Source organism: Cellulomonas wangleii (genome assembly GCF_018388445.1).
GTDB lineage: Bacteria > Actinomycetota > Actinomycetes > Actinomycetales > Cellulomonadaceae > Cellulomonas > Cellulomonas wangleii.
In genome coordinates this window covers 3,658,341-3,773,683 of the sequence record NZ_CP074405.1, presented here as the reverse complement: position 1 = coordinate 3,773,683, position 115,343 = coordinate 3,658,341, and the positions used below count along the sequence as shown (strand labels likewise).

General features: G+C 71.8%; 101 protein-coding genes and 1 riboswitch (2 of these 102 cut by a window edge). Of the genes, 56 read left to right on the top strand and 45 right to left on the bottom strand.

Annotated elements, in window-relative coordinates:
* The 3 genes from KG103_RS17240 to KG103_RS17230 form a co-directional block, all read left to right on the top strand.
* Positions 1-631: the end of a hypothetical protein gene (locus KG103_RS17240; RefSeq protein ID WP_207339702.1), read on the top strand. The gene continues 1,514 nt to the left of window position 1, outside the view; 631 of the gene's 2,145 nt are visible here — the last part of the coding sequence; its start codon lies beyond the left edge, outside the window; its stop codon occupies positions 629-631.
* The gene (locus KG103_RS17235) at positions 628-1,083 is read left to right on the top strand and encodes a hypothetical protein (protein WP_213319947.1); all 456 of its coding nucleotides are present in this window, start codon (positions 628-630) and stop codon (positions 1,081-1,083) included. Before KG103_RS17240 ends, KG103_RS17235 begins: the two co-directional genes overlap by 4 nt.
* 64 nt (positions 1,084-1,147) lie before the next feature.
* Entirely contained in the window at positions 1,148-2,041 is an 894-nt protein-coding gene (locus KG103_RS17230) for a hypothetical protein (RefSeq protein WP_207339700.1), read from the top strand.
* 84 nt (positions 2,042-2,125) lie between these two features.
* On the opposite strand, the gene KG103_RS17225 is transcribed toward KG103_RS17230, so the two are convergent.
* The 3 genes from KG103_RS17225 to KG103_RS17215 all read right to left on the bottom strand — a co-directional run bounded on the left by KG103_RS17225 (position 2,126) and on the right by KG103_RS17215 (position 5,750).
* Positions 2,126-3,379: an arginine deiminase gene (locus KG103_RS17225; RefSeq protein ID WP_207339699.1), complete on the bottom strand. Its 1,254-nt coding sequence runs from the start codon at positions 3,377-3,379 to the stop codon at positions 2,126-2,128.
* 524 nt (positions 3,380-3,903) lie between these two features.
* Positions 3,904-5,025, bottom strand: coding sequence for a sensor histidine kinase (locus KG103_RS17220; protein ID WP_207339698.1), 1,122 nt, complete (start codon positions 5,023-5,025; stop codon positions 3,904-3,906).
* Complete coding sequence (locus KG103_RS17215) at positions 5,022-5,750, bottom strand: response regulator transcription factor (RefSeq protein ID WP_207339697.1); 729 nt, start codon at positions 5,748-5,750, stop codon at positions 5,022-5,024. Before KG103_RS17215 ends, KG103_RS17220 begins: the two co-directional genes overlap by 4 nt.
* A gap of 111 nt (positions 5,751-5,861) precedes the next feature.
* Here KG103_RS17215 and KG103_RS17210 point away from each other — a divergent pair, with 111 nt between their 5' ends.
* Positions 5,862-8,063, top strand: a complete 2,202-nt coding sequence (locus KG103_RS17210; protein WP_207339696.1) for an MMPL family transporter — start codon at positions 5,862-5,864, stop codon at positions 8,061-8,063.
* Here KG103_RS17210 and KG103_RS17205 read toward each other — a convergent pair.
* The gene (locus KG103_RS17205) at positions 8,038-8,487 is read right to left on the bottom strand and encodes a hypothetical protein (RefSeq protein WP_207339695.1); all 450 of its coding nucleotides are present in this window, start codon (positions 8,485-8,487) and stop codon (positions 8,038-8,040) included. The two genes, KG103_RS17210 and KG103_RS17205, sit on opposite strands and share 26 nt — an antisense overlap.
* Positions 8,488-8,780: 293 nt before the next feature.
* Between KG103_RS17205 and KG103_RS17200 the strand changes: the two genes are divergently transcribed.
* From KG103_RS17200 to KG103_RS17175, 6 genes are all read left to right on the top strand, one after another.
* Complete coding sequence (locus KG103_RS17200) at positions 8,781-9,401, top strand: hypothetical protein (protein ID WP_207339694.1); 621 nt, start codon at positions 8,781-8,783, stop codon at positions 9,399-9,401.
* 20 nt (positions 9,402-9,421) lie between these two features.
* Entirely contained in the window at positions 9,422-10,450 is a 1,029-nt protein-coding gene (locus tag KG103_RS17195; protein ID WP_207339693.1) for a hypothetical protein, read from the top strand.
* Positions 10,451-10,580: 130 nt separating this feature from the next.
* Complete coding sequence (locus KG103_RS17190; protein ID WP_207339692.1) at positions 10,581-12,050, top strand: amino acid permease; 1,470 nt, start codon at positions 10,581-10,583, stop codon at positions 12,048-12,050.
* Between the two features lie 132 nt (positions 12,051-12,182).
* Positions 12,183-13,508, top strand: coding sequence for an APC family permease (locus KG103_RS17185; protein WP_207339691.1), 1,326 nt, complete (start codon positions 12,183-12,185; stop codon positions 13,506-13,508).
* A gap of 147 nt (positions 13,509-13,655) precedes the next feature.
* Entirely contained in the window at positions 13,656-13,838 is a 183-nt protein-coding gene (locus KG103_RS17180) for an antitoxin (protein WP_207339690.1), read from the top strand.
* A 96-nt stretch (positions 13,839-13,934) separates the two neighbouring features.
* The gene (locus KG103_RS17175) at positions 13,935-14,726 is read left to right on the top strand and encodes an EI24 domain-containing protein (protein ID WP_207339689.1); all 792 of its coding nucleotides are present in this window, start codon (positions 13,935-13,937) and stop codon (positions 14,724-14,726) included.
* Positions 14,727-14,998: 272 nt separating this feature from the next.
* Here KG103_RS17175 and KG103_RS17170 read toward each other — a convergent pair whose 3' ends face one another.
* Positions 14,999-15,604, bottom strand: coding sequence for a hypothetical protein (locus KG103_RS17170; RefSeq protein WP_207339688.1), 606 nt, complete (start codon positions 15,602-15,604; stop codon positions 14,999-15,001).
* 118 nt (positions 15,605-15,722) lie between these two features.
* On the opposite strand from KG103_RS17170, the gene KG103_RS17165 reads away from it, so the two are divergent.
* The 10 genes from KG103_RS17165 to KG103_RS17120 all read left to right on the top strand — a co-directional run bounded on the left by KG103_RS17165 (position 15,723) and on the right by KG103_RS17120 (position 23,602).
* Positions 15,723-15,917 (top strand): hypothetical protein, encoded by a 195-nt coding sequence (locus KG103_RS17165; RefSeq protein WP_207339687.1) that lies wholly within the window; start codon positions 15,723-15,725, stop codon positions 15,915-15,917.
* Positions 15,918-16,062: 145 nt separating this feature from the next.
* On the top strand, positions 16,063-16,314 hold the full coding sequence (locus KG103_RS17160; protein ID WP_207339686.1) for a hypothetical protein: 252 nt from the start codon (positions 16,063-16,065) through the stop codon (positions 16,312-16,314).
* Positions 16,311-17,159, top strand: coding sequence for a hypothetical protein (locus KG103_RS17155; protein ID WP_207339685.1), 849 nt, complete (start codon positions 16,311-16,313; stop codon positions 17,157-17,159). The genes KG103_RS17160 and KG103_RS17155 overlap by 4 nt, the downstream gene beginning before the upstream one ends.
* Before the next feature lies 1 nt (position 17,160).
* A complete protein-coding gene (locus KG103_RS17150) occupies positions 17,161-17,442 on the top strand; it encodes a hypothetical protein (protein WP_207339684.1) in 282 nt (93 codons plus the stop codon).
* Positions 17,442-18,806 carry a hypothetical protein gene (locus KG103_RS17145; protein ID WP_207339683.1) on the top strand — a complete coding sequence of 455 codons (1,365 nt, stop codon included), beginning with the start codon at positions 17,442-17,444 and terminating at the stop codon, positions 18,804-18,806. Before KG103_RS17150 ends, KG103_RS17145 begins: the two co-directional genes overlap by 1 nt.
* 7 nt (positions 18,807-18,813) lie before the next feature.
* A complete protein-coding gene (locus KG103_RS17140) occupies positions 18,814-19,527 on the top strand; it encodes a hypothetical protein (RefSeq protein ID WP_207339682.1) in 714 nt (237 codons plus the stop codon).
* A 136-nt stretch (positions 19,528-19,663) separates the two neighbouring features.
* Positions 19,664-20,263 carry a hypothetical protein gene (locus tag KG103_RS17135; RefSeq protein ID WP_207339681.1) on the top strand — a complete coding sequence of 200 codons (600 nt, stop codon included), beginning with the start codon at positions 19,664-19,666 and terminating at the stop codon, positions 20,261-20,263.
* A gap of 170 nt (positions 20,264-20,433) precedes the next feature.
* Positions 20,434-21,276, top strand: coding sequence for a hypothetical protein (locus KG103_RS17130; RefSeq protein ID WP_207339680.1), 843 nt, complete (start codon positions 20,434-20,436; stop codon positions 21,274-21,276).
* Positions 21,277-21,374: 98 nt separating this feature from the next.
* Entirely contained in the window at positions 21,375-21,668 is a 294-nt protein-coding gene (locus KG103_RS17125; protein ID WP_207339679.1) for a hypothetical protein, read from the top strand.
* Positions 21,669-21,670: 2 nt separating this feature from the next.
* Positions 21,671-23,602 carry a hypothetical protein gene (locus KG103_RS17120; RefSeq protein WP_207339678.1) on the top strand — a complete coding sequence of 644 codons (1,932 nt, stop codon included), beginning with the start codon at positions 21,671-21,673 and terminating at the stop codon, positions 23,600-23,602.
* On the opposite strand, the gene KG103_RS17115 is transcribed toward KG103_RS17120, so the two are convergent.
* Entirely contained in the window at positions 23,599-24,165 is a 567-nt protein-coding gene (locus KG103_RS17115; RefSeq protein WP_207339677.1) for a hypothetical protein, read from the bottom strand. The two genes, KG103_RS17120 and KG103_RS17115, sit on opposite strands and share 4 nt — an antisense overlap.
* A 176-nt stretch (positions 24,166-24,341) precedes the next feature.
* Here KG103_RS17115 and KG103_RS17110 point away from each other — a divergent pair, with 176 nt between their 5' ends.
* Positions 24,342-24,824 (top strand): hypothetical protein, encoded by a 483-nt coding sequence (locus tag KG103_RS17110; protein ID WP_207339676.1) that lies wholly within the window; start codon positions 24,342-24,344, stop codon positions 24,822-24,824.
* Position 24,825: 1 nt separating this feature from the next.
* Here the strand turns inward: KG103_RS17110 and KG103_RS17105 are convergent, their stop codons facing one another.
* The 4 genes from KG103_RS17105 to KG103_RS17090 form a co-directional block, all read right to left on the bottom strand.
* Positions 24,826-25,254 carry a hypothetical protein gene (locus KG103_RS17105; protein WP_207339675.1) on the bottom strand — a complete coding sequence of 143 codons (429 nt, stop codon included), beginning with the start codon at positions 25,252-25,254 and terminating at the stop codon, positions 24,826-24,828.
* A 299-nt stretch (positions 25,255-25,553) separates the two neighbouring features.
* The gene (locus KG103_RS17100) at positions 25,554-25,934 is read right to left on the bottom strand and encodes a hypothetical protein (RefSeq protein WP_207339674.1); all 381 of its coding nucleotides are present in this window, start codon (positions 25,932-25,934) and stop codon (positions 25,554-25,556) included.
* Between the two features lie 99 nt (positions 25,935-26,033).
* Positions 26,034-26,384, bottom strand: coding sequence for a hypothetical protein (locus tag KG103_RS17095; protein WP_207339673.1), 351 nt, complete (start codon positions 26,382-26,384; stop codon positions 26,034-26,036).
* A 313-nt stretch (positions 26,385-26,697) separates the two neighbouring features.
* Positions 26,698-27,204 (bottom strand): hypothetical protein, encoded by a 507-nt coding sequence (locus KG103_RS17090; RefSeq protein ID WP_207339672.1) that lies wholly within the window; start codon positions 27,202-27,204, stop codon positions 26,698-26,700.
* 433 nt (positions 27,205-27,637) lie between these two features.
* Between KG103_RS17090 and KG103_RS17085 the strand changes: the two genes are divergently transcribed.
* From KG103_RS17085 to KG103_RS17075, 3 genes are all read left to right on the top strand, one after another.
* Positions 27,638-28,834, top strand: a complete 1,197-nt coding sequence (locus KG103_RS17085; RefSeq protein WP_207339671.1) for a hypothetical protein — start codon at positions 27,638-27,640, stop codon at positions 28,832-28,834.
* Positions 28,835-29,022: 188 nt separating this feature from the next.
* Positions 29,023-29,295, top strand: a complete 273-nt coding sequence (locus KG103_RS17080) for a type II toxin-antitoxin system Phd/YefM family antitoxin (protein ID WP_207339670.1) — start codon at positions 29,023-29,025, stop codon at positions 29,293-29,295.
* Between the two features lie 2 nt (positions 29,296-29,297).
* Positions 29,298-29,690: a type II toxin-antitoxin system VapC family toxin gene (locus KG103_RS17075; RefSeq protein WP_207339669.1), complete on the top strand. Its 393-nt coding sequence runs from the start codon at positions 29,298-29,300 to the stop codon at positions 29,688-29,690.
* 57 nt (positions 29,691-29,747) lie between these two features.
* Here KG103_RS17075 and KG103_RS17070 read toward each other — a convergent pair whose 3' ends face one another.
* Both KG103_RS17070 and KG103_RS17065 read right to left on the bottom strand, forming a co-directional pair.
* A complete protein-coding gene (locus KG103_RS17070; RefSeq protein ID WP_372434857.1) occupies positions 29,748-30,611 on the bottom strand; it encodes a hypothetical protein in 864 nt (287 codons plus the stop codon).
* Positions 30,612-30,616: 5 nt separating this feature from the next.
* Positions 30,617-31,159 (bottom strand): DUF6318 family protein, encoded by a 543-nt coding sequence (locus KG103_RS17065; protein ID WP_207339667.1) that lies wholly within the window; start codon positions 31,157-31,159, stop codon positions 30,617-30,619.
* A 293-nt stretch (positions 31,160-31,452) separates the two neighbouring features.
* Between KG103_RS17065 and KG103_RS17060 the strand changes: the two genes are divergently transcribed.
* From KG103_RS17060 to KG103_RS17050, 3 genes are all read left to right on the top strand, one after another.
* Positions 31,453-32,106 (top strand): hypothetical protein, encoded by a 654-nt coding sequence (locus tag KG103_RS17060; RefSeq protein ID WP_207339666.1) that lies wholly within the window; start codon positions 31,453-31,455, stop codon positions 32,104-32,106.
* A gap of 205 nt (positions 32,107-32,311) precedes the next feature.
* Positions 32,312-34,462, top strand: coding sequence for an ADP-ribosylglycohydrolase family protein (locus tag KG103_RS17055; RefSeq protein ID WP_213319944.1), 2,151 nt, complete (start codon positions 32,312-32,314; stop codon positions 34,460-34,462).
* Positions 34,459-35,739, top strand: a complete 1,281-nt coding sequence (locus KG103_RS17050) for a TY-Chap2 family putative peptide chaperone (RefSeq protein ID WP_207339664.1) — start codon at positions 34,459-34,461, stop codon at positions 35,737-35,739. The genes KG103_RS17055 and KG103_RS17050 overlap by 4 nt, the downstream gene beginning before the upstream one ends.
* A 56-nt stretch (positions 35,740-35,795) precedes the next feature.
* On the opposite strand, the gene KG103_RS17045 is transcribed toward KG103_RS17050, so the two are convergent.
* The 3 genes from KG103_RS17045 to KG103_RS17035 form a co-directional block, all read right to left on the bottom strand.
* Positions 35,796-36,824: a hypothetical protein gene (locus KG103_RS17045; RefSeq protein ID WP_207339663.1), complete on the bottom strand. Its 1,029-nt coding sequence runs from the start codon at positions 36,822-36,824 to the stop codon at positions 35,796-35,798.
* Between the two features lie 117 nt (positions 36,825-36,941).
* On the bottom strand, positions 36,942-37,433 hold the full coding sequence (locus KG103_RS17040; protein WP_207339662.1) for a hypothetical protein: 492 nt from the start codon (positions 37,431-37,433) through the stop codon (positions 36,942-36,944).
* Between the two features lie 94 nt (positions 37,434-37,527).
* Positions 37,528-37,740 (bottom strand): hypothetical protein, encoded by a 213-nt coding sequence (locus KG103_RS17035; RefSeq protein WP_207339661.1) that lies wholly within the window; start codon positions 37,738-37,740, stop codon positions 37,528-37,530.
* Between the two features lie 221 nt (positions 37,741-37,961).
* On the opposite strand from KG103_RS17035, the gene pglW reads away from it, so the two are divergent.
* The 7 genes from pglW (at position 37,962) to KG103_RS17000 (ending at position 56,861) form a co-directional block, all read left to right on the top strand.
* Positions 37,962-42,140: a BREX system serine/threonine kinase PglW gene (gene pglW, locus KG103_RS17030; RefSeq protein WP_207339660.1), complete on the top strand. Its 4,179-nt coding sequence runs from the start codon at positions 37,962-37,964 to the stop codon at positions 42,138-42,140.
* Positions 42,137-45,763, top strand: a complete 3,627-nt coding sequence (gene pglX / locus KG103_RS17025; RefSeq protein WP_207339659.1) for a BREX-2 system adenine-specific DNA-methyltransferase PglX — start codon at positions 42,137-42,139, stop codon at positions 45,761-45,763. Before pglW ends, pglX begins: the two co-directional genes overlap by 4 nt.
* A 62-nt stretch (positions 45,764-45,825) precedes the next feature.
* Complete coding sequence (locus KG103_RS17020; protein ID WP_207339658.1) at positions 45,826-49,668, top strand: DUF6079 family protein; 3,843 nt, start codon at positions 45,826-45,828, stop codon at positions 49,666-49,668.
* Positions 49,665-52,355, top strand: coding sequence for a BREX-2 system phosphatase PglZ (gene pglZ, locus KG103_RS17015; protein ID WP_207339657.1), 2,691 nt, complete (start codon positions 49,665-49,667; stop codon positions 52,353-52,355). The genes KG103_RS17020 and pglZ overlap by 4 nt, the downstream gene beginning before the upstream one ends.
* Before the next feature lie 25 nt (positions 52,356-52,380).
* Positions 52,381-53,427: a hypothetical protein gene (locus KG103_RS17010; protein ID WP_207339656.1), complete on the top strand. Its 1,047-nt coding sequence runs from the start codon at positions 52,381-52,383 to the stop codon at positions 53,425-53,427.
* Entirely contained in the window at positions 53,424-54,758 is a 1,335-nt protein-coding gene (gene brxD, locus KG103_RS17005) for a BREX system ATP-binding protein BrxD (protein ID WP_207339655.1), read from the top strand. Before KG103_RS17010 ends, brxD begins: the two co-directional genes overlap by 4 nt.
* 3 nt (positions 54,759-54,761) lie before the next feature.
* Positions 54,762-56,861, top strand: coding sequence for a DEAD/DEAH box helicase (locus KG103_RS17000; RefSeq protein WP_207339654.1), 2,100 nt, complete (start codon positions 54,762-54,764; stop codon positions 56,859-56,861).
* Positions 56,862-56,960: 99 nt separating this feature from the next.
* Here the strand turns inward: KG103_RS17000 and KG103_RS16995 are convergent, their stop codons facing one another.
* From KG103_RS16995 to KG103_RS19035, 3 genes are all read right to left on the bottom strand, one after another.
* Complete coding sequence (locus KG103_RS16995; RefSeq protein WP_207339653.1) at positions 56,961-57,797, bottom strand: hypothetical protein; 837 nt, start codon at positions 57,795-57,797, stop codon at positions 56,961-56,963.
* Positions 57,798-58,024: 227 nt separating this feature from the next.
* The gene (locus tag KG103_RS16990; protein WP_207339652.1) at positions 58,025-60,430 is read right to left on the bottom strand and encodes a HelD family protein; all 2,406 of its coding nucleotides are present in this window, start codon (positions 60,428-60,430) and stop codon (positions 58,025-58,027) included.
* Between the two features lie 268 nt (positions 60,431-60,698).
* Positions 60,699-60,833: a hypothetical protein gene (locus KG103_RS19035; protein WP_256439590.1), complete on the bottom strand. Its 135-nt coding sequence runs from the start codon at positions 60,831-60,833 to the stop codon at positions 60,699-60,701.
* A 322-nt stretch (positions 60,834-61,155) separates the two neighbouring features.
* Here KG103_RS19035 and KG103_RS16985 point away from each other — a divergent pair, with 322 nt between their 5' ends.
* The 7 genes from KG103_RS16985 to KG103_RS16955 all read left to right on the top strand — a co-directional run bounded on the left by KG103_RS16985 (position 61,156) and on the right by KG103_RS16955 (position 75,731).
* On the top strand, positions 61,156-61,911 hold the full coding sequence (locus KG103_RS16985; protein WP_213319940.1) for a helicase-related protein: 756 nt from the start codon (positions 61,156-61,158) through the stop codon (positions 61,909-61,911).
* Between the two features lie 378 nt (positions 61,912-62,289).
* On the top strand, positions 62,290-62,799 hold the full coding sequence (locus KG103_RS16980) for a hypothetical protein (RefSeq protein ID WP_207339649.1): 510 nt from the start codon (positions 62,290-62,292) through the stop codon (positions 62,797-62,799).
* Positions 62,800-62,818: 19 nt separating this feature from the next.
* On the top strand, positions 62,819-63,247 hold the full coding sequence (locus KG103_RS16975; protein WP_249670650.1) for a nuclease-related domain-containing protein: 429 nt from the start codon (positions 62,819-62,821) through the stop codon (positions 63,245-63,247).
* Positions 63,248-63,840: 593 nt separating this feature from the next.
* Positions 63,841-65,496, top strand: coding sequence for a 3'-5' exonuclease (locus KG103_RS16970; RefSeq protein WP_207339648.1), 1,656 nt, complete (start codon positions 63,841-63,843; stop codon positions 65,494-65,496).
* On the top strand, positions 65,489-69,241 hold the full coding sequence (locus KG103_RS16965) for a protein kinase domain-containing protein (protein ID WP_207339647.1): 3,753 nt from the start codon (positions 65,489-65,491) through the stop codon (positions 69,239-69,241). The genes KG103_RS16970 and KG103_RS16965 overlap by 8 nt, the downstream gene beginning before the upstream one ends.
* The gene (mads7, locus tag KG103_RS16960) at positions 69,238-70,902 is read left to right on the top strand and encodes a methylation-associated defense system protein MAD7 (RefSeq protein ID WP_207339646.1); all 1,665 of its coding nucleotides are present in this window, start codon (positions 69,238-69,240) and stop codon (positions 70,900-70,902) included. Before KG103_RS16965 ends, mads7 begins: the two co-directional genes overlap by 4 nt.
* Positions 70,899-75,731: an ATP-binding protein gene (locus KG103_RS16955; RefSeq protein WP_207339645.1), complete on the top strand. Its 4,833-nt coding sequence runs from the start codon at positions 70,899-70,901 to the stop codon at positions 75,729-75,731. The genes mads7 and KG103_RS16955 overlap by 4 nt, the downstream gene beginning before the upstream one ends.
* Positions 75,732-76,204: 473 nt before the next feature.
* Here KG103_RS16955 and KG103_RS16950 read toward each other — a convergent pair whose 3' ends face one another.
* Positions 76,205-77,122: an HNH endonuclease gene (locus tag KG103_RS16950; protein WP_207339644.1), complete on the bottom strand. Its 918-nt coding sequence runs from the start codon at positions 77,120-77,122 to the stop codon at positions 76,205-76,207.
* A 163-nt stretch (positions 77,123-77,285) separates the two neighbouring features.
* Positions 77,286-79,658 (bottom strand): HelD family protein, encoded by a 2,373-nt coding sequence (locus KG103_RS16945; RefSeq protein WP_207339643.1) that lies wholly within the window; start codon positions 79,656-79,658, stop codon positions 77,286-77,288.
* Between the two features lie 219 nt (positions 79,659-79,877).
* On the opposite strand from KG103_RS16945, the gene KG103_RS16940 reads away from it, so the two are divergent.
* Positions 79,878-80,855: an ADP-ribosylglycohydrolase family protein gene (locus KG103_RS16940; RefSeq protein ID WP_207339642.1), complete on the top strand. Its 978-nt coding sequence runs from the start codon at positions 79,878-79,880 to the stop codon at positions 80,853-80,855.
* Between the two features lie 72 nt (positions 80,856-80,927).
* Here KG103_RS16940 and KG103_RS16935 read toward each other — a convergent pair whose 3' ends face one another.
* Positions 80,928-81,608 (bottom strand): DUF4352 domain-containing protein, encoded by a 681-nt coding sequence (locus tag KG103_RS16935; RefSeq protein WP_207339641.1) that lies wholly within the window; start codon positions 81,606-81,608, stop codon positions 80,928-80,930.
* Between the two features lie 170 nt (positions 81,609-81,778).
* On the opposite strand from KG103_RS16935, the gene KG103_RS16930 reads away from it, so the two are divergent.
* Positions 81,779-83,065 (top strand): sensor histidine kinase, encoded by a 1,287-nt coding sequence (locus KG103_RS16930; RefSeq protein WP_207339640.1) that lies wholly within the window; start codon positions 81,779-81,781, stop codon positions 83,063-83,065.
* A 56-nt stretch (positions 83,066-83,121) separates the two neighbouring features.
* A complete protein-coding gene (locus KG103_RS16925; RefSeq protein ID WP_207339639.1) occupies positions 83,122-83,784 on the top strand; it encodes a response regulator transcription factor in 663 nt (220 codons plus the stop codon).
* A gap of 522 nt (positions 83,785-84,306) precedes the next feature.
* Here the strand turns inward: KG103_RS16925 and KG103_RS16920 are convergent.
* Genes KG103_RS16920 through KG103_RS16905 form a run of 5 tightly spaced genes read right to left on the bottom strand, consistent with a single transcriptional unit; the run spans position 84,307 to position 86,469 of the window.
* Positions 84,307-84,687: a hypothetical protein gene (locus KG103_RS16920; protein ID WP_207339638.1), complete on the bottom strand. Its 381-nt coding sequence runs from the start codon at positions 84,685-84,687 to the stop codon at positions 84,307-84,309.
* A 20-nt stretch (positions 84,688-84,707) separates the two neighbouring features.
* Positions 84,708-85,187, bottom strand: a complete 480-nt coding sequence (locus KG103_RS16915; RefSeq protein ID WP_207339637.1) for a hypothetical protein — start codon at positions 85,185-85,187, stop codon at positions 84,708-84,710.
* A complete protein-coding gene (locus KG103_RS19195; RefSeq protein WP_372434866.1) occupies positions 85,184-85,282 on the bottom strand; it encodes a DUF6222 family protein in 99 nt (32 codons plus the stop codon). The genes KG103_RS16915 and KG103_RS19195 overlap by 4 nt, the downstream gene beginning before the upstream one ends.
* A gap of 6 nt (positions 85,283-85,288) precedes the next feature.
* On the bottom strand, positions 85,289-85,555 hold the full coding sequence (locus KG103_RS16910) for a hypothetical protein (RefSeq protein ID WP_089797836.1): 267 nt from the start codon (positions 85,553-85,555) through the stop codon (positions 85,289-85,291).
* Complete coding sequence (locus KG103_RS16905) at positions 85,552-86,469, bottom strand: hypothetical protein (protein ID WP_207339636.1); 918 nt, start codon at positions 86,467-86,469, stop codon at positions 85,552-85,554. Before KG103_RS16905 ends, KG103_RS16910 begins: the two co-directional genes overlap by 4 nt.
* 300 nt (positions 86,470-86,769) lie before the next feature.
* On the opposite strand from KG103_RS16905, the gene KG103_RS16900 reads away from it, so the two are divergent.
* Positions 86,770-87,399, top strand: coding sequence for a hypothetical protein (locus tag KG103_RS16900; RefSeq protein ID WP_207339635.1), 630 nt, complete (start codon positions 86,770-86,772; stop codon positions 87,397-87,399).
* Positions 87,400-87,766: 367 nt separating this feature from the next.
* On the opposite strand, the gene KG103_RS16895 is transcribed toward KG103_RS16900, so the two are convergent.
* From KG103_RS16895 to KG103_RS18955, 5 genes are read right to left on the bottom strand one after another with little or no spacing between them, the layout of a single operon-like run.
* Positions 87,767-88,252, bottom strand: coding sequence for a hypothetical protein (locus KG103_RS16895; protein WP_207339634.1), 486 nt, complete (start codon positions 88,250-88,252; stop codon positions 87,767-87,769).
* Positions 88,249-88,473, bottom strand: coding sequence for a glycohydrolase toxin TNT-related protein (locus KG103_RS19190; protein ID WP_372434865.1), 225 nt, complete (start codon positions 88,471-88,473; stop codon positions 88,249-88,251). The genes KG103_RS16895 and KG103_RS19190 overlap by 4 nt, the downstream gene beginning before the upstream one ends.
* Positions 88,474-88,523: 50 nt before the next feature.
* Complete coding sequence (locus KG103_RS18960; RefSeq protein WP_242635190.1) at positions 88,524-88,781, bottom strand: hypothetical protein; 258 nt, start codon at positions 88,779-88,781, stop codon at positions 88,524-88,526.
* On the bottom strand, positions 88,778-90,481 hold the full coding sequence (locus KG103_RS16885) for a hypothetical protein (protein WP_207339632.1): 1,704 nt from the start codon (positions 90,479-90,481) through the stop codon (positions 88,778-88,780). Before KG103_RS16885 ends, KG103_RS18960 begins: the two co-directional genes overlap by 4 nt.
* On the bottom strand, positions 90,478-90,786 hold the full coding sequence (locus KG103_RS18955) for a hypothetical protein (RefSeq protein WP_207377942.1): 309 nt from the start codon (positions 90,784-90,786) through the stop codon (positions 90,478-90,480). Before KG103_RS18955 ends, KG103_RS16885 begins: the two co-directional genes overlap by 4 nt.
* Before the next feature lie 127 nt (positions 90,787-90,913).
* Here KG103_RS18955 and KG103_RS18950 point away from each other — a divergent pair, with 127 nt between their 5' ends.
* From KG103_RS18950 to KG103_RS16870, 4 genes are all read left to right on the top strand, one after another.
* Positions 90,914-91,588 carry a hypothetical protein gene (locus KG103_RS18950; protein WP_249670649.1) on the top strand — a complete coding sequence of 225 codons (675 nt, stop codon included), beginning with the start codon at positions 90,914-90,916 and terminating at the stop codon, positions 91,586-91,588.
* Positions 91,585-92,049: an HD domain-containing protein gene (locus KG103_RS18945; protein WP_249670648.1), complete on the top strand. Its 465-nt coding sequence runs from the start codon at positions 91,585-91,587 to the stop codon at positions 92,047-92,049. Before KG103_RS18950 ends, KG103_RS18945 begins: the two co-directional genes overlap by 4 nt.
* Positions 92,050-92,127: 78 nt before the next feature.
* The gene (locus tag KG103_RS16875; RefSeq protein ID WP_207339631.1) at positions 92,128-93,081 is read left to right on the top strand and encodes an ADP-ribosylglycohydrolase family protein; all 954 of its coding nucleotides are present in this window, start codon (positions 92,128-92,130) and stop codon (positions 93,079-93,081) included.
* Between the two features lie 85 nt (positions 93,082-93,166).
* Positions 93,167-93,279: riboswitch (SAM riboswitch) on the top strand.
* A 14-nt stretch (positions 93,280-93,293) separates the two neighbouring features.
* A complete protein-coding gene (locus KG103_RS16870) occupies positions 93,294-93,923 on the top strand; it encodes a hypothetical protein (protein WP_207339630.1) in 630 nt (209 codons plus the stop codon).
* A gap of 125 nt (positions 93,924-94,048) precedes the next feature.
* Here the strand turns inward: KG103_RS16870 and KG103_RS16865 are convergent, their stop codons facing one another.
* The 5 genes from KG103_RS16865 to KG103_RS16845 form a co-directional block, all read right to left on the bottom strand.
* Positions 94,049-95,284, bottom strand: a complete 1,236-nt coding sequence (locus KG103_RS16865; RefSeq protein WP_207339629.1) for a hypothetical protein — start codon at positions 95,282-95,284, stop codon at positions 94,049-94,051.
* A 10-nt stretch (positions 95,285-95,294) separates the two neighbouring features.
* The gene (locus KG103_RS16860) at positions 95,295-96,191 is read right to left on the bottom strand and encodes a hypothetical protein (protein WP_207339628.1); all 897 of its coding nucleotides are present in this window, start codon (positions 96,189-96,191) and stop codon (positions 95,295-95,297) included.
* On the bottom strand, positions 96,191-97,153 hold the full coding sequence (locus tag KG103_RS16855; RefSeq protein ID WP_207339627.1) for a type IV toxin-antitoxin system AbiEi family antitoxin: 963 nt from the start codon (positions 97,151-97,153) through the stop codon (positions 96,191-96,193). Before KG103_RS16855 ends, KG103_RS16860 begins: the two co-directional genes overlap by 1 nt.
* Positions 97,154-97,350: 197 nt before the next feature.
* Positions 97,351-98,235: a hypothetical protein gene (locus KG103_RS16850; protein ID WP_243656175.1), complete on the bottom strand. Its 885-nt coding sequence runs from the start codon at positions 98,233-98,235 to the stop codon at positions 97,351-97,353.
* A gap of 2 nt (positions 98,236-98,237) precedes the next feature.
* Complete coding sequence (locus KG103_RS16845; protein WP_207339626.1) at positions 98,238-98,711, bottom strand: DUF6318 family protein; 474 nt, start codon at positions 98,709-98,711, stop codon at positions 98,238-98,240.
* Positions 98,712-98,994: 283 nt separating this feature from the next.
* Here KG103_RS16845 and KG103_RS16840 point away from each other — a divergent pair, with 283 nt between their 5' ends.
* The gene (locus KG103_RS16840; protein ID WP_207339625.1) at positions 98,995-99,198 is read left to right on the top strand and encodes a hypothetical protein; all 204 of its coding nucleotides are present in this window, start codon (positions 98,995-98,997) and stop codon (positions 99,196-99,198) included.
* Between the two features lie 73 nt (positions 99,199-99,271).
* On the opposite strand, the gene KG103_RS16835 is transcribed toward KG103_RS16840, so the two are convergent.
* From KG103_RS16835 to KG103_RS16820, 4 genes are read right to left on the bottom strand one after another with little or no spacing between them, the layout of a single operon-like run.
* Complete coding sequence (locus KG103_RS16835) at positions 99,272-99,946, bottom strand: response regulator (protein WP_207339624.1); 675 nt, start codon at positions 99,944-99,946, stop codon at positions 99,272-99,274.
* Positions 99,943-101,598, bottom strand: a complete 1,656-nt coding sequence (locus KG103_RS16830) for a sensor histidine kinase (RefSeq protein ID WP_207339623.1) — start codon at positions 101,596-101,598, stop codon at positions 99,943-99,945. Before KG103_RS16830 ends, KG103_RS16835 begins: the two co-directional genes overlap by 4 nt.
* 24 nt (positions 101,599-101,622) lie before the next feature.
* The gene (locus KG103_RS16825; protein ID WP_207339622.1) at positions 101,623-102,498 is read right to left on the bottom strand and encodes an ABC transporter permease; all 876 of its coding nucleotides are present in this window, start codon (positions 102,496-102,498) and stop codon (positions 101,623-101,625) included.
* Positions 102,495-103,442, bottom strand: a complete 948-nt coding sequence (locus KG103_RS16820; protein ID WP_207339621.1) for an ABC transporter ATP-binding protein — start codon at positions 103,440-103,442, stop codon at positions 102,495-102,497. The genes KG103_RS16825 and KG103_RS16820 overlap by 4 nt, the downstream gene beginning before the upstream one ends.
* A 303-nt stretch (positions 103,443-103,745) precedes the next feature.
* Here KG103_RS16820 and KG103_RS16815 point away from each other — a divergent pair, with 303 nt between their 5' ends.
* Entirely contained in the window at positions 103,746-103,919 is a 174-nt protein-coding gene (locus tag KG103_RS16815; RefSeq protein WP_207339620.1) for a hypothetical protein, read from the top strand.
* A 102-nt stretch (positions 103,920-104,021) separates the two neighbouring features.
* On the opposite strand, the gene KG103_RS16810 is transcribed toward KG103_RS16815, so the two are convergent.
* A complete protein-coding gene (locus tag KG103_RS16810; protein WP_207339619.1) occupies positions 104,022-104,804 on the bottom strand; it encodes an ABC transporter permease in 783 nt (260 codons plus the stop codon).
* On the bottom strand, positions 104,801-105,757 hold the full coding sequence (locus KG103_RS16805) for an ABC transporter ATP-binding protein (RefSeq protein ID WP_207339618.1): 957 nt from the start codon (positions 105,755-105,757) through the stop codon (positions 104,801-104,803). Before KG103_RS16805 ends, KG103_RS16810 begins: the two co-directional genes overlap by 4 nt.
* Positions 105,758-105,859: 102 nt before the next feature.
* On the opposite strand from KG103_RS16805, the gene KG103_RS16800 reads away from it, so the two are divergent.
* From KG103_RS16800 to KG103_RS16790, 3 genes are all read left to right on the top strand, one after another.
* Entirely contained in the window at positions 105,860-106,663 is an 804-nt protein-coding gene (locus KG103_RS16800; protein WP_207339617.1) for a TetR/AcrR family transcriptional regulator, read from the top strand.
* A gap of 51 nt (positions 106,664-106,714) precedes the next feature.
* The gene (locus KG103_RS16795; RefSeq protein WP_207339616.1) at positions 106,715-107,215 is read left to right on the top strand and encodes a nitroreductase/quinone reductase family protein; all 501 of its coding nucleotides are present in this window, start codon (positions 106,715-106,717) and stop codon (positions 107,213-107,215) included.
* A gap of 290 nt (positions 107,216-107,505) precedes the next feature.
* Positions 107,506-108,972, top strand: a complete 1,467-nt coding sequence (locus KG103_RS16790; RefSeq protein ID WP_249670902.1) for an MFS transporter — start codon at positions 107,506-107,508, stop codon at positions 108,970-108,972.
* 76 nt (positions 108,973-109,048) lie between these two features.
* On the opposite strand, the gene KG103_RS16785 is transcribed toward KG103_RS16790, so the two are convergent.
* From KG103_RS16785 to KG103_RS16775, 3 genes are all read right to left on the bottom strand, one after another.
* Positions 109,049-109,237 (bottom strand): antitoxin, encoded by a 189-nt coding sequence (locus KG103_RS16785; protein WP_207339615.1) that lies wholly within the window; start codon positions 109,235-109,237, stop codon positions 109,049-109,051.
* A gap of 138 nt (positions 109,238-109,375) precedes the next feature.
* Entirely contained in the window at positions 109,376-110,080 is a 705-nt protein-coding gene (locus tag KG103_RS16780; RefSeq protein ID WP_207339614.1) for a hypothetical protein, read from the bottom strand.
* 75 nt (positions 110,081-110,155) lie between these two features.
* On the bottom strand, positions 110,156-113,809 hold the full coding sequence (locus KG103_RS16775) for a TM0106 family RecB-like putative nuclease (RefSeq protein WP_207339613.1): 3,654 nt from the start codon (positions 113,807-113,809) through the stop codon (positions 110,156-110,158).
* A gap of 187 nt (positions 113,810-113,996) precedes the next feature.
* Here KG103_RS16775 and KG103_RS16770 point away from each other — a divergent pair, with 187 nt between their 5' ends.
* Both KG103_RS16770 and KG103_RS16765 read left to right on the top strand, forming a co-directional pair.
* Entirely contained in the window at positions 113,997-114,413 is a 417-nt protein-coding gene (locus KG103_RS16770; RefSeq protein WP_207339612.1) for a CBS domain-containing protein, read from the top strand.
* A gap of 136 nt (positions 114,414-114,549) precedes the next feature.
* Positions 114,550-115,343, top strand: the 5' portion of a protein-coding gene (locus tag KG103_RS16765) for an SDR family oxidoreductase (protein ID WP_207339611.1). It continues 94 nt past the right edge of the window; the window shows 794 of its 888 coding nt (coding positions 1-794); the start codon lies at positions 114,550-114,552; its stop codon lies beyond the right edge, outside the window.

Genomic DNA, 115,343 nt, shown 5'->3' with positions numbered 1-115,343 from the left:
CGACGTCACCGTGCTCCGGGTGGAGCAGAAGGTCGCAGCGGGCAACGCGTCGGAGTACCCGCTCACGAGCGTCGGCGGGTACGTCTCGCGGGCCGCCGATGTCTCGGGCATGGGCACGGCTGCGCTGTACCGCAAGCTCGGGCTCAACTACGAGCAGAGCGACTTCGCGCCCGACGAGTCGATGTTCACCGTCCGGTACCAGGCGGGCGACATCCGGGTCGAGGGCTCCATGGTCGCCCCAGGCATCCCGAACGGGCCGCTCGACCTCGTCGACCAGGCGCAGTACCTGCCGGCCACGGACCGGATCTCGGCATCGCGCTTCGAGCAGATCGCGTCGCTACCGGACGCGGATGCGCGGGCCGCGGCATGGCAGGCCCTGGCGGTCGAGCGAGGGCTCGGGCCGGAGGAGATGAGGGACCTGGAGTGGGCTGTCGGCTGGGACGATCCCTACCGCGGGAACGGGTGGTCGGGGGACGGCCCGGACTACACGCCGGAGTGGGAGTATGCGGACCGTCACGGTCTGCCTGACGGGACGGAGATGTGGGTGACCCGGCCGGATGGAACCGAGGAGCTCGTCGCTCGGTTCGACCGGGAGGCCCGACACTGGGTTCAACTCGAGGAGAGGCCATGAAGGTCGGCCAGTTCGCGGTCTATCGGGGTGTCACCTACCGAGCGAGCATCACGCCGCGTCGAGAGGGTGTGACGGCCGGGCTCTTCGCCCCCGGGTCGGCACCGCGACCGGACGGTTTCGAATGGGATGACCGCGGCATGTGGTTTGCCCGTGTCGCCGGAACGGACCTTGACGAGGCCTACGAGATCGAGGTGTGGGCGCGGGCGCCAGGTGGGTGGGTCGTGCAGGTCGACGACTGGGACGAGGAGACCGGTCGGGCTCTGGTGACGCACATGACGCGGATCCAGGAGCAGTCCCCGTTCGGCAGGTACGAGGAGCCGGCGGGTGAGCCGCCGTACCTCAACTACCGGCGGTACGACCGTATGTCCCAGGGGGCGATCCCTGGCGACCAGCTGACCGACGTGCGCAGCGTGCGCCGGGACGTCGCCCTGCCGGGCAGGCGGGTCTCCTGAGGAACGGTGGTGCGGCGGATCCGCCGTCGCACAGGCATGACGACGACCTGGAGGTGTGCGTCGCGTGACGCTGATGCAGAAGGCGGTGACGCCGCAGCTGAGCGACGTGTACCTCGCCGCGGGGTACGAGCGCACGGGGGGATTCGCGGTCCCCGCGCAGACCGTGACGTGGGCGAGCACCGCCGCCGACCTGGTCCGGGCGCACGGCCTGGCGTACCCGGGATCGCCCTACGGGCCGGACAGCCCGCACGTCGACGTGCTGAGGTTCGACGCCACGGCTCAGCTCCGGTTCGAGGACGCCGTCGGTGGCCCGGACCGTCGCACGCGCGAGCGGACGGGCGGCCCGTTCCTCGACCGCCCGCCGTTCACGGGCACGGGCTTCGTGGGCGTTCCCGACCACGTCGTCCCGCTCTACTGGTTCGTGCACTCGCGGGTACCGGCGGGTGCGCAGCTGGTGCGCGTCGGCGCCGACGGCTCCAGCGTGCTGCTCGCCACGTACGTGGACGTCGCGCACGGGTGGGTGACCGAGGACCGCGCGGTCGCGTTCGGGCTCCTGCCGTTGCACGTCGGCCCCCTGGCCCGGTGGAACGGGAACGTGCATCCCGCCGACGTGCTGGGCGACCGCGTCGTCCTCGCCGCCGCTGAGCCGCTCGACGGCTTCGAGCGCACGGCCGCGGGACGCTTCCGTCGGGACGTCCCGCGCGGCGACGTCGAGGAGCTGTTCGAGCTGTACGTCGAGGCGCGGTGGAACGGGCTGGACGTCCGCGTGGTCGACGAGTTCACGGACCGTGGGCGACCCCTGGTCCGCGTGTGCGCGACCACGCACGACGCCGACCTCGCCGAAGGGCTGCGCATGGACAAGGTCGAGGCCGCGCTGTACGAGGCCACCGTCGCACCCGGGGCCCTCACCGACGTCGTCACCTCCCAGCTCGTCCCGGCGGGCTGGGCCTCACGGTGACGACGACCCCTGGTGATCCAGGAGCGCGACCCGTCTCACGATGAGGTGTCCCGTCGCGCGTCGACGGGCACGGTGGTTCGAGAGTCACCAGGTGACCGGGTCCCGGATGATCGGGCACGTCATGCAGTGCCCGCCGCCGCGGCCGCGGCCCAGCTCGGCGCCGACGATCGTGACGACCTCGATGCCCGCCCGCTCCAGCAGCGTGTTGGTCAGCGTGTTGCGGTCGTAGGTGAACACCACACCCGGCTCGAGCGCGAGGGCGTTGTTGCCGGAGTCCCACTGCTGCCGCTCGGACTCGTACACGTCGCCGCCGGTGTCGATGGTCCGCAGACGGTCCAGACCCATGGCGCGCGCCACGACGTCGGTGAACGCGGCCGAGCCCTCGTCGACGACGTCGAACCCGGGTGCCCGGTCGGACGGCAGCAGCGTGAACGTGTGCACCGCGTCCATGATCGTCGGGTAGAGCGTGACGACGTCCCGGTCGACGAAGGTGAAGACGGTGTCGAGGTGCATGGCCGCGCGCAGCTTCGGCATGCCGGCCACCACCACGCGGGTGGCGGCACCCTGCGCGAACAGCGCGGCCGCGACCTGCGTGATCGCCTGCCGTGACGTCCGCTCGCTCATGCCCATGAGGACGACCCCGTCGCCGACGGGCATGATGTCGCCGCCCTCGAACGTCGCCTGCCCCCAGTCCCTGCCCGGGTCGCCCCACCAGACGGTCGAGCCCACGTAGTGCGGGTGGTGCCGGTAGATCGCCTGGTAGATGAGGGTCTCGTCGCGCCGCGCTGGGAAGTACAGCGGGTTGAGCGTGAGCCCGCCGTACAGCCAGCAGGTGGTGTCGCGGGTGTAGAGGGTGTTGGGCAGCGGCGGCATCAGGTACTCGCGCGCGCCGGTGGACTCGCGGGCCAGGCCGATCGCCGGCGGGCGGTGCTCGGCAGGCAGGTCGATCGTCGCGAGGCCGCCGATCAGCAGCTCCGCGAGCCGCGCGGCCGACAGGGACTCCAGGTAGGCACGCGTGGCGTCGACGAGCCCCAGCCCGACGCGGTCGGGGACGATCTTGCGGTCCAGCAGCCAGTCGCGCGCGCCCGGCACCTGCAGGGTCTGCGCGAGCACGTCGTGCAGCTCGGCCACCTCGACGCCGCGAGTCGTCAGCTTGTCCACGAAGTCGGCGTGGTCCCGCTGCGCGTTCTCCACCCACAGGACGTCGTCGAACAGCAGCTCGTCGCTGTTGGTGGGGGTCAGCCTGCGGTGCGCGAGCCCGGGGCGGCACACCATGACCTTGCGGAGGCGTCCGACCTCCGAGTGGACGCCGTAACCTGCCGAGACGTTCGCGGTCATGCTCGTCCTTCCGTCGGGTGGCGTGGCGCGCGGCACGGTCACAGCTCGATCCGGCCCGTGCCCAGGCCGAGCACCGCGATGACGGCGCCGAGCACGACCACCCCGCACAGCACCGCCTCGGTCAGGGTGGACAGGCGTCGGCCGTGCTCGCTGCGGGCTTCACGGAGAGCAGGGTCAGCGGCGCGAGGACCAGCGTCGACAGCAGCAGGAACTCCGGGCCCGCCGCCACGAACAGGAACAGCGTGTACCCGGTGGCGGCGCCCGCGACGACCGCGTGCCGGCGCTGCGTCCGCGGGTCGACGCCGTGGCGACCCCGAACCGGGCGGCAGCGAGAACACCCCGGCGCCGACCATGCTGCCGACGACCATGGCGGCCAGGGTCGGCACGCTCATCGTCGCCGGGGCGTCGCGGGAGACCTGGGCATCGGTGGGCGTGGGTGCTCGGGCGGGTTCCCCCACCGGTCCGCTCACCGCGCCCCCCAGGCCCGCGCCCCCACGTCGGGACGCAGCTCGACCCTCGTCACACTAGAGGTCGGACGTTCCGGACGGAACAGGTGGTCGGTGCAGGTGAGGGCCGGTCCCCGGTCCGGGCAGCGTCACCGTCATCACGGTCCCGCGCCCACCCCCGCCGGGCGTGTCGGCCGCGACGGCACCGCCGTGCGCGTGCGCGATCGCCGCGACGATCGCCAGACCCAGGCCCGAGCCGCCGTCGGCCCGGGAGCGTCCCGGGTCGGCACGGTAGAAGCGCTCGAACACGAGCGCGCGCTGCTCGGCCGTCAGCCCTGGCCCGTCGTCGGCGACCTCGAGGTGCGCCCACCCGTCGGCAGCGCGCACCCGCACCGACGCGCACGTGCCGGGCGGGGTGTGCGCCGTGACGTTCGTCAGCAGGTTCGCCAGCACCTGGCGCAGGGCCGGCTCGTCGCCGACGACGACCACCGGCCCGGTCTCGTCGACGACGACCTTCCGGTCCGGGTCGGCGGCGCGCGCGTCGAGGACGGCGTCGTGCGCCAGCAGCGTCAGGTCGACGTGGTCGCGCTCGAGCCGGCGGTGCTGGTCGAGCCGCGCGAGCAGCACCATGTCGTCGACGAGGTCGCCCGTGCGGACCGCCTCGGACTCGATGCGCTCCAGGACGCGCGCGAGCTCGGCCGGGTCGTCGCGGGCGCCGCGGCGGAACAGCTCGGCGTACCCGCGGATCGTCGTGACGGGGGTGCGCAGCTCGTGCGCCACGTCGGCGACGAAGTCCCGGACGCGCTGCTCGGAGCGGGCGCGCGCGTCCAGGGCCTGGTCGAGCCGGTCGATCATCGCGTCCAGCGACGCGGCCAACCGCGCGACCTCCGCGGGCTGGTCGGGGACACCGACCCTGCGGTCGGTGCGCTCGTCGCCGATCTCCTCGGCCGTGCGGGCGATGTCGTCCAGGGGCCGCAGCGCGCGCCGCACCCCGTGCCACGAGAGCAGGGCGCCGGCGACCAGGGCCACGCCCGCCGACGTGAACGCCGCCGCCCGGACCCGCTGCTGCATCTGGGGCAGCGACCCGGCGTCGCCGCCCCAGTCGTTCACGGCAGCGAGCGTGCCGCCGAGCGCCGCCAGCAGGCCGACGGCGAGCAGGCTGGTCACCAGCACCGTGAGCCGCGCCCGCAGCGACCTCACCGGGCGCGTTCCCGACGTCGGGGGAACCCCGTCTGCGTGCGCATGACGTAGCCCACGCGCGGGATCGTGTGGATCAGCGCCGGGGAGTACGCGTCCACCTTGCGGCGCAGGTACGACACGTACGTCTGCACGACGCCGTCGTTCCCGTTGAAGTCGTACTCCCACACGTGGTCGAGGATCTGCCGCTTGGACAGCACGCGCCCGGCGTTCGCCGCGAGGTAGCGCAACAGCTTGAACTCCGTCGGCGTCAGGTCGATGAGCTCGCCCTGACGGCGGGCCGCGTGGGCCGCGACGTCGACCTCCAGATCGGCGAACCGCAGCACGTCGCCGTCGTCCTCGGGCGTCTGGACGCCCGTGCGGCGCAGCACCGCCCGCACCCGCAGCACGAGCTCGTCGAGGCTGAACGGCTTGACCACGTAGTCGTCGGCGCCCACCGTGAGCCCGGCGATGCGGTCGTCCTGCGTGTCGCGTGCGGTGAGGAAGACGACGGGCGCGTCGACGCCGAGCCGGCGCAGCTCACGGCACGTCTCGAGGCCCGAGCGGTCGGGCAGCATGACGTCGAGCACGACGAGGTCGGGGTCGAACGTCCGCACGCACCCCACCGCCTGCGCGCTGGTGCCCGCCGTCCGGGTGACGAAGCCCTCGTAACGCAGCGCGGTGGCCACGAAGTCCGCGAGGAACGTCTCGTCGTCGACGACGAGGACACGGGGCGCGACGGTGACCACCTGGGCAGTCTGCCCCGGTCCGTCCCCCGGGCGCGACCGTCGGCCGAGGTTCTCAGACTTTCCCCAGAAGTCCCGCACGGCCACGGAAGACCGCCCTGGTGCCCTGGGGCCATGGAGCGCTTCTCGAGATACGTCCTGGGTCACCGGCGCGCGGTGCGCACGGTCCTCGTGCTGCTGTTCGTGGCCAGCGGGGGTGCCATCGCGCTGCTGATCCCGAACATGACGGAGGCCAACCAGTACCCGGGGCTGCCCGCGTACGAGGCCAACCAGCAGATCGTGGACACCTACGGCACGGGTGGCTACGAGCGTCCCTTCGTCCCGGTCGTCACGCTGGCCGACGGCGCGCAGGTCGACGACCCCGGCGTGCGCGACGCCCTCGGTGACGCGTTCGCCGCCGCCGGTGCCGCCGTCGAGGCCCGCGTCGTCTCCTGGGCCGACACGGGCGACCCCGTGTTCGTCGGCGACGACGGGCGCACGACGTTCGGCCTGGTGCTCGGCGGGCCCGTGGAGCAGGGCGGACTGCCCGGCAGCGCGCTCGGCGAGGGCGGGCAGCTCACGGACCGGATCGTCGACGCCATGACGCCCGCCCTGCCGGCCGGTGCGACGCTGCAGGTCACGGGCCTCGACCCGCTCGCGACGGGTGCCGACGCCGGTGGTCTGAACGTGCCCGTGAAGCTCGCGATCACCGTGCTCGCCGCGCTCGTGGTGCTGGCGTGGGCGTTCCGGTCGCTGCTGGCGCTGGTGCCGTTGCTCACCGCGTTCGTCGCGGTCCCGATCTCGTACATCGGCCTGCTCGCGGTCAGCCCGTTCGTCACCGTCCACGAGACGACCGTCATCATGCTGCCGCTGCTCGGCATCGGGATCGCGATCGACTACGCCCTGCTCGTCGTGGCCCGGTGGCGCGAGGAGCGTGCGCGCGGGACCGTCGGCGACGAGGCCGTGCACGCTGCGATGCGGACCGCCGGCCACGCCGTGGCGTTCTCCTCCGGTGCCGTGGCCATCGGACTGCTCACGATGATCGTGCTGCCCGTGCCGCTCCTGCGCAGCCTGGGCATCGGCGGCACCATCGTGACCGCCACGTCCGCGCTCGTGTCCATCACGATGCTGCCCCTCGTGCTGTCGTGGGTCGGACGTCGCACGCACGGGGCGTCGGTGCGGCCCAGCCGCCTCGACCGTGACGGCAGCCGGCAGTGGACACGCTGGGCCGAAGGCGTCGTCCGGCTGCGCTGGCCCGCGGCCGCCGCCGCGACCGCGGTGATGCTGGCGCTCGGTGCCGTGGCCGTGAACCTCAACCTCGACGTGCCCGCGTCGGACGACCTCGCGGCGTCCGGCCCAGGACGCGACGGCCTGGACACGCTCCGGGACGCCGGCCTGCCGTCGGGGGTCGTCGCGTCGTTCGACGTGTACGTGCCGCCCGGTACCGACCCCGACGCGCTCGCCGACGACGTGCGCGCGCTGCCCGGCGTCCACGGGGTCGCAGCGCCCGACGCCGACGCATGGCGCACCGACGGCTCCGCCGTCCTCACGGTGCTGCCGGTCGAGGAGAGCGCCACCGCGGGCGGGCGGGCCACGATCGACGCCGTCGTCGCGCAGGTGCCCCCAGGTGCCATGGTGGGAGGCAACGCGACCCAGCAGATCGGCTACGTGCAGATCACGTACGGCACGTTCGTGTGGATGCTCGTCCTCGTCGCGCTCGTCAGCTACGTCATGCTGGCGCGGGCGTTCCGGTCGCTGCTGCTGCCGTTGAAGGCGATCGTCATGAACCTCATGTCCTTCGCGGCCGTGCTGGGTGCGATGGTGCTGGTCTGGCAGTGGGGCTGGGGCACGCAGGCAGTGCTCGGCATCCAGCCGGACGGGGCGATCGGCACCTTCGTGCCCGTCACGCTCTTCGCGTTCCTGTTCGGTCTGACGATGGACTACGAGGTGTTCATCCTGTCCCGCGTCCGCGAGGAGTACGACCGCACCGGTGACACCCGCGCGGCCGTCGTCCGCGGCGTCGCCCGCACCGGCAGGCTCGTCACCTACGCGGCTCTCATCCTGTTCTTCTCCTTCGCGTCGATGGCGTCCGGCGGCGAGCTCGACGTCGCGATCTTCGCGTCCGGCATCGCCCTGGGGATCCTGCTCGACGCGACCGTCGTCCGGTCGGTGCTCGTGCCCGCGACCGTCGTGATGATGGGGCGCTGGAACTGGTGGCTGCCGGTGTGGGCGGCACGGGTGCTGCGCGTCGAGCCCTCGCCGCTCGCGCCGCGGGCCACGGCCACCACGTCCGGACCCGTCGCGGAACGCGTCAGCAGCCCACCTCATGCTCGGTGACCTCCACGCGCGCCCGCTCCGGCGGTGCATCGGCGCGCACGTGCAGCAGGAACGTCACGGACCGGACCATCGCCGGGCCGTCGCACCCCGGGGCGAGCCGCTCGCCGGTGACGTCGAGCACCCAGCCGTCAGCCTCCGCCCGCACCGCCGACACCGTCGGGGCCCGCACCGCACCGCCGGGGGAGAGCAGCACCGCGACCTCACCGGGCGGCAGCGGGACGGGCGCACCGCCGGCCTCCGACCAGCCCGCTGTGACCTTCTCCGGGTCGAGGGTCACCGTCGTCTCCCACGGCTCGCTGCCGACGACGGTGCCGACGACGGTGTGCTCGATCCGCTCGCCCGCCGAGCAGGCCGTCACCGGCGCCGCCACGAGCACGAGGCCCGTGACCGCCCTCCACCCCTGGGCGCGGCGCGTGCCGCTCACCAGTTGTCGCGGACGTTCCGACACCGGCCGGAGCCCAGCCCCGACGAGCCCGCCGACCCTCTCCTGCGTCCTGATCGTCATCACGACTCCCTGGACCTCCCCTGCCCCGGGAGACGGCGACGTCCCCGCACCGGTGCCGAGGTTACGCAGGCGGCCGTCGTGTCCTGATCCGCCGTTCGCGGGACCCTGGCGCGCCCACGGGTGAGAAGTCGCTCACCGGCCGCTGCCGGTGTTGTCCGTTTCGGTACGCTTCGCGCGGCCGACTCGCACAGTGCGTGCGGCGAGGGAGGTGCGTGGTGCGGGTTCGCGGGTTGCTGGCCGTCGCGGTGTGCGTCGTGGTCCTGGCGGGCTGCAGCGCGCAGAAGGCGGAGCCGGCGGGGCTGACGGCGTCACCCACCCCGGTCGCCACGGCGTCCCCGACGCCGTCGCCGACGTCCACGGAGGGCACGGCCACCGACCTGTCCGACGCCGAGCTGGGGATCGTGTTCGTCGACACCCCGGACCTGACCGGGCCGGCGGCGTCGGCGCACGACGCGGTCGCGATCTTCGAGGTGGAGTACTGGCGCTCGAAGACGACCGGTGGCACGAGCCCGGCACTGGTGCAGTTCGCCTCTCCTGAGCTCGTGCGGAAGGTCGAGTACGGCGTCCAGCGCAACAGCGAGGACGGGTTCGGGTTCGATGGGACCCTGCACATCACGATCTCCGACGTGACGATCGACGGTGGCAGCGCGACGGCCTCGGTGTGCGCCGACTACTCCGACGTCCTGTTCACGACTGTGGACGGTTCTGCACCCCAGTCCTTCCAGGAGATCGACTTCCCGCAGTACGAGAGGTCGACGACGCGGCTCAGCACGTTCGACGACGGTGCGACATGGCGACCGGAGGACGCCACGTTCGAGGGCAACTCGTGCTGAGGTCAGGTGCGAGGCGGCGGGTGACGGCCGTCCTCGTCACCCTGTCGGCGGCTCTGCTGCTGGCTGCCGTACCGGCGGCAGCCGCCCCCTCCGAGGGTCGCAAGCCGTGCGGCCGCGAGTGTGACTTCGACGCCCCGCCGCCGACGACGGACACCGGTCTGGACGGTGAGGAGATCTGGGCGTCGCTGGACGTGTCCGGCCAGGTCACCGGCGGGGCGCAGTACCGGAGCGCGGGGCGGGTGAAGGTGGTGCCGCGGTGCTGGTACCGGTGGTGGTACACCGGCGCGGAGTACGCGGCGTTCTGGGAGGGCGAGGCGAACCAGAAGGCGATGGCGCAGGTGCCGCACCGGTACCGCGCGCAGGCGCTGCCGGGCTACCAGGAGCACGCGCTCAAGGGCGCGGAGGACGGCGGCTGGTACGGGCCGTGGTGCCGGGAGGGCGTGGACGGGGAGTTCCTGCTGAGCTACCTGGACACCCACCCGCCGCGTTTCTTCGAGGCGAACGAGCCACGGCCCGCTGCGGCTGCGGAGGTCGAGCCGCGGGTGCTGGCCGAGGCGGCGTACGAGGCGATGGAGCTGCCCCGGGGCACGGTGCGGTGGAACCCGTCCGTGGAGGGCTCGGGTGCCACGGTGGTGAACATGGCGACCTGGGTGTGGGTCGAGGGTGCCGCGAGCACGGCCACGGTGCGCGCCACGCTGCCCTCGGGGCCGTGGGTGCAGGTCGAGGCGGTCATCGAGCGGGTCGAGGTCACGGCGCCGGGCATCGTCGGGTCCGACGACACGGTGCGGTGCGACGACCTGGGGGTGCCCTGGACCCCGGACGCCGACGACGCCGGGACCACCTGCGAGGTGGTCTTCGAGCGGTCCAGCGCGAACCAGCCCGTCAAGCACGGGCGGGAGCACCCGACCGCGACCATGGTGGTGACGACGGTGTGGTCGGCGTCGTGGACGTCGTGGCTGGACGCGACGCCGGTGGACCTGGGCGAGCAGACCACGACCGTGCCCGCGGAGGTCCCGGTCGGCGAGATCCAGACCGTCGTCACGCGGTGACCGAGGACCGTCGCGCACCGGTGCGCGAGGGCCCTGCGGGACGAGAGGCCGACGGCCGGCCCTCGGCGCGCGGGTAGCGTGTCGCGGTGGCCGTCCGGCCGCTGCTCGCCCACCGAAGGTCCGCACCCGCATGACGCCGCCACCGCCCCGCACCGACGGGTCCGCCACCGACCTGGGGTCCGTCACCGGCCCCGCCGGGACCGCCGGGCCACCGCCCCTCCTCCCCGTCACCGGGGAGCGCGTGCTGGGCCACGCCCTGCGTCCCCGGCACCTGACGATGATGGGCCTGGGCTCCGCGATCGGTGCCGGGCTGTTCCTCGGCAGCGGCGTCGGGATCGCCGTCGCCGGGCCGGCCGTGCTCGTGTCGTACGCCGTCGCCGGGCTGCTCGTCGTGCTCGTCATGCGGATGCTCGCGGAGATGGCCGCGGCGGTGCCGTCCAGCGGCTCCTTCTCCGTGTACGCCGAGAAGGCGCTGGGACGCTGGGCCGGGTTCACCCTCGGCTGGGTCTACTGGTTCACGCTGATCATGGTGCTCGGCGTCGAGATCACCGGCGTCGCGCGCATCGTCACCGGGTGGCTGCCCGGCGTCCCGCAGTGGGGCGTCGCGCTCGCGGCCGTCGCCGTGTTCGCCGTGGTCAACCTCGTGGGGGTGCGGCAGTTCGGCGAGTTCGAGTTCTGGTTCGCGCTCGTCAAGGTCGTCGCGATCATCGCGTTCCTCGTCGTGGGCGTGCTGCTGGTGCTGGGGCTGCTGCCGGGCACCGAGCCCGTCGGGACGGCGAACCTGCTGGGCAACGGCGGGTTCGCCCCCAACGGTCCCGCGGGGATCGCCGCCGGGCTGCTGGTCGTCGTCTTCGCGTTCGGCGGCATCGAGATCGTCACCATCGCGTCGGCCGAGGCACGCGACCCGCAGCGGGCCGTGGCCCGCGCCACGCGCTCGATCGTGTGGCGGATCATGCTCTTCTACATCGGTGCCGTCGCCGTCATGGTGCTCGTGCTGCCGTGGGACGCCCCGCAGCTGGTCGACGGGCCGTTCGTCGCCGTCCTCGACGTCGCCGGGCTGCCCGGTGCGGCGCGCGTCATGGAGGTCGTCGTCGTCCTCGCGCTGCTGTCGGCGTTCAACGCCAACATCTACGCGACGTCCCGCATGGCGTTCTCCCTGGCCGGGCGCGGCGACGGGCCGGCGGTGCTGCAGCGGGTGTCGCGGCGCGAGGTGCCGTGGGTGGCGGTGCTGGTGTCGGTCGTGCTGGCGCTGGTCGCCGTCGCGCTGAACTGGCTGCTGCCCGACGCGCTGCTCGGCATCCTGCTCAACGCCGCCGGGGCGTCGCTGCTGGTGGTGTGGGTGCTGGTCGCGGTGTCGCAGCTGCGGCTGCGGCCCCGGCTGGAGGCCGCGGCGGGGCCGGACGGGCTGGCGCTGCGCATGTGGGGTTACCCGTGGCTGACGTGGGCGACGCTGGCCGGGCTCGGCGGCGTCGTCGTGCTGATGCTCACCGACGACGCCGCGCGGGCGCAGCTCGCCGCGACCGCAGGGCTGGTCGCGGTGGTCGTCGGGATCTACGTGGTGTCGCAGGGGCTGCGCAGGCGGCGGGACGCACGCGGGTAGCGCGGGTGCGCAGGTGAGCGCGGTCGCAGGGGAGCGCGTCCGCGCGGCGGAGCGCTGTCGCGAGGGCTGCGGCCGGCGTTGCCCGCGCCCGTTCACCGCGCGGACCGGGTGCCGCTGTCACAGAATCGGCGCGTGACGAGCGAGACGGAGAAGGCCGCGGGCGCACCCGGGCTGAAGCGGGCGGTGACCGGCCCGCTGCTGTTCCTGTTCATCCTCGGTGACGTGCTGGGTGCCGGGGTGTACGCGCTGGTCGGTGAGATGGCCGGCCAGGCAGGCGGCCTGGTGTGGCTGGCGTTCACGATCGCGCTGGTGATGGCCCTGCTCACGGCGTTCTCGTACGCCGAGCTGGTCACCAAGTACCCGCACGCCGGTGGGTCCGCGGTCTACGCCGAGAAGGCGTACCGCAGCCCGCTGGTCGCGTTCCTCGTCGGGTTCTGCATGCTCGCGGCCGGGATGGTCAGCGCCGCGGGTCTCTCTCTGGCGTTCACCGGGGAGTACCTCACGGCGTTCCTCGACGTCCCGCAGGTGCCCGCTGCGATCGTCTTCCTCGTGCTCGTCGCGCTCATCAACGCGTGGGGCATCAAGGAGTCGCTGCGCGCGAACATCGGCATGACGATCATCGAGACGACCGGGCTCGTCCTCGTCATCGTCCTCGGGGCGTGGGTCATCGGGCGTGGGGACGCCGACCTCGGCGGCGCGTTCGACCCGCCGGCGGAGACCGGGGTGTGGGTCGCCGTCCTCGGGTCCGCACTCATCGCGTACTACTCCTTCGTCGGCTTCGAGACCTCGGCGAACCTCGCGGAGGAGATCCGCGACGTCTCCCGCGTCTACCCCCGTGCGCTGTTCGGCGCCCTGCTCACCGCCGGGGTCGTCTACCTCCTGCTCGGGTTCGTCGCGCCGGCCGTCATCGCGCCGGCCGAGCTCGCGGAGTCCACCGGCCCACTGCTCGAGGTCGTCCGCACCGCCGGGGCGGTCCCGCCGGAGCTGTTCGCCGTCATCGCGCTCGTCGCGGTCGCCAACGGCGCGCTGCTCACGATGATCATGGCGAGCCGCCTCGGCTACGGCATGGCGCAGCGCGGCCTGCTGCCCTCGCCGATGTCCCGGGTGCTGCCGCGCCGGCAGACGCCCGGCGTGGCGATCGTCGTGACCACCGTCGTCGCGATCGTCCTGGCCGTGACGGGTGAGCTGGTCGACCTCGCGTCGACCGTGGTGCTGCTCCTGCTGTTCGTCTTCCTCTCGACGAACGTCGCCGTGCTGGTGCTGCGGCGCGACCGCGTCGAGCACGACCACTTCCGCGCCCCGACGGCCCTGCCCGTGCTGGCGGTCGTGTCCTGCCTGCTGCTGCTGACCCGGCAGGAGGCGCAGCACTGGCTGCTCGCCGGGGTGCTGCTGGCGGTCGGCGTGCTCGTCTACCTCGTCACGCGGCGGTCGTCGCGGGTGGTGCCGGCCGACGCCTGACGTACCGGCCCGTCCGGTGGCGAGGGCACGGTGCCGGGGATGCGGGCTGTGCACGGCCGCCGGAGGATGGAACGGCACCGGAACCGCTCGGTGCGGCCTGCTCGACGGGCAGGCCCTGCGTGATGAGCGACAGAGCAGGGGATTCGCATGGGTATCGACGACCTCAAGGGCAAGGCGTCCGACGCGGTGCAGGGCGAGAAGGGCGAGCAGGCGAGCGACTCCGCCATGGAGAAGGGTGCCGACGCTGCCTCGTCCGCCACGGGCGGCAAGCACGACGAGCACATCGACAAGGCGCAGTCGGCCGCGGACGAGAAGATCGGCGACCAGTAGTCGGCTCCTCCGGGCCGGGCGGAGCGCCCGGCCCGGGCGCTCCCTCGGGCCCCGTCCTCGGGCACGGACGCGGCCCGGGCCCTACGCTGCGACGTCATGGGTGAGGTGCGCGACGGTGCCCGGCTGCTGCTGCGCGGGTGGGGGTACTGGCGGCTCCGGCCGTCGGTGATGGCGTGGGGGCTGGTGCCCGCCGCGCTGGTCGGGGTGCTGGTGCTGACCGCCCTGTCCCTGCTCGTGATCAACCTGGGCACGGTGGCGCAGTGGCTCACCCCGTTCGCCGACGGGTGGACGCCCTTCTGGGAGCGTGCCGCCGAGATCGCCGCGCAGGGCGTGGTGCTCGTCGGCGCCGTCGTGCTGGTCGTCGTCACGTTCACCGCCCTGACGCTGACCGTGGGCGAGCCGTTCTACGACCGCATCTGGCGTGCCGTCGAGCGTGAGGAGACGGGCACCGTGCCCGCCGGGGACACGGGGTTCTGGCGGGGGGCGGTCGACGGGTTCGCGCTCATGGCCCGTGGCCTGCTGGTGGCGCTGATGGCCGGTGTGCTGGGGCTCGTGCCCGTGGTCGGGACCCTGATCGGCTGGTCGACCGGGCTCGTGCTCACCGGGTGGGTGCTGGCGCACGAGCTCACGTCCCGCGCGCTGGTGTCCCGTGGGCTGTCGCGCACCCAGCGCAACCGGCTGCTGCGCGCCCACCGGCGCGAGGCCATCGGGTTCGGGATCGCGACGCAGCTGTGCTTCCTGGTGCCGGGCGGGGCCGTGGCGACGATGCCCGCGGCCGTGGCCGGGGCGACGATGCTGGCGCACCGGGTGCTGGAGGCGGGGGGTGTCGTGGACGGCGCACCGGGAGGTGCGGTCTCCGGCGCGGGGTCGTCCACGCACGCCGGGTGATCGACGCGTAGCCCTGTCGCCGACGACGGGCTCGAGGCGCTCGACGAGACGTCGGGACCGACCGAGAACCCCCAGGGCCCCGCGGGGACGGCCCGACGTTCGACCGGACGGGGAACCCTGTGTCGCCGGAGTCCGGCGGCGACCTGCACGGTGACCCGCTGGTCGTGACCGTGTGCCGAGGCCGAGACAGCGACGGCGACGATCCCGGTGCAGTACGGGTGCATCTGGTAGATGTCGGACCCGGCGGGATCGTCGGTCGTGCCCGGCGTGCCTCACACCAGCTTCGGCGGTATCCGCGAGGCGTCCGCGGCGGTGTTGCGTGACTCCTCCAGCTCGACTGCCAGAGCGTCGACCTGCGCCACGCGCGCCGGCAGCATGCCGCCGTCGGGGCGTCGTGCGGGGACCAGCACGAGCCGCACCGCCTCGGTCGTCACGAGCGCGACGGCGGGGTTGCCCGCCGACGCCGCACGTCCGATGGTCCGGCCGATCGTCGCCACCTGCGTCCACGGCAGCGTCGTCAGCACGACGCGTCCCCGCCACAGCTCGACGCCGGACAGCGACCACGCGAGCGTGAGCCGCGTGCCGCCCGGCAGCCCGCCGGCCGTCGCTCCGAGGTCCGCGAGGGCCGACTCCAGGTGCTCGTCCGCCCACACGGCGTGCGTGCGCCGCCCGGGCCGTGCCGCCGCAGCCTCGCGCCGCGCGCGGTCGTCACGGCGCGCCTTCCACCAGAACCACCCGACGGGGCCCCCGACGACGACGACGAGCGCGAGCAGCGACCACGAGGGCTCCGGGGACCTCGCGATCCAGTACCCGGCGAGGACGACCAGGGTGAGCACACCCACCGTCGTCAGGGCTGCGCGCGCGGACTGCCAGGTCACGGGCTCTCCAGGGATCGTGCGGCGTGGCCAGGACGGGGCCGACGATACGACGAGGCCCGTCGGCCCGGGATGGTGGAAGCCCGCGTCCTCGGCAGTTCACCCGCTCGTCGGGGTGGGTGTGTCGACTGCTCTGGCTGTCTCGCTGGTCGTCGCTTCGCCCGCGGCTGCGGCCGCGCCCGCGCTCGGCCAGCAGGCCGAGGAGCCTTCGACGAGCGGCGACGCGTCGCGGGACGTCCTGGCGGCCGAGGCCGGCACCGCGACCATCGAGACCAGCGGCGCGACCACGGCTGGTGACCCCTTCCTGGGGCCCTGACCCTGCTAGTCTCAGCGGGCCCTGAAGGCGCTTTGTCCGTGTTCGGGAGCTTGTGGTGCGCCGGTCGACCGTCTCGGGACCTTCACCCGTCGCCGGTGTCGTCGCCGGTCTCGCACCGCCGCCGGTCGACCGTCCAGGAGGTGCCGTGCCCGGTCCGCGACCGCCCGTCCTGCCACGTGTGGGGTTCGCGCTGCTGACGATCCTGCTGCTGCTCGCGCTGGTCGCGTTCGTCGTGCTCTTCGTCGTCGTCCCCGACGAGCGCTGGACGTTCCTGTGGCCGATGGTGGCGATGCTCGTCGGGCTCACGTGGGTGCGCGGCGCTCGCCGGACGTGGGTCGAGAAGCACCGGCCCGCGACGGCACCGGTCGACACGCCGCCGACCGGGCTGGTCCCGTGACCGGCGCGGCCGGCGCCGCACTCGACGAGGCACGAGGACGGTTGCGGCTCACCGCCCACCAGCTCGACGCGCTCGCGCTCACCGTCCGGTCCGCAGCGCCCGAGACCGCGGACCAGCAGCGCGCGCTCGACGAGCTGCGCAGCGCCGGGATCCTCGACGGTCAGGACCGCGTCCACCCGATGGCGGTGCAGTTCGTGCTCGCCATGACGGCGCCCCTGATCCGCATGCTCGTGGAGACCAGCGGCCCGCAGGGCACGTCCGCCGCGCACGTGGCGGTGGCGGGCGAGGACGTCTGGTACAGCGAGCCGTGGCCGGGCAGCGGACCGGACGACCCGGTGACGTACCAGCGCGCCGAGCTTCCCACCATCGTCTGGGACCTGGGTCGTCTCGCGGGCCTGCACCGCAGCCGGGTCCCGGCGGGCGCCACCGCCGTGTCGGCCCCCGCCGGGCTGGTCGACATCGTCCTCGAGATGGCGTCGCTGGGCCCCGCCGAGTGGGACGACGCGCGCACGGTCGCCCTGGCCACCACGACGACGGAGCGGTGGCCGGACCTCGACGCGCAGACGCGTGCGCGCTGGCTGGCGATCGTCGCCACGCTGCGCAGCTGGTGGCGCGTCACCGTGAGCTGGGGCGACGAGGGCGCCGGCACCGGGCGCTGGCTGTCCGTGCTGGACTGCGGTGCCGACGGCTACTGGCGGTGGGACCATCCCGAGGACCGGACGGACGACGGCGTCGCCCGGGTCTCGCTCGTCCCGGTCAGCGGGGGCGGGCTCTGGGAGGCGCTGCAGGGACTGCTGCCCTCGTCGGCCGAGCTGCGGGCCGCCGTCGGCCACGGGCGGGGCTGAGATGGCACCCGCGCCCGGGTACGACCCCGGCGCCGCCGACGCCCTGCGCGCGTCCCGCCTCCGCACCCTCGCCGCGCGGATCGAGACGGTCGTCGACCCCGCGCTGAACGCCGCGCGCACCGAGCTGTGGGAGTGCGCGAACGCCGACGACGTGCGGGAGCGGCTCGCCGCGTACCAGGGCGCCGCCCGCGCGGCGGCGCGGCACCTGCTGCAGGAGGCGTCGTCGGCGGACAACGACGCCCGTCGCAAGCGGGACGCCGCGGCCGTGACGGGGGCGTACTGATGGCGGTGCGCATCGACCCGACGGTGCTCGACGCCGTGGCGACCCGGGTGACGACCCTGAGCGACGAGCTGCACGGCATGCTCGCCGAGGCTCGGCAGCTCGACGCCGGGTGGGCGGTGACCGGGCTCGGCGAGGTCCCCGCCTGGTGCGACGACGCGACCGTCGACCTGCGGGCCCGGCTCGGCATCGTCCGGAGCATCGAGCAGCAGGCCGTCCCGGCCTTCGGACCCGCCGGGGCCGGGTGGATGGAGATCGCCGGCGGCCGCACCGCGGTGGTCACGTCGATGGGCCGCCTCAGCGGCCTGGCCACCCAGCCCGACCGGAACGCGGGCCTGGCGCGACGCCCCGGTGAGACGCTCGACGACTGGATCCACCGGATCGCGGGTGAGGCGATCGACGCCCTGCCCCACCTGGACGGCGCCGGTCGGCCGGTCGTCGAGGCGTACGAGTGGTACGAGGACTACGTCGCCGTCCTGTTCTCCGGCGGGATGAGCGCGCTCGCGGCCGCGACGGTCGCCCGGGTGTCCGTCACGCGGTCGGTGGTCGTGCCGATGATGCAGCGGCTGGCGCTGCCACCGAGCACGGTCGAGAACGCGCTGCTGAGGTACGGGACGTACCGGGCGCCCGGGACCACGATGCAGTCGCTCCTCATGCGGATGGTCCCGCTGGACAAGATGCAGTCCGTCCCGCCGAGCGTGCAGAGGTGGGCGGCGAACAGCGGCCTGCGCACCCTGCTGCCTGCGGTGGAGGCCCGCCTGCCGGGCATGGCGAAGAACGTCTACGAAGGCGTCTTTGGGGCGAAGCAGTACGTCTTCAGCGCGGCGAACGCCGCAGGCGAGCCGGTCATCGCCGTCCGCGGGACGAGCAACCTGCTGGCCGTCGCCGGGGACGCGCAGGCGGGCACGAAGCTCGCCACGGTGGCCCGGACGGCGGGGGTCCTCCGCGGGGCGGGCGTGCTCGGCAGCGCGGCGTCGGTCGGGTTCGACATCGCCCAGGTGGCGTCGCACGGCAACCCGGTCGAGGCGTTCCGGCGTGACGGTGCCGGCTACGTCGCCGACATCGCCAAGACGGGATTCGACGTCAGCCTGACGGCCGCGCTCATCGCGCCGAACCCGGTCACCTGGGGTGCCGTCGCCGTCACCGGCGCGGTCTACGCGGGCGCCGAGCTCGTGGACCACTGGGACGAGGTGTCCGCGGCCACGTCGCAGGCCGCCGAGTGGACCGCCGAGCAGGCGACGAAGGCCGCCGGATGGGCCGCCGACCAGGTGGCCGACATCGACGACGTGGGTGACGTGGTCGACAAGGTCGGCGGCGCCGTGGAGGCTGTGGCGGACTCGAAGATCAACCCGATGAACTGGTTCTGACATGGACATGACGAACAGCCCGTCCGGTCTGCACGCGACCCTCGCGGCGGGGCGGGTCCGCGTGGTCCCGCGCATGAGCGGGGAGTCGCTGCGACGCATGGGTGCGAAGTCGGACGGCCTGGTGGACATGACGCTGGCCGAGGTCGACGGGCCGTGGGGTGCGCTGCGGATGTCGATGGACGGGTACCCGCTGAGCGTCCGCGCCCAGGTCGACGGGCAGATCGTGGCGACGCTCACCGCGGTGAGCGAGACGGTGAACGAGGAAGGGCCCGTGCCCACGTTCACGGGCCGTGACGTCCCGGTCGTCCTGGGTGCGATGACGGCAGGTGTGCGGTTCGTCGCCGAGGGATCCCGGCTGCGTCCGGCCGGTCGGCGCCGGTTCCTGCGGGTGACGGCCCCGGACCGGGCGTGGACGTACGGGTCGACCCAGACCCAGACCGGGAGTGCCAACCCGGTGGGCAAGGTGCTCGGCGTCGTGGGAGCGGCCACCGAGCTGCGCCGCGGCCCGGACCCGGCGACGGGTCCGCTCGCCGTGTCCTGGGAGCACCAGGGCGCTCGGGAGGAGAAGGACCCCAGCGGCAGGCTCTACGTCACCGTGAGCTGGGCCGATGGCGCCACCGTCGAGGAGGTGGTCCTGACGATGCTGCTCTTCCTCGGCACCAACGAGACCAAGCTCACGCCGCTGTGGTGGCGGGTGGTCGACGCCGGCGGCGCGTCCTGACGCCAGGGCCTGTGCTTCGTCCTTTGGTGAGGACGCGGCGACGTCGGCGCGAGTCACCGCGTCTCACCCCGTTGCGTCCGGTTTGGTGCAGATCGGCCGCTATCGTGTGCGGGCCACCGGACGAGACGAGGACGACGTGACGCTGCGCAGGGCCCTGCCGATCCTGACGGTGCTGCTGCTGTGCGCCGGGTGCGCCTCGGAGGCCGTCGAGCCGCCCGGGCTGGATGCCACGGTGACGGCCGACCCGTCACCGACCCCGACGCCGAGCCCCACGCCGACCGGGCCGGTGCTGGAGCCGTCGGACCCCGAGCTGGGGATCGTGTTCGAGGACGTGCCGGTGCTCGAGGGGGCGCAGGTGGACGTCTACAACACGGTTGCGGCGTACCGCAAGGAGTACTGGCGGATGCTGACGACGAATGACGTCAGTCCGGGGTTCGACGTCCTGGCGTCGCCCGAGCTGGTCGCCATGATGCAACGCATCGCCACCCAGAACGCCGATCAGCAGCTCCTCCTGGGGGGTGCGTTCCACACCCGCATCAGTGCAGTGGCCGCCGACGGGGAGTCGGCCACCGCCATCGTCTGCGACGACTACCGCGACGTCATCGGCACCGATCCGAACGGGACGTACACCTCCGAGGAGATCGGCCTGGAGAACCTCGCGTCGCAGCTCACTCTCGGCCGCAGCGTGGGGGGCATGTGGCGCGTTCTGAGCGGCAGCCCGGCCGGCGGATGCTGAGCGCTGGGCGCCTCGCCCTCGTGGGCCTGGGCTCCGCTGCTCTCCTCCTCGCCCTCAGCGCACCCGCGTGGGCCGCGCCGCCGCAGTCCGGTCAGGAGGATCACGGGGGCGGGGCGGTCAGCGGTGACTCGTCGGAGGGCGGGATCGGTGCGGGTTCCACCTCCGCAACGGTGGAGACCAGCGGTGCGACGACGGCTGGTGTGCCGTTCCAGGGTTCGGTGCGGGTGCCGGTGCCGCGGCGGTGCTGGTACGGGGCGGGGTGGACGGGGCAGCGGTACTACGAGTACTGGAAGGACGGGGGCGTCGGGCGGTCCTCGATGACGCAGGACGCGTACGCGGCGCAAGGGCTGCTGCACGAGGGGTTCCAGGAGCACGCGACGGACACCGAGGGTCGGTGGTACGAGGCGGAGTGCGCGTCGCACGTGCCCGCTGACGAGCAGGTCGCGTACTTCCTCTCCCACCCGGCGGTGTACGTCATGCCGGGGGAGCCGGCTCCGGCTGTGCAGGAGTCGGTCGATCCGCGGGTGCTGGCGCAGATCGCGGCGGAGCACATGCAGCTGCCGGCGGGGACGATCCGGTGGAACCCGTCGGTGCAGGGGTCGGGGGCCACGGTGGTGAACATGGACACGTTCGTGTGGGTGGAGGAGGCGGCGACGTCGGTGCAGGTGACCGCGTCGGTGCCGGGGGTGTGGTCGACGGTGGAGGCGCGGATGACGTCGATGGCCCTGTCGGCGCCGAACGCCGAGGACGTGACGTGCCCGGACGCCGGGACGCCGTACGTGCCGGGGATGACGGAGAGCTCGTGCGCGATCGTGTTCTACCGGTCCAGCGCGAACCAGCAGTCGCTGAAGTCCGGGCAGCAGCACCCGACGGTGACGTTGACGGCCACGGCGAGGTGGGAGGCGACGTGGACGTCGTCGCTGGATCCGACGCCGCAGGCCCTGGAGGCCCAGACCCGGACCGTGACGGCCGAGGTCCCGGTCGGTGAGGTGCAGACGATCGTCACGCGCTGATACCGCGGCTGTCGGTTGTGGAAACCGGACACGCGGCGGCCGGGTCCACCAGTACGGTGACGGCGCACCGGCCAGGTGCGGCGAACGCGGAGGGGCGGGTGGGGGAGCTCAAGACCCGGACGGTGTCGAACCCGGAGTTCGAGGACCTCACCGATCTGCTGGAGCGGGCACGGACGATGGCCGTGGTCGTCGCCGGGCTGCTGGAGCGTCCGGCTGGTCTGATGTCGCAGGACCGGGTGTGGACGGGCCCGACCGCCGCTGAGGCGTTCGCCCTGGAGCTCGACGGGCGTCGGGCGGATCTGCCGCAGCGGTTCGAGGCGTTCATCGACGCGGTCACGGTGCGTCGCGCTGCGGTGCCGCCGAGCTTCGACGTCCCGGTCTCGGAGCTGTGAGCGTGGCCTTCGCCAGTGTCGACGTCGAGGGTCTGGCGCTGCTGATCGCCAGGCTCGAGGGCGCGGCGTCGTCGCTGCAAGGGGTGTGCGCGGACCTGACCGGCAGGGCGAACGCCCTGGACGTCCCGGTGCGTGAGCTGAGGAAGGTCGAGCACATCGCGACGTGGGTGGACGGGCAGCTGCCCGGGCTGCGTCGTCGTCTGGACCTGGCCAGGGTCGCCGACACGGCCCTCCCGATCGCGCTGCGTGGCGGGGTCGTGACGATCGTCGAGCCCGTCCTGGACGCCCGGCAGGCCGAGGCGGTGGGCCGGGGACTGGCCGCCGAGCTGGTCGCGATCGACTCGACGGGCGAGCAGGCCGCGGTTCGGCTGCGCGCGCTGCTGGCGCGCCTGGAGGGGCACGTCGGTGACCCCGACGTGATGTCCGGGTTCTACGCCGAGCTGGGGACCGCGTGCACCGAGCGGCTGGCGTACGTCGTCGCCGAGATGGCGCCGGGCCTGGAGGCGCGGGAGGAGTGGTCCGGGCGCGGCGAACGGGACCTGCAGGTGCTGGGGCGCGGATTCGCCGCGGCGCTGCACGACACCGACCCTCCGGCGGGTTTCGCCGCGACGGTCGCGGCGTTCGGCCGGGCACCTGCGGACCACGACGTGGCCTGGGGTCGTCTGGCACTGCTCCAGCACGGCACGATCCCGACGCGGCACCTGGTGGCGTTCACGCGCGCGAACGCGTTGGACGCGCTCGTCGAGGACCTGTCCACCGACGTCCGCGGTGACGTGCTCGACGGGCGTCCTGCGGCCGTCGGTCTGCCCCACGACCGCATGGAGCTGGCTTTCAACGCACTCGCCACCGACCCCGACGCCGCGCGCCTCGCGATCTCGGCCGGGCCGGGCACGGGTGTGATGGTCGAGCGTGTCCACGCCTACAACGCACGGTTCGGTGTGCGGGTCGACCAGGCGTTCGGCGCCGCGCTGGCGGCCGGTGCCGGCGTCGGTGAGGACCCTGCCCGGCACGCCGCAGCCACGCGGTTCGCGTTCGACGCGATCACCGCCACCGCGCGGCTGGACGGGACCATGTGGTTCGCCCGCGAGCACTACGCCGCGATCGCCACGGCATGGGCCCCGGAGATGCTCGCGGGGGCGACGGCGGAGGCGTGCCGGGTGCCGGAGTCCACCCGCAGCCGACCCGAGGGGTGGGAGGACATCCCGGGGGTACAGCCGCGGTTCTACCTCTCCCTCGAGGACACCCGGGGGTTCCTGGCGACCTTCGGCCACACTGACGAGCTCTCGGCGCCGTTCGACCGTGCGGTCGGTGAGCTGTACTACGGGCTGATGGCGAACGCGGTGCGCCTGGACGCCACAGCGGGGAACGGCGAGCAGATGGGGCGTGTCGCCAGCAGGTTCGGCAGCCTCGCGGGAGCGCAGTACCTCGCCCAGCACCAGGTGCGCAGCGAGATGGACGCCCAGGCGCAGGCGACCCGCGACCGCCTGGGGACTGCGACCGGCCTGGTTCTGGATCAGGTCGCGGGACCGGGCGGTCTGATCGGCACCGTGCTGTGGGAGGCCGGGCAGTTCGGCGTGAACCAAGGGCTGGACGCGTTCGTCGAGGGCGACGTTGACGCCTCGCACACGGGAGGGCTCGAGGCGCAGGCTGTCCGGGTGGGCCTGCTCCAGGACGCCGTGATCGCCCAGATCTTGGTCGCCAACGATTCACGGCATGCGGAGACGCTGCCGGCAGCGCTCCGGTCGCCGACGGGCGGTCTGATCGACCCTGTTGAGATCGCTTACAGCCCTGCGCTCGAAGCGCAATTCACCATGTGGATCACCTCGACCAACGGCTCCAGTGGGGAGGTCGACACCTATGACGTGGTCGGGCAGACGAGTGACCGGTTCCTTGGGGGATTTGGGAGGGTGAAGATCCTGTTCGGGGAACCCTAGTCCTCGCTGCAGCGGGTATATCCCCTGATGGTCGTCACCACCTGGTCTCCATCGGTAGGCGACCCGAGATAGGTGAGCGTGATTCCTTCGAGTTCGCCCGTTGACACGGCGTAGGTGACTCGGCGGTCACCATCGGGATGCGGGGCGTCAATGATGCTCGCTTCATCTAGTTCCGCGAGGACCCCGCTGGTGATCTGGAGGCGAAACTTCTGCATGACGCCAAGAAAGCCTGTCTCGGCACTCGTGAGTGCGCCGGCCAGGGTGCTGCTGAGGTCGCCAGATGCGATGGGACCGATCTTCGCTGCGTAGACGTACTGCGATCCGCCGTCGGCGCAGGCCCGTGGCTCTGTTCCGTCATCGGTGACGTCGATGGACTCGGTGCCGAGGCCCTCCGCGGTCCCTTCGACCACCATGCGGGTCGCGTCCACCATCGCCGCGCGCTGCTCGTCGCTGGGGAGAGGTCCCGTGCAGCCTCCCGCAAGCATTGCGGCCGCGACCAGCGCCGTCGCCATGGCCGCGTCCCGACGTGTCACGGGATCCACCAATCGCGTGCTGTCAGCCATCGGCGAATCCTCGCATGGCTGACCGCGTCCTCGTTCGAGTTCCGCGGGGTGGCACTGGCTCGACTGTCGCCGGGTGCCGCCCTGGTTCTCGAGGAGGCGTGTGGGTCGCGTCGCCAGTAGGTTCGACAGCCTCGCGGGTGCGCAGTACCTCGCCCAGCACCAGGGTGCGCAGCGAGATGGACGCACAGGCGCAGGCGACCCGCGACCGCCTGGGGACTGCGACCGGCCTGGTCCTGGACCAGGTCCCGGGACCCGATGGCCTCGTTGGCACCGTGCTGTGGGAAGCGGGGAAGTTCGGCGTGAACCAGGGCTTAGACGTCCTCGTCGACGGTGACGTGGCCGCCTCGCACGCGGCACGGCTCGAGGCACAGGCTGTCCGAGTTGCCCGGCTCCAGGACGCCGTGGTCGCCCAGCTCGTGGTCGCCAACGATCCACGACATGCAGCGGGCCTGCCGTCAGCGCTCCGGTCGCCGACCGGAGGACTGATCGACCCTGTGAGGATCATCGACAGCCCTGCGCTCGACGCAGAGTTCGCGGCGTGGATGGTGTCAACCAACGTCGACGCTTCTGTTCAGTCCACCTACGATTCCGTGACGGATGCCGCCGGCGAATTCCACGCCGGTTTCGGGCGTGTGCAGGCTGTCTTCGGCAGGGCCTGAGTCAGGTGCAGCGCGTGTAGCCGTCGACGTCGACGACGATGTCATCGGCTCCGACTGTTGCTGCGCTGAACGACAGCGTGATGCCCTGCAGGTCGCCGTCCGTGACGTGATACGTCGCGTGGCGAACGTCCTCAGCCGCCGCCGGGTCGGCGATGTCCAGACGATCGAAGCGTGCGAGACCCGCATCCGCCGGGTCGAGTCCGAGTCTCTCGACGACGCCGAGGAACCTGTTCTCGGCGCGGGTCAACGCACTGCCCATGGTGTTCGCTAGTTTGTCCCGACCAACGGGGCCGATTGTCGCAGCAAAGACGTATCGGCTCCCGCCGTCGGGGCAGGCCCGCAGCTCGGCTGCGTCGTCGGTGACCTCTATCGAGTCTGTCCCCATGCCGTCTGCCGTCCGGTCGACGACGGTGCGCGTGGTGTCCGTCATGGGCGCGCGTTGCTCGTCCGCCGTGAGAGGCCCTGCGGTGCAAGCCCCGGCAACCATGACCCCGATGGCCATCGTCGTCGCCGTGGCCGCTCGGCGAGATCGAGGTCGGTTCACGAGTCGCACGTTGGCAGGCACCGGCGAATCCTCGCAGGTCGGGCGCTGATGGTGCGGGCCTTTCGACGGTCCGCGAGGTCGGCTGACTGGGGGTCCGGTCAATCTCGGGGCGTCGGCCCGTCCTTCGTGGTGTTCGGCAGACTGCGGTGGGCCCGACGCTCCGGTGACGAACTGCCCGTGACGTGTCACAGGCGCACCGTTTTCGGGTCGACCCCGGCCGCGGGCCACACGACCCCGTCACCGTCGACCACCCACGCGGCCTCCGGCAGCCGCGCCGCCAACCGTGCGATCCACGCGGCGAACAGGTCCTCCCAGCGGCACTCGACCGAGACCGCGAGGGCTGTGCTCAGGTCGGGCACGTCATCCAGGCCGGGGGATGCGGCGAGGTCGTCGCGCCAGTCGTGCGCGTGCCGGGGGTCGAGGGCGCCGAAGATCGTCAGGTAGTGGTTCTGCTCGTCGCGGTACTGGGCGTACGGCCCGTCGACCACCGCCCCCAGGGCCGCGGCGGCTCGCCACACGTCGTCCTCGAACGAGCTCGACGTGGAGACGAGATACGCGGCCTTCACGTCGCGGCCTTCGGTGTGTGCATGTGCTCGTGGTCCTCGCGTTCGTGGGTCGATGGGTCAACGCGCGCGGGTCGGGACAGTGTCGGTCCGCGGCCGACGCTAGGAGCGCAGGAGGGTGTCGCGGATCCGCACGCACCCGGCGGTCACGGTGAGGGTCAGTGCGCCCGTGAGGCCGTCGCTGCTCGACGTGACGCTCGCGAGGTGCCCGTCGGCGTGCCGGTCGACAGTGACGGTGTCGACGCCCTCCCGGGTGAGCTCGACGACGACATCGTCGTCAGCTGACCAGAGCAGATGTGCGGAGGCCCCGACGACGTCCCAGGTGAGAAGCACGGTCCCGCCGCGCTCGGAGGCGAACGACACCGACCGCACCCACGGCTCGTCCCCGGCCTCGACGCTCAGGCCGAGAGCCTCGAGGTGCGTGTCGTCGGGTGCGGTCAGGGGTGCGGGCATCGTGGGCGTCCGATCGGAGGTCGTGGTGGTCGGTGTCGTGGTGCGCGTCAGCAGTCGGGTGGGCGGGGGACGTCGGTGCACAGTCCTGAGACCAGGCGGCTCGTGCGTTCCTCGACGCGTCCGGGCCAGGTCGACCGCTCGGTACGGGATGACGGTGAGAGGTGTCATGCGAGCACTCCCGCGTCGAAAGGATCGAGCTCCGCATCGACATCCGGTCCCTCAGGTAGGAGAGGCGCCCCGTGGGTCATTGCGCCAGGAGGCAGCCCAGGACCGAGCTCGCAGCACGCCGACACCGGAAGCGACCTCAACCTTCTCAGTCCTGGGGCGGCGGAACGCGTCCGTAGACGCCCCCGCCCTCGGGGTCCTGCACGGCCGTGAGCAGAGTCTCCAACGGCAGTGCGAGAGCGCGCGCGAGTCGGGTTGCATGAGCCTGGCGCATCTCGGCGGCGAGGAGTCGCAGAGGGGCGTCGGCCAGGGTCACCGACCATCCCGATTTCTCCTCGACGACCGTCAGGCCTTCCGGAGAAGACTCCTGCTGTCCCCAGAGGTCGAGGAGCGGGAAGTCGTGGGCTCCTCTCCAGGCGTTGGCGTGAGACACGATGAGGAATGTGTCGAGCACGGTGCTGCCCGTCGCGAGGCGCACCGTCTCGCGCGGGACGGCGCGCAGAACCCACTCGACGACCAGGAGGTCGTCCTCCGGGGTCACCCGGTACTCGATCTCGCCGTCCCCGACGATGAGCGTCTCGCCGTCCGTCGTCACTCCGACGGGTACAGAACGGAGGAAGTCGACCGTGCGGGGGTCGAGGGCGGGCGCGTTCATTTGAGTGTCCCGGTGCGCTTGAGGCCGTGCGCCAGGCTCCCGCTGACCGGGACCAGTACGTCCTGGCGCAGGCGGTGGGCAGCCGTGCGGGTCCTGCACCCCCGGCTGCCGACGCCACAGGTTGCCCGCCGCAGCGACGCGCCGCGCGTACCCGCAGCCCGTACGGCGACGGGCAGTGCCCGCATCTCCTGATGCTCGGGCGAGTCGACGGCGGTCATCGCGCTTCCTCCATCGCGGCCGTAAGGGTCGCCCGAAACCTACAGGTTTGCGCATCGCTGGAGGTGTCGTTCACAGGACGGCCGATGGGATCCAGACCTCGTGCCGACGCGCCGGAGAAACCACCCGAACGGGGACTCAAGGACCGCCCTCCAGCGTCCGCTCTCTGGCGAGACGCCCGGACCCGCCGGCGCCAACAGCATGGGAGTGGAGTGCGATGGCGGACGACGCGCCGACGACGGGCCCGCAGGGGCGATCCGCGCCGGGACAGGTGCTGGGCAAGGCGCGAGGCGCGCTCCATGTGGAGGCCGTGCAGGCGCAGATCTTCAGGGCGATCTCCGTGCAGCGGCCGGCCGTCCTGCAGTACCTGCGCAGCCTGCGTCGGGACAAGCCGGAGGCGACGGCTGCCGAGCTCCTCAAGGAGCTGGACCGCCGGTATGTCACGACCGTCACCACCGCGAGCACGGGCGTCGGGGCGTCGGCTGCGATCCCGGGAGTCGGGGTCCCTGTCGCTCTGGGCCTCGGCGTCGCCGACCTCATGTTCTTCTACGAGACGAGCGCCCTCTATGTGCTCGCGGTGGCGGAGCTCCATGGCATCGCCGTCGACGACCCCGCCAGGGCGCGTCCGTTGGTGTTCGGCATGTTGCTCGGCGAGAAGTCCCAGAGCCAGGTGACGAAGCTCGTCATGGGCGCCATCCCGGGGATGGACGATCAGGACGCGCGGACCGTGGCCGCCGGTGTCGCGGGTAAGGCGCTGCCGAGCGGGTGGGGTGAGGCCCTGACCCAGCAGTTGCCCGACTCGGCCCTCGCCCCGGTGCTCACAGTCCTCGCGCGGGAGGCGCTCAAGACCGGAGGCAAGCTGACGGCCGGGACCCTCGGCAAGGCGGTTCCCTTCGGGGTGGGAGCCGTCATCGGAGGTGTGGGGTCCTTCACGTTCGGCAGGGACGTCGTCAAGGCGTCCCGGTTGGCGTTCCCCGACCCGCCGGCCGGCTTTCCGCCGTCGCTCGACCAGGTCGCGGCCGACGAGGGGCCGGGTGAGCCGTCGCGGGCAGTGCTCGCGCTGCAGAAGGCTGCCGTCGGTGCGGCGACCCTGGGCGGTGACCTCCGCGACGCGGTCACGAGGTCCGCAGACGTGTTCCGGTCCGTCGACCTCGACGGCGACGGCGTCCCGGACGAGGCGCGTGCGCTCAGCGCTGTCAAGGGTGCGGCGTCAGCCGTGAAGGGTGCGGCCGGTGGTGCTTCCGGAGCCGTCGGGGCGGTGTTCAGCCGGCGACGCGGCCGACCCGGATCAAGCGGGGCGGATGGTGGCGAGACTGCGCCGGACCTCGCGGGCGGCTCGGCGAACCTCGGCGACGTCGCGACGGACCCCGCCGAAACCGTGACGGGGACTGCCGACGGCGCTGCGGACGACTGAGTCACGGTCACGCGCGGCCCCGTGCGACTCGGGCCAGCTCACCTCACGGCTCACTCGTCACCGACTGCCTGGACGACCTGCTCGCGCGGGTCCTCGACGATCGCGCGCGATCGGGCTGATGAGATCGGCTCGAGGAGACCCACAAGGCGTCCGTGCCGCGATACAGATGAAGAGCTACGATGTAGCACATGGGCACGATCGGCATTCGCGAGCTCAAGCAGAACGCGTCTGCGGCGGTCGCGCGCGCGGCGGCCGGTGAGACGCTGACCGTGACCGATCGCGGACGGCCGGCGGCACAGCTGTCGCCACTGCCGACGTCGCCCCTGGCGCGTCTGCTCGAGAGCGGGTCCGCGCGTCCGGCACGCACCGACCTCGCCGACCTCCCTTCCCCCGTTCGCGCAGCGGGCGGGCGATCCGCGCTGTCCGACGCGCTCGCCGACCTGCGCTCCGACGAGCGCTGACCGTGGCGTACTACCTCGACACCTCCGCCCTGGTGAAGCTGGTCGTCGACGAGGGGGAGACGGCGGCACTGCGGGAGTGGTGGCGGTCGCACGGCACCACTCCCGTCTCGTGCGACCTGGCGCGAACCGAGCTGATGCGCGCCGTCCGCAGGGCCGCACCCGAGGCCGCAGTGCAGGTACACGCGGTGCTCGATGCGCTTGTGCTGGTGTCCGTGACCGCGCGAGTCTTCGACGCGGCCGGGCGGTTGGAGCCGACGACACTGCGGTCGCTCGACGCGATCCACCTGGCTGCCGCTCTCGAGCTCGGCGACGACCTCGAGGGGATCGTGACCTACGACGAGCGGCTCGCCGAGGCGGCGACGTCGTACGGCGTCCCCGTGGTCGCGCCCGCCTGAGCGGGATCGTGTGCTGCAGGGTTCTCGGGCGGCCCTGCGGTCTCCGGTGATGGCCGGTCAGCAGTCGGGCGGCTTCGGTCGGTCGGTGCAGAGCCCGGAGACGAGTCGGCTGGTGCGTTCCTCCACGCTGAACGGTGGGGTCGATGCGGTGGTGGTGGCGGTGCCGTCGATGTCACGCCAGGTGGGGTGGCCGTCGATCTGGTAACGGCCGGTCCACTCGGCGGTCAAGGTGATGGTGGCGGTGCCGGGCGTCTCGTACCGGTGGAAGACGTCGTGGTCGGGGTAGGGGCGTCCCGGGGAGGTGGTGGCCAGGGTGTGCCCGTCGCCGTAGTCGTAGGTCCAGCGGGTGGGGGTGGCCTCGACGGTGATGCCGTAACCGAGGAGCTCGGTGCGCAGGGTGACCGGCGTGGGGTCGGTGTGCGTGATGGTCTCGATGTTGACGAGGACCCAGCCGCGGTCCGGCTGCATGGTGAGGGCTGGTGCCGGCAGGGGGAGGCGACGGAAGTCTTCGGCGGTGAGCTCGGGAAGCAGGTCGACGCCGCACCCGCCCTCGTCGATCTGCTCCCAGGAGCCCCAGGCGGCGGTCGGGGTGGCGCGGGACTGACGCCACATGGGCATCACGATGGTGTCGCCCTCGGCGCACTCGCGCAGGGTGCCGGCTCGGTCGGCGCCCGCGGGGCAGGTCCCGTCCGCGAAGCCCATGGTCCATCGCCCTGCGACCTCGCGGCACATCGGGGCGCGCTCGTAGTTGAACAAGCGGAGCTCGGCGGCCACGGCGACGTTCTCCCGGGCCATCTGCTCAGTCCGCGAGGCCGTCACACGGATGGCGCCCCCTTGGGCCTCGCTCCCGACGCCGCGAGCGTGGGCCACCGCCGGGAGCATGACGACGAACATCAACCCCAGCAGCGCTGCCGCGGACAAGCGGGTCATTGGACGGGACCGACGTCAACCGCGTCAACGACCCAATGGTCGACAGTGAACGTCAGGGCGATCGCGAACCGGTACCGCCCGCCCTGAGACTCCTCGAGTACCGTCCCATTGGCGTCGTACTCGGTAGAGGGAGCCTCGGTCGCGACTACGGTCGCGGAGTACCAGTTGGCCGCGTCGATCTCGGTGCCTTCTGCGGACTCAACGGTGATGAACCCGCCTTCGACGCGGCCGCCGCGGGTATGGATGCTTGAGGCGCCGTCACGGGCGCTGCTGCAGAAGACGCAGGCAGGCGCAGCGAGCTCGTCCCACGCTCTCGTGTCACCCGTGGCGTACACATACGGGTATAGCGCGATGAAGTAGGCCGCAGCCGCCGCGGCCCCGTCGGCATCAGGCGTGGCCATCGCGGCCGGCCGGTCGGGCGGCGTGGTCGCATCCTGCGAGGGCTCCGTCGTCGGCGACGGACTTGGGGTCGGCAACACAGGTGCGGTCGCGGACGTGGCCGCCGTCGGTATTGCTGCGCCGCCGTCCGTGCAACTCACGAGCGACGTTGCGAGAGCCAGCGCAGCCGCCGTGCCCGTGAGCTCGCGTCGGGGCCATCCGCGTCTCGGCATGTCGGAAAAGTACCGGTTGTACACCCGCCCCGGGTTGTGTCGGGCCGTCGTGTGGACAAGTTCGCGTCGTCCTCGTTGCCGGCGCGCGAACGAACTCCTGCGACCTCGGTCCCTCCGGCACCGACGGGCCCGTGCCGATAGTGGAGGGGGACACCCACCCGAGGAGGTCACGGCCGTGGCGCGCACCTACCCCGAGCACCCCGCGTTCCCCGAGGACGGCGGTGCCGAGCAGACCGTATGGGAGGAGGGACGGTGCGCGGCAGCGCGCGACGGAGCTCGAGGAACGACTGTCCGGCGCGACCGAGGGTGAACTGCCGGCGGACGTCCTCGAGTACCGCCAGCTGCTGGAGACCGCGGAGGACGAACGCGGCGGCCTGGCGGCCGAGCGCGACAGGCTGGCGGCCGATCTGGAGATCCAGAACGAGCGGGCCCGCGACCTCCAGGCCCAGGTGGAGCAGCTCCAGCACGGGCTCGACAAGGCGGCCCGGAGCGGGTCCTCCCGCGTGGCGACGACGCGCGGCGGTGACGTGTTCGAGCGGTTGTGGCCGCGCCTCGTCCTGCACGAGGACGCGAAGGCCTACCTGGTCGACGTCCGAACCTGTGCCCGGCCCCAGATGGTCGGTCACGTGCTGTCGCAGCTGGATCGCGGCGAGGCCGTACCGCTGAAGCGGTTCCGCGCCACTGAGCACGTCCTCGAGGTGAATGCCCACATCCGCATCGACGCCACGGGTCGGGATCGCGGGCGTGTCTACGTGCGGCGCCTCGGTGACGGACGCCTGTGGGTGTACATCGACCGTAAGGACGACCCCAAGCATCAGACGGCGTTCGCGCGGAGGATCGACGGGCTGCCGGAGCCGGAGTCGGAGACGCTCTGATCGATCGGGTGCGATCGGGGCGTCGTCGGTCTGGGCCGAGGTGTGGTCGTCGACCGGGCTGAGCACGCAGAGGTTCACCCGTTCCGGAGTCCCCTGTAGGTCACATCGCAGACGCGGACGACCGATGCACTCGAGGGACGTCGACATGCGTCCCGCCACGCCGTGTGGGGGATCGTCACCCTCGCCGATCGACGTCTGGACCCCGATGATGAAGCTCACCCCCGTTCAGATCGACCGCGCAGTCGGTGCCCTCCTCGGTTCCGCCGCCGGTGACGCGTTGGGGGCGGGGTACGAGTTCGGTCCGCCGCTGCCGGATGATGCGCCCGTCGTGATGAAGGGCGGCGGCGGGTTCGGCTGGGAGCCGGGGGAGTGGACGGACGACACGTCGATGGCGATCCCGATCGCGCAGGTGCTGGCCGACGGCGGGTCGCTCGACGACGAGGGAGCGCTCGACCGGATCGTCGCGGCGTGGTTCGCCTGGGCAGCGGAGGCGAAGGACGTCGGCAAGCAGACGAGCATGCTCATGCGCGCGATGCGGACGCCGAGTGCTGCCGCTGCGCGGCAGGCCGCGAGTGCGCAGTACCTCCGAGAGCCGGACCGATCCGGTGGCAACGGCACCCTCATGCGCACCGGCCCTGTCGCTCTGGGTTACCTCGACGACGGCGCCGAGCGCGCCCTTGCCAACGCGGCACGCGCTGTCTCCGACCTCACCCACGGTGACCCTGACGCCGGCGACGCGTGCGTCCTGTGGTCGCTCGCCATCCGGCACGCGATCCGCACCGGCGAGATCGATCTCGTCGGGCAGCTCGCGCACCTACCGGCCGCGCGACGCGAGCGGTGGGCCGCGGTGATCGCCGAGGCGGAGTCGTCGCAGCCCCGGGACTTCCCGAAGAACGGGTGGGTCGTGCAGGCGCTGCAGGGTGCGTGGTCCGCGATCCACCACGGCGACGGGCTGGTCGACGTGCTGGAGCGCGCGGTCCGCGGTGGCAAGGACACCGACACGGTGGCGGCCATCGCGGGCGCGCTCGTCGGCGCCGCGTACGGTGGGACGGCCGTTCCCGCGCGTTGGCGGAGGATCCTGCACGGGTGGCCGGGGATCAACACCCGCGGGCTCGTCGAGCTGGGTGCGCTCGCGGTCCGTGGTGGGCAGCCCGACAGCCTGGGCTGGCCGGTCGCCCCGCAGCTCAGCGGCACCGGCGTCCGCACCCTCGTCACGCACCCGCACGACGAGGGCGTCGTGCTCGCGTCCCTCGACGGCCTCGTCCGCCTCCCCGACGACGTCACCACGGTCGTCTCGATGTGCCGGGTCGGTCGCCGCCAGACGTCGCGGGAGCACGTCGAGTTCTGGCTCGTCGACCAGGACGGTGCCAACGCCGACGTCGACGCCGTGCTGATCGACGCCGCCGACACCATCGCCGAGCTGCGCGCCCAGGGGCAGAGGGTCGCACTGCACTGCGTCGAGGCGCGCTCGCGCACGTCCGCCGTGGCCGCGGTCTACGCGATCCGTCACCGCGGGGTGCCGAAGACCGAGGCGCTCGCGGCTCTGGAGGCGACGCTGCCCGACTACGAGCCGAAGCAGTTCCTGCTCGACGCGGTGGGGCGGATCGCGGAGAACGTCGCAGGGGAGGGCGACGAGGAGACGGGGCCCGAGTCGACCGAGCCGGCGCTGCGGTTCACCATCGCGCAGTCATGGTGGATCGCGTCGGAGCTCGCTCGACGGAATGGACTCGAGGTGTACGAGGACCAGCCTTGCGGCTACGACGTCCTGGGTGTCCGGAGAGCAGGGACGAGCGGCGGCGGCGCGAGCCTCGAGATGAACCGGGGTGGGAGGCTCCACATCCACCCCGCCCACACGGGATGGATGACCTGGCAGGAGGTGCTCGCGCAGCCCGACCCGCACGCGGTCGTGCGTCGGGCCGAGAAGACCATGGGGTTGAGCCCTCAGCCCCATCAGAAGACGACGCGCCGGTCGCTCACCTACCGGGTCATCGCGCGCGCGCTTGCGGGGGCCGTGGACGACCGTCACCCGTGGGACGTCCGGATCGGATTCCAGGTGGGGGAGGACCTGTCGGAGGACTTCTTCTACGGTCTCGAGTCCTCACATCCCGCGGCCGTCGCTCACGCGCGGACGTTGACCTCGTCGACGGGCGACGTGGAGGCGAGGCGCCACCTCTGGATTCTCGGGCATAACCTGCGGCGGTCCGGCGAGCGCCACGTCGCTGCCGTCCTCTCCGACGACGCCCGCGTCTTCCTCGCCGGCGACGCCGAGCCCATCGACCTCATGGCCCTCTACCGCAAGCGCGGTCACCGCCTGGGGCTCGTCGTCGCGGAGGCACTCGGTGCGGTGCTCCCGTGAGCGTCGACCTCGAGGTCGACGAGGAGGAGTACCGGTTCGCCGACCGCTACGTCGCGGCCCGGGCGTGGGCGCTCATGGCCGCGCTCGTCGAGCGGCTCCCGGGCATGCGCGTGTCGCAGGTCGTCGACGAGACGGGCACGCCGCTGCTCATCGTCCACGACGGCACCGAGCAGGAGCGGATCCAGCTCGACATGGTCGCGTGGGTGCTCTTCGGCGCGCCGAGCAGGGAGATCCAGCACCTCTACTGGGACGAGGTCTTCGCGACGCGCCTCGACGACGTCGTGGGGCGGATCGTCGCCGCGACCGGCCCCGTGGTGGACGACGGGGCGACGGGCCGGCTGCCCGTGTACCGGCTCATCGCACGGGCGCTCGCGGTGGGGCTCGCCGACGACGCCGGGTGGTGGGTGCAGCAGGTGCGGATCGCAGGTGAGTGGAGCGCCGAGACGCTCGAGGTGCTGCGAGGGTTCGCCGGGGGCGAGTCGGTCGCCGAGGCGGCGCTCGACGCCGCGCTCGCCGGGGCCGCGCACGACGAGCCCGTGGTGTTCCACGAGCCGCTGTGGGTGCTGCGCCGCGGGCTCGACGTCGTGGCGTTGCTCGACGCGAGCACGGGGCAGGCGCACGTCCCCGGCGGGCTCGCACATCCTGCCGACAAGCTCGTCCGTGAGGTCGAGGTGGAGCCGCACACCATCGGCTTCTTCTTCCGCCAGGTGTGCGCGGGCCAGTGGGGGTGCCTCGACCCGGAGCCGGTCGTGGACCCCGCCGTCGATCTCCTGCCGCTGCACTACGGGCACGTTCGGGCGGAGGCCTGGCGCCTTGTCGCGGCGCTGGTCGCCCGGACCGACCTGCAGGTCGTGGGGCCGGCCGCCAGGGGCGAGATCTGTCGCATGACCGATCTCGACGGGAGCGTGCGGCTGCGTATGACGACCGAGGGCGTGCATGTCGGGGGGTCGCCCGTGGTCCGCGACTGGTGGGACGTGTTCGCGGCGCCGCTCGCGTCGAGCGTGCCGGACGCGCTGGTCGACGAGCTGCCGCGCCGAGGGTCGCCGTCACGTGACGCGAGCGGCGCCGAGCGTGTCCATCGGTTCATCGCACGCCTGCTCGCGGCCGCGGTCGACGACGACGGGGAGTGGCGGGTCATCTCCCATGGTGAGGGCGGGTGGGCCGTGCTGCGGGGGGACGATGCTGTGGCGTTGCTCGGGGAGGATGGGAACGACAGGCACGTGGACGACGGGTGGACGGCGAGGATGGGTGCCGCCGTAGTGCTTGGCGATCAGTAGCAGAGTGCAACCAACGTCTCCACCCTTCGAAGCGGGGCAAGCGGCGCCGACATCCGTCACATGTACCCGCGACCACCCTGACCGTCCGGCACCGCCACGAGGCGGGGAGGCTGTGACGCAGTCAGCGTCGCAGCCACCCACCATCTGCGGTCGACGAGCGCCCAGGGCCACGGTGCCACCGCTGGCACGCGCCGCCGCATGACGATCCCGAGCACTAGCCGGATCGCGAGAATGACCATGGGGGCAAACCAGGCCGCCAGGATGCTCGGATGCTCCCGGTACAGCAGTGCGAACACCACGCCCACCATCCCCACAAGCAGCAAGGCGGCAGCAAAGACCGTCCCGAGGATCGGTGCGCGCGGAATCGCGTGGAAGAAAGCAAGAACCATCACACAATGTGCAGCAGCGAGGCTAGCTACTGCAAAGCCCAGCACCAAGAAGATCCCAACATCCACCACGGTGTGCGGACTGGATGCGGCGATGACCACGCCGACGACGATGGACGCGCAAGCCGTCTGTGCGACCACTGGCAGGACGAGGGCGCGGAGCCGCAATCCAAGGCGCGCACGCCACGGTGACGCAGGGTCGTTCGGGACTGCCCAGCTTGCGAGGCGCTGGCGGATCGCGATCTCGTTCGCCCACCGTTCCGCGTCGACGAGCGACTGGATCCCCGGGGCGTACTTCACGCGGACGAGAGCGCCCATTGCTGCTACCAGCGCGCCCGCCGTCAGCGCGCTACCGACGCCGCCGATGGAGGAGCCAGCCGTGGCGGCGCCCTCGACGTTCGCCACCACCGTCCCAGCGATGGACCACAGCGCGATCGTTGCGCCTGCCCAGCCCGTGAGGGCAGCGATCTCCCGAAGGTGCTGGTCCGCCATCGCAGAATCGACGTCGCCCTCGTGGTGCCGCAAAGCGGCCGGCGCGCCCAGCACCCCTAGCCCGTAGGTCACGAGCAGTGCCGTGATGAGTGTCAGCGCGTCGCCGAGCTCGAGTTGGGGGATGGCGTCATGCCATGGGCTCTGACGGTCCCGGTGAGGCCATTGCGCAGCGACGAAGGTGATCGCGCTGGTCACGAACAATGCCATGCCAACGGACAGGACCAGGTTGAGGACGAATCGACGGCGGGCGTCACGTACGGGACGCGACGTCTCATGTCGTGCGTCGCGGTCAGGCTCAGAGGGCGCCAAGGTCGATCCTCAGCCTTACAGCCCGAGCGCAGCGATCACAGTCTCTGCCTTGGCGCCCTCGTACGACGCCATCGCCTGGAAGTGGTTCGTGGGCTTCAGCCCCAGTTCCGCGTTGATCGCCGCGTACGCGATGTCCGCACGCGCATAGTCCGTCACTGAGTACACGTATTCGTAGACGCCCTTCTCCGGGTGGCTGTGCCAGAGCTCTTCGGCAAACCGCTTGTTCCGGAACTGGAACCCGATCCGTGCTGTCGCCCAGATGCCGCCACCCCCCGTGAAGAGGACCGGGTCCCCCTCCGTGACGCGCTCGTACTTCTTGAGGTTGTGCCGGTACGTGCCCCAGAACCGAGCCGCGTCACCGTGCCGGCGCTGGAGGTGGAGTCGCTCGTCGGCCGTCAGCAGCTGGGCGACGGCTGAGTCCAGGGGTACGGGCTCGAGCAGCGATCGGCCGGCGTTGAGCTGACCATCACCCTTGCCTCGAGAGGGGTGGACAAGCAGCGCGGTCATGGTGCCCCCAGGTGTCGAGCCAGCGAAGGGATCATCGTGGCGGAACGTGCACAGTTGCGGCATTCGACCCGCCGGTGGTCAGCGATCAGGACCGCTACGACGACAGTGCAGCAGCGATACCCAGCACGAAGGGCACGCCCCAGACCAGCAGGAGCAGGATGCCGAGCACCCAGGATCCGCGGTTGTACCGTCGCACCTTCTTGCGCAGGTCGGCGTTCTCCGCCTCGAGCTGTCCGATCCGCTCGTAGACGAGGGGGTCGGCCGGCTGGGCTTGACCGAACCTGCTTCCGTATCCGAATTCGTTCACATACGACGCATCGGCATATCGGGCACCGTCCTTGAACGGCGTGGTCCGTCTTAAGCTGTGGCCCTATGCGCTGCGATGGGTGAATCTTCTGCAGTCGTGGTTCTACGCCCCTCATGTACCCACGGCGATGGCCCGTGGCCACTGGTTCGCTCGTTACCCTGTAGACGCCAGGGACAGGACTTGCGCCAGTCAACGATGCCGAGTGGGGGTACTGACGCGCGATGAAGGCCGACTCGCCGCACTGGAAGGTGATGGGCCCTCCGGCGACGCCGGAGGAGGCCGCGGCACTCGAGGCCTTCCGCGAGGTCCTCCCCGACGACGGCCGCACCACGGCGTGGGTCAACCTCACCTTCATCGACACGAACAACCGCACGGCCGAGGTCGACGTCCTGCTCCTCACGCCCGTGGGCCTGTTCTGCGTCGAGCTCAAGGGCTGGCACGGCACCATCACGGGCACGTCCCAGCGCTGGTACCAGCCGGGCAAGACGCACCCCAACCCGTTCCTGGTGACCGACCGCAAGGGCAAGCGTCTCGCCTCCCTGCTCAAGTCCTACGCGACGAGCCCGCAGATGGAGCGCGCCGTCCCGTGGGTCAACGCACTGGTCGTCCTCCACGGTCAGGGATCGAAGTTCGAGGTCGACCAGTCCGGGCGTGCGGGGGTCATCAAGCTCGACGGGTACGACGTGGCGTCGAAGCCGCCGCTGCAGCGACTGAGCGAGTTCCTGGCGACGCCGCCGGCGAACCCGCACGACAGCATCGACCCGCAGCGTGCCCAGCTCGTGCGGCACCTGTGCCAGAAGGCGGACTTCCGCCCGACGCCGAAGACACGCATGGTCGGCGACTACGCGGTCGCGGAGTCCGACCCGGTGGCGGAGGGCGTCGACTGGCAGGACGTGGTGGTCACGCACCCGAACCTGCCGAAGCTCAAGCAGCGGTTGCGCCTGTACGACGTGCCGCCCAAGGCCTCGGCGTCGGAGCGCAAGCGCATCGAGCAGCTCGCCCAGCGTGAGTTCCAGCTCACGTACGGCATCAAGCACGACGGCATCGCGGTCCCGCAGCAGTTGCTGACGACGGACGACGGGCCGGCGCTGCTCTTCGAGTACCAGGACGCCGAGCGGCCTCTCGACGCGTTCCTCGCCGACGAGGGGGCGGCCCTCACGCTCGACGACCGCGTGGCGATGGTCGAGCAGCTCGGTGACATCCTGCGGTACGCGCACAACCGGCACCTGTTCCACCGGGCCCTGTCGCCGCAGCGCGTGTGGGTCCGGCCGACGGCCGACGGTCCCCGGCTCGAGGTGCGGGACTGGTACTCCGCGCAGAAGGACCGCGAGACCGCGTCCACGACCCGGTGGACCGTCATCAGCCGTGGTGTCACCGACCTCATGGGCGTTGCCGGCCACCAGGACCTGGTGTGGCTCGCTCCCGAGGCGCGGCAGTCCGTCTCGGACGTCCCGGGTGCCCCGCTGGACGTGTTCGGCTTCGGTGCCTTGGCGTTCTTGATGCTGACGGGGAAGCCGCCCGCGACGACGATCGCCGAGGTGCAGGAGGTCCAGCAGCAGGCCGGCCGGTTCGACCCGCGCGCCGTCACCGCGGCCCTGCCGGACTCCCTCGCTGACGTGATCGGTGACCTCACCGCGGTCGACGAGTCTGAACGACCTGCGTCGGTCGAGGATGCCCTCACGTTCGTCCGCATGGCGTGGGACGAGGTGCGTCGCCCGGATGCCGAGTCGCCCCCGGAGGAGGTCCAGGACCCGCTCGATGCCCGGACCGGCGACATGATCGGCAGCCGCTTCCTCGTCGCGGGCAAGCGCGGCGAAGGCTCCTCGGGTGTCGCTCTTGCCGTCCTCGACGACGACGCGGGCGACGACCGGGAGCTCATCCTCAAGATCGCTCGGGACGACGCCGCCGGCCGCCGCCTCGACGTCGAGGCCGAGGTGCTCGCGGGGCTGGAGCACCCCCGCGTCGTGCGCCTGGTGGAGTCGCTCGAGCTCGGTGGCCGTCGCGTGCTGCTGATGTCCGACGCGGGCAAGGAGACGCTCGCGACTCGGCTGGCCAAGGAGGGTCAGTCGACGCTCGAGCAGCTGCAGCGGTGGGGGACCGACCTGCTGGAGGCGATGTCCTACCTCGTCGACGTCGAGGGTGTCTTCCACCGCGACATCAAGCCGGCGAACCTCGGCATCGCCCCCGACCCGGGCTATCGCAAGCCGCACCTGACCTTGTTCGACTTCTCCCTCGCGCGGGAGCCGCTGGAGGCCACGGGGTCGGGCACGCCCGGGTATCTCGACCCGTACCTGGGCAAGGGCCGGCGGAACCGCTACGACCGGGCGGCCGAGCTGTGGGCGGTCTCGGTGACGCTGTTCGAGATGGCCACCGGCGTCCTGCCGTGGTGGCCCAACGGCGCGAGCATGCCGGCCAAGCCGACCGACCGGGCGGTGGTGGAGCCGACGTCGTTCGACCCGGCGGTCGCGGCACCGCTGACGGCGCTGTTTCGCAAGGCCCTGGCCCCGGACGCCAAGGACCGTTTCGGCAACGTCGAGGACCTGCTGCGTGCCTGGACGGAGGCGTTCGCCGGCCTCGCCCTGGACGAGGACGCGCGGAAGAAGGACGACGAGCTCGCCTCCCGGGCCACGCTCGACACCCCGCTGGAGCAGTCCGGCCTCTCGGCTCAGGCACTGTCGGCCCTGCGTCGGCTCGACGGCGTGGTCACGGTCGCGGACGTCCTCGGCGTGCACCCGGTAAAGATCAACGGGATCCGCGGCCTGGGGGAGACGTACCGCAAGGAGATCCAGGCGCGCATCGGGCAGTGGCGCACCGCGTTGCGACCGGCGGAGCCCGTCGCCGGAGTCGCGGTGGCGCTCGGGGTGGACCGGTTGGTGAACAACCTGCTGGAGATGCTGCCCGCCGCCGACGAGTCGCTCGCCCGCACTCTGCTCGGCCTCGGTGACGGCCCAGCGTGGCCGACCGCCGCCGAGGTTGCCGCCGACGCGCAGACGACGCGTGAGCGCGTCACCGCGATGGTGGACGACGCTGCGGCCGCCTGGTCCAAGCACCAGCCGTTCCTCACGGCCCGCGACGAGCTGACGACCATCGTGCAGAACGCCGGCCGCGTCATGACGGTGCCCGAGGCTGCTGCTGCGCTCGTCACGCTGCGCGGGTCGACGCTCGACGGCGACGCGCGCACGAGCCACGGCACGGCGTTGATCCGCGCGATCGTCGAGTTCGACGCGCGGGACACCGACTCCGTGTTCGTCCTCCGACGACGCGCGGGCGCCAAGGCGGACGTGCTGGCCCTGAGTGAGACGGCAGCCGCGACCGATGCCGGCGACGCGAGCCCGCCGGCCGACCTGCTCACCGAGCTGGCGGCTGAGCTGGGCGCCAAGGCTGACGAGCTGGTCACCGGCGGGGTCATCACCGCGAGCACCGCAATCGGCTCGCTGCGGAGCGTGGTGGACGAGCTCGACGGCGCGGGCCAGTGGCAGGTCTCCGACACCCGCGTGCTGCGGCTGGCCGCCGCGGCCAGCCAGACCGCGGCCCTCTCGGGCTTCCAGGAGCTGTACCCCAGGGCGCTGCCGATCGCGACGGCCCTGGAGCACGCGATGCGCGGCAAGCCGGGCCGCGCCATCAGCCAGGCCGCGGTGCGGCGGACGGTGAGCGCTCGCTTCCCCCACCTCACCGATCCCTTGCCTGCAGGTTCGGACAAGCTCGACGCGCTCATGCGCGACCTGTACCCGGACCTGGTGAACCGCCAGGGCGTCTACGAGCCCAAGAGCACGGCGCTGTTCACCACCGGGTCGGTCCAGACCACGCAGTTCGCACCGACGCCGGCCGCGGAGATCACGCGCAAGCTCAACGACGCGCTCGCCCGTCACTCAGCCCTGACGCTGACGGTGCCGCCGCGCCGGTACACCGCCGCTGTTCGCGCACTGTCCACGACCTTCGACATCGACGTCCTCGACGTCGCGGAGCTCGTCGTGACGGTGACGAAGGAGCAGATCGAGGAGGCTGGCGGCATGTGGTCGGGGCTGCTCGGCTACGACGCCCTGGATCGTGACAGCAAGCAGTGGAAGGCCCTGCAGAGCGTCGTGCAGCGATCGATTGAGCCTGCGTGGGTGGAGCGGCTTGCGTCACCCCGCCCGCTGCTGCTCACCAACGCCGGTCCGCTCGTGCGGTACGGCATGACGTCGTTGCTGGCCACCCTGCTGGACACGGGCACCAGTCGACCGGCCGCGCGCTGGCTCCTCGTCGCCAAGCCCGGTGACGCCCGCGCACCACTGCTCGACGGGCGGTCCGTGCCGCTCGGGCCGAGCGGCTGGATCGACCTGCCCCGCGACCTCGCGCAGCTTGCCGACGACGACAAGCCCGCGCCCCACAGCACGATCCCGACCGGAGACCGTTCATGATCCACTCCTCCGCCCTCCTCGCCGACCTCAAGGCCCAGCTCCGGGTCCTGCAGGCCGACCTGAAGGCGCGTGCCGACGACCCCACGACCGAGTGGGGAGCCGCGCTCCAGCGCGAGCACGCCGAGGCGCTGCGGCGCGAGCGCACTGGCCTGTCGTGGACGGTGTGGCGGGACAACGAGGTCGACCAAGCCGCGGTTGCGTGGATCATCGCGACGACGTTCATCCGGTTCTGTGAGGACAACGACCTCCTCGCGGGCGCCACCCTCGACGGTATGCCTGTCCCCGTGGGCTGGATCGCCGGCCCGGGCGACCGCTGGGCGCGGGCTCGCGAGAACCAGACGGCGTACTTCCGCGTCCACACCAGCCACCACGACCGCGACTGGCTCCAGCAGGCGTTCCGCGTGCTCGCCGCCCAGCCCGCGGGCGTGGCACTGGTGGACCCGAAGCACAACCCGGTGTGGACCGCGGAGATCAGCGCCGAGGCCGCGAAGGGACTGGTGAGCTTCTGGCGTCGGACCGACGACGACGGGACGCTCATCCACGACTTCACCGACCCCGACCTCGACACCCGGTTCCTCGGTGACCTCTACCAGGAACTGTCCGAGCACGCGAAGAAGACGTACGCACTGCTGCAGACGCCCGAGTTCGTCGAGGAGTTCATCCTCGACCGCACGCTCACCCCGGCGATCGCCGAGTTCGGCATCGACGGGCTCAAGCTCATCGACCCGACCTGCGGGTCGGGGCACTTCTTGCTCGGGGCGTTCCAGCGGCTCAACGCGCAGTGGGCGACCGAGGCGCCCGGGCTCGACCCCAAGCAGCGCGTGCGCAAGGCCATGGACTCGATCCACGGCGTCGACCTCAACCCGTTCGCCGTGGCCATCGCGCGATTCCGGCTCACGGTCGCAGGGATCACGGCGGCCGGCGAGAAGTCGCTGGTCGGCGTGCCGCCGCTCGGCTTCCACCTCGCGATCGGGGACTCACTGCTCGGTGAGCAGGGCGGTGGTGTAGGACTGTTCGACGACAACGAGACGTTCACGTACGACACCGAGGACCTCGACGAGTACGCCGGCATTCTCAAGCCGGGTCAGTACCACGTCGTCGTGGGCAACCCGCCATACATCACCGCGAAAGACCCGGCTGCCAACGCTCGGTATCGAGCTGCGTACCGGACGGCTTACAAGCAGTATGCACTTTCAGTGCCCTTTGCTGAACTCTTCTTCCGCCTCGCCCTCAAGGGGGACTTCGCGGGAAGCGCTGGTCATGTTGGCCAGATCACTTCCAACTCATTCATGAAGCGGGAATTTGGCAAGAAGCTGATCGAAGGTCTGTTCGCCGGCAAGGATCCCGAGCTTGCCTTCTCTTGCCCGGTCGACCTCACTCACATCATAGATAGCGCCGGTGCCTGGATGCCGGGTCACAATCATGACGGCACTCCGACCGTGATCCTCGTGGGGCGCCGCCGCCGGCCCGTATCGGCCCGCGTACGGGTGGTGCTCAAGAACCGAGATGACGCCGGGAAGCGGGCGGACCCCGAGAACGGTCCGAACTGGACGGAGATCGTAAACAACCTCGACAACCCAGGTTTCGAAGGCACCTACGTCTCGGTTGCCGATCGCGACCGTGACGCACTTGCAATCTTCCCATGGGCACTCTCAGGTGGCGGATCAGCAGAACTTATTGCCCAAATCGAGTCGAACGCGTCATCTCGGTTGGGAGAAGCGCTCGAGCGGCCTATTGGAGGGGCGATACGCGCCGGTGCGGATGAGGTCTACATGCGCCCTCGCCTGCTCGCGTCCGAGCGGTCCTTCAAGGCCTTTACGCGGCCGTTCGTCGTCGGAGATGGAGTGCGCGATTGGCGCAGCTCGGCTACGGATCAGATCCTCTTTCCCTACGACGGCTCCACGCTTCGCTCATCGAGCGAACTCGATAGCATCCTTTGGCCGTGGCGCACCACGCTCGCAAGGAGAGGCACCTTCCAAGGCGTGATGGCCGACGCGGGTTTGCGCTGGACGGACTATATGCAGTTCACCCGCTGGTCGGCCATGGCCGAGATGGTGATCTGTTTTGCATTCGTTGCGACGCACAACCATTTTTCCCTCGTGCGTGGCAGAAAAATCTTCAACCGCTCTGCGCCGGTCCTAAAACTGTCGATGGGGGCGACGGAGGGGCGGCATATTGAATTGCTCGCAGTGCTTAACAGTTCGGTTGCTTGTTTCTGGCTGAAGTATGTGAGCCAGGAGAAGGGGGGTGACGCCGACACTCCCTGGCTCCGGACTTGGGAGTTCACCGGCACTAAGCTGCAGGAACTTCCACTTCCTGCGCATCTGCCGCAAAATCGCGGCGACGTGATCGAAGCGCTCGCCCGCGAGTTGGCAAGCAATGTTCCAGAAGTGGTGATTCAGGGGTGGCTCGAGAGTGACCAGGCCTTCGACCTCACTCAGGCGCTCGAGGCAGCCCGCGCTACCGCCGAGCGTCTGCGCGGTAGGTTGATCTTCGAGCAGGAGGAACTGGACTGGGAAGTTTACTGGAACTACGGGCTGATCGAAGAAGCCTTGATCTATGATTCGTCGAAGGATGTGAAGCCGCAGCAGCATCTCGCGTCGTCCGAGCGCCCCTTCGCCTTGGTGCTCGCGCTTGGCGAGGCAGGGAATCCTGCGGCGACCGTCTGGTTCGACTACAAGGACGCGCGCTCCGGCAACGAGCATTGCTTTCCCCGGGTGACTGAGATCCCGGCCGACTGGCCCGAGGGATATCGGGAATTGACCCGCAGGCGTCTCGCGGCGATCACGGCTAACCAGGCCGTCAGGCAGTTGGAGAGGCCTGAGTTCAAGCGTCGTTGGGCTACCGTCCCGTGGGACAGCGAAGTGCGCAGCGCGGTTAAGTCGGCGGTGCTGGACCGTCTCGATGACTCTGAGCTCTGGCGAGACGCCCAAGGGCCAGTAGCGCGATCAGTGGTGCAACTCGCGGACCTCCTCCGCAACGACCCTGTGCTCTTGGGGCTTGCGCAGACGCTGACCGGAGCGCGGGAGCCTGACGTGGCAGGCGTAATCGGCGGCCTGCTCTCCCATGAGGGGGTCCCATATCTAGCAGCTCACCGCTTCACGGCGACTGGTGTCGAGAAGTTTCGTGAATGGCAGCGAGTCTGGAGCCTACAGCGACGGGAAGACGCTGGTGAGAAGGTTGCGATTGCCGTGCCACCCAAGTACGGCGACAAGGACTTCCAAGACAGCACTTACTGGAAGGCTCGCGGCAAGCTCGACGTACCGAAGGAGCGCTTCATCCTCTACCCAGGTGTCGGTCGTGAGGGCGACTCGAGTCCCGTGCTGGGCTGGGCGGGCTGGAACCACCGGGACCGGGCAGTGGCGCTCGCCCGGGAGATCCTGACCCAGCAAGGGCTCGGTGCGCCCGACGAGGCGCTCGTGCCGTTGGTAGCGGGTCTGGTCGAGCTCGAGCCGTGGCTGCACCAGTGGCACACCGACCTGGAGCCGGAGTTCGGGTCGAGCGCCGCCCAGGCGGTGACGAGCCAGATCGACCAGCTCCTCGCGCAGCTCCAGATGACGCGCGATGACGTCAACGCGTGGCGGCCGCCGGGCGCGACGCGTGGCCGTCGCCCCCGGTCATAGAGCGTCCGGCCGGTACCGAAAGACGACGTAGCGATGTACCTGAGGAACGGAAGAGTCGACCGATGAGCAACACCACCGCAGGCGCACTGTCGATGATGCTGCGCGACGCGATTCGCGTGCCCGAGGCCGTGCACGACGACGACTTCGTCATGCGGATCCATGAGGGCGTTCCCGCAGCCGACCGGACGCTCCAGGACTACGTCGTCACCGAGAAGATCGCCGAGGCGTTCGGCGAGGGCCTCACCCTGGTGAAGTCCGCGCTGGCACGCGGCAACGCCAAGGGCGCCTTCATCCACGGCTCGTTCGGTGCCGGTAAGTCGCACTACATGGCGGTGATGCACCTGCTGCTCACCGGCAACTCCCATGCGCGCGCCCTGCCCGGGCTGCAGCAGGTCGTCGCTGAGCACACGGACGTGCTCTCGCGCAGGTTCCTCGCGGTGGACTACCACCTCATCGGGGCCGAGTCCTTCGAGGGAGCCCTGTTCCAGGGGTACATCAACACCGTCAAGGAGAAGCACCCGGACGCCGCTCCGCCGGTCCTGCACCGGAGCGATCTGCTCTTCCAGGACGCCCAGAGCCTGCGAGCGAAGATGGGTGACGACGCGTTCTTCTCCCAGTTCGCCAGCGACATCGACCCCGTGCTCGGCACCCTCAGCGACGGCGGGCTCACGGCGGCGGACCTCGACGCGGCGGCCCGCGGGGCGGCGAGCGAGCGAGACCGGCAGGCGGTCGCGGCGAAGCTGGTCGAGACCTACTTCCCCGGGTACACGTCGACGTCGGCGTGGCTGCCCATCGACCAGGGGCTGCGGATCATGACGGCCCACGCCAAGGACCTCGGGTACGACGGTCTGGTGCTGTTCCTCGACGAGCTCGTGCTGTGGCTGGCCAACCACCTGCGGGACTCGGCGTTCATCCAGAACGAGACGTCCAAGGTCGCCAAGCTGGTCGAGACCGGGTCGGGCCAGATGGCGATCCCGATGATCTCCTTCGTCGCTCGTCAGCGGGCGCTCAAGGAGTTCCTCGGCGGCGGGAACGTCGGCGCCGAGCAGGTGGCGCTCGAGGATTCCTTCCAGTGGTGGGAGGACCGCTTCGACAAGATCACCTTGGCGGCCGCCGACCTGCCGGAGATCGTCCAGAAGCGCCTGCTGACCCCGACGTCCGACGCGGGCAAGGCTGCGCTCGCCGCCGCCGTCGCGCGGGTGCGGGCCAACCCGACGGACTGGAAGCACCTGCTCACCGACTCAGCCGGCTCGAGCGCCGTCGACTTCGAGAAGGTCTACCCGTTCTCGCCGGCACTCGTCGACGCGATGGTGGCGCTGTCCGCGATCATGCAGCGCGAGCGCACCGCTCTGAAGATCATGAGCGAGCTGCTCTACCGGGGCCGCGACGAGCTCACCGTCGGCGATGTCATCCCGGTCGGTGATCTCTTCGACGTCGTCGTGCTCGGTGACGCGAAGCCCCTCACCGACGACATGGTCAAGGTGTTCGAGGCTGCCGCGACGTTCTACCGCGGCAAGATGCGTCCGTACCTGCTCGACAAGCACCGCCTCACCGACGCCGAGGCTCGGGCGCTCGACCGCAACCACCCGTTCCGGCGCGAGGACCGCCTGGCGAAGACCCTGCTCGTCGCCGCGATCGCCCCCGGCGCGACGTCCCTGAAGGACCTCACGGCGTCCAAGCTGGCGGCCCTGAACTTCGGGTCCGTCGTGTCGATGTTCGGCGGCAACGTCTCCGGGCAGGTCGTCACCTTCGCCACCGAGTGGCAGGCCAAGTTCTCCGAGATCACCGTCGGGTCCACCGCCGACCCGGTCGTCAGCCTCCAGCTCACCGGCGTCGACTTCGACGCGATCCTCGCGCACGTCGCCCAGGAGGACTCCCACGCCAACCGGCGCAAGCTCATCCGCGACACCCTCGTCGCCGAGATCGGCGCGATTGCCACCGGCTCCTACGCGGGCGAGTACGCGCTCGACCACGTCTGGCGCGGCCAGAAGCGGGCCGTCGACGTGGTGTTCGGCAACGTGCGCGACAGGGCCGCCATGCCCGTCGAGACGCTGAAGGCGTCGGACTCCCGCTGGAAACTCGTCGTCGACTACCCGTTCGACGACGAGGAGGGGCGCGGACCGTCCGACGACGCCGCGCGCATCTACGACCTTAAACACGACGGCGTCGTCTCCGACACGATCATCTGGGTGCCGCACTTCCTCACTGCCCAGCGCATGGACGACGTCGGCAAGCTCGTCCAGCTCGAGTACCTCCTGACCGGCAACCGGTTCGACCAGTACGCCAGCAACCTGCCGGTCAGCGACCGCGATCCGGCGCGCCGCCTGCTGACCAACCAGCGGGACTCGCTGCGCAGCCAGCTCGGCGCGCTCCTGCGGCAGGCGTACGGGGTCGACTCCTCGGCGAACGACGACAACCTCGGCACCCGGCTCACGGGCACCAACTTCGTCACCCTGGCTGACGGGTTCACGCCCACTCAGCCCTCCGCGGCGACGCTGCGCGACGCCGTCGTGGGGGCACTTGGCTCCGCGCTGACCGCCAGGTACCCCAAGCACCCCGAGCTCGAGCGAGGCGCCGAGGAGGTGCGACGCACGGAGCTCAACGCCGTGCTCGACCTCGCCCGCAAGGCCGTCGACGCAGGTGGCCGGCTCGCGGACGTCGACCGAGCGACCGGCAGTAAGGTCCGGCGCGTCGTGACCGGCTACGGCGTGGGGGCGCTGCGTGAGACGACCTACGCGCTGGATGCTCAGACGTTCGCGTTCTTCGACGAGTTCACGCGTGCCGCGGGCACCGGTGACGTGACCGTCGGGACCTTGCGCGGGGTCCTCGCGGCCCGCGGCATGACCACCGACACCATGGACCTGCTCGTCCTGGCGTGGGCCCGGATTACCGACCGCGAGTGGTACCGCGCCGGATCCCGCACCAGTGAGCCGGGGATCGGGTCGTTGACCCCGGACATGCTGCTGCGCGAGCCGGTGCTGCCCTCGGAGCAGGAGTGGCGAGTCGCGCTGACCCGCGCCAAGGCGCTGTTCGGCGTGGGCGCCGACGAGTACCACCTGTCGACCGCCGCGGTACAGCGCGTCAGCGACGCGCTCCTCGGCAAGGTGCGTCCCGCGGTGAGCACGACGTCGGAGGCGGCCGCGGAGCTGTCCGCGCACCGCGACGTGCTCGGGCTGGACGACACGAGCCCGCGGTGGCAGTCGGTCACGCGCGGACGGGACCTGGTCGCCGTCCTCGCGACGGCTGACAACGCCGTCGCGAGGATCGAGTCGCTGGCGCAGTTCGACCTGCCGGCGGAGTCGCAGGCGATCGGCCGCTCGATCGCGGCCTCCGGCGACGTCGTCGCGGCACTCCGTGGGGCGAACTGGAGCCTCATCAACCGGCTGCCGGGCCTGGGAGGGGACCGTGCCGCACGGGCCCTGTCCACACTCCGCGGCACCGCGCGGCAAGCCGAGCTGCACGCACCGCTCAAGCCGGCCCTGGGCAGCGCGGCGGACGAGGCGCTCGACGTCATCGCGGCCGACCCCGCAGAGGTCGAGCGTCGTCGGCGCGAGGAGGAGGCGCGACTTCAGGCCGTGGAGGAAGCGCGTCGCGCTCGGGAGGGGGCGGAACGCAAGGCGGCAGAGGAGCGAGCGGCCCGCGACGCCGAGTACGCGAGGCAGCAAGCCGAGCTGGAAGCGAAGCGGCGCGAGCAGGCAGAGCGCGACGCGGAGATGGCCCGGCAGAAGGCCGAGCTCGACCGCATCCGGCTCGAGCTGGAGGAGCGCGAACGCGCGCGTCTCTCGGAGAAGAGTCAGGTCGTCTCGCGTGCCGTCGAGATCCAGGAGATCGGTCAGAAGATCGTCGAGGAGCTGACCCACCCGGTCCCCGGCAAGACGCTGCGCGTGAGCTGGAGGTGGGAGTGACCAGCGCCGCCACGGAGACTCCGCGCACCGTCGCCGTCTCCGAGGCGCTCGTGCGGTCCCGCGCGGCCGAGCTCATCGCCAAGGGCGGTGACGCGCGCGTGCTCGTCCTGCGGGCCCAGCCGCGGTGGCACGGCGGCGACCTGACCATCGACGGGCAGCGGGTCCGGGTCATCGAGGGCGTCTCCCAGCTGGCGATCCTCGACGCGTACGCGCAGCAGTCCGATGACGAGTACCTCGTCGTCCTCACGGATCGACCGCGAGCGGACCTCAACGACACCGTGCTCGCTCGCGCGTACGGTCAGCGGATCGAGGAGCCGGACGAGTGGGCGAGCGTCCCCGCGCTCTTCGGGGGTGCGCGCGAGGTCAGCCGCGAGCTCCGACGGCTGGACTGGGCCGCGACCGCACTGCTCGACCATGAGCCCGCCGGCGGGTGGGCCCCCTCCACGGACCTTGCTGTGACCGCCGAGCACGCCATCGGCGGGTTGCTCGCCCACCTGCTCGACCTGGACTCCGGAGACCTCGACGGCGTCGTCCTCCTGGCCGTCCTGAGCAACGGCTCGCGCTCGTCATGGGCGGGTGTCGACCCGGAGCTGCAGGACCACCTCATCGCGTGGGCCGAGGGCCAGTACGGCACGGCGGCGGCCTTCGCTCTGCGCACCACCGCCACGCCGGGCGGCCTGGTCAAGCCACTCGCCCTCGGTCTGGCGATCGACGTGCTGTGGCCTCAGCCGGCCGGTGACCTCACCGAGGCCCAGGTCGCTGCGCGGACTCGGCTCCTCGAGAGATACGTCGCAGGTCGCGCTGTCACGCCGGTGCAGGCGCGGGAGATCGCCAACGCGGCCGTCTCCGCCGTGCTCCGGCTGTCGCGCGAGAACGACCCCGAAGGGCGCCTCGGCGTGGTGCTCGACCAGGCTGAGGCCTTGCTGCGCGACAACCTCGGGTGGCCCGAGGGCGCCGAACGCTCCGGCATCCTGCGTCCGGGCTTCACCGCCCGCCTGCGTGTGCTGGGCGCGGCCCTGGACTCCGGCACCGGCATCGAGGAGGCACTCGCCGGCGTTCTCGAGCACCGCGAAGCCACCCTGGGGAGCCAGGACCTCGCACCGCGCATGGCGGTGCGGCTCTCGCGTTGGCTCGCGACTCCTGAGACCGACGCGCACACCCTGGGGACGGACCTTCAGCGGCAGCTCGCCGACGGCGCGTGGGTCGACGCGGCGCTCGGTGTGCTGTGGAGCGGGTCATCCGACGCCGAGGTCGGGGCCGCCTACGGGCGACTCATCGAGCGTGTCCGCACCCGCCGCCGGGAACGCGATGCGGTGGCCGCGACGCACCTCGGGGACACAGTCGTCATGCAGTCGGTGGCGGAGGCGTTGCTCGGTGGTCCTGCGCTGGGCGTCGAGAACATCTTGCGCGCCGTGGTGGACCCCTGGAGGGCCTACGGAGGCGTGCTGCTCATCGTTCTGGACGGCATGAGCGGAGCCGTCGCGATCGACCTCGCTGGTGAGGTCGGACGGTCCGGCCTCGTCGAGTGGGTGCCGTCCGCGACCAAGCGCCGGCTCGCCGCCGCTGCCGCGCTGCCGTCGATGACCGGGATCTCGCGCACCAGCCTGTTCTGCGGCGAGGTGCGTCACGGCACGTCCGCGACGGAGAAGTCGGGCCTCGCTGCTGCCTTCCCGGGCGCGAGGGTGTTCCACAAGGGCGAGCTCCGCGCGCCGGGCGGCGCCCAGCTCGCGGACGACGTCGCCACCGCCATCGCCGACCCCACGGTTCCGGTGGTCGGTGTCGTCATCAACGTGATCGACGACGCGACCCACAAGAACGACACCTCGGGGCGGCCCTGGGGCATCGGCGACCTCGAGCCCCTTCGCGGGTTGCTGAACGCCGCCTCCATCGCCGGGCGCACGGTGGTCCTCACCTCCGACCACGGCCACGTCGTCGAGCGCGGGACCGCGATGCTCCCTGCTGTGGCGGGGGGCGACGCGCGCTGGCGGCCGGTGTCGACGGGGCCCGTCGAGGAGGGCGAGGTGCTGGTCACCGGCCCGCGTGTGGCGCTCGACGCCGGCCAGGTCGTCGTGCTGTGGCGGGACGACGCCCGGTACGGCGCCGCGCGTGCGGGCTACCACGGGGGTGCGTCCCTCGCGGAGCTCACTGTGCCGGTGCTCGTGTACCAGCGGTCGCTCGCACAGGCGGCCCCTGACGAATGGGAACCGGCGCCGCCGCAGGCGCCGGCGTGGTGGAACGACCCGGTCGTCGAGGCGAAGGTCAACACGTCTACGCATCCGGGCCCGGCGAAGAAGGCGCGTAAGAGGCCGGCGGTCGACAAGTCGGAGCCCGCGTTGTTCGAGCTCGAGGTGGCCGCGGTGGCGTCGCCTGCGCCGTCGGACGACCTCGTGGGGCGTGTGCTGGCGTCGAGCGTGTACGCCGCCCAGTCCCGGCTCGGCGGACGTGCCGCGTCGGCAGCGCTGATCGAGACGGTGCTGCGCACCCTGGTGGCCCACGGTGGGCGAGCGCACCAGGACACCGTTGCAGCGGCCGCCGGCATGCCGGTCACCCTGTTCGGTCAGGGACTGGCCGTCGTCAAGCGGGTCCTCAACGTCGAGGGGTACGACATCCTCTCCGTGGACAGCGACGGCGTGACCCTGCGGCTCGACGTCGACCTGCTCAAGGACCAGTTCGGGCTGACCACATGAGCGACCGGGGGGCCGTGCAGTGGCAGTGATCCGCGCCTTCCGTCACGAGGTGAAGGGGCACGGGACGCGGCACTCGACGGACGTGGACTGCCTCTACTTCCACTTCCTGGACACGGGGGGATCCCAGGTCCTGCAGCTCTCGACCCTCGGCTCGGACCAGCGGCAGAGTCAGCCGAAGGTCAGCCAGACGTTCCAGATCGGCGCCGAGGGTGCGGCTGAGCTGCGGCAGATCCTGGACCGGACATTCCCCGGGATACGACCGGGTCCCGGCGAGGAGCCCGCCGAACCTCCGCGGGGGGCGTCGCCGACCCCGTCTGTCGTGGAACCCGAGGACCCGATCGACCGCTTCATCGACCGGGCAGGTCTAGACAAGGTCGACGACCTCAGCACGGAAGGATCGAGGGCTCAGCGGCGGGTGGTCGCCCGGGACGACCGTCCATACGCCGGCGGCGACTGGTACATCGTCGACTTCACGAACCTGCAGGCGTTGCGGTACGCGGACGTCGAGCTCGACCTCAGATCAGCACCGCCTGCCTACCAGCGTGCGGCCGTCATCGTGAACGACGTCTCCGAGGACCTCCAGGAGTTCCTCGTCAGGGCACATGCCGATGTCATTCGCCTGGCCGACCTGGGCCTCACGACGCGTCACCGGCGCGGGCTCGTCAGCGAAGCGGTAGTGGGCACGTCGCACGTGTCGAGCCGAGAACTGGTGGCACCCCCACAGATTCCCGCGACGTTCCACGGAACCGAGCAGCTGCTCCGGTCCGAGGTGTACCTCGCGCAGAAGGCACGGGCAGGGCGCGCGACTGTCGACGACGCCGTCGTGCGGGACGTTGTGAACGCATTGGTCCGCACCGGCTGGAGTGGGTCGATCGCGACGGTTGAGCGAGACGCAGGGCTGGCACCTGGAGCACTGAGGCCGATGTTGCCCCTTATGCGGAGGCTGCTGAATGTCGATGGCTACGAAACACTTGCGTTGCGCGACGGGGGAGTTCTCGCGATCGACGAGAACCTGCTCCGCCAGCAGTTCGGGCTCGTGAGCCCTGCACAGCCTGAAGGAGATCGTCTGTGAACAGCACCGCCTCGGTCAGTCCTCGGCGTCGTCGAGAGATCATCGACGCGCTGCGGCGGGGCACCGTGCCCCAGCAAGGGCTGGATGTCATGGCGGTGGGCCTCGGACGTTTCGAGTCCGCGATCGAGGACGAGCTCGAGTCGGTGAAGCACGGCGGCGCCCAGTTCAAGGCCGTCCGCGGAGAGTACGGATCGGGAAAGACCTTCTTCTCCCGCTGGTTGACGGAGCGCGCGAAGAAGATGAACTTCGCCACCGCCGAGGTGCAGATCTCGGAGACGGAGACTCCGCTCTACAAGCTGGAGAAGGTGTACCGCCGAGTCATCGAGACGCTCTCGGCTCCCGGAGGGTCGGCGGGTGCGTTCGGCGACATCGTGGACGGGTGGTTCTACTTCCTGGGACAGGATGCGCTGGCCGCCGGCGCCTCGGGGGACCTCGATCAGCGGACGGACGAGCTGCTCGAGAAGCGGCTGGCAGCTGTGTCCAAGGAGGCGCCGTCGTTCGCCATGGCCCTGCGGGCGTACCGGCGGCTGACCGCCGAAGGGCACCACGCCGATGCTGCCGCACTTCTCGCGTGGCTGGGCGGCCAGCCGAACGTGGCCGCATCAGCGCGCCGCGCGGCCGGGGTGCGCGGGGAGCTCGACCACTTCGGAGCCCTGGGCTTCCTCCAGGGTCTGCTCACGGTGCTCCGCGACTCGGACTTCGCCGGCCTCGTGCTCGTGCTCGACGAGGTCGAGACGCTGCAGCGCATGCGGTCTGACGTGCGGGAGAAGTCGCTCAACGCCCTTCGTCAGCTCATGGACGAAGTCGACGCCGGCCGGTTCCCCGGGCTCTACCTCGTCATGACAGGGACCCCTGCCTTCTACGACGGCCAGCAGGGCGTCCAGCGTCTGCCCCCACTCGCGCAGCGGCTGCAGACCGACTTCACGACCGACCCGCGCTTCGACAACCCGCGGGCGACGCAGATCCGCCTGACCGGCTTTAACGCGGAGTCGCTGGTCGAGCTCGGCGCGCGTGTCCGCGACATCTACGCCGACAGCACGCCGAACGGCCCGCGCATCCACGACGTCGTCGACGACCGGTACATCGCCGATCTCGCCGCGGCCGTGGGTGGCGAGCTCGGGGGCAAGACAGGCGTCGCGCCCCGCATCTTCCTGAAGAAGCTCGTCGCCGACGTGCTCGACCGCGTCGACCAGTTCCCCGACTTCGACCCGCGGCGCGACTACCAGCTGACCGTCAGCGCGACGGAGCTGACCGACGTCGAACGCGAGGCCCGCTCCCGTGGGGACCTGCGTGCCGCGTCCAGCGTCGACGACGTCGACCTGGGCTTCTGACAGATGAGTGGTGGCACCGGGCTCGACGAGGCCATCGAGTACCACGTGGTGAACTCGCTGGGCTGGGCGAGCCTGCGCCCGCTGCAGGCTGACTCGGTCGAGCCGGTGCGCGCGGGAGCGGACTGCGTGCTGATCGCCCCGACCGCCGGTGGCAAGACCGAGGCTGCGGTCTTCCCTCTCCTGTCCTCGATGGTCCAGGAGGAGTGGACAGGGCTGTCGGTCCTCTACGTCACGCCCCTGCGTGCGTTGCTCAACAACCTCTACCCGCGGGTCACGAAGTACGCGGACTGGCTCGGCCGGCGCGTTGGTCTCTGGCATGGCGACGTCGGCGACACGGAACGCAAGCGCATCCTCGCTGAGCCGCCTGACATCCTGCTGACGACGCCCGAGTCGCTCGAGGCGATGCTGGTGTCGCGGCGCGTCGACCACGACCGTTTCTTCTCGGGAGTGAGAGCGATCGTCGTCGACGAGCTGCACGCCTTCGCCGCTTCCGACCGCGGGTGGCACCTGCTCGGAGTGCTCGCCCGCCTGGAGCGACTCGCGCAGCGACCCATCCAGCGGGTCGGACTGTCTGCGACAGTCGGCAACCCCGAAGAGATCGGGCGGTGGCTGCAGGGCGGCGGGACCGCCAACCGCGAGCTGCGCGTGGTGTCGGAAGAGGCATCCGGTGCTTCTGCCGTACCTGAGGTCATGCTCGACTACGTCGGCTCGGTCCCGAACGCCGCCAAGGTCATCTCGTCACTGCACCGCGGCGAGAAGCGCCTCGTCTTCTGCGAGTCGCGACGCGTCAGCGAGCAGCTGGCCTTCGAGCTGCGAGAACTGGGCGTGCAGACCTTCGTCTCGCACTCCTCACTCTCAGCCGAGGAGAGGCGACGATCCGAGCAGGCCTTCGCAGAAGCGCAGAACACCGTCATCGTCGCCACGTCGACCCTCGAGCTCGGCATCGACATCGGCGACCTCGACCGCGTCATCCAGATCGACGCGCCCCGCACCGTCGCGTCGTTCCTCCAGCGACTCGGACGGACCGGGCGCAGACCGGGGACGCGGCGCAACACGCTGTTCCTCGCCACCAGCTCGGAGGCCTTCCTCGAAGCGGCGGGCCTGCTGCTGCTCTGGCAACGTGGCTTTGTCGAGCCAATCAACCCGCCGCCCCACCCCCGGCACCTGACCGCTCAACAGCTGCTCGCGCTCGCCCTGCAGGAGGGCGCGTACGGCGCCAGCACCTGGCGGGAGTGGTGGGGCGACCTCGCGCTGATGGACGACGGCGACGAGGTTCTCCAGTACCTCCGCGAGGAAGGGTTTCTCGTCGAGGACGGCGGGCTGCTCATGATCGGACCCGCGGCCGAGAAGGCGTTCGGGCGCCGCCACTTCATGGACCTGCTCAGCTCGTTCAACGCCGAGAAGGAACTTCGAGTCGTCGCGGGCAACAAGGAGCTCGGCTTCATCTCACCCCTCGCACTGCCTCGTGAGGGATCCGCCCAGCTCGACTCCAAGCCCATCCTCATGAACGGCCGCGCCTGGCACGTCGAGCAGATCAACTGGGAGCGGTTCGAGGTCCTCGTGAGCCCTGTCGCGCACAAGGGCGACGTCCGGTGGCACAGCGACGCTGTCGCCCTGTCGTTCGAGGTCATGCGCGCCCAGCGCGACGTCCTCCTCGGGGAGACGCCGGACGTGCCGCTGTCTCGGCGTGCTGTCGACCGGCTGGACCTGATCCGCGAGACACGGGCGGATGAGGTGTCAGAAGGCGGTCTTGTCGTGGACGGATCGGGACAAGATCTCCGGCTGTGGACCTGGGCGGGGCTGCGAGCCAACGAGACACTCCGCACCGCGCTTGGCGGAGCTGAGGGGCGGTCTTTCAACGAGGTGATGATCGTGCGAGGGGCGGGGCGACTGGACCGCCTGCAGGGTGTCGCGTTAGACGACGTCGCACCGAGTGTCCCGGTCGAGATGGTGGAGAGCCTCAAGTTCTCGGCGGCGCTGCCTCTGCCTGTCGCTGTGAAGACGCTCGCGGAGAGGTACGCAGACCGGAAGGGCGCAGCCATGGTTGCCCGCGAGTGTTTGAATGCGGGGTCATCGGAACAGGATAGTGAGTCGTGGAGCTGATAGCCGGCTCAGCAGTTGCTCCCTAGCCATATCCGTAGCTGGAGCGGCGAATGCTTTCTTCGACGAGTTGTTGCGAAAGTGCCAGAGGGGCCCGCGCGCTCAAGTGTCGCTCGACGAGCTTTGGTGGCGTGGAGGGTCGGGGAAGGACCGGACCTCATCTAGCGTCGCGAATGTCCAGGCGGTCAGCGGCTCATACCCGTAGTCGTACGCAATGGGTAGTCCTTCGAGCTCGTGAGCGAGCCCCAACATCTCGCCGAACCATCCGGCGTAAGCCCAGTCGTGAGCCTTGACCACGCGCCAGGGCGCCGCAGCGATGATCAGGTCGGCGACGTCGTCTCCGGTACTCGACGCGGTCACAGTCCTCGCCGCGAACTCGTAGCCTGCGCCGATCGAATAGTGAATCCCCAGGTCCCAGTCTCGCAGATCGGGGTACATGCGGCGCTCGGGAATGTTGTCCGCCGGAGCAACGGAGACTCTCCAGCTCGTTCCCGAAGGGCTCATGCCCGGCAACGCTCGCACAGTCTGAAATCCGCGACGATGCAATGCCGCGACGCCGTCCAGAATCCGCCATGCGGTCACGTACGGAGCGTCGAGCTCGAATGGACGCCAATGAGGCTCATTCGTGTACAGATAGAATCCGTGGATCGGGGTCGCTGAACGGCCGAAGGCCACACGCTGCATCGCACCACCCGCACGCGGTACGACGGCGGACCTGGCTGTAGCTTGACCGGACGTCAGGAACCTCTGTACCCCTGCTCGTGTGGTGTCTCCCGCGAGCCCGCACTCCACCCCACCGATGGCGACGCCTAGGTAGCCCTTCCTGCTGTCCGTGCCACCCGAGATCGTGGGCTCGCTCGTCGTGTCGCGCCACACGGTGAGCAACTCGGCGAGCTCGTGCAGGCTGCGACATTGTTGACCGCGGGTGATGAGAGGCAAGAAGGCTCCTCGTCTGATGCATCGGCAGCGCTCCGGGACGTCGGCAGGGTCCTGGGTGCGGTGCATGAGTCGTGTCGCTGGTCAGGTGGTGACGTGGCCACATCAACTGCATCACGATGAGGCATGCGACGCGAGCGATGGCCGACGATGCGCGCCGCTGGCTGACACGACCCGCAGCGGTCTCGTCGCTCACGCGATCGCACGAGCTTGTCATGCGCCGGCCGGGCTCACCTCGAGTCTTGTGCCTCGGCTCCGGCAACCTCCTCCCCGGCAACCCTCGCCCTCGCCTCGGCCAGGATCTCCTCCCAGAGGTGCGGCGGCGCAACCTCGGCGAGCAGCTCGAGGACGTGCTCGGCGTTCATGGCGACCGTCCTCTGCCGGACCGACCCTCGGGCGCTGGTGCTGCGCGGCCGACTCAGCCGCCGGGGCGCGTCGAGCTCTGTGCCCTCGACCGTGGCCGCTGCTCCCGCACCTGCCACCTGCGGGTCGATGGCGCCGGCGAGGACTCCGGTGTTCGGCGAGGGAGCCGGAGGCGCGGTCTCGGGTTCGTCGCCGGATTCCGCGGGTGCGTCCGCGTCCGTCAGCAGCCGCGGCAACCGCCCCGCCACATGCACGACGTCCAAGTACGCGGTCGTGCGTGTCAGCGCGATGTACAGCATCCGCAGCCCTTGCGGCCCCGCGTCCACGATGGTCTCGGGGTCGACGACGACCACGGCGTCGAACTCCAGGCCCTTCGACGCGCCCGGGCTGACGACGTTGATCGCCGAGGCCAACCCTCCCTTGTCGGCGTCCTGCCAATGCATGTGTGCGGCCCGGAACGCGTCCTCCAGTCGCTCGCGGCCGGCGTCCGGGCAGACGACACCGACGAACAACCCTTTGCTGCTGTGCTCGCGCACGACCTCGACGACGCGGGTGAACTGGTCATCCTCGGTCGGTACGGCGTGCAGGTGGGTGGAGTCCTCGACGTCCCGCACGATCGTGGGTGCGGAGACGCCGGGCGCAGCCTCCGGCAGCAGCCGCGCGGCGAACTCCATGACCCCTCGCGGCACGCGGTACCCGTACTCCAGCTCGACATGTTGCCTGGGCCGCGGCGAGGCGAGCAGCTCGACGATGTCGGCCCACGAGTCACGAGCCCAGTGCCCGGTGGACTGGGCGATATCGCCGACGAGCGTCATCGACCCGTCTCGTGACCGCCGACGCAGTGCCAGGAGCTGCATGGGGGACAGGTCCTGCACCTCGTCGACGACGATGTGGGCGTACGTCTCGGTCTCGCCCGTCATCTCCATCGTCACGTGGTCGAGCAGCGGCAGGTCCTCCTTGGACCAGCGCTGCTCGGACATGCGCGGCGAGGCCTGCCGGCGCAGCAGGCGGACCTCGTCGGCGCCCAGCGTGGAGCCGGCGGCGGACAGCAGGCGCTCGACCGAGCCGAACAGGTCCCGCAGGAACGCCGCGGGTGTGAGCTGAGGCCACACACGCTCGACGAGGGCCTCGACCTCTGCCGGGCGAGGTCGGGGCGTCGCGCTGCCGCGGCTCCAGTGCCCGTCGGCCTTCTGTCGGCGGCGCGCCTCGGTGGCGATCGCGGACTCCAGCAGCTCGCGGAACCGTGCGCGGCCCACCGTGTACGGCGTCCTGTCGACGGACTCGAGGATGTCGGCGACGTCCCGCGGGCTGAGCGTGACGCGCCAGGACACGTCGTCGAAGGCGAACGAGATGTCCTCCCGCACCGGGCGGACGCGGTCCGTCAGCGCCTGCGCGATCACCTCGACCATGCGCGCGTCGCCCTTGAGCCGCGCCGCGGCAGGATCCTCGACCACGTTGGGGGTGACGGACGTGCTCATGAGCCGCCCGACGTCGCGCTGGATGACGTGCTCCTCACCCAGCTCCGGCAGCACCCGGGAGATGTACTTGAGGAACGTGCGGTTGGGCCCGACGACGAGGACCTCGTTGTCCGCGACCTCCCGCAGCGGGCCGAACAGCAGCGCGGCCACCCGGTGCAGGGCGATCGCCGTCTTGCCGGTGCCCGGTCCGCCCTGCACGACGAGCAGTGTGTCGTGCGGCGCCGCGATGACATCGGCCTGCGCTGCCTGGATCGTCCGGACGATCGTCTGCATCTCAGGTGAACGGGTCCGCGCCAGCTCGTCCTGCAGGAACTCGTCGGACGAGACGAGCGCCGACTCGGACGTCCCGAGCTCGACGACCTGTCGCGCGAGCTCGGCGAGGACGACGTCGTCGATGTCACGGATCTGGTTGACGGGCTCCGTCCGGAAGGTGCGCTGTCGTGCGACCCCGCGCGGGTCGCTGTGCGAGGCGCCCCGCAACCGCAGCATGGCCGGCGCCTTCCAGCTGTACACGAGTCGGTCACGCTGCTCGTCGGAGATGCCGTGCTCGCCGACGTAGTACGTCTCGCCGTCCTCCAGGTCGATGCGGAGGAAGGCCACGGCCTCCTCCGGTGCACCCAACGTGGCGTCGTCGTCGGCGTTGGCCTTGAGCCGGCCGCGGTCCTTCGGGTTCGCGGCGCTCTGGTAAGCCAGCGCCCGTGACTCGCGGGCCGCCTCGCGGATCTCGCGGACGCGGTCGAAGTACGTCTGCTCGTCGTCTCGTGTGGCGGCCCATCTCGGCAGTGAGAGTGACACGTGTCCCCTTTGGCATCGCTTTCCACCGGCATCGGACGCGGCGGCCGGGACACGGGGCCCTGGACGACGTGCCGAGGCGCCCTGCGCGGCGGCGCGCCGTCGTCGGCACTCCCGTGGACTGACGCGCCGGCATGTCCGGCGCGCCACGATCTGCCGGGCTCCTCAGCTCCACCGAGCCACAGGGTCGACCCAGGCTCGCACTTGCCGCGCGCCGATGACCACGACGGAGGTCCCAACGACATGCCTCGTCCGGGAAGGCCTCGGAACGTCACGCCTGGGCCGACTTCCAGGACGACTGGGTCAAGCCGATGAAGGCGGCGAGCGGCCCGAGCACGAGCAGCTCGGGCTTGAGCTGCGCGAGGCCGTCGGCCCGCTCATGCTGCGCCGCATCAAGGAGGACCACCTTGAGAACCTGCCTCCCAAGCGGATACACGAGCACTCCAGCCGACGCCGGCGGCTCAGATCGCGGTCTACGACGACGTCCTCGCCGGCCACCGCGCCAGGGCCGGGGCCAAGGTCGCCGCGCTCAAGACGCTCCACGAGCTGAGCGCCGCCTCGCTGCACCCGGGCCTGCTCAACGGCACGCTCGGCGGTGACCCGCGTCGCGTCGACGACTCCGCGCGCACCCTGGTGGGCGTCCGCGGCGTGCTCGACACGGTCCGCGACGACGGAGAGAAGGCGATCGTCGTCGCCAAGACCGAGGACGTCCAGCGGGCCCTCGCGCTGTGGCTGCGGGAGATCTACGGGCTGCGCGTCGACATCGTCAACGTGACACCCCCGCCACCGGCACCGGCGACACCCGCCTGGCCAAGATCCGCGCCTTCGAGGCAGCGCCCGGGTTCAACGTCATCGTCATGTCACCGCTCGCCGTCGGTGTGGGCCTGACCGTCGTGGGCGCCAACCACGCCATCCACCTCAAGCGCCACTGGAACCCCGCCAAGGAGGCGCAGGCCACCGACCGCATCTACCGCGTCGGGCAGACCCGCGAGGTGCACGTGCACTACCCGATCGCGCTGCACCCCGACGTCGAGTCGTTCGACCTCAACCTCGACCGGCTGCTGCGCTCGAAGGTGGCACTCAGGGACGCGGTGGTGGTGCCGCGGGAGGTGACGCAGGAGGAGCTGGAGAGGGCGCTGGGGTTGTCGGGCGCCGGTTCGCTCACGGCATCGCCGCGCCTGTTGACGACGTTGTGTGAACCGCTTGCCGCTGACGCAGTGGCGGACGAGCGGTCGTCCGGTCTGTTTCGTCGCCAGTGTTCAGCAACCACGCGGTGGCGCCGCGGTCTGCGCGTGAGCCGCCACGGCGGCTGGCCCCAGAGGTTCCCAGCTGCGACGACGGCGTCGGCCGCGTCCCCGGAACGCGAAACACGCCTCGGGCGGGGTGGACGGATGTGCGCCCCGGCGTCGCGTACTAATTCGCAGGAAACGAGCATGGACGAGGATTCCGCGACAAACCAAACGTTCTCGCGTGCGCCCATGTGAGGTGATTGCCGGGGCCCATGCCAATAATTCGCGTCGAATGCCCGCTTTGGGGCAGTGAACCCCGTGCAGGTCCGTAGTCGAAAGTCACGAGGGATAACCTGGTAGTCGACGGCGGGGTGGGTTCTGGCCGCAGCGCTCCCCGACATCGGAGGGGATGGTTTCATGACGACGTACCGACGGCGAGGGCACTACCGCCGAGGGCGCGACGGGCGCAAGCACTGGGTGTCGTCGCACACAGTGACCCGTGCCAGTGGCCGTGGGCGGACGTCCTACACCTGGCGAACCTACGAACGCTCGACCGTGCGCTCGACGCCTCGTCGGCTCGCTCCTAGCGGCCCGAAGTCGACCCGATGGGCGCGCCCGAACGCCGCGTGTCCCGTGTGCGGCGCCGCCGTCTACTTCTACTCGAACGAGCACGGCAGCAGGGTCTACTTCGACGAGATGGGCCCACCGTGGCCGAAGCACCCGTGCACGCAGCAGGGCGCCTCCCCGTCGGCGCGCGTCGGCCACGCCCGGGTCGAGCCGGTGCTCTACCCCATCGGCGAAGGTCAGGAGCGACTGGCGCTGGCCGTGCGAACAGACCGGCGGTCCGGGGATGCCTCCTACGGTCAGACCAACGGTGACGCGTGGATCGTCGTCGACCAGTGGGTCGAGGACGACGCGACGTTCCTCATCTTGCGTCGCGCGTACTCGCTCCGTGGGCCGCGGGTGTGGCAGGCGCTGGACCCTGTCGACGTCAGCACGGGGTCACTCGTCTTCATCGCCTCAGACCAGTTGTCGTACGTGGACATGACGACCCTGGAGGCGGTGACGGCTGAGGTGCTGCCGTACCGCTACCACCCGCGTACCTCGCTCCTTGGGCGGCTGCGTGCCGCGTGGAGTCGCTGAGCCGGACACTGCAGTCTCGGTGAGACCTCGCGACAACCTGCCGGACGACGCCGTGCTCCTCGTGGGAACCTCGCTGCAGGACGGGGCCAAGGAGCGGGAGATCGACCTGCTCGTCGTGTGGCCAGAGCTGGGTGTCGCGGCGATCGAGGTGAAGGGCGGGCACGCCGCCCGCGCCGACGGGCAGTGGTGGCAAGGGTCGGGTGCGGAGCGGCACGCGCTCGACCCCGTCGGGCAGGTGCAGGACGCCAAGCGCATCCTGCTGGCGCTGCCGGTCCGGCACGGCCTCGCGGCGGCGCGGACCCGGACGGCGCATCTCGTCGCGCTCGTCGCGCTGCCGCACACCTCCGTGCCGGGGGACTGGGATGCGCGTGCGTCCGGCGAGGATCAAGTGGCGTCACGGCCGGCAGCGGCAGCAGGGTGGTCACGGGTCTCACGTGATCCGCGGTGACGAGGCACGCTCTCAGCGGCGAGGCAGCGCTATCGCCTTGATTGCCTGCCCTGGGCATGGTGCGTGAGTTCCCGCGCGACAGCGTCGGCCTCCACTGAGGCCTGCCAGGCTGGCACAGGGACGACCTGCAACCCGGGGCCCGGCGCGCGGCGTCGCGTGCGAGGTCCTGGAGGCGTTACCGACAGCGGACGTCCTGGTGGTGCGCCCGTCGACCTCGACGTCGAGCGGGTGTACAGAGTGTCCAACGTCAGGTTGAGCTCCTCGCCTCCACGCCGTCCTTGCACCTCGGTGTGCACCGGGACGGCGGTGGGGCGAAGAGCCGACGCTCCGCCCCCGAGTGCGGCTCGGGCTAGTCAAGGATGTCGTTCTTTCCTTCAGCCAGTCCCACTCCACCCCGGCGGCCTCATGTCACGTCGACAACGGTCTTGGTTAGGACCTCTAGACCAGATGAAGGGCGCGGCCGATGACTAGCTTGACTCAAGCTACGCCATACGGGTGCCGATAGAGCCTCAGACGATCCGTGTCGGGCCCTCCCGTCAAGGTCGGGCAAATTGGAATGCGGGCCGGTTATCGGGCGCCGGACGTAGCCAGAGATGAGCCGAGGAGGCAGGATCGGGATGGCGGCGCGGTCTACCGACACGGTCGATGTCGCCGATGTCGTGACTGCCCTCAATGAGCAGCTTCATGGGTGTGGCGCCCGCGCCATCCGCCTCGCCAACGACAGCGAGCCGAGCTTGGTATTGCTGTACCCAGAGATTGGTCTCCTGGCCATCGACATCGATGACTCCGACACCGGGTTCGAGACCCAGATACCCTTCCTGCGCCTCAACGAGAGAGTGCACTCGTTGCGTCAGACCCTCGAGCTCGACGCCACGACTCCGATCGGCCGGGTGGTTCTGCACACGCGGAAGCTGTTGACGGAGCCAGCAATCGGTATCGGCGGACGAATCAGCATCAGTCCAGCTCAATTGTCTGACTCCACTTGGCTGAGCCAGGCGCGAGCGCGGCCGCTCGACGAGCAACTGGTTGCGCGGATCAGAGGCCTGCTGGAGCCCACCTTCACCTTCACCACCGTCTTTCGGGCTGGTTCACATGACCAGGGAGCCGCCGAGCGCGACCAGCTCCGTGTCACGCTCGACGCCCAACAGGCGGCGATCGCCCAGAGGCGTGATCTCGACCTCGCTCTGGTCCAGGGCCCGCCGGGCAGCGGCAAGACGCTCGTCCTCGCCGCCCGCGCTCGATGGCTCGCGAGCCTTCACCCTGACTGGCGGATTCAATTTCTCTGCTTCAACAACGCGCTCGTGCCGTACCTCAGGAGCCTCGTCGCCGACCACCCCAATGTCGTCGTCACCACCATGTGGCCGTACGCGAAGGAGGTCGGAGTCCGGTTCTCGTTCGACGATGAGGCCGCCAATCACCGTGCCCTGGAGGTGGCGAAGTCGAAGGGGGTGCGTCCGATTGCCGACGCCATCCTCCTCGACGAGGCCCAGGACTTCCGCCCGTCATGGATCGCGATCGTCATGGCGGGCCTGACGCCTGGACGTGGAGGGCTCGTCATGGCGGGGGATCCGGCGCAAGCGCTCTACGGCGCCGACGACGCTCTCGCGGGGTTGGAGTCACTCGGCGTCCAGCATCTCCATCTCACGCGGCCCTACCGCAGCACTCGCAACATCTTGGGCGCGATAGGTGCGATCAATGCGCAGTTTGCCGTCGAACAACTCGAATCCGCTCCGCCTGGTGAGCCGGTCGAACTGATCTGGGCCGAGACTCCGGCCGAACAGGCGAGGGCCATCGCCTGGGAGATCCACCGGATGGTGTCGAGCGGGGATCGTGATCCTGGCGACATCGCCGTCGTCATCGTGCGCTACCGCGGCACTCTCATGCACATCGCCCCTGCCCTGGAGGCGATGGGCATCCCCTTCACGGCCGTCGTCAGCAAGGATGACAAGAAGAACTTCGACCGCGGGGCAAACACGGTAAAGATCATCACGCCCCACTCGGCAAAGGGCCACGAGTTCCCGGTGGTGTTCCTGTTCGCCCTCGACACGGTCAAGCCGTTCGACCCGTCGGATCCCGAGTCCGTGCAGCGCGGCCGGGCGGGTTTTGTCGGCGCCACGCGAGCCAAGGATCAACTTGTCATCACTTACACAAAACACAATGCCTATCTCGAGATTCTGAGCAAGGACGAGAAATACGTGCGGCGCTGGCTCTGGCCCGATCAGTACGAGGGAGCGGTGAGCGATGGCTGAGCTCGCGGTGTATAGCTACGCCGGGCCTGGCGAGCAGGTGGCCGCCGAGACACTGGCGAAGGAGCTGCCTGCCGACTGGCTGATCGTCGTCGGAAGAGAACTTCCGACGCCGCAGAAGGACGACGTCGACCTCCTGGTCATCGGGCGGCACCACATCTTCGTGCTCGAGGAGAAGCACTGGGGGCCGACGGTCGAGGTCCTGAACGGCGGGTGGCTCGTCAAGGGCGCACTGCGGCCGAGTCCGGTGGGACGCAATTCCCAGGTCGCGAGGATCCTGGCCGGTCTTCTCAAGGCGAGGGTCCCCGGGTACGCGGTGGCAGCGAGGTCGAAGCATCTCGTTCAGGAATCAGTCGTGCTCTCCTACCCCGGCGTAACGCTTGACACGACCGGCTACCCGCCTGACGACGATCACATCCTGTTGCTCCACGACGCCCCCGCCGCGTTGATGGAATGGGACAGATTGAGCACGGACTTCGCGGCCGTGCGGAACGCCGTCTGCGAGTTCCTTGCCGGGCTGTCCACGAGGAAGTCGGCTCCCGAGTCACTCGGGCCCTTCACAGTCCTGCACGAGGTCGCCGGTGTCGGCCGGTCGCGCGTCTTCTGGGGCGAGGACAGCGATCGGGAGCCGGTGGTGCTCCGCGCCTACCCGATGGACGGCTGGGGCCCCGGGGTGGACGCGGGGCAGCTGGTGAAGAACGAGCGCCAAGCGACGAAGCAGATCGCGGACATGCAGCGGTCGTGGGGCGTCGAGGCCACCTTCGTCGACGAGGCGAGACGATGGGTCGTCCTGCCGATCCGCCCTGTCGCCAGCCTTTCGCTCAAGCGACGGGCCGCGGCCCGTGATCTGGCGGTCACGGAGGGCGGCCGCGTGACCGACCGCGCGGCCGGCATCGTCCTGGACGCCTTCGAGGCACTTGCGGAGGTGCACGCGACGGGTGTCCTGCACCGAGGACTCTCGCCTGATCGCGTCCTCACGGCTCGAGGCGATCGCGTCATGTTCTGCGACTTCTACCTCGCACACCTGCCTACCGATTTCACCGTGGCGCCGGCGCTTGCTGACACGGTCGACAGCTCGGTCCCCTTCAGGGCTCCTGAGCTCGGGTACGCGATCGGCGCGGCAACGACCAGGTCGGACGTGTACGCCCTCGCCCTGAGCCTGCTCTGGTGGGTCAACGGGGACATCCGCCTGACAGACGAAGGCGCCGTCAAGGCACTCCCCGCCGCGGTCGACCCTGCCGACCCGGTGCTCGCCGTGCTGGTCTCGTGCGTCGCTGACGACCCCGCCGGGAGGCCCGAGGCCGGCGACGTGGTGGAACGGTTGAGCGCGCTGCTGCGTCCGCCCCCGCCCCCGAACGCCCCTGCCGACGAGCCGAAGCAGGATGTGTTCGAACCCGACGGGATCGTGGGCGGTCGGTACCGGATAGAGCGCAAGCTCGGACAGGGCGGCTTCGCGACCTCGTGGCTGGCGAGAGTCGTTGATCGAGACGCGTGGCGGGTGATCAAGCAGTTCCACGACTCGACTGCGGTCACCCAGGCGATGCACGAGTTCGAGGCCGCGGAGAAGCTCGTCAGTCCTCGGTGCGCCAGGGTGTGGGACTACTCGGCCGACCCTGCCTACATCGTGTCCGACTACGTCCCCGGTCGCACCCTCAAGGAGCTCGGCGCGGAGCAGAGTGCCGGTGCGGAGGAGTATCGCCGCATCGTTCTCGACGCCCTCGACGGGCTCGCGTATATGCACAGCGAGGGCCACCTGCACCGGGACATCTCCCCTAACAACATCGTCGTGACCAACGAGGGTCGGGCTGTCCTCATCGATTTCGGACTGACGACGGCGAAGAGCGAGGCCGTCACGATCGCTGGCACCCTGGCGTTCGTAGCGCCCGAGGTGCTGGCGGCGGGGCCATGGTCGCCGGCCGCCGACCTCTACGCCCTGGGCGTGAGCGTCCTGCGCACCATGCTCGGCCGCGAGCCCTATCGCAGTCATGACAAGTCCGAACTCGTGCCGCTCTCCCGCGAGGAGCAGGAGAGGTGGGGGGCGGACGGCTCCGCCATCGTCAACGCGCTCTTCCGACTGGTGGAGGCCGACACCAGCGTGCGACCGTCGTCCGCCGCAGACTTCGCCCGGTATCTCAAGACTGTCGCCGCGACCGACGTCGAGCCGGGCGAGAGGGCGCAGAATCCGACCGTCCTCAGCCTCCGTCGCCTCTACCGGGGCAGCGCCGTCGGCAACGCCGGCAACCGTGGTCTCGACGATCGCTTCGCTCGGGAGACGTACGTCAGGACGCTGCTGGACACCCAGCTCACGCCGAGCGTGCTCCGAGGCGAGCTCGACGTCGTTCTCCTGACCGGCAACCCCGGTGACGGCAAGACCTCATTCCTCTCCACCCTGCGCCGCCGCCTCACCGACGAAGGTGCTGTAGACGTGACCGAGCCCACGGCGGCCGGATGGCGGATGAAGCTGGGAGACCGCACCTTCGCGGCGGTGTACGACGCGAGCGAGGCACGCGACGGGAAGTCCTCTGATCAGCTCCTCGTCGAGGCCCTCGAAGGAGGCGCCGAGCACACCGCGCTCGTGGCGATCAACGACGGCCGTCTCCTGAACTTCTTCCAGGCCCACGCCGACGTCTACGAGGACCTCTACGTCGCAGTCGACCAGTACGCACGCGGGCGCCCCGTCCAGAACTCGCGGGTGGCCGTCGTCGACCTCAAGCGACGGTCGATCGCGCCGACGGGCGGGGGCGGATCCGGACTGGCCGGGAAGGTGCTGGACTCGTTCGTCGCGGACGAGCTCTGGCTCGCCTGCCAGCCCTGTCGGGCCCGCGGCATCTGCCCGATCTTCGCGAACCGCGACATCTTGCGGGGCTCCGGCCGTGGGCCCCTGCTCGAGCTCGTCGCTATCTCCCACCTCCGCCGCAAGCGCCGCGCCACCTTCCGTGACGTCCGCTCGGCCATCGCATGGACCCTCACGGGAGACCGCTCGTGCGATGACGTCCACAAAGCGATCGAGGAGGGCCGAGACCTGCGACTGGCCACGGACGCGTTCGCCTTCGACCTGGCGTTCTCCGCCGGGAACCCCGACTATCTCGTCGCCGAGTGGGCGAGCGTCGATCCGGCGACGCTCGCCGCGCCCGGCGTGGAGCGAGCCATGCGCAGTGAGACGCTCGAGCTCTACACCCCGCGGCGCCCGGGCTTCGAGACCCGTCAGGTCTTCTTCGGCTCCACGAGCACACGAGCCCTCCGCGATGAGGTGCGCGCCTATCGCTTCTTCGACGAGTTCGTCGACGCACTCAACGGCGACCTCGACGGCTCCGTGAAGGAGACCGTCCTGCTCGGGCTCAGCCGCGTCCTGGGCGCCCACGGCTACCAAGGAAGCGCACTCGCGCTGCGGGATGGTGAGAGCGACGGCTGGTCGGTACTCCGCGAGATCCCGGCGGAGGAGTTCACACTCGTCGCGCTCGAGCCCGACGGGAGGTTCGTGGAGTCGCAGCCCGAAGGACTGCGCCTCTCGCACAGGCTCGGCTCCATCGTGCTCACGCTCGACTCGTACGAGCTGATCCGGCGTGCGGCTGACGGCGAGATCCTCGGCGACTCGGGCGCAGAGGCCGTCAAGCTCGAGTTGGCGTCGTTCGGGAACGTGCTGCGGACGACGCCGGCACACCGGGTCGTCGTCGTCGATCCGTCCGGCGGGAGCGACCTGGTGCGCAATGTCGGCGGCGTCCTCACCCGGGAGGGGGCGGACTCATGAAGATCGAGCTGCCTGAGGAGCTCCGCACCTTCGCCTACCGCGAGCTGACGGTGGTCGAGCCGAACGACACGGACGTCGAGCGCATGCTGACGCAGATCTTCGAGCTGGCGATCAAGCAGGGGCGCACCGCGACCAACGTCAGCGCGGCGAAGCTGTACGACGAGAAGCGGGCTGCCTTGGCGCAGAGCGGACATCTGGCCGGCTTCAACGACACGCGCGGCCGTGCCGTGCTGGACGGTTGGCTCCGCGCGTCTGTCGTCGAGATGGGACGCGCGGGTCGCGCGCGTGCGAGCGAGCAGATGCAGTACTTGCGGCCCACGACGGTGGCTGTCTTCCGGGCTGGCTTCCCTGCCCGGTCGCGCCACCGCGGTGCCGACATGGTCGTCTACCGCGAGCTCCTGCGCGAGATGGCCGCTCGACTGGGGCCTTCCGAGGGTTCAACAGACAAGGCTGCTGCCTGGATCCGGGAGCAGTTCACAGGGGCCTTCGGTCCGGGCGTGACCTTCAGCGATCCCCCCAAATGGGCGCCGACTTACGACGGGACGACCGACGTCGACATCACCGCCCTGCTGACGCTGTACTTTGTCGAGCTGTTCGACGCCAAGTCCGCTGCGAAGGACAGGGATGCCGAGCAGACTGCCCGGTATAGGTCGCCCGTGCCGGGCGCGACGAGGCCGCTCGGTGCGGACGTCCTCGACTACCTCCAGGCTTACGGCGAACGAGCCCCGTCGCTCGTGATGTCGCAGCACATGGCCGCGATTCTCGGTCTCCGTCTGTTCCAGCTCCCCCTGCGGATCGCGCGGGCGACCCGCGAGCTCATCGAGACAGGGCAGATCCCGCACGACATGGTCGACGACGACGCCTCCAACCCGCTGGAGCAGTACGTCGACTTCACAGGTAGCAAGGGTTCCCCCTCGGACCTGCTGGCTCGCGAGTGTGTGCAGCGCGATCTCGAGATCACCCGGCAGTTCTTTCGGGACCGCCTGTACCTGCTGTCGATCCGAGGAGCGCCCGCGCTCAAGGCCGAGCTCGCCGACCAGAGCTTGAGCCCGGCCGAGAGGGTCGCGCTGGTCGCAGACGCGAAGGAGATCCCGCGCGTCGTCGGGCACCTCGAGTACCTCCTGTCGCGGATCGTCGACCTCAACGAGCAGAGCGACGACGAGGACGCGCGCCACTTTCTCGCCACCATGGAGGCGGACCCCCGCCCGGCGGCGGACCGACTCGCTGACGTCCTCGTCGAGGCGCTGAAGAAGCGTGGCTACGAGAACGCCGTCAAGTGGTTCTGGTCCGCGGGCGGCATCAAGACCGACATCGGTGTGCTGACCGGCGCCCTGAACGTGCGGAGCTCGTGGGCGTATGCCCCGTCGGACAAGCTGCTGGCGTCGCTACTGGCCGTGACGTTCGCCCGGCGAGGAGGCGGAGCGGCACATGCGGAGCTGACGATCGGCGAGGTCCTGAAGCAGCTGGAGGAGCGGTTCGGCCTCCTCGTGAACCGACCTCCGTGCGCCATGGCGACGGCTGCCAACCGAGCCGCCGCGGCCGAGAACCTCGAAGCGTTCAAGTACCGGCTTCAGCTGCTCGGCGTCTTCGAAGGACTCAGCGACGACCTCGATGCGCAGCGGGTGCGCAATCCCTTGGTGAACCTCTCGGAGAACGCATGAGAAACCTGGTCCTCGAGCAGCTCGCCGCGCGCGTGCTCGAATCCGTGAGCGGCGCCGAGGTGGGCCACTGCCTCCGCGTGGACGACATCGCCGAGACCGAGGCGTTCGAGCTCGCACGCCTGCTCGCGAGCGAGGTCGACGAGGAGCGGGTCCGCGTGGCGGTGCTCTCGTCGGTCACCGGCGAACTTGCCGTCGACGTCGAGACCGCGGTCGGCATCCGCAACGACAAGGCTCGCGTCTTCGTGCTGCTGGTCCCGCCCGGCCAGGCCCACGCCGCGAGCTCGTTGGACAACTCGTTCGAGCGGCTCGCGCTCGTCGACGAACTCGAGGCCGTCGCTGCGACCCTGAAGAATCAGGTTGCCAGGAGGTGGCCCGAGCTGCCCGTGACGGCACTGTTCCGCAAGCTCCGTGTGCCGATCGAGGCGCGACTCGACTACCTGGCCGCTGTGCTTGAGTCGGACGACCACCGAGCCTTCGGGCGGGAACTATGGCGTGTGGGCCTCCTCGTCGACACGTCCGAGGCGTCCCTCCTGCGCGCCAACCTGGAGCTCAACGCCGAGCTCGTCGCCGCCGTCGCGAGACCGTCTACGGCCACGACCACCGTGCGGGAACGACTGCGCAAGGTCCGGGTCGCGCCGGGCGAGGTCCACGAGAAGCTCGTCGCCGTGCTCGACTCCGCGCACGGGGACCTACGGAACACCGTCGAGTGGACGCACCGCCTCTACACGCAGCAGGGGATCACCCTGTCCGACATCCCCTGGGACCGCGAGGTCGCGTCAGGGATCGTCGAGCTCCACATGGAGAGCTTCACCAGGGCGGATGGGGCGGTGGAGAAGTTCAGCAAGCTGGAGTCGTCGGACAGCGGCGCGCTGTATATCCGCACGTCGCCGGAGAACCCCAGCTCCGTGGGCCTGCGATGGAAGACGAAACCCGCCAAGCCCACCGACGTAGCCAGCTGGCTCCTGGAACTTCTGCCGCCGGCTGACCTCCGGGACGACGCCACGTCGTCCGTGATCGACCGCCGGGTCAAGGGAACCCGGATGTCCACGAGCCTCTCGTTGGAGCTCGGCCCGGACGACCTCGTCGGCGGCGCGCTGTTCGTTGTGCGCATCACCGCGCTCGACGCGAACGGCGTCCCTCTGCTGCTGTCCGACGAGACCCCGGCAACGGCAGACAGCGACCAGTTCGAGGTGGTGATCGAGGACTCTCTGTCCGAGAGGCCGATGCGGCATTCCTCAGCCGCCTCGCTGGCGGAGGCTCAGCTCAACGCCGTGCTTGCGGGCGCACCGAACACCGACATCGATATGCAGGCGTGGGATCTCGAGGGGAAGGTCTTCTCGGCACGGATCGGCAAGCACCTCGGGGTGCAGCTCCGGGTCGCCCCAACGATCGTCGGCCTCCAGCGCCGGGTCATCGCTGATCCCGCGATCACCGCGTTCGAGGCCAAGTCGGACTTCGGCGAGCCGATCGTCTCGCAGTCCGCTCTCGCACAGCGTTGGGACCTGCCCGCCGCGCTCGCCAGGAAGCGCAAGGACCTGTTGGCGCTCCTCGCCCGGTCCGCACCGCAGGACGTGCCGGAGGTCTTCTCGTGGGACCCCGACGCCAGGAAACTCGCGATCGAGTACGCGCAGAGCTACAAGCGAGCGCTCGACGCTGCTGACGACAGCCAGCGCGAGGCGCTGCTCCGGCTGGACACAGTGTCGCTCGAGGTCGGCACCGCGGCGAGGCCGGAGCTCGCGGTCGTCGTGCTCCCGATCCATCCCCTGAGAGTCGCCTGGATCGCGACGCATTTCGGTGTCGCCGATTCCTGGTGCCAGGAACTGCTCGCGGTGGGCGGCGCGAAGGTGCGCCGATCGGCCGTCGACGCGGAACTGTTCGCGCGCGTGCAACCGGCGAACCTGCCGTTCACGGGCCTCGCGGCCACCGGGGATGTCCTCGTGTACTTCGACGAGGTGGCATTCGGTTCAGCGGTGCTCCTGGCTCCGTCCGTCGCGGCGCCCGAGGCGGTCGCGTCGGCGGTGTACGGCGCGCTCGACGTGCCGCGGCGGTCCACCGCGCTCACCGCGGCCGCGGCCATGGTGTCCAGCCGACTGGACGACTTCCGCCGTTCGCACCCCGAAGCGCGTGCCCTGCGCATCGCGCTGATGAACCCCGGTGACGGGGAGATCGCCGGCCTTGCGGTCGAGTCGCTGCTCGCTCCCGCGACGACGGCCGAGGACGTCACGCCCGATGCTCCGCGCGTCGAGGTCGTTGCTTACGGGCGCGACGCGGGCTTCGCGTCTCCCCTTCCCCGCCTCACCGACCTGCAGCGGACGCTTCAGTTGGCTCAAGCGCCCGGCTCGCGGAGCCACCTGGCCCCGCCGCTGGGCATCGCCGTGCGCCCGCCGGACGCACTGGTACGAGACGACCGGGCCAGTCACATCGCGATCATTCAGGACGTCGCGGGTCTGGGGATGACCGGGACGCTCACGGCGGGGACCGACCGTTTCGCGGCCTTCCACGACCTGCTCACTCCCGTCATCACGACGAGGGACCACGAGGGGAAGGCTGCCTGGGTGAGCGCGCCGGCCTTGCTGTCGACCCCCGACGCACCCGGTCGCGCCGCCGTCGAGGCGCACAAGTCCTACCAGGCAGCTCTCGGCGCGCACACCGGCCTGGGCTCCTCGCCTGCGCTGAGGATTTGCGTCGAGCCCGATGGTCTGCAGGCGATCCGCGTGCTTCACGAAGTGGCGGATTGGGTGATGACCCTCGACCGGTTCGTCGGGCTCGACCTCTACGACGACGCCCTCGCGATGGGTCTGGGAACAACCAGCTACATGCTCGACTATGCGCCTGACTTCATCGAGGGCCTGAGCCACCGGTTGACGGTGACTACCAAGCAACGCGGCGAGGTCGTCCACATCCTCAAGCGGGCGATGGACGACCTCGGCCTCGATCAGGTCGGTGAGTCCGTCACGCTGATCATCGAGAGCCTGCTCGCGATCTCGGGGCGGCTCGTCCTGCGGCTCCAGGGCAGCGAGTCCTTCGCGCGGGAGGCGGTCAGCCTCGCGGCGCTGTTCGCACACCTCTCCGCACGTCGGAAGCTGGAGGACGCGATCATCGTCCCTGTCGACTCCCACGAGGAGATCTTCGGCAGGTCGGCGCGGGAGGCCGACCATCCCGCGCGTCGGTGTGACCTGCTGCTCGTGCGCGTCCACCGTGGCGGACTGCGCATCGAGTGCGTGGAGGTGAAGTCGCGCAAGGCGGCTGCGTTGCCGCTCCAGCTCGCGGACGACATCGTCGATCAGCTCGAGGAGACCAGGCGGCTCCTTGTCGCGCGCTTCTTCGCTGTCGATCCTCCGCGTGTCGATGCCGCACTCCAGCGCGCGAGGCTGGCCGGCATGCTGCACTACTACGCCGACCGGGCCGTCGTGAACGGGACCCTGTCGAAGGAAAAGTTGGCCGACACGCACAAGCTGATCGATCGGCATCTAGAGGCGTGGGCGCCTGTGGAAATCTCGATGCACGGCTACGTGATCAGCCTCAATGGCGCGGAGGGCGTCCCGACGCAGCATCGGCAAGTCCCGATCTCGGTGCTCACCGCGGCGGACCTTGGCCAGGCTGGCTTCTCGACAAAGGTCGTAGATGAGGGTAAGCGTGCCGAGCGCCCATCAGCGGACGTGGCAGCAAAGTCATCTGTCGACGTCCCCGGGAACGCAGGTGGCGGCGGGGTCCCACAGCAACCTGTCGCCGTGACGGTCGCGCCGACGGAGTGCGATGCAGAGCCCATCGACTCGCCTGTAGAAGCTGAGTTTCGAAAGCTAGAGCCGTCCGGCCCGCCCCAGAGCATCGACGTTGTTCTCGGTACCGACGTCCAGGGGGCGGATCTGGTGTGGTCCGTGAGCACGAAGGGCAGTCCGCACTGCTTCATCCTCGGGATCCCGGGTCAGGGCAAGTCCGTCACGACCCGTCGCGTCGTCCGCGCCTTCTCGGAGGCTGGTCTGCCGTCGCTGCTGCTGGACTTCCACGGTGACATGGCGGCAGACCCCCCGGCGGGGGCGAGTGTGCTCGACGCGAGTCAGGGGCTCCCCTTCAGCCCGTTCGAGGGTGCCCTCGCGACGGGCCCCCTGCTGAACGCACTGGCGTTCGAGACCGCGGAGATCATCGCCTACGTCGCCGGCCTCGGTGAGATCCAGCAGTCGCACGTGTACAAGGCGATCCAGAACGCTTACCTCGGTGTGATCGACGGTCAGGAGCTCCGAGCGCCATCGGTCGAGCAGTTCGCCGAAGCGCTGGAGGCAGTCGAGGCCGCGGCAAAGGGAAAGCACGCACGAGAAAGAGTCCGTCCTCTCACTGACTTCGGGCTGTTCGCCGGTGATGGTGCTGGCGCGTTTCGGCCGCGAGAGGGAGGGATGGTCGTCGACGTCAGCGCTATCCCGCTGGAGCAGGTGCAGCTCGCCGCAGGTGCGTTCTTGCTGCGCAAGGTGTACCGCGACATGTTCCAGTGGCCGCAGGACGGAACGCTGAAGCTGGCCGTGGTACTCGATGAAGCGCATCGGTTGGCGAAGGACGTGACGCTTCCCAAGCTGATGAAGGAGGGGCGGAAGTACGGCGTCGTCGTCGTCGTCGCCAGCCAGGGGGCGGCCGACTTCCACCGAGATGTCGTCGGCAACGCGGGAACCAAGATTGCTTTCCGCACGAACTTCCCAGCGAGCAAGCAGGTGGCGGGTTTTCTCAGGGGGAGGTCGGGTCAGGACCTGAGTATGGAGATCGAGAAGCTGGCAGTCGGCCAGGCTTACGTCTCGACCCCGGACTCGCCACAGGCGCGCAGGATTCAGATGAGTAGGTAAGCGTGCGCCGAAGTCCAGAGGAGCCTCGAGCGTGCAGCGCCGTGTCAGCGGGTCGTTCAGTCAGGTCGGAGCGGCCACCGTGCCTGCTCCAGGAGGTGGCTCGGCTCGGTAGACGCGGTGGGAGTGACGCAAAAGGGCTGGAGATGAGGCTAGGGCTGAGTGCCGCAGGTGCTCTCAAGGCCGCGCGCCCCGGTGACGAGGACCAATCATGATCCGGATGCGCTATACCCCGTCCGACTACCTCGACCTCACGGGGCGCCCTCCCGTGATCTAGGGCCGGAGCACCTGGAAGGCACCTGACTCGGTATGCCTTGTTGTGCTTGTCGCTGGCCTTGAGGCGTATCACCGAGAGCGACACCGACCTCGTCGCCCCAGCGGGCGGAAGCCCTCTGACACGTCGCCTCGGTCGCTCAGCGCTGAATGCCAACGCAGCGACGCGGCGCCCGTCGATGGCCTCGGCCAGGCGCGCCGCGTCAGGCTGAGGCGCCGAACACCCGCCAGCGAGCGGCCAGCAAGTCCCGGTCGGGGTGATCTGTCCGTCGCACCGGCAGGGTCAACGTCCGCCCGTGCATCTCCTGCAGCCCGTGTTTGAGCATCGGCCCGTCCACCTCGTGCAGGAGGTCGCGGTCGATGTGCACCTCGTAGTCCGGTGAGATGCCGAGCATGTTCTGGTCGAACGCCGCGTGGTGGATCTTGCACAGGGCGAGGCCATTGGGAGTCGTGGGGATGCCCTGCTCGGACGAGTCCGGTGCGATGTGCGCTGCGTCCAGCAGCGACCCGTGCCTGAGCTGGCAGATTGCGCACTGTGTCCCGTATGCGAGCAGGACGCGCGTGCGGAACGCCGGCTGATGAAGTCGCTGCTTGGCGAGGCGCAGGGCATAGCGCCGCTGGTCCGCACCGAGGTGTCGGACGCCGCCCATGTACCGGAACGACTCGTCCAGGGCAATGAGAAAGGCCCGCTCCTCCGGGACGTCGTCGACGACGTATACCGGCGCCACGGGCGTGTAGTAGTTCGGCTGCTCCTTGCGGAAGAGGATCAGTGGCATGCCGGTGGTGATCGCGTTGCGGAGCTTGCGATTGTCGCTGCCGTCGGGATCACCGGAGCGGTACGCGTAGTGCAGCAGCCCGTCATCCGGGTCCTCGGCGTCGTCGTATGGCCCGTGCGCCGACTGGACGATTGCCAGTGTTGAGGACAGGCCCGCCGGGTTGCGGATGCCACGGGAGTAGTCGATGAGTGGCAGGTTCCGTCCGTCCGTCCGTCCGTCCGGTAGCCGAGCAGCTCCTGACGGTGCAGAAACCCGCCGTTCGCCTCGGCGCGCTGGAGCACCCAGGCGATGATCTGCGTCCTGAGCTCGGCCTCGATCGCGGTGTCCACGGGCGGAGCTCAGCACGGCAGCTGTGGAGTCCGTGGGACCGCCGCGCTGGCGGTGCCCTGAATCATCCTGCGGGAGGACTAGCGGGTCGGACGATCGTCATGACGGGCAGAGCGACGACGAGCGCTCGCGGGAGTGCGCGCGAAGACGCCTCCCTGTCGCTAGTCGGTGTCCAGAGTGGTTACGACTCATCAGCGATGCGGGCCGCAACCTCCTCGAGGATCTCCTGCCACAGGTGAGCCGGCGCGACTTCGGCAAGGAGCTCCAGCACGTTCTCGGCGTTCAGCGCGACCGTCCGTTCGCGGACCGAACCGCCGCGGCTCCGGGGGCGCGCGCGTGCGGCTGACGCATCAGGCCGATCCTCGTCCTGAGCCGTGGGCGATTCCGTCCTGGCAGGGACGGGCACGTCAGGGAGCGCCGGGGCGGCCTCGGTCGGCCCGTCTGCGCCGCTCGCAGAAGTCGGAGAGACCCGGGCGGGCTCTTGAGTAGCACCGCCCTCGGCCAGCAACCGCGGCAGGCTCCCCGCAACGTGCACCACGTCGAGGTACCCGGTCGTCCTGGTCAGCGCGATGTAGAGCATTCGCAGCCCGTGCGGCCCCGCCTGCACGATCGTCTCGGGGTCCACCACGACGACAGCGTCGAACTCCAGGCCCTTGGACGCACCAGGGCTGACGACGTTGATAGCCGACGCGAGCCCGCCCTTGTCTGCGTCGTTCCACTGGATCCGCGCGTCACGGAAGGCGTCCTCGAGGCGGTTACGGCCCCCGTCCGGGCAGACGACACCGACGAAGAGTCCCTTGCTGCTGTGCTCGCGCACGACCTCGACGGCACGCGCGAACTGGTCGTCCGCGGTCCCGACAGGGTGCAGGCGAGTCGCATTCTCGACGTCCCGAACGATGGTGGGCGCCACGATTCCCGGCGCAGCCTCCGGCAGCAGGCGTGCGGCCAGCTCCATGACGGCCCGCGGGACCCGGTAGCCGTACTCGAGGTCGACGCGCCGGGTCGGCAGCGGCGAGGCCAGCAGGTCGACGATGTCGGTCCACGAATCGCGTGCCCAGTGCCCGGTGGACTGCGCGATGTCGCCGACGATCGTCATCGCCCCGTGGCGGGACCGGCGTCGCAGCGCCAGGAGCTGCATGGGGGAGAGGTCCTGGACCTCATCCACGACGATGTGGGCGTACGTCTCGGCCTCACCCGTCATTTCGATCGCGACGTGGTCGAGCAGTGGCAGGTCTTCCTTCGACCACTGTTGCTCTGACAGCTTGGGCGCCGCCTGACGACGGAGCAGCCCGACCTCGTCGGCGCCGAGCGTGGAACCTGCGGCCGACAGGAGTCGCTCGACAGAACCGAAGAGGTCGCGGAGGAACGCGGCAGGCGTGAGCTGCGGCCACACGCGCTCGACGAGCGACTCGACGTCGGTTGGTCGAGGGCGCGGGGTCGCGCTGCGGTTGGTCCATCGGCCGTCCGCCTTCTGCCGCCGGCGCGCGTCGGTCGCGATTTCGGACTCGAGAAGCTCGCGGAACCGTGCTCGTCCCACGGCGTACGGGGTCCGGTCGACCTCGTCGATGATCTCCGCAACGTCCTGTGGTGTCAGAGTCACGCGCCACGACACGTCGTCGAACGTGAACTCGACACTTTCCCGCAGCGGCCGGATGCGATCGCTCAGAGCCCTGGCCAGGACCTCGACCATGCGCGCGTCGCCCTTGAGCCGGGCTGCTGCCGGCCGTTCGACGACATCCGGCGTCACGGTCGTGGCCATCAGGTGCCCGATGTCACGCTGAACGACGTTCTCCTCGCCCAGCTCCGGCAGCACGCGGGAGATGTACTTCAGGAAGGTGGCGTTGGGCCCGACGACGAGCACCTCGTTGTTCGTGACGTCGCGCAGAGGACCGAACAACAGTGCAGCGACGCGATGCAGCGCGATCGCCGTCTTGCCGGTGCCGGGCCCGCCCTGCACGACGAGCAAGGTGTCGTGCGGCGCGGCGATCACGTCGGCCTGCGCCGCTTGGATGGTGCGGACGATCGTCTGCATCTCGGGCGATCGCGTCCGCGCCAGCTCGGACTGGAGGAACGTATCCGACGAGACGATCTGGGCGTCCGACGTCCGCAGTTCGGCAACCTGACGGGCGAGCTCGGCCAGGACGACGTCGTCGATGTCGCGGATCCGGTTGATCGGCTCCGTGCGGTAGTTGCGCTGACGCGCGACGCCGCGGCGGTCGTGGTGCGAGGCTCCTCGCAGGCGAAGGATCGCGGGAGCCTTCCAGCTGAGGACGACGCGCTCGTTGTCCGCGTCGGAGACTCCGTGTTCGCCGACGTAGTACGTGTCGCCGTCGTCCAGGTCGAGGCGCAAGAACGCGACGGGCTCATCCGACGCGCCCAACGTCGCGTCGGTCGCGGCGTTCGCCTTCAGGCGCGCCCGGTCCTTCCCGTTCGCCGCGCTCTGCCAGGCGAGAGCGCGTGTCTCACGCGTGGACTCGCGGACGTCGCGCACCGCCTCGAAGAAGAGTTGCTCGTCCTCGAGCGTCGCGCTCGCAGCCGGGATCGTCAGCGACACGGGGCCCCCTCGACATCGATGGTTGTCGTTAGGCCATCGGGATGAACGCTCGGCCAGATGAGTCGACGGTGAGGGGACCGCCTGGACGGGTGAACGGCTAGGCGGCCGCCGAGTCGATGTGCGGAACTCGCGCTTCCGTACATTCGTCCGCCCGCGGGATCTGATGTCGGCCCGGAGTGGCACGCTGGAGTCTGAAGTCCCCGCCACTCGGAGCTCCACATGAACCTCACCCCCACCCAGGCCGACCGCGCCATCGGCGCCCTCCTCGCCTCCGCCGCGGGCGACGCCCTCGGCGCTGGCTACGAGTTCGGCCCACCGCTGCCCGACGACCAGCCCGTCCACATGGCCGGCGGCGGCAGCTTCGGGTGGGAGCCGGGGGAGTGGACCGACGACACGTCGATGGCCGTGCCGATCGCCCAGGTGCTCGCGGACGGCGGTTCGCTGGACGACGAGGCGTCGTTGGACCGCGTCGTCGCGGCGTGGGCCGGTTGGGCGCGGACGGCGAAGGACGTCGGCGTGCAGACCCGCACGTTGCTCACGACGTTGCGGACGCCCACGGCCGCGGCGGCACGCGCATCGGCGGCCGCCTTCTACGCGGCGAACCCGCGCGGCGCCGGCGGCAACGGCACCCTCATGCGGACCGGGCCCGTCGCGCTGGGCTATCTCGACGACGGTCAGGAGGCGGCGCTGGTGTCGGCGGCGCGTGCGGTCTCGGACATCACCCACGCCGACCCGGACGCGGGGGACGCCTGCGTCCTGTGGTCGACGGCCATCCGGCACGCGGTCCGTGAGAGCGACATCGACCTGACGGCGCAGCTGGTGTGGTTGCCGGAGGAGCGGCGCGACCGGTGGGCGGCGCTCATCGCGGAGGCGGAGGCGTCGCAGCCTGCCGACTTCGACAAGAACGGCTGGGTCGTGCAGGCGCTGCAGGGCGCGTGGTCGGCGATCCACCACGGCACCGGGCTGGTCGACGTCCTCGAGCGTGCGGTGCGGGGTGGGCGGGACACCGACACCGTCGCCGCCATCGCGGGAGCGCTCGCGGGTGCGGCCCATGGCGCCGGCGCGGTGCCGGACGCGTGGCGCGAGAAGCTCCACGGGTGGCCCGGCCTGGACGCGGACGGGCTGGCCGACCTGGCGGTGCGGGCGGTGGGGCACGGCGCGGCCGGCCGTCCCGATCAGCCCGGCACGGCCGGCTGACAGCGCGCCGGACGCGCCGGTCGACGCGCCCGGCCCCCTGCCCCGGGCGCGTCGTCACCGACCCGCGACTGCTCAGCCGACGGTGACCGTCACCCCGCCGGAGAACATCGAGTCATGCAGCTCCAGGCTCGCGGGCGTCGCGTCGGCCGGGAGGTCGAACACGACCGTGCCCTGCACGCTGTTGCCGGGGTTGATCTGGTTGAGGAACGACTCGGCGTCACCCAGGTAGATGGCCGCGGACGTGTCGGCCGAGTGGGTCCGGCCCTGCGCGTCGACGAGCTTCTGGCTGGACCCGTCGAAGTACTGGGCCTCGTCGCCGATGTTCGTGACGGTGACGTGGACCAGCGTGAACTGGCCCTGCGCGTCCTTGCCGAGCACGTCGCTGCCGATGCGGGCGACGCCGGGCTCGATCGCCGTCACGGTGAACTCGAACTTGCCGTCGCGCACGGGGGTCCCGATGCCGGCGGCAGCGGGCTCCTCGGCGGCGGGCTCCGGTGCGGGGGCCTCGTCGGCAGCGGCCTCGCCCGCAGCGGGAGCGACGGCGCCCACGTCGGCCGCCGAGGAGCTGCCTGAGGACGCGGAGCCGGCCGTGTCGTCGTCGCCACCGCCGAGCGCGCCGGCGACGCCCACCACGAGGACGACCGCGCCGAGGGTGGTGAGGACCTTGTGGCGGGCGAACCACGAACGCTTCGGTGCCGGCGCTGCAGCCGGGGTCGTGGTGCCGGACGGATCGGTGGGGGCGGGGTGGTTCATCGCTGCTCCTGTGGTCGGGTCCTGCGTGTGGTCCGATCCTTCGACGGCGGGCGCACCCGCCGGGTCGACCGATCGGCTCGAGCCGGCTGGCCGGTCGGACGACACCCGACCCGCGTCGGCCGACCGTCCGGTGGACGTGGGACGTCGGTGGTCCGACCTACGCTCCTGCCATGTCGACGTCCTCCCCGGTCCCGCCCGCCGAGGGCCGCGCCGCGCCGTGGTGGCGCAGGTGGGCGGACACGCCGGGCACGGCGGTGGCCGTCCTGGCAGCCGGCTTTCTCGGGCTCACCGAGGTGGCGTTCTCCGTGCCGTCGGGTCCGGACCTCTCCGTCGGCTACGCGTTCCTCGGTCTGCTCCTCATGCTCGTGGCGCTCGCCGCGGCTGCCGCGCTGGTCCGGCGTCGCCGGTATCCCGTCGCGGTCTGCCTCGGCACGGCGGTCGCCGGCGCCCTGATGCCGGTGGGCGCGCTCGCCGCGCTGATCGCGCTGCCGTGGGTGCTCGCCACCGCGACGCTACGCATCGCCGCATGGTGCACGGCCGCCGTGGGCGCTGCGGTGGCCGCGTCGCTGGTCCGGGACTGGCGGCGTGAGGGCGACGCCGTCATGTGGGCGACGACCGACGCGGCGACAGGAGAGCGGATGTACCTGACGGGCGGCGGGTACGTCGCCATGGGTGCCGCCGTGCTCGCCGTGGCCGTGGTCGTCGGGCTGGTCCGGCGCTTCGGGGACGCCGCCCGCACCGCGCGCCGCGCGGCCGCCGAGAGCGAGCAGCAGGCAGCGACGCTGCGCACGCAGGCGGCGGAGCTGCGGACCGAGCTCACGCGGCAGGAGGAGCGGGAGCTCATCGCACGCGAGATGCACGACACCGTGGCCCACCACCTGTCGCTCGTGTCGCTGCACGCCGCGGCGCTCGAGGTCACGGCCGACGACCCCGGGACGGACGTGACGGGGTCGGCACGCTCCATGCGCTCGTCCGCGCACCGCGCGCTCGAGGAGATGCGCGTCCTGATCGCGAGCCTGCGCACCGCGGGTGACGACAGCGCCGACCGCTACGCCGGCCCGGCCCCCCGTCTGGTCGACCTGGTGGCGCTCATCGACGAGGCCCGCAGTGCCGGGGCGGACATCGGGGCCACGGTCTTCGTCGACGGCGGGGACGACGCGCCGCCCGCCCTGACGCGGGCCGTGTACCGGGTGGTCCAGGAGTCGCTGACGAACGCGGTGAAGCACGCACCGGGAACCCGCGTCGAGGTCGACCTGCGGGCACGGCCGGGTGACGGGGTCGACGTGACCGTCGCCAACGGGCTGGTGAATGACGTGCCGGATGGCCCTGGCGGCGCCGGGCTCATCGGGATGCGCGAGCGGGCGGTGGCGCTCGGCGGTCGATTCGAGGCCGGGCCTCGCGACGGACGGTTCGTGGTGCGCGTGCACCTGCCGTGGCCGGCAGCAACGCATCCCTGAGCGCAGCACGCCGCACGGTGCAACCGGTGTCGGGGGTCGTGGGTACCGTCGGGCACGTGATCCGAGTCCTGGTCGTCGACGACGACCCCATGGTGCGTCTGCTGCTGCGGACGATCCTGCGCCCCGACGACATCGAGGTCGTGGCCGAGGCGGGCGACGGCGACGAGGCCGTCACGCAGACGCAGGCCCACCACCCCGACGTCGTGCTCATGGACCTGCGCATGCCGCGGGTCGACGGCATCCGCGCCACCGAGCTGCTCCGCGCGCTGCCGACACCGCCCGGGGTCATCGCCATGACGTCGTTCGACACCGAGTCCGTGATCCTCGACGCCGTGCGCGCCGGCGCAGACGGGTTCCTCGCCAAGGACTCCTCGCCGGACCAGATCGTCGCAGCGGTCCGCGACGTGGCGGCGGGGGAGGGAGCCCTCTCCCCGCGCGCTGCCCGCACGGTCATGGAGCAGGTCAGCACGGACCGTGCCGCCGCGGCGAGCCGTGACGCGCAGGAGAGGCTGCGCGTCCTCACCGAGCGCGAGAACGACGTGGCGCTGGCGGTCGCCGCGGGCCGTTCCAACGGCGAGATCGCACGGGAGCTGTTCGTCTCCGAGGCGACCGTCAAGACGCACCTGGCCCGGGCGATGGAGAAGCTCGGCGTGGCGGGCAGGGTGCAGGTCGCCATGCTCGTGGCGCTGGCCGGCTCCGCGGTGCCGGATCACGGCTGACGCCGACAGGTTCGGAGCGGCCCGCTACGCCATGAGGTCTGCCCAGCGGACTGCATCCTCCGCAACGACGAGGACCCGACCGTCGCCGTCCGTCCACGCGCTGATGTTCCCGTGCCGTCGCTTCGTGTTCCGTACCGTGGGCATTCCAGAGGCGACCAAGCGGGTCGTCTCCTCCGGCCCGAACCAGGTGAACCCGCAGTAGCCACCACAGCCGCACGGGTCCCAGGCCACACGCGCGCCATCCTTCAGAAGAGCGAGCGCCTGCCCTTCACTGATGCTGCTCGTGCTCGGCCGCCAGCGCGTCCCTTCCGGGTCAGTGACGCCCCCGGGCTCCGGCTCGCTGACCATCGGATGCTCACGGACTTCTCGCACCAGGTCTGCGAAGGTGCTTCGGCGGTCCGACTTCCTCGTCACGCATCCACGATATGCGCCTTGCAGCTGCAAGAAGTGGGGCCCCGAAAGCCTGGGACGGGCGCTTGTGGACCGCGGGTGCCGCTATCCGAGCGACGGCGACCCCAACCATCACAACCGCACGCCCTCCGGATCGACGCGCGTCGCCGGCCACACGACGCCGTCGTCGTCCACGACCCACGCAGCCCCAGGCAGGAGCGCGGCGAGCCTTGCGATCCAGGAGGCGAACAGGTCCTCCCACCGGCACTCGACGAGGACCGCTGCGGCTGTGCTGAGATCGGGCAGGGCGTCCAGGCCCGGGGACGAGACCAGGTCGTCCTGCCACGCGCCCGCGCCGTCGAGACCGAGACCGCCGGTGATCAGCAGCACGCGTCCCTGCTCGTCCTGGACCCGCGTGGACGCCTCGGAGACGTCCCCCCCGAGGCTGCGCGCGGCACGCCAGACGTCGTCCTCGAACGACTCGGCGGCGGACACGAGGAACGCGGACTTCATGGGAGTTGCTCCCGCATCCGTCACACCACCTCGTACAACGGGCGCCCGTCGACGTCTCGGATCGACGCGGCGACGTCCTGCAGCGTGTGGGGGAGTGCCCGGGCCAGTTCGTGGGCGTCGAACTTCGACCAGAGAGTCGCATGCTGCGGGCCTTCGAGGTCGGCCCAGTCCACCGACCATCCCGGACCGTCGGCGCGCACGGTCACCTCCGAGATGCCCCCGGAAGGTGCCCGCAGTGGGCGAAGACGATTCCTGGAACGCCAGCTCTGGCCGGCGGACAGGACCAGGAAGCGGTCGAGAGCGTGACGGGACGTGGTGTCGAGGTCGGTCCCTTCGACGACGCCGCGCTCCATGTGCTCGACGACGTAACGGCCCTCGTCGGCACGGACGAGGAGCGTCACGTCGTCGAGGCGGAGGTGCAGCACGTCACCGCGCTGCTCGGCGACACCACCCGCCTCGACGACGAATGAGAGCAGGAGCTCGGGCTGCGTGAGCGTCACTCGAGGCCACCTTCCTTGATGTGGAACGGACGGGCGACGGTCTCTCGTGTGAGCTCGGCGATGACGTCGCTCCATCGGAACCCGCGATCCCCGATCGGTGCTCAGCTCTCGTCATGCTCCGCAGGGCGTCGGGACAGGAGGCGTCGCTCGAAGTCACGGGCTGTGGCAGCGCTGATCGGCTGCACGTCGTGCTCGTACATGTTGAGGCTCACCAGCGCCAGGATGCCGGTGCCCTCCCACGTCCCGTCACTGCGGAGGAGCTCCTCTTCCCATTCGTCGCCGACAGGCCGCCGCCGCAGAATGGCTCGAGGTCGGGAGGCGCTGTCGCCGTCCCACAGGATCCCGAAGTACTCGGTGTGGGCTGTCATCTGATCTCCGGTCCTCTGAGGGCAGTGGCCCCGGGTGGCATGGGCACGGTCTCGAAGATCCGCACCGTCTCGGCGAGGAGTCGAGTTCGTTCCTGCCGGCTCAGGTTGGGCAGCCTCAACCGCTCGTAGACGTCGTGGCTACGCATCTTCACATCGAAGCTCGTTGGAGTGTGGAACTGGAGCTCGAAAACTTGCCCGTCGGGTGACCGCCAGGCGCTGTTGATGCCTTGGTACCCGGGTTGACCGAAGGTGTTCTTCCACGACACAGGTGTGAAGCCCCGCGCCGAGAGGTCGCTTGTGACGAGTTCGACTCCGCGCGCGAAGTCGGCGTCCGGGACTTGCGCGGTGTAGCGGACCGCGTCCTTGATCCTTGACACGGCACGTCTGACGTCTCGCGGTGGTTCGTTGCCCTCGAGGTCGGTCGCGATCTTGCGGTAGAGCGAGTCCGGAGATTTCAGTCGGAACTCGAGCCCCGGCATCGTCGCCCCGTCGATCCGGCCCAATGTGCGCTGAAGCCCAGTTGTGATGGCCGGCTCGGAACGGGACGCCGCGAGCAGGAGCGCGTCGACCTCGGCGACCTCGTCGCCGGAGAGCCGCAGCCCGTTCGGTCCTACCCACTCAGTTGCCGAGCCGGGTGGACGGTGGCGGTCGTTGGGTGGAGCCAGCCAGTCGTCGATCCGCCGCCGCCACGACGCGGGCATGTGCTTCACGGCCTTCTGCAGGATCTTCCCGACGACCCCGACGCCGATGAGGGACGTGAGGGCCAGTCCGAGCTCCAGGGAGCCGAGCTTGACGAGGTCCTGCCCGTCGATCTTGCCCTCGCCCCAGTCGGCAGCCACGTCGAGGAAGTCCCCGACGGAGACCAGGGTGAATCCGACGCCGAGGACCTTCAGGCCGAGGGACAGCCCGGCCACGCGTCGGAGGCCTTGCCCCGGAGGTCGTCGATACCCGTGCGTGCTCTCCTTGCTCGTCGTGCGGACGATCGCGCCGGGCGTTCCCGGCGCCATCTCGATGCTGCGTCACGGCGCGCTTCCTCGCGCCCGCGCCCGCCGCTGCCGGCGCCACTGACGGACACCCTCGCGCCGCTCGAGGACGTCGTGCCGTGCAGCTCCGGGCTCGACCATGTCCTGCACGCTGATGCCCACCCGAGCGTCCGCTTTGCTACCATTCGCGCGGTCTGCGGCGCACGGTGCGCGGTGGCGTGGAGGTGTGTGGTGCGTCGTACGACGGTGCTGGTCGTCGGGGTGGTCGTGACGGGGCTCGCGGGGTGCGCGGTCGAGCAGGCCGCGACGGCGGAGCCGACGGCGTCGGCGTCGGCGTCACCCACGCCGTCGCCGACGCCCTCGCCGACGCCGTCCCCGACGCCCGCCGAGGTCACGGCGTCCGACCTGTCGGACCCGGACGGTGCGGGGATCGTCTTCGTCGACATCCCTGACCTGAGGGGTCCGGCCGCCGCAGCGCACGACGCGGTCGCGAGGACCGAGGTGGAGACCTGGCGGTCCCAGAAGGAGGGCGCGATCAGCCCTGGCCTCGCGTCGACGGTCTCGCCGAGCCAGCTCACCTGGGTCGAGTCCCTGGTGCAGAGGGATCGCGAGGCCGGATGGGGGTACGAGGGGGCCTTGCGCGTCACCATCTCCGACGTCGTGGTCGACGGCGCGACCGCCACGGCGTCGGTGTGCGAGGACTACGCCGACGTCAGGTTCACGATGCCGGACGCCGCGGCCCCGCTGACTCTCGAGCAAGCCGAGTACGCCCAGTTCGTGGGCTCGGCGATGACGTTGGCGAGCCCTGACGGCGGAGCGACCTGGCGTGTCGAGGAGGCGGAGTTCACGGTCGGGTGCTGACGCCTCGGGGGTGAGGGATGCGCGAACCGTGGCCCGAGCTCTCGCAGGGTCGCCGGACGAGGTCGCCGTCACCCAGGGCTAGCTCGTGGGCGTCGAACTGCGACCAGAGCGTCGCGCGCTGTGGGCCCTTGAGGTCGGTCCAGTCCACCGACCAGCCCGGCCCGTCGGCGCGCGCGGTCACGTTCGAGGGGGCCGTCACCGGAAGGTGCCCGCAGCGGTCGAAGGCGATTCCTGGAACGCCAGCTCTGTCGGGCGGGCAGGACCAGGAAGCGGTCGAGTGCGTGACGGGATGTGGTGGCCAGGTCGCTCCCTTCGGCGACGCCGGCTTCGAGCGGACCATCGTCGTGCTGGCCGGGCGGCCGTCGAGTCAGACGATCACGAGTGCAGGCCGCCCTTCCGGGGCCTGATACGAGGCGACGAGCGCGTCGAGGTCGTGCGCGAGCAGGGCGGCCAGGCGGCGCGCTGCGCCGACGTTGAGCTCGGTGGCGGTGGACCGCCGCCCGTCCTCGGTCCACGTGAGGGTCGCGTCCCAGTTCTCGCCCTCGATGATGTCGGCGACAGCGATGGAGGAGTCGGGCACGGCGCGTGGCAGGCGGTGACTCTCGCGCCAAGCGTCGCCGATCCAGGAGACGAGGTACCGCTCGACCGCAGAGCGCTCCCGGGTGCGCAGCTGGGTGCCGGCAGGCGCGCCCCGGCTGATGCGGTCGATGACGAAGTCTTCGCCGTCGCGGGTGACGACGAGCTTCACCTCCGACTCGCCCACGACGAGCCCGCCGTCCGGTCCGGCCTCCCACTGCAGCCGGGCGTCCTGAGCGAGTGCGGCCAGTGCCGGGTTCAGCCCGAGGTCTGTCACTTGAGGACTCCTTCGTAGCGCGAGCCGCTGCCGGGCAGCAGGTCGGCGATCGGAACAGGCTTCGTGCCTTTCATGAAGCGAACCTGGACGCCGCCTCCCGGACGCCCGAAGGCCGGCTCGATCTCGGAGACCTCGATCGTCAGCCCGTGCGGCAGGCGCCCGGTGAACTCGTAGTTGTGCAGCTCTCGCGCGAGGTGGCCGGGCGGCAGAGAGGTCTCGATCGATCTGGGGCGCCGGCGGTCGCCGCCGCGCGCGGTCCTCCGCCCGGACCTCAGCCCTTGCTTAGTCCTCCCGACAGCAGCCGGCGCTCGAATTCGAGAGCAGCATCGGCGCTGATCGGCTGCACGTCGTGCTCGTACATGTTCAGGCGCACCAGGGCGAGGATCCCGGTGTTCTCCCAGGTGCCGTCCGCGCGCAGGATCTCCTCGAACGGTTGCTCGGGTGCGGGCCGCCGTCGGAGGACGGCGCGTGGGTGGGCGATGTCGTCGCCGTCCCACAGGAGGGCGAAGTACTCGGTCTGGGGTGTCATCGGATCTCCGGTGCTGGGATCGAGGGTGCGCCGGGTGGCGTCGGTACGGTGGCGAACACGCGTTGCGACTCCGCCTCGAGCCGGGCCCGTTCCTGCGGGCTGATGTTGGGCAGTCGAATCTGTTCGTAGAGCTCGTGGCTCCGCATCTTCACATCGAAGCTCGTCGGGGTGTGGAACTGGAGCTCGAAGACCTGTCCGTCGGGGGACCGCCACGCGCTGTTGATGCCCTGGTAGCCCGGCTGACCGAAGGTGTTCTTCCACGACACGGGCGTGAACCCTTCCGCGCGCAGGTCCCTCGTCACACGCTCGACCCCGCTGGCGAAGTCGGCATCAGGGATCTGGGCGGTGTAGCGGACCGCGTCCTTGATCCGGGCGAGGGCGCCTGCGACGTCCCGGGGCGGCGCGTCGTCCATGAGGTCCGTCGCGATCTTGCGGTACAGCGAGTCCGAGCCCTTCAGGCGGTACTCCAACCCAGGCATGGTCGCGCCGTCGACCTGCCCGACCATGCGCTGGAGCGGGTCGGTGATGTCCGGCTCCGCGCGCGCGGCCTTGCGCATGAGGTCGTCGACCGCGGCCACCTCGTCGGCCGAGAGGCGAAGCCCGTCCGGGCCGACCCATGCGGAGGGCTTGCCGGCCGGAGTGCGACCGTCAGCGGGGGTCAGCCAGTCGTCGATCCGCCGCCGCCACGACGCGGGCAGGTGCGCGAGGGCCTTCTGCAGGACCTTGCCGACGACCCCCACGCCGATCAGCGACGTGACGGCGAGGCCGAGCTCGATGGACCCGCGCTTGACCAGCTCCTGCCCGTCGATCTTTCCTTCGCCCCAGTCGGCGGCCACGTCGAGGAAGTCCCCGACCGACACCAGGGTGAACCCCACGCCGAGGACCTTCAGGCCGAGGGACAGCCCGGCCACGGCGCCGGCCGCTCCGCCGGGCACAGCGCCGACGCCGAACCCGAAGACCGCGCCGGCGGCGGTGCCGCCCATGGCGCCGATGATCGCCAGCGCGACGGACAGCACGACCCCGACGGCCACCAGGATCCACCCGACGATCCGCAGGGCGTCGGCCAGGAACCGGAAGACCGCCACGTGTCGGCCGATGAACTCGCGGACCCCGTCCAGGTGGGTGTCGATCCACGTGCCGAGGTCGGCGGTGGTGCGCTCCCACCAGTCGCCGATGGCCGCCCCGGCGTCGGTGACGGCCTCCCAGGCCTGCCCGGCCTTGTCGGCGACCCACTGGGTGCCGTCGGCCGCGGCGTCGGAGGCGTCGTCCCACCGGTCGGCGAACCAGTCGCCGATCCCGCGGGACTCCTGGGCCTGCTGCTCGTCGGCCTCGACCTCGGCCTGGGAGGTCGCCGCCCAGGTCAGGGTCGTGCCGCCGTCGCCGATCGGGGAGGAGGTGAACGGCACCGCGAGGGGTGCGGGGTCGACGTCGAGCACGGGCAGCGGTCCGCCCATCGACCCGTACCGCAGCTGCTCCAGCGCCCGGGCCCGGTCCAGGTGCCGGTCGACCACGGGCAGCACGTGGGTGCCCAGCCGGTCACGGGCGCCCAGCACGTCGTCGAACCCCGAGGTGCGCACCCCGAGCGCCAGCGCCCGCGACCGCAGCGATCCCCAGTCCGCGTCCAGCGACTCCCGCACCGCCGCGACGTCCGAGCGCACACCCGCGACCGCGTCCGCGCTGACCTCCACCACCCGGGTCACGACGCGGGCCTCCGCTCGGCGGCCTCCTGCTCGTCCTCCGCGCGGGTGAGCGCGCGCCGGGCCTGCTGCAGGTCGTCCAGCACGGCCTGCTCAGCCCGGTCCAGGCCATGAGTCAGCTGGTCGGTCAGGGGCACCAGCTCGTCGTGGTGCAGCCGGTGCGCGGCGGTGCCCGTCCAGCTCCCGGGTGCGCCGACCGTCCCGGTCGCGCGCCGCAGCGAGGGCACGCGCGCGCGGGCGGCACGCACGGCGGCGAGCAGGGCCTGCAGCTCCTGCACGCGCTGCTCGGCCGCGTCGACGGCGGTCATCGGGCGTCCCTCCGGGTCGTCGGTGGCTGCCCGAAACATACTGGTTCGACCCGTGTCGTGGGCGTCGTCCCGAGGGTGAGGTGTTTCGCCCCGTTCGCGCCGCCGTCCCTCGCTAGGCTCGCGGCTTGTGAGCACCGCAGCCGCACCCCCGGGACGTCGCGCCGGGACGCCTGCGCGCCCGCCGTTCGCCTTCACGCTGCAGGCGCCCGCCGGCTGGCAGACGCTGCGCGGGGACTCGGCCTCGCTCGGCGACGACCTGCTCGCGCTCGTCGCGCGGACCCCGCTGTGGGCGGCGCTGGACGACCGCCGCCGCGGCGGCCTGGGGTACCTGCTGCACGGCGTCGCGCGGGCGAGCGCCGCCAGCGGTGCGCTCGCGACGTTCCTGCACCTGCCGACGGACGTCACCCCGGAGCAGCACGACGAGCCCGACGTCTCGACCATGAGCCTGACCTGGCTGCGCACCGCGCCGGTCCGGGCCGACCTCGACCTCGCGCGGCTCGTGCTGCGGGCGGGGGAGCCCGTCGCCACGGGCCTGGGTCCCGGGCTCCTGGCGACGCGCTCCGAGCAGACCGTCACCGGCGGCGAGCAGCACACCGTCCAGGTGGCCGCACCCGTCCCGGACTCGATCTGGCTGGCGGTGCTCACCGGCACCACCACGGGCGAGCCGCACGTGGCCGCGTTGGAGCAGGCCGTCCGCGCGCTGGCGACGAGCCTCACCGTCGACCGTCCCGCCGCGGGCGCACCTGGTCCGGATCCCGCGCCGGATCCCGCCCCCGACCCCGCCCCGGACGGCGCGCCGTGACCGACCTCATCGCCACGGCCCGCCGGATCGCGACCGACGCCCACCGTGGCCAGACCGACAAGGCCGGTGCGCCCTACATCGGGCACCCGGCGCGCGTGGCCGCGCACGCGGCGGCCGCTGGCGGCGACGAGCGGGTGGTCGCCGCCGCGTGGCTGCACGACGTGGTCGAGGACACCGACGTCACCCCCGACGACCTGCGCGCCGCCGGCATCCCGGACGACGTCGTCGCGGCCGTCGTCGCCGTCAGCAAGGTCGCCGGCGAGGCCATGGAGGACTACGTCGCACGCGTGAAGCGTGACCCGCTCGCCGTGGCCGTCAAGACCGCCGACCTGGCGGACAACACCGACCCCGCGCGGCTGGCGGCGCTGGACGAGGCGACCCGTGCGCGCCTGGTGGCGAAGTACGCGCGCGTCCGGCAGCTGCTCGCCGGCCCACCCGCCGGGGCAACCGCCGACGGGTGACGCGCAGGCCCTCCGACCAGCGATGTCGGTGCCTCGTGGCACCCTCGGGCACCCGCTGTCCCCGCCCCCGGAGGTCCCATGCCCCTCACCCCTGCCCAGACCGACCGCGCCATCGGCGCCCTGCTCGGCTCCGCCGCGGGCGACGCCCTGGGCGCCGGCTACGAGTTCGGTCCGCCGCTGCCCGACGACCAGCCTGTCCACATGGCCGGGGGCGGCAGCTTCGACTGGGAGCCGGGGGAGTGGACCGACGACACGTCCATGGCTGTGCCGATCGCGCAGGTGCTGGCCGACGGCGGCTCGCTCGACGACGAGGCGTGCCTCGACCGCATCGTCGCGGCGTGGTCGCAGTGGGCGCTGACCGCCACGGACATCGGGGTGCAGACCAGCACCCTGCTCGACGCCCTGCCGGAGCCCACCGCCGCAGCGGCCCGTCGGCAGGCCGCGGAGCACTACGCCGCCAATCCCCGCCACGCGGGCGGCAACGGCACGCTCATGCGCACCGGCCCCGTCGCGCTCGGGTACCTCGGTGACGGTCGGGAGGACGCGCTCGCGGCCGCCGCGCGCGCCGTCTCCGACCTCACGCACGGTGACCCCGACGCCGGGGACGCGTGCGTGCTGTGGTCGCTGGCCGTGCGGCACGCGGTGCGCGAGGGCGTCGTCGACCTGACCGCGCAGCTCGCGTGGCTCCCGGCCGACCGGCGTGCGCGGTGGGCGGCCGTCATCGCCGAGGCGGAGGAGTCGCAGCCGGCGGACTTCGCCAAGAACGGGTGGGTGGTGCAGGCGCTGCAGGGTGCCTGGTCGGCCCTGCACCACGGCGCGGACCTCGTCGACGTCCTGGAGCGCGCCGTGCGCGGGGGACGCGACACCGACACGGTCGCGGCGATCGCCGGCGCGCTCGCCGGAGCCGCGCACGGCGCCGCGGCTGTGCCCGCCGAGTGGCGGCAGAAGCTGCACGGGTGGCCTGGCCTCGACGCCGACGGCCTGGCCGACCTGGCCGTGCGCGCGGTGGGCGGTGGCCCGGGCGCAGCCTGAGGGAGCCGGGCCGTCAGCTGGTGACGACGGTCTGGATCTCCCCGACGGGCCGGTGATGTCAGCCCTTGCCGCTACCGTGGGCCCCGATCACGAAGCTCGGCCACAAGCCCTCCGGCAGGCCGACTGGCAACCGCGCAGAGCGCACGGTGCCCCCGGAGGAAGATCCGCCCGCGCCGCCGGCACGGGAAGACGCTCGACCTCCGGGAGAACCCGTGTCCGACCTCGCTCTCGATCCCCCCACCCACGTGGTGTGCGTGTCCATCTCACCGGGCCACGTCGTCCAGCCGGAGCTCGTCGCCCGCGCCGTCGCCGCCTCCGGGACGCCCTGGCGGCTCGCGGTCGTGGGGCCGCACCGCATCGGCCTCGAGCACGCCTCCGGTGCCACCGCGACCTGGTGGCTGCACGACCACGCACCGTTCGTCGCCCACCTGCGCACCGACGACCCGACCGTGTGGGTGCACGACGACCTCGGGGTGGTACGCGTGGGGGACCGGTACGTCGCCGTGGCGTCACGCGAGAAGCGGACACCGTGCCTGCGGACGCTGCAGCGACGTCCCGGGCGCACGGTGGCATGGCGGGTGGCCTCGCTGCAGCCCGAGGAGGGCGCCGGCGACGGGCGGCCGATCCCGCCGCACACGGCGACGCTCTACCACCTGGACCCGCCGCTGCGGCACGGGCGCCGGCCCGACGCCGCGCCGGTCGACTGGGTGCTCGTGCTGGCCTACCAGTACCGGGGCGGGGGGTCACGGCGATCCACCACGCAGACGCGACCGGGCGGGTCCTGTCCGACGTGCTGCTGCCCGGCAGCACCATCGACGCCGCGGACGACGCCACGGCGCTGAGCGGCATGGGGTACGAGATCGCGCTGCCTCCGGGTCTCGAGGCCTGAGGTGGTCGCCGGACGGCGCCGCGCCCCTGGCCCCGGGGCGGCGTCGTCCGGTGGTGCCGGGGACGTCCCGGCCGACGATCACCCCGGGACGAGCTGCCCGAGCAGCGCCTCGAGCTCGACCCGCACCGTCGTGATCCGCGTCTGCTCCGCGAGGATCTCCTCACCGGTGGCCCGCAGCGCCTCCGTGCGGGCGACGAGCTCCGCCTCGTCCCGGGCGAGCAGGGCGCGCGCATCGGCCAGGAGCTCGTCGGCGGGCGCCTGCGGCAGGGCGGTGCCGTCGCGCCACGTCCACGACAGGAGCGACCGCGCGCGCTGGGAGGCGGGCAACGACGCGAGGCGCGCCTCCTCCTCCTCGATCGTCGCGCGGTACTGCGCGAGCTCGTCGGTGTCCGCGTCGAGCTCCATCGTGGCCCTGACCTGCTCCATCTGACGGCCCTCGAACGTCGCCAGTGCGGACTCGTACTCGGTGGTGAGCTGGTCCAGCTGCTGCTCGAACGCGGTGTGCACCCCCACCAACGACTCCCTGTCGGCGATGAACCGCCCGTACAGCGCCTCGAGCGCCGGGTCGAGCCCACCCGGCTGCCACACCTGCGTGCCGAGGTACGCGAACAGCTCGGTGGCGCGGTTGGCCGGTGCGGCGCCGACGGATCCGGCGAGCTGCTCGTGCAGGTCGTCGGCCGGGTCGATGCCGGCGACGACCGGCTCCAGCGCCGCCACCGCCGTCGCCTGCTCATCCGCCGTGAGCTCGTTCCACGCGGCGTGCAGCAGCTCGTGCGCGGCGGTCTCGACGACGAACCCGCGCAGGCGGGGGTCCGCCGGCTCGTAGACGACGATGCGTCCGCCGGTCTCCAGGCCGCCGGCGGCCGTGTGGTAGCAGCCCACCGCGCCGCCGCTCTGCCCGGCGGGGGCGTCGCCGCGGTCGCACCGCCCCGCGAACTCCGCCGCACCCAGCAGCTCCGGCTCCGACCGGTACAGCAGGTCGCGCCCCTCCTCGGTGAGGAACATCTCCGCCGCCAGAGCGGCGACCTCGGCGGTCGGCTCCGGCACCCGGCCCGCCACGATGCCGTCGAGGAACGGCGCGTCCACCTCCCGCAGTAACCCCGGCAGGACGGCCGTGACGACCCACCACCCGCCGAGCGCGAGCGCGACGACCACCGCGAGCCGGCCCGTCAGGCTCCGCCGCCGCGGCGGCGGAGGCAGGGGGACGTCGTCCGGGCGCCACGCAGGCGGGGCGACGGCGAACCCGGCCGCCTCGTCGACGACCCACTGCGGGACACGGCCGGTCGGCGAGCGCGGCAGGTCGTCGGGGGACACGGTCACAGGTTCACAGATCGGCAGACCGGACGAATGGATTGAGTGGCTGGGCCGGCCGGCCGGCCGGGTCGTGCACGAGGCGGTCGAACTCCGCCAGGCACTGCGCCGCGGCGGAGGCCGCGTCAGCCGCCAGCACCTCCAGGGGCAGTGCGTCGCCATCGAGAGAGCGCTGCTCGGCGTAGATCCGTGCCGCCGACCCGCCCGGCTCGGTCAGCTGGCGCAGGGCTGCTCGGAAGCCTGCCGCGAACTCCAGCTCGCGCCCGGCAGGCAGTTCCGCATAGGCGGCGCGTGCCGCGGCGAGGGCGCCACCTGCGTGGTTGTGGACGACGACGAACCCGAGGTCGTAAGGGTCACGGTCCTCTCGTCGGCCGATCACCGCGGCGGACTTGGCCAGGAGGTACGCGCCGAGGTTGGCGAACTGCACGTCCACCTCGGAGGGTGTCACCTCCTCGGGGAGGTCGACGGGAAGTCGCCGGACTACCGGTGCGCGCAAGGCCGGCGACGGGCCGGCGACGTTCATGACGGTTGCGCGGGTGCACCCGGGAAGGGCGAGCTGCTGGCCGCGATGGTCCAGCACGTCGGTCAGCAGGTCGACCCGCACGGCGCTGCCACCCACGGCGGTCACCCACTGCCAGCCGCGGCCCTCACCGACCGGTGCGAACTCCGCCGCGGTGAGCGCGCGCTCGAGCCACCCGAAGTCCATGTCGCCCCGGTCGTACACCATGCCCACCTGCACGACGAGGTCGACGTCCGCGGTTCCTTGGTGCGGCGCCTCCGTGACGGGGGCGAGGAGCTCGGGGTTCAGGCCGCCCACGACGACGATCGCGCTGCGCTCCTCCTCGCCGAGGTGGACAGCGAGCCGGGCGAGCGCCTGCTCAGCGAAGGAGCGAGCACTGCGGCTGCGCATCAGAAGCCGATCCGGTGCTCGCGCAGGTGCGTCGCGTAGTCCTCGGCCCGGACGCCTCCACGACGCAGGAGGTCACCGTAGAGCCTGACGTCGTCGACGACGGGGGGGCCGGTCTCCGTGGGCGTTTCCGGGTCGGGCAGGTGAAGGTGCCGGTCGGCGCGGAGCACGCGCACCCGGACCCCGGTGTCCACGCGAACCAGCCCGACGGCCCGGAGGTGTGCGTCGAGATCGGAGTCGAACTCGGCGCGGTGCAGGTACAGGTCGATCGGGTTGACCGCCGTGGCGAACGGAGCGCGCTGGTCGAGGGCTGCCAGTCCTGTCACCGCCCAGGTCCCTGCACGCCAGCGCCGGGCGACGACGTCCCGGAGCCAGGTGCTCGGGTCGCGGATCACGGCGTGGGTCTCGACCGTCTCGTCCCGGCCGTCCGCGTACCACCGGGCCCACGCCTCGAGCATCGCCCCGCGTTCGAGGAGCTCACGGCGCGCCGCCGGTCCACGCTGGGGCCCTCGGCTCGACGTCCACCCCTGCGCATCGAAGAACGTCAGTGCTCGCGAGGTCGCTCCCCGGGAGATGCCGGTCCTGGCGGCCAGGTCCGTGATCGTCGGGAAGAGGTGCTCCCCGGCGGTCGCGCGCGTGAGCAGGAGCTCAGCGAGCGCACCGGCAGCCGGCGTGAAGCGCAGCGGCCGCGGCTGCCGCAGGGGTGGTGCGCCAGGCGTGTGGACGAGGATCGGCCCGCTGGTCACGTCGAGCGCGCCGCTCTCGTCGGCCCAGCTGGTGTCGAGGTCCGTGAGGAGCGCCCGAGCTCCCGGGGAGAGTCGCCGCGCGACGACCACGGGAGTGGCGCCGTCATCCAGGGGGGAGTCCCTCATGACGCGCAGAACCGCGCGCACGTCGGCGGGGAACCCCTCGCCTGCCCAGAACGGTGCCAGGGTCTGCTCGGTCCCGCCCCGACCGACCGTCACGCGTGGACCACCACCGGCTGGACCGCCACCACCCGGACGGACCGCGACCTCCAGGCGGTCACGACTCGCGGCGCGCAGGGAGCGGGCGAGCGCAGCTGAGGCGCGTGCGGCGACCGTCGTCACAGTTGTTCACTGTACCAGTGAACAACTCTCTGGATGGGACGCGACCGAGTCGGGGTGGGTTCTTTGCAGGCATGTCAACAGTCGGGTGGGGTGGGTCGATCGGTGCACAGGTCACCGACCAGCCGGCTGGTCCGCTCCTCCACGGTGAAGGGGGCGGTGGTCGCGGTGGTCGTGGCCGTGCCGTCGACGTCCCGCCAGACGGCGCTGCCGTCGACCTGGTAGCGGCCCGTCCACTCGGCCGTCGACGTGATCGCGGTGGTGCCGGGGTGCTCGTACTCGTGGAACACGTCGTGGTGGGGGTGCGGTCGGCCGGGGGAGGTGGTGCGCAGCGTGTGGCCGTCCCCGAAGTCGTATGTCCAGGAGCGCGGCGTGGCCTCGACGGTGACGCCGTACCCCAGCAGGTCGGTGCGCAGCGTCACGGGCGCGGGGTCGGTGTAGACGATGGTCTCGATGTTGACCAGCACCCACCCACGGTCCGGCTGCAGGGTCAGCGGCGGTGCCGGCAGCGGCAGACGACGGAAGTCCTCGGCCGTCAGGACGGGCAGGAGGTCGACACCGCATCCGCCGGCGTCGATGTCGGTCCACTCGCCCCAGGGGGAGGCGGTGGTGGCGCGCTCCCGTCGCCACATCGGCATGACGAGCGTGTCACCCTCCTCGCACTGCACGGACGCGCGCGCGAGATCCGCACCCGTGGCGCAGGTCCCGTCCTCCATGCCCATGACCCACATCCCGGCGGCCTCACGGCAGAAGGGTGCCCGTTCGTACTCGAAGAGCCGTTCCTCTGACGGTGCGGCGCGGTTCTGCTGCGACAGCCTCTCGGCCTCCCGGGCGGTCAGCACGTAGGCACTCTGGTCCTCCGAGACGCCCGTATCGAAGTCGTCGGCGACTGCTGTCCCGGCTCCGACGGTCATCAGCGCCGCCGCCACCGTGAGCGCGACCACGAGGCGCTGGGCAGACATGCTCACGTCCGGGTCGCGTCGACGGCGCGGACAAGCCAACCGTCCCGCCACAACAGCGCGACGTGGATGGTGAATGTCCCGCCGTCGCCGTCCGAGACTCGGCTCCCGTCGTGAGATACCTCGAACGACGGAGCCTGCGTGATCTCCAGATCTGCCGAGTAGGTATCGCCTGGCGAGAGCTCGGTGCCGGTCGCGTCGCGGACCTCGATCTCCGAGCCCTCGCCCTTCACCCCTCGCGCGATCTGATCTTCGACACTCGCCTGCGTATTGAGGCAGTAACTGCAGTCGTCTGCCGAGAGCGCAGCCCATTCCGTCAGGTCCCCCGTGGCGAAGACGTACGGGTACAACGAGACGAAGTATGTCGCTGCTGCTGCCGCTCCGTCGGGGCTGGGGGTGGACATTGCCTCCGGCCGCTCTGGCGGCAGAACCGTCCCCGTGTCCGGGGCGGGTGTGGTCGTGCTCGGATACGGCGTCACCAGGGCTGGGGTACTCGTCGCAATCGGTGGCTGCTGCCCCGTGCATCCAGCGACCAGAAGCGCAGCAGCCAGCACGGTTCCGGCGTACCTGCCCTGTCGTCTCCCCACCACCATGCCGGGAACGTACCGGTTCGCCCGCCTCGGCGGGCTCCCGGCGACCGTCCTGTGGACGACGGCCCACGCTCGGCGCCGCACCCGTCCGGCCCACCCGCGCTCCTTCTCGCCAGGCGGACCTGCACGTCACGTGCCACGATCGGGGCCCACCGACGATGGGAGGCCGACGATGTCCGTTCCTGACGACACCACGACCGACACCCCGACCGACACCCCGATCCCGGACGGGGTCCCCGACCCCGTGGTCGCGACCGTCCCGCAGGCCGAGTCCGCGGACGACCGGGTCGCCGACGGCAGCGGGCTGCCCGTGATCGAGGAGACCGTCCTGCCGAAGGACGGCTCCCGGAACCCGGGCCTGCCGGGCTACGCCTGAGGGTCGGCGCACGGCACGCTGACGGCGTCCGCCCTCTTGAGGGGTGGGCGCCGTCCGCACGTCTGCCCGGCCGCTACCGGCCCGCGCGCACCAGTCCCGTCTCGTACGCCACGACGACGGCCTGCACGCGGTCCCGCACGCCGAGCTTGGCGAGGATCCGGCCGACGTGCGTCTTCACGGTCGCCTCGGACAGGAACAGCCGCTCGGCGATCTCCGCGTTCGACAGCCCGTCGGAGACCTCCCGCAGCACCTCGACCTCGCGAGGGGTGAGGTCGGCGAGGCGCGGGTGGGGTGCCTCGGGGTCGGCTGCCGCGGCACCGGCGGGCAGGTGGCCGGCGAACAGCTCGAGCATCCGGCGGGTGATGCGGGCGGACACGACAGCCTCCCCCGACGCGACGGTCCGCACGGCGGTGGCGAGCTCGGCCGGTGCGGCGTCCTTCAGCAGGAACCCGCTGGCGCCGGCGCGCAGGGCCGCGAACGCGTACTCGTCCAGGTCGAACGTGGTGAGCACCAGCACGCGGGTGTCCGGGTGCGCGGCGACGATCCGCTCGGTGGCGGCGATGCCGTCGACGCCGGGCATGCGCACGTCCATCAGCACGACGTCGGGGCGCAGCGCGGTGACCTGCTCGATGGCCGACTGCCCGTCCTGGGCCTCACCGACGACCTCGAGGTCGTCGCTGCTGTCGATGAGCATGCGGAAGCCCATGCGGATGAGCGCCTGGTCGTCGACCAGCAGGACGCGGATCATGCCTCTCCTTCGGTGGGTGCTGCGGTGGTCGACACGTCACGGGACGTCCCGGGCAGCAGGGCGCGCACGCGCCACCCGGGGCCGTGCGGCCCGGCCTCGAGGGTGCCACCGAACGCGGCGGCCCGGCCCGTCATGCCGGCGACGCCACGGCCCGACCCGGGGGTCGGCGCCACCTCGGCGCCGGGTCCGCGGTCGGTGACGACGACCTCTGTCCCGTCCGGCACGCGGCGCACGGCGACGTCCACGGCGGCCGTCCCGGGTGCGTGCCGCAGGGTGTTGGTCAGCGACTCCTGGACGATCCGGTAGACCGCGAGCTGCACGGTCGCGTCCAGGTCCTCCAGGCCGGCGACAGCCAGCCCCGCGGTGCGCACCGGCAGCCCTGCGGTCCGGAACCGCTCGACCAGCCGCCCGAGGTCCTCGACGCCCGGCTGCGGAGCCATCGGCACGTCGCCCGTGGACCGGTCGGAGCCGACCTCGCCGCGGCCGCGGTCCGGGGCTGCGGCTTCCGTGGCGCCCGGCGTGCCGCCCGTCCCCGACGTCGCGCCGGCACCCGGGTTGCCGCCGGCTCCCGGTGCCCCGGCGCCCGCCTCCTGCGGAGCGTGCAGCACCCCGAGGATCCGCCGTACGTCGTCCAGTGCGCCGCGCCCGGTGTCCACCAGCTCGTCGAGCGCGCGTCGCGCCTGGTCGGGGGACCGGTCGAGCGCGGCGGCGGCACCGCCGCCCAGCGCGATCATCACGGTGATGGAGTGCGCGATGACGTCGTGCATCTCACGTGCGACCCGGGCGCGTTCGTCCGCCTGCGTGACGCGGGCGCGGTGCTCCTCCTCCGCGGCGCGCGCTGCCGCGGCCTCCGCGAGCGCCGCCGCCCGCAGGCGGGCGGTGCGGACCAGCGTCCCGAACGCGATGCCGAACAGCGCGAGCACGACGACGGGCAGCGCGGTGATGACCCACGACGGGGGCAGCAGCTCGGCGAGGACGCCGGGCAGCCGGAACCGGGAGGCCTGCCCGGCCGTGTCGGGTTCGTCGCCCGCGGCGAGGGACCCGACGAGCGCCACGCGCGGTGCGAACCGTGCGACGAGCAGCACGGGCACCAGGACGGCGGCGGCCACGGTCCACGCGGTGCGCGGCGGCCGGGCGGCCGCGACGGTGAACAGCGCGGCCGCGATCGCGAGCTCGTACCCGTTGGTGGCGCCGGCGACCACCAGCGTCGTGACGGCCAGCGCCCCGACGGCCGCGGCGACCGGCAGGGGCGAGCGGTGCCGCGCGAGCAGCACACCCGCGCCGACGAGCGTCAGCAGCGCCGACGCGAACGCCATGGTGTCGGCCTGCTCCTGCCCGACGTGCCGGCTGACGAGGTACATCGACTCCGCGCCGACGGCCATCGTCACGCCCCACACGACGAACGCCATGACCAGTGCGATCGTCGCGAGCGCACGCAGCCACGTGCGGGCGGGTGCTCCGGTGAGGGTCCGCAGGCGGGCGCGCGTGCGGCGCAGGAAGCGGGGTGACGATCCGTCGCGGTCCGCCGGGGCCGGCTCGTGCCCACCGCTCACCGAGCCCTGCGGGGCCGTGCCCCGCCCGTCCGGGTTCCCGGTCGGCCCGTGAGGGCCAGGCCCGGTGGCCTGACCCTCACGGTGCGTCGTCTCCGTCATCGGTGCATCTTCCCAGGTCACGGCTCAGGCGTCCCGACGGCGCAGCAGCACGGCGGCCGCGACCAGCGCGGCGGCGACCCAGCCGAGCAGCACCAGGTAGCCCTCCCACGGGCTGAGCGCGGTGACGCCCGAGCCGGTGACGATCGAGCCGATCGAGTCGGACGTGACCAGTCGCGCGCCGGCGGCGGTCGGCAGGTACGCCGCGAGCTGCTGCAGCGGCTCCCAGGGGATGTACGCGAACGCGGGCTCGACGACGAACACCAGGCCCAGGACGGCGGTGATGCCGGCGGCGGAGCTGCGGATCATGGCGCCGATCGCGTACGCCAGCGCCGTCATCGCGGCCAGGTACAGCGGCACACCGATCATGAGGCGCACGTGCTCGGCGTCGGTGAGGTCGACGTTCATGCCGATGACGTCGAACCAGGGGGCGGCGGCCGCCCAGCCGGCGAGCGTGCCGACGAACGCGGTGGCGAACGCCAGCCCGACCACGACGGTGAGCTTGGCCCACAGCGCCGGCAGCCGGGTCGGGGCGGCGGCGAGCGTGGAGCGGATCTGCCCGGTGCGGTACTCGCCGGTCACGGCGACCACGCCCAGGCCGCACAGGACGAGCAGTGCGAGGGAGACGCCGGACGTGACGTACGCCGGCCCGACGAAGAACCCGGGCGGGGCCTCGTCCGCGATGGTCGCGATGCTCGCGCTGCGCATGGCGGCGAGCAGCGGGAACAGCGCGAAGGCCAGGGCGAGGGCCCACCACGTCGAGCGCAGCGAGCGGATCTTGACCCACTCGGCGGCGACGAGCCGGGGGAAGGTGACGGGGCGCACGGGGGTGCGGCCCGGGGCGCGGCCGACGGGGGCCGACGTGGCCGGGGCGGGCACGGCGTGGCGGGCGGAGGTGGTCATCGGTGGGCTCCAGCGGTGGGACGGGGCGTGGTGGGGGCGGCGGAGGAGCGGTACTCCACCTCGCCGCCGGTGAGCTGCAGGTAGGCCTCCTCGAGGGACACCTGGACGCTCGCGAGCTCGTGCAGCGGGATCCCGGCGGAGGCGGCGACCGCGGCGACGTGCGCCGTGGTGGCGCCCGCGACGTCGAGCACGTCGGGGCCGGTGGACGCGAGCTCGACGCCGGGCTCGCGGGACAGCAGCGCGGCCAGCGCGCGTACCTCGGGCGTGCGGACCCGCACGGTGGGCGGGCCGGCCAGCGCGATGACGTCCGCGACGGGGGCGTCGGCGACGATCCGCCCGCGGCCGATGACCACGAGGTGGTCCGCCGTCAGGGCCATCTCCGACATGAGGTGCGACGACAGGAAGACCGTGCGGCCCTCGGCGGCGAGCCCGCGCAGCAGCGTGCGCACCCACAGCACGCCCTCGGGGTCCAGGCCGTTGACCGGCTCGTCGAGGATCAGCGTCTGCGGGTCACCCAGCAGGGCCGCCGCGATGCCGAGGCGCTGCCCCATGCCGAGCGAGAACGTGCCGGCACGGCGGCGGGCGACGGACCCGAGCCCGGTGAGCTCGATGACCTCGTCGACGCGGCGCGCGCCGATGCCGTGGGTGGTGGCCTGCGCCAGCAGGTGGTCGCGGGCGGACCGGCCGCCGTGCACGGCCTTGGCCTCCAGCAGCACCCCCACCTCGCCGAGCGGCGCGCGGTGCTGGGCGTACGGACGGCCGTTGACCGTGACGCTGCCCGCGGTGGGGTGGTCGAGCCCCACGATCATGCGCATCGTCGTCGACTTGCCGGCGCCGTTGGGTCCCAGGAACCCCGTCACCTTGCCCGGCTGGACCGTGAAGGTCATGCCGTCGACGACGGTCTTGTCGCCGTACCTCTTCGTCAGACCGTGGGCCTCGATCATGCGTCCTCCTCGTTCGGGTGTGACTCGAACGTACGGACGCAGGTGCCACCGGCGGGACGCCCACGAGGACCATCTGCGCAGGTGGCGGGCATACGCCGGAAGGATGACGCCCGTCCCCCCGGGCGCCACGTGGGCGCGCCCTGGCCGGCCGGGTGACCACTGGTCAGGTGGGGGCGCCTGCGGCCGGTCGGAGTGCCCCCAGGTGGCCTGTGGTCGGCGGAGAAGGTCGGCGGGCCCGTTGCGGGCGACAGCGGCGTGCCCGCGTGTCACGATCGTGTGCTCACCGACGAGAGGGAGGCCACCATGTCCGTCCCCGACGACGCCGTCACCCCGACGCCCGACGAGGTCCCCGACCCCGTGGAGGCGACCGCCCCGCGCGCCGACCCGCCCCCGGACGAGGACCTGACCGGGCAGCCCGACGAGGAGGGCACGATCCTGCCCGTCCCGGGCAACCGCGGCGGCAACGGCGTGGCGTAGCAGGCCCTGGCACGACGACGGTGGCGCCCCGGGTGGGGCGCCACCGTCGTGTCCGGGCCGTGTCCGTGTCCGCGGTCCTGTCCGCGGCCGCTCCCGGTGCCGTCAGGCGCGGCGCCGCAGCGCCAGCGCCGCCCCCACCAGCGACGCCGCCGCCCACGCGAGCAGCACGACGAGTGACCGGCCCGGCATCGTGAACGTGTCCTGCGCGAGCCCCGCGCGCACCAGCTGGGCCATCGGCTCGATGGGCAGCCACTCGTGCGCCGTCTGCAGCCACGCCGGCATGCGCTCGGCGGGGTAGGAGACGGGGGAGAACAGCAGCACGACGAACACCAGCGCCTGCGTGACGAGCATCGCGAGCTGCGGGGGCAGCAGCGTCGCCATGGCGTACCCGACGGCGGCGGCCGTCAGCGAGACGAGCACGGTGGCGGGCAGCAGCCACGGCGCGAGCGACAGGTCGACGTCGAAGCGCAGCACCCCGGCGACGACGCCCAGGGCCATGCCGGGCAGCGCGATGAGCGTCCACACCAGCAGGTCGGACAGCAGGAACGAGATGCGCGGGACGGGCAGGGTGCGCATCCAGTCGAGCGAGCCCTCCATGCGGGACTGCCCGACCATCTGCGGGACCATCACGAGGCCCACGGTGATGAGCGTGATGGTCGGCGCGCCGGTCGCCAGGAAGAGCGCGGTGACGGGGTCGGGGTCGCCGACGAGCAGCCCGTAACCGACGACGGTGGCCACGGCCATGAACACCTGCACGACGACCATCAGCGGCAGGAACTGCGACTGGCGGCGCAGCTGCCACTGCGCGAGCAGCAGGGTCTGGCGCACACCGTCCATGCGCGCCGGTGCGGCGGTGGTGGGGACGGGGGCGGTGAGCGTCGTCATGCTGCCGGGACCTCCTCGGTGGTGCCGGCGGGCTCGCCGACGAGCTGCACGTACACGTCCTCCAGGGACGCGGGCGTCAGGGCGTAGCGCTCGAGCCGCCCGGCCTCGACCTCGGCCTGTGCCCAGCGCACGACGTCGGCGGCGGCGTCGGACGGCACGGTGGCCGTCGCGCGCAGGTGACCGGCCGTGCGGTCGGCGGCTGCGGGGTGCCAGCGGACGTCGACGCCGGGCACCGTGTCGACCTCGAGGGTGAGGCTGCCGCGCCGGTGGGCGGTGAGGCCCGCGGGGGTGTCGGCCGCGAGGACGACGCCGCGGTCGAGCACCGCGAGGTGGTCCACGACGCGCTCGGCCTCGCGGACGTTGTGCGTCACCAGCAGAACACCGTGCCCGGCGTCGGCCAGCCCGCGGATCTGCTCCCAGAGCAGGCGCCGGCGCACCGGGTCGACGTCGTTGGTGGGCTCGTCGAGCACCACGAGCCTGCCGGGCACGACCGTCGTCATGGCGAACGCGGTGAGCCGCGCGACGCCCCCGGACACCTTCTCGGCGGGGGTGTCGGCCCACGGGCCCAGGTCCAGGGCGTCGAGCAGGTCGTCCGCGCGGCGCCGCACGTCGGTGGGCGACGCGCCGCGGATGCGCCCGACGAGCTCGATGGCCCGCCGCGGGGTCAGCCCGCTGATGGGCACGTTGGCCTGCGCCTGGATGGACACCAGGCGCCGTGCCTGGTCCGGGTGCGCGACGGCGTCGGCGCCGGCCACGGTGATGGTGCCCGCGTCGGGGCGGACGATCCCCACGACCTGGTGCACGAGCGTCGTCTTGCCCGCGCCGTTGTGCCCGAGCAGCCCGACCACCTGGCCGGCGGCCACGTCGAGGTCGATCCCGTCGTTCGCCTGCACGCCGCGTCGTCCGCGGTACCGCTTGCGCAGCCCTCGGACGGTCAGCACGTCCTCACCCATGGTCTCCCCGCCTCTCTGATACCGATCGGTATGTGCATGACGGTACGACGAAATACCCATCGGTATCAACCCCTCGGTATGAACCCGTCGTACGCTGGGTGCATGGCCGACGACCGCGACCGCCTCTCCGCCGCCAGCCGCGCCCTCGCCGACGCGGCCGCCCAGCTCACGCGTGCCCTCGGCGCCCAGGCCGAGCGCGTGGTCCCCGAGGTCTCGGACGCCGTGGCCCAGGGGCTGCGCGAGGCGGCCCGGGAGCTCGCGGACGTCACCGGCTCCCTCGCGGACGACGTGCGCACGAGCGACCAGCGGCGCCGCCGCAAGGTCGACCGCACCCGCGCGGACCTGCTGGACGCCGCCGCCCGCGTCTTCGCCGCCCGCGGGTTCGAGGGGGCGTCCGTCGACGACGTCGCCGCCGAGGCGGGGTACACCAAGGGCGCGGTCTACGCGCACTTCGGCTCCAAGCGCGAGCTGTTCCTCGCGGTCGCGCGCGCACGGCTCGGCGAGGCGGGCGACCCGTCGCAGCACGCGCTGCCCGGCGTCGGAGCCGACGGCGTCGACGTCGAGGCGCTCGCGGACGGGCTCGCACGCAGCTCCGACGACCCACGCCTGCTGCTGACCGTCGAGATCCTCGCCTACGCCCTGCGTCACCCCGAGGACGCCGACGAGCTGGCGGGCTCCTACGCCCTCGCCTTCGACGCGCTCGTCGAGCACGTCGCGGACCTGCGTCGCGCCCGCGACGCCCGGGACGGCCGGCCCTCGGACCCCGGCACCACGCAGGACGACCGGGACACGACCCTCGGCGTCGTGGCCCTGCTCAACGTCGCGCCGCTCGGCGCCCGGCTGCTCGGGCCGGAGCACATCACGCCCGCCGCCGGGGCGCGCGTGATCGCCCGCCTGCTGGGCTGACCCGACCCGGCCCCTGGACGCTGCGCCGCCCCGCCTGCCACGCTCGGGCGGATGACGGACACGGCAGGGGGCTGGTTCGAGCGGCGGTGGGCGGCGTGGCTGCGCGGCCACTACCGCGGCGGTCGGGGTGACGCGTTCGCCCGCTACTCGTCGCGGGCCTACGCGGCGCTCGGCCGCACCGGGCTGACGCCCCGGCGGTGGGTCACCCTCGAGGTGCCCGGCCGACGCACCGGGCGGACCACCCGGTTCCCCCTGGCCATGGCCGACGTCGACGGGCGCTGGTACCTCGTGTCGATGCTGGGGGAGTGCGCCTGGGTGTGGAACGTGCGCGCCGCCGACGGGCACGCCGTGCTGCACCACGGGCGACGCCGGGCCGTGCGGCTCGTCGAGGTCCCCGTCGAGGAGCGGGCCGCCGTCATCCGCCGGTTCGTCCAGGTGGCACCCGGCGGGCGCCCGCACGTGCGCGTCGACCGCCGCGAGCCGGTCGCCGCCTTCGAGGCCGTCGCGGCCGACCACCCCGTCTTCCGCGTCGAGCCGGCCGCCGCGGGGTAGACGCGCGTCACCACCCGACCGGAGCCAGAGGGTGCGCCACGACACGGGTCCGAGGGCACTGGCGTCCGCCCGCGTCCTGGGTGACGATGCGCAGCGGTGCCGACGACGTCGCCGCGCGGCCGACCGACCGCGCCCGACCGCCCGCGCCCGACAGACCGCGGGCGGGCAGACCAGGAGGCACCGTGACCGGACAGGACGTCCCCTTCGACACGCCCGAGGCCGACGGCGTGCCCTCCGGACCGCGGGGGCGCGCGGCGCACCCGGCCGAGCGTGCAGGCGCCCCGTCGACGGTGCCCGTCGGTGCGGGGTCCGCCGGCGACCCGGCGACGCGCCTCGACGGGCTGCCCGTCACCCGCCGGCACGTGCGGCTGCTGCTCGGGTCCGGCGTCGGGTGGACGTTCGACGCGATGGACGTCGGCCTCATCTCGTTCGTCATCGCCCAGCTCGCGGTGGTGTGGGGCACCGACGCGACCGCGCTCGGGTGGATCGCGTCCGCCGGGTTCGTCGGGATGGCGGTGGGCGCCGCCCTGGGCGGGCTGCTGGCCGACCGCATCGGACGCCGGCAGGTCTTCGCGCTGACGCTGCTGGTCTACGGGCTGGCCACGGGCGCGTCCGCGCTCGCGGGCGGCGTCGCGGTGCTCATGGCGCTGCGGTTCGTGGTCGGGCTCGGGCTGGGCGCGGAGCTGCCCGTCGCGTCCACGCTGGTCAGCGAGTTCGCGCCGCCGCGCATCCGCGGGCGGGCCGTCGTCGTCCTGGAGTCGTTCTGGGCGGTGGGCTGGATGCTCGCGGCCGTCGTCGGGTACCTCGTGGTGCCCCTGGGTGACGACGGGTGGCGGTGGGCGCTCGCGCTCGGCGCACTGCCCGCGGTGTACGCCGTGGTGGTGCGTCGCGGTCTGCCGGAGTCCGTGCGGTTCCTGCTGGCGCGCGGCCGGCACGAGGAGGCCGACCGCGTGGTCGCCGACCTGGAGGCGTCACCCGCCGTCGGCCACCGCGGGCTGACGGGCGCCCAGGTGCGCGACCGGGCCGCGGCCGACGGTGGGGCGCCCGCCGGGACCGTCGCCGCCGGGTCCACCGCTGCCGGGACCGTCGCGGCCGGGCCGCCCGTCGCCGCCCCCGCCGACGGGCCCGCCGCACCTGCCGACGAGCCCGCAGCACCCGAGGGACCGCCCCGGCTCGCGGCGCTGTGGGCGCCGGGGCTGCGACGCCGCACGACGGCACTGTGGGTGGTGTGGTTCGCCGTGAACTTCTCCTACTACGGCGCGTTCATCTGGCTGCCGTCCCTGCTGGCGGCCGACGGGCACACCCTGGTGCGGTCGTTCGAGTACACGCTGATCATCACGCTGGGCCAGCTGCCCGGGTACGCGGCCGCCGCGGTGCTGGTCGAGACGTGGGGCCGGCGCCGGACCCTGGCGGCGTTCCTGGCCGGGTCCGCCGTCGCCGCGGGCCTGTTCGCGGTCGCGTCGGGTGACGTGCAGATCGTCGGCGCGGGGCTGCTGCTCTCGTTCTTCAACCTCGGCGCGTGGGGCGCGCTGTACGCCGTCACGCCCGAGCTGTACCCGACCCGCGTGCGCAGCACCGGCGCCGGCTGGGCCGCGGGCATCGGGCGCACCGCGTCCGTGCTCGCACCGCTGGCCGTCCCGCAGCTGCGGGAGCTGGGCGGCACCGGGCTGCTGTTCGCCGTCTTCGCGGCCGTGTTCGTCGTCGCGGCCCTCGGGGCGCTCGCGCTGCCGGAGCGCACCGGCGAGAGCCTGACGTAGCGGCTGCCGCGCCCGGGGCGTCGGCACGCCGTCGCCGGCGCCCCTCCGCCGGCGCCCCGGGTGGCTGGGGCACCGCTCAGGGGCGGCGCTTCTGCTTGTCCAGCTGGTCCTTGGCCGCGTCGACGACCTTGTCGACCTTCGCGTCCGTGCCGTCGCCCGTGCGCGACTTCAGCGCGTCGGCCGCCTTGTCGAGCGCCTGCTTGGCCTGCTCCTCGCGGCCCGACACCGCTCCGCGCGCCTTGTTCACCAGGTCGTCGATGCCCATGAGGGTCTCCGTCCGTGCGTCCCGGCGCCGACAGGTCGGCACCCTGCCTCCAGTGTGCGTCCGCGCGCGGCGGTCGGCCGCTCGAGCGGGCGGCGGCCGCCCCTCCGGCGCGCCCGCCGCAGCGCAGACCCCGGCGGGTCAGTCGCCGCGCTCGACCCCGTCGACCGTCCCGGCGGGAGCCACGTCGTCGCCCCCGCTCGTCATGCGGTCGACGTCGGTGCCGTCGGACTGCTCGACCCGGGTCGCGTCACCCGTCGCCTCCTCGTCCCACTCGATGTCGTCCGGGTAGTCCGTCGGGCGTGCGGCGGGCGCCGCCCCGTCACCGGCCGGGTCGTCCAGGTCGAGGACGGCGGTGTCGGCGGTGCCGTCCGCGCGCGCCGCGGCACCCGAGGGGTCCTCGGCCGTGGCCTCGTCCGTGAAGCGCTCGTCGTCGACCACGGTCTCGTCGACCACGGTCTCGTCGGCCACGGCCTCGTCGGCCACGGCCTCGTCGCTGGTCGTCGCGTCGGCAATCACGTCGTCCGCCACGGTCTCGTCGGCCACGCTCACGTCGTCCGCTGCCGTCACGTCGCCGCCCTCGGACCCGCCGTCCGGGGCGCCACCAGCCGGCTCCGCGATCTCCTCGCTCAGCTCCTCGGTGCGGGCCTCGACCTCGGCACGCTGCTGCGCGATCGCCTCGCGGATGCGGTCGGCCTGCGTGGCCAGCTCGGTGCGCACGTGCTCGACGCTCGCGGCGATCGTGGCCCGCGCCTCCGCGTCGATCCGCTCGAACTCCTGCGCGAGCGCCTGCTCCTCGGTGCGCAGCGCCGTGCGCACCCGCTCGAACTCCTCGTCCACGCCCATGACTGCCTCCGGCTCGTCGGTCCTCACGTGCGGCGGCGCCGCACCGGGCGTCGCGCGCCCGTCCCGGAGCCGACGCTACGTGCCCGGCGGCGGCTCCACGACCGATCGGGTGGTCAGTCCCACGAACGCGCCCAGCCGTTCGAGCGACTCGGGACGCTGCGGCAGGGTGCGCGTGAGGTGCGTCGAGCGGACCACGAACGCCGCCCACTGACCCCGCGACACCGCGACGTTGAGGCGGTTGCGGTCGAGCAGGAAGTCCAGTCCTCGCGGCACCTGCGCCGGCGACGACGCCGCGGTCGTCACGATCACGACGGGCGCCTCCTGCCCCTGGAACCGGTCGACCGTGCCGACGCGCGTGTCCGTGAATCCGGCCGCGTCGAGCTTCTGCCGCACCGTCCACACCTGCGCGTTGTAGGCGGCGACGACCAGGACGTCGGCGGCCGTCAGCGGCCGGGACGGCTCGGCGGCGTCGGGGTCGTGCCAGGTGCGTCCGACGAGGTCGGCGACGAACCTGACGACCACGTCGGCCTCCTGCGGGGACGCGACCGCGTTGCCCTCGTGGTCCACCAGCACGCCGTGCACGCCCGGTGGCACCCCGTCGAGCGACCGCCGGGCCGCACGCGGCGCCGACGCCAGGCGCCCCTCGTACGCGAGCGTCGACACCGCCGCGCACAGCTCCGGGTGCATCCGGTACGTCACGGGCAGGAAGTACCCGAGGTCTGCCGGCAGGGTGTCGTGGCCGTCGGTGAGCCAGCCCAGCGCGCTGCGGTCCACCGGCTCGGGGTGGGTGCCCTGGCTGACCTGCGGCAGCTGCTGCGGGTCGCCCAGCAGCAGCAGGTTGCGGGCGGCACCGGCCACGGCGAACGTGGTGGCGAGCGCGAACTGCCCGGCCTCGTCGACCACCAGCAGGTCGAGCGGCTCACCCGGCAGACGCCTGGCGTTGACCAGGTCCCAGGCGGTGCCGCCGAGCACCGCACCGGCACCCGGGCGGCCGCCCGGGTGCGTGGCCCAGAACGCACCGAACCCCGCGTCCGGGACCCACGTCCACGGCGCGTCCGGGTCGGCGGTGCGGGCGTCGGAGGAGCCCGGCGCCTTCTTGGCGATCGCGTCGCGCGCGACGCCGGCGGCCGCGACCCCGCGCAGCATGTTCTCGACCACCGCGTGCGACTGCGCGACGACGCCGACGCGCCACCCCCGGGCCACCAGCGCCGCGATCACGCGTGCGCCGGTGTACGTCTTGCCGGTCCCGGGCGGACCCTGGACCGCGAGGTACGAGTCGTCCAGCTCCTCGACGGCGTGCGTCAGCACGTCGACCAGGCCCACCCCGTCGCCCACCGACGGCAGTGGCCGGCCCGAGCGGGTGCGCGGCGGCGTGCGCCGGGCAAGGTCGAGCACGGCGGAGCGCGGCAGCGGCACGTCGGAGTCGGCGGGCACGTCGTGCACGGCGTCGAGCACCTGCTGCGCCAGGCCGCGGATCGCCTCACGCAGCGGGCCCGTGCCGATCGGACCGGACGGGGCCAGCGCCATGGGCAGCTCGGCGAAGGCCTCCGTCCCCTTCGGGCGCGTCTCCTCGACGAGCAGGACGTCGCGCACGGCCGACCCCTCGCCGGTGGCCGTCACGTCGAGCACCGTCATGCGCTCGCACCAGCCGCGCGGCGCGTCGACCGACCGCTTGACGCACTCCGGCAGCGGCGGCTCGTACAGGCCGACGGCCTGCGCACCGGGACGCAGGTCGCTGCCGGGCTCCAGCCGGCCGGTCATGCGCAGCACGCGACGCTCGACCTTCTTGCCGGCGGGCAGGTGCCAGTCGGTGACGACCTCGACGGCGCCGGGCCGGTCCGCGAGCAGCACGTTGCGCCGCTCCGTCCAGTCCGAGGGGTGCGCTCCGAGCCGGTCGAAGTGCCCCCACCAGTACGGCTTGTCCTCGCGCTGGTGGTACCGCAGGGCCGCGCCGACGAGCGCGACGGCCTGGCGTGCGGGGGAGCGGACGACACCCTCGCCCGGGCCGGGCCCGGCGACCGCGAGCAGCGCGTCCTCCAGCGGGTCGGGCGTGGCGAGCTCGGCCGCGCGGGCCTCGGCCGTCGGGTCGAGGACGACGGCACGCGACGGCGCGACCCCGGCCTCGGCCAACCGCGCCAGCAGCCAGTCGCGCAGCCCTCGCGTGGAGTCGCAGTCGTAGTGGTTGTAGACCTCGATGGCCTTGATGCGGTCGGTCCAGTCGTCCAGGCGGCCGGCGTCGCGCGCGGCGACCGCCTCGGCGTACTCGACGATCGAGTCCGCCGCGGTGGTGACGCCGTCCCCCCGGCCCGTCGCCATGTACAGCGGCTCGAGCTTCTTCAGCGAGTACGACCGCTGCCCCGTCCGCACGCCCGCCTTGACCGCGGCGTACAGGTCGACCAGCAGCCCCTCGCGCAGCAGCGCGTCCACCTGCGCCTCGCCCTCGCCGTGGCGTGCGGCGAGGCGACGCAGCGTCGACTTCTCGTACGCCGCGTAGTGGTAGACGTGCATGCCGGGGAAGCGCGCCCGGCGGTCGGCCAGGTACGCGAGGAACTCCCGAAGGGCCACACGCTCGGCCGCGCGGTCGTGCGCCCAGAACGCCACGAAGGGCGCCTCCGCACCCGGCTCCGGCGGGTTCTCCACCACGCCGAACAGGTACTCCAGCCCCCACGCGTCCGGCTCGCCGGCCATCGCGGCGTCGTACCACAGGGGGTCGCCCTCGAAGTCGAAGAAGATGTCGCCCGGGTCCGGCGGCGGCAGCAGCGCCGCCACCGCCTGCGCGTCGGTCACCTCGTACGGGACGTCCGTGGGGTGCGCCGGGTCGGGGTTGCGCGCCTCGAGGTCGAGCTGCAGCCGCGCCTGCAGGCGGGCCCGTGCGACGACGGCCGGGTTCAGCCCTTCGACCTCCAGGCCGTCGGGCGCCGCGGCCAGCGCCTCGACGGTCGTGATGCCGACCGTGGCCAGCGCCGCCCGCTGCCGCTCGTACACCCCGGCGACCAGGGTCACGTCCCGACGCACCTCGAGCTCGTGCGTGCACAGCGAGCACCGGCCGCACGCGGACCAGCGCCCGTCGCCCCACACCACCGGACCCTGCTCGGCGCGGTGCGTGTCCAGCACGTCCTGCAGGCGGGTGCGCCGGTCCAGGTACACGGGCACCAGGTCGGCCACCGCGTGCCGCGTGACGGCACCGTCGCCCAGCGCCAGCTCGACCTCGCGCGCCACCGGCAGGCCCGCCCGGGTCAGCTGGTCCGCGTACGCCGCCACCTGCAGCAGCGCGGTCGGCTGCGCGTTGCGGGCGAGCTTGGCGTCGCGCACGGACCAGGCGCCGGCCTCGTCCCGCACGACGAAGTCCGCGCGCCCCACGAACCGGCCGTCGAAGAACGCGGCCTGGTGCACGACGTCCGCGGTGCCCAGCAGGTCCAGCGTCGCGGCCTGCGCCGCCTCGAGGTGCGCCCGCGACCGCGGGTCACCCGTGCCCGGCACCTGGGCCAGACCACCCCGTGCCCCGGGCCGCCACACGCCGTACCGCCGCACCAGCGAGCGCAGCACGCGCTGCTCGTGCTCGTCACCCAGGTGCGCGACGCGCGCGAGCACGACGTCCGCGTCGGGGGTGACCGCGGCAGCGCGGCCCAGGTGGGCGTCGAGCGACCGGAGCACCGCGTACTCGCAGGCCGCGGCCGCCGTCAGGTCGCCCGCGGAGTACGTCAGGGTGCCGTCGTCGAGCAGGATCACACCGGCAGGCTACGGCCGACCTCCGACACCCCGGCCGACCTGCGCCCGCGGTTCGCGCCCCGCCCTGCGCCGGCGCTCGGCGCGGCCCGGCAGCGGGTCGTTCGAGATGCGGACGGGCGGACCGTCCCCGACGGTGGTGTCCCGGCGTCGCCCTCGCGTCGCCGCACCCCAGCACAGGAGGACGCACATGACCCGCACGGTCTCCGAGCTCATGACGCCCCACCCCACGGTCGTCGAGGTCACCGACACGCTGCACGCGGTCGCGCAGACCATGGCCACGCAGGACATCGGCTCCCTCGTGGTGGCGCAGGACGGCGCGGTCGTCGGCATCGTCACCGACCGCGACCTCGTCGTGCGCGGCCTGGCGGAGGGCCTCGGCCTCGACGCCCCCGTCGGCAGCATCGCGACGGGCGACCCGCTGACCGTCGCCCCGGACGACGACCTGCGCGACGTCGTGCGCATCATGCGCGAGCAGGCGGTCCGGCGCGTCCCGGTGGTCGAGGGCGGGCTGGCCGTCGGGGTCCTCAGCATCGGCGACCTCGCCGCCGAGCTCGACCCCACCTCGGCGCTCGCGGACATCTCCGAGGCGCCGGCGAACGACTGAGCGCACCCGGCGTCCGCGCCGGTCACGACGGCGGCCGACCCCCTCCACGGGCGGCCGCCGTCGGCGCGCCCACCGACCCGCGAGCGCATCCGCCGTTCCGGATGCCGGTCCCGCCCGTCCACCCCACCATGGACGCATGGCTGACCAGACCACACCCCAGGACCCGACCACCCAGCACCCCGACCCGGACACGCAGACGGCCGAGCAGATCGAGCACCCGGGTCGGACCGAGGACATGCGCAAGGAGCCCGACCACGGCGAGGAGTCGTACCGCGGCTCCGGACGCCTGGAGGGGCGTCGCGCGCTCATCACCGGCGGTGACTCCGGCATCGGCCGTGCCGTGGCCATCGCCTTCGCCCGCGAGGGCGCCGACGTCGCGATCTCCTACCTCCCCGAGGAGGAGGAGGACGCCCGCGTGACGCTCTCCTGGATCGAGAAGGCCGGCCGCAAGGGCCTGCTGCTGCCCGGCGACATCCGTGACGAGGCGCTCGCGCGCTCCCTGCCGGACCGCGCCGCGCAGGAGCTCGGCGGGCTGGACGTGCTCGTCAACAACGCCGCCTACCAGATGGCGCAGTCCGGGCTGGCGGACATCACCACCGAGCAGCTGGACCGCGTGCTGAAGACGAACATCTACGCGATGTTCTGGATCACCCAGGCCGCGCTGCCGCACCTGGGCGCCGGGGCGTCGATCATCAACACCTCGTCGATCCAGGCGTTCGACCCCAGCCCCGGCCTGCTGGACTACGCGTCCACCAAGGCCGCGATCTACAACTTCACGATGGGCCTGGCCCAGCAGCTCGCGGAGGACGGCATCCGCGTCAACGCCGTGTGCCCCGGCCCCATCTGGACCCCGCTGATCCCCGCGACGATGAACGCGGAGAAGGTGGAGAGCTTCGGGTCCGACACCCCGCTGGGCCGCGCCGGGCAGCC

What these genes read in the sequence shown, in the direction of transcription:
- KG103_RS16955 (WP_207339645.1), top strand. Translation starts at nt 70,899, where the DNA reads ATGAGAAACCTGGTCCTCGAGCAGCTCGCCGCGCGCGTGCTCGAATCC.
- KG103_RS17190 (WP_207339692.1), top strand. Translation starts at nt 10,581, where the DNA reads ATGACGCCGCCACCGCCCCGCACCGACGGGTCCGCCACCGACCTGGGG.
- KG103_RS16785 (WP_207339615.1), bottom strand. Translation starts at nt 109,237, where the DNA reads ATGGGCATCGACGACCTGGTGAACAAGGCGCGCGGAGCGGTGTCGGGC.
- pglX (WP_207339659.1), top strand. Translation starts at nt 42,137, where the DNA reads ATGATCCACTCCTCCGCCCTCCTCGCCGACCTCAAGGCCCAGCTCCGG.
- KG103_RS16835 (WP_207339624.1), bottom strand. Translation starts at nt 99,946, where the DNA reads ATGATCCGCGTCCTGCTGGTCGACGACCAGGCGCTCATCCGCATGGGC.
- mads7 (WP_207339646.1), top strand. Translation starts at nt 69,238, where the DNA reads ATGAAGATCGAGCTGCCTGAGGAGCTCCGCACCTTCGCCTACCGCGAG.
- KG103_RS17080 (WP_207339670.1), top strand. Translation starts at nt 29,023, where the DNA reads ATGGGCACGATCGGCATTCGCGAGCTCAAGCAGAACGCGTCTGCGGCG.
- KG103_RS16875 (WP_207339631.1), top strand. Translation starts at nt 92,128, where the DNA reads ATGCCCCTCACCCCTGCCCAGACCGACCGCGCCATCGGCGCCCTGCTC.
- KG103_RS16780 (WP_207339614.1), bottom strand. Translation starts at nt 110,080, where the DNA reads ATGGGCGTGGACGAGGAGTTCGAGCGGGTGCGCACGGCGCTGCGCACC.
- KG103_RS17055 (WP_213319944.1), top strand. Translation starts at nt 32,312, where the DNA reads ATGATGAAGCTCACCCCCGTTCAGATCGACCGCGCAGTCGGTGCCCTC.
- KG103_RS16795 (WP_207339616.1), top strand. Translation starts at nt 106,715, where the DNA reads ATGACGGACACGGCAGGGGGCTGGTTCGAGCGGCGGTGGGCGGCGTGG.
- KG103_RS17235 (WP_213319947.1), top strand. Translation starts at nt 628, where the DNA reads ATGAAGGTCGGCCAGTTCGCGGTCTATCGGGGTGTCACCTACCGAGCG.
- KG103_RS16815 (WP_207339620.1), top strand. Translation starts at nt 103,746, where the DNA reads ATGTCCGTCCCCGACGACGCCGTCACCCCGACGCCCGACGAGGTCCCC.
- KG103_RS17145 (WP_207339683.1), top strand. Translation starts at nt 17,442, where the DNA reads ATGGCGGTGCGCATCGACCCGACGGTGCTCGACGCCGTGGCGACCCGG.
- pglW (WP_207339660.1), top strand. Translation starts at nt 37,962, where the DNA reads ATGAAGGCCGACTCGCCGCACTGGAAGGTGATGGGCCCTCCGGCGACG.
- KG103_RS16770 (WP_207339612.1), top strand. Translation starts at nt 113,997, where the DNA reads ATGACCCGCACGGTCTCCGAGCTCATGACGCCCCACCCCACGGTCGTC.
- KG103_RS16920 (WP_207339638.1), bottom strand. Translation starts at nt 84,687, where the DNA reads ATGAAGTCCGCGTTCCTCGTGTCCGCCGCCGAGTCGTTCGAGGACGAC.
- KG103_RS16860 (WP_207339628.1), bottom strand. Translation starts at nt 96,191, where the DNA reads ATGCGCAGCCGCAGTGCTCGCTCCTTCGCTGAGCAGGCGCTCGCCCGG.
- KG103_RS17095 (WP_207339673.1), bottom strand. Translation starts at nt 26,384, where the DNA reads ATGCCCGCACCCCTGACCGCACCCGACGACACGCACCTCGAGGCTCTC.
- KG103_RS18960 (WP_242635190.1), bottom strand. Translation starts at nt 88,781, where the DNA reads ATGACACCCCAGACCGAGTACTTCGCCCTCCTGTGGGACGGCGACGAC.
- KG103_RS16940 (WP_207339642.1), top strand. Translation starts at nt 79,878, where the DNA reads ATGAACCTCACCCCCACCCAGGCCGACCGCGCCATCGGCGCCCTCCTC.
- KG103_RS16810 (WP_207339619.1), bottom strand. Translation starts at nt 104,804, where the DNA reads ATGACGACGCTCACCGCCCCCGTCCCCACCACCGCCGCACCGGCGCGC.
- KG103_RS16800 (WP_207339617.1), top strand. Translation starts at nt 105,860, where the DNA reads ATGGCCGACGACCGCGACCGCCTCTCCGCCGCCAGCCGCGCCCTCGCC.
- KG103_RS16850 (WP_243656175.1), bottom strand. Translation starts at nt 98,235, where the DNA reads ATGTCTGCCCAGCGCCTCGTGGTCGCGCTCACGGTGGCGGCGGCGCTG.
- KG103_RS18955 (WP_207377942.1), bottom strand. Translation starts at nt 90,786, where the DNA reads ATGACCGCCGTCGACGCGGCCGAGCAGCGCGTGCAGGAGCTGCAGGCC.
- KG103_RS16930 (WP_207339640.1), top strand. Translation starts at nt 81,779, where the DNA reads ATGTCGACGTCCTCCCCGGTCCCGCCCGCCGAGGGCCGCGCCGCGCCG.
- KG103_RS16830 (WP_207339623.1), bottom strand. Translation starts at nt 101,598, where the DNA reads ATGACGGAGACGACGCACCGTGAGGGTCAGGCCACCGGGCCTGGCCCT.
- KG103_RS17210 (WP_207339696.1), top strand. Translation starts at nt 5,862, where the DNA reads ATGGAGCGCTTCTCGAGATACGTCCTGGGTCACCGGCGCGCGGTGCGC.
- KG103_RS16805 (WP_207339618.1), bottom strand. Translation starts at nt 105,757, where the DNA reads ATGGGTGAGGACGTGCTGACCGTCCGAGGGCTGCGCAAGCGGTACCGC.
- KG103_RS17225 (WP_207339699.1), bottom strand. Translation starts at nt 3,379, where the DNA reads ATGACCGCGAACGTCTCGGCAGGTTACGGCGTCCACTCGGAGGTCGGA.
- KG103_RS16840 (WP_207339625.1), top strand. Translation starts at nt 98,995, where the DNA reads ATGTCCGTTCCTGACGACACCACGACCGACACCCCGACCGACACCCCG.
- KG103_RS17150 (WP_207339684.1), top strand. Translation starts at nt 17,161, where the DNA reads ATGGCACCCGCGCCCGGGTACGACCCCGGCGCCGCCGACGCCCTGCGC.
- KG103_RS16910 (WP_089797836.1), bottom strand. Translation starts at nt 85,555, where the DNA reads ATGACAGCCCACACCGAGTACTTCGGGATCCTGTGGGACGGCGACAGC.
- KG103_RS16970 (WP_207339648.1), top strand. Translation starts at nt 63,841, where the DNA reads ATGAGCCGAGGAGGCAGGATCGGGATGGCGGCGCGGTCTACCGACACG.
- KG103_RS16820 (WP_207339621.1), bottom strand. Translation starts at nt 103,442, where the DNA reads ATGATCGAGGCCCACGGTCTGACGAAGAGGTACGGCGACAAGACCGTC.
- KG103_RS17020 (WP_207339658.1), top strand. Translation starts at nt 45,826, where the DNA reads ATGAGCAACACCACCGCAGGCGCACTGTCGATGATGCTGCGCGACGCG.
- KG103_RS17040 (WP_207339662.1), bottom strand. Translation starts at nt 37,433, where the DNA reads ATGACCGCGCTGCTTGTCCACCCCTCTCGAGGCAAGGGTGATGGTCAG.
- KG103_RS17105 (WP_207339675.1), bottom strand. Translation starts at nt 25,254, where the DNA reads ATGACGGACACCACGCGCACCGTCGTCGACCGGACGGCAGACGGCATG.
- KG103_RS16935 (WP_207339641.1), bottom strand. Translation starts at nt 81,608, where the DNA reads ATGAACCACCCCGCCCCCACCGATCCGTCCGGCACCACGACCCCGGCT.
- KG103_RS16825 (WP_207339622.1), bottom strand. Translation starts at nt 102,498, where the DNA reads ATGACCACCTCCGCCCGCCACGCCGTGCCCGCCCCGGCCACGTCGGCC.
- KG103_RS17180 (WP_207339690.1), top strand. Translation starts at nt 13,656, where the DNA reads ATGGGTATCGACGACCTCAAGGGCAAGGCGTCCGACGCGGTGCAGGGC.
- KG103_RS17045 (WP_207339663.1), bottom strand. Translation starts at nt 36,824, where the DNA reads ATGGCATTGTTCGTGACCAGCGCGATCACCTTCGTCGCTGCGCAATGG.
- KG103_RS17175 (WP_207339689.1), top strand. Translation starts at nt 13,935, where the DNA reads ATGGGTGAGGTGCGCGACGGTGCCCGGCTGCTGCTGCGCGGGTGGGGG.
- KG103_RS17110 (WP_207339676.1), top strand. Translation starts at nt 24,342, where the DNA reads ATGGACGCACAGGCGCAGGCGACCCGCGACCGCCTGGGGACTGCGACC.
- KG103_RS17090 (WP_207339672.1), bottom strand. Translation starts at nt 27,204, where the DNA reads ATGAACGCGCCCGCCCTCGACCCCCGCACGGTCGACTTCCTCCGTTCT.
- KG103_RS16965 (WP_207339647.1), top strand. Translation starts at nt 65,489, where the DNA reads ATGGCTGAGCTCGCGGTGTATAGCTACGCCGGGCCTGGCGAGCAGGTG.
- KG103_RS17140 (WP_207339682.1), top strand. Translation starts at nt 18,814, where the DNA reads ATGACGAACAGCCCGTCCGGTCTGCACGCGACCCTCGCGGCGGGGCGG.
- KG103_RS17115 (WP_207339677.1), bottom strand. Translation starts at nt 24,165, where the DNA reads ATGGCTGACAGCACGCGATTGGTGGATCCCGTGACACGTCGGGACGCG.
- KG103_RS17085 (WP_207339671.1), top strand. Translation starts at nt 27,638, where the DNA reads ATGGCGGACGACGCGCCGACGACGGGCCCGCAGGGGCGATCCGCGCCG.
- KG103_RS17000 (WP_207339654.1), top strand. Translation starts at nt 54,762, where the DNA reads ATGAGTGGTGGCACCGGGCTCGACGAGGCCATCGAGTACCACGTGGTG.